The following is a 98,504-nucleotide window of genomic DNA, read 5'->3' as shown; positions in this document are numbered from 1 at the left end:
CGTCGCAAGGAAGCTCCTGGTCGTCCTCAACGCCATCATCAGGGACAAAATCGCATTCGCATGAACACAGTTGCCATGCCGTGACTTGGAAGCGCTGCTGCGGTGCAGAATTCTGCTCCGTTGCACGCCTTGGCGAAGGTAACGGCATGGATTCTAGGGTCTTCGCGACGGAGCTTCGCTCCTGCTCCGCCCTGGAATGACGATCGCGATGGGCGTTTCGGCCAATCTCCAAGGCATGCCGCCTACCAACGCAAACCGAGCCGACCGGGTGAAATCCCTGTGCAGTGCCACTAGCCGGATTCAATTCAATCCGATCAGCTTCGAGCCGTTCCGGAACAGAGCTTCTCCATCCCGGTCGAAGCGGAAGGTGGCGATGAAATCGTCGGCGCGATAGTTCGGCAACGTGTTGCGGATCGCGGCGGCGAAGGTTCGCGCCTCGTCCTGCCGGCCGGCCAGCGCCAGGCAATGCGCGGCGATCGCCAGGATGATGACATGGGCGTTTGGGCGCGCTGCGGCCTTGAGCGCCCATTCGGCGGCCGCTTCGAATTCGCCCAGCCTTGCATGCGCCATGGCGCGCGCGCCCATCATGCCGAACAGCAGCGGATCGAAGGGGCTGAGATGGCGCGAGTGGTCGGACGAGCCGATCGCCGATTGCGGATCGCCCGACTGCGAATGGACGAAGGACAGCGCGTAGTGGCCGAGCGCGAAGTTTGGGCTGAGGTCGACGGCGTTCGCCAGCTCCAGCAAGGAACCATCCTGTTCGCCGCGCAGCCACAAGGCGCGGCCCATCGCCCAATGGGCGGCAGGGTTGCGGTCGTCGACCAGCAGGCTCTGCCCGGCGCTTTCGAAGGCAAGCGCGGTCTCGAGGTCGCGGTCGCCCCAGCGCTGGAAGGCATTCTGCCAGTGGGTGAAGGACATGCCGGCATAGGCGCGCGCGAAAGTGGGATCGAGCTTCAGCGCCTCGCCGAAGAAATGCTGCGCCAGTTCGTTTTCCTGACGGGTGAAGCGATACATGTGCCAGAGGCCGCGATGGTAGGCCTCCCAGGCATTGAGCGAGTTGGGCGCTTTCAACAGCGCGCGGTTGCGCTCGACGGTCGCGATCTCGGCGGCGATCGAGGACACGATGCTGTTGCCGATATCGTCGATGACGATGAAAATGTCGTCGGGCTTGTGCTCGAAGGTCTCGGCCCAGACGATCCGTGCCGTGCGCACCTCGACAAGTTCGACCGAAACGACGACCCGGCCCGGTTGGCTGCGCACCGAGCCCGTCGCGACATAGTCGACATTCAGCCTGCGTCCGGCGTCGTCCGGCGCGATGTTCTTCTCGGCGAGCGCGAAGACCGAGCCGCGGGCGATGACGAAGAAATCGCGAAGCTTGGCAAGCCGCGTGATGATGTCGTGGGTAAGGCCATCGGCCAGCCCGCCGCGGAAGCCGCTCGTACCCGCGCTTTCCGCAAACGGCATCACGGCGAGCGAAGCCCGGCGTGTCGCAACCGCATCGGATTCGAGCGTGGTGACCGGCGGTTCCGGAATCGGAAAGGCCGGCCCGGATCGCGCGCATGGCGTTGCAGTGGCGTGCCGGGCCCTTATCTCCTGCCACGCCTCGCGCAGCGGCGTGAAGTCCAGTTCTTCGGAGTGGAACAGCTCCGCGGCGGTGGCAAGATGCTCCTCGCCGGCGCCGATCTGTCCGCGCCTGGCGAGGTTCTCCAGCAGCGCCACATGGGCGCGCCCGTCGAACGGCGCGAGCTCCAGCCATTTGTCGATATAGGCGCCGGCTTCGTCGGCTCCCTGCGGGACAAGGCCGATGATGTGCTCAAGGACGGCGACATGGCATGCGCTGAAACGGCGGCGCTGCGCCGTCAGCCAGCTGCCGAAATGCGGGCTGCGATCGACCTCCAGCCCATCGAGAAAATCGCCGGCGAACAGTTGCGCAAGCGCCCGCAGACGCTCGAGGCCGAGCGTCTCTATCCCTTCCGCCACGGCGGCGGCGGCTTCGATGGCATCGACGCTGGTACCGCCAAGGCGCAGCGCCACGGTATCGCCTTCGGTCTCGATTCGGTGAAGGCCCGGCTCGTCGAGCGCGGCGCGCAGCTTGCTCAGGCACCAACGCAGCTCGCCGCGCGGGTCGTTAGGCACGTCCCAGAGAAGCTCGCAGAGCCGGCTGCGGCTGACGGGGTGGGGCGCCAGCGCCAGATACGCTAGCAGCGCGCGCAATTTGCGCGACGAGGGCAGCGCGACCGGAACGTCGTGGCGCACAATCGCCAGCGGGCCGAGCAGCCGGATCGACAGGCCGGCGGCATCGCCTTTCAGGGCCGATCGGACGGATTCCACGTCCGTTTCCACGCTCGCTCCCACGCTGACCAGTTGGTCCATGTTCTATCACCAAACACGACAGGGCGCATCCGGCGGCGAACTCTCGCGCCGGACGCGGCCTTTACCGATTTGCCGGCAAGTCACATGCAACTAACGCGGCAAGGTGTCGAAACCGCGCCGCCCGAGCCGCCGGTCTGTAACCGGCGCGTGAGATATCGAGGAGAAAGCCCATGCTGCAGCAATTGAAAATCAGAACCACGGCCGGTCGCGGCCGGCTGTTCGACAGCATTCTCGACACGGTCGGCGACACGCCGGTCATTCGCATCAACAATCTCGGTCCGGGCCATGCGACGATCTATGTGAAGGCCGAGTTCTTCAACCCGGCGGCCTCGGTCAAGGACCGGCTGGCGCTCAATATCATCGAAGAGGGCGAGCGCAGCGGCCAATTGAAGCCCGGCCAGACCGTGGTCGAAGCGACGAGCGGCAACACCGGCATCGGCCTTGCCATGGTCTGCGCGCAGAAGGGTTACCCGCTGGTGGTGACGATGGCCGACAGCTTTTCCGTCGAGCGCCGCAAGCTGATGCGCATGCTGGGCGCCAAGGTGGTGTTGACGCCGCGCGCCCAGAAGGGCTTCGGCATGTACAAGAAGGCAGTCGAGCTTGCCGAGGCCAATGGCTGGTTCCTGGCGCGCCAGTTCGAGACCGAGGCCAATGCCGCCATCCACGAGGCGACAACCGGCCGCGAGATCGTCAATGATTTCGCCGGGTCGCGTCTCGACTATCTGATCACCGGCTACGGCACGGGCGGCACTGTCGCGGGCGTCGGCCGCGTGCTGCGTCGCGAACGGCCGGAGGTCAAGATCGTGCTCGCAGAGCCGGCCAATGCGCAGCTGATCGGCAGCGGCAAACACCAGGAGCGCGGCGCCGGCGGCGCGCCGGCCGCCAGCCATCCGGCCTTCGAGCCGCATCCGATCCAGGGCTGGACGCCGGACTTCATCCCCAATGTGCTGCAGGAGGCGATCGACCAGCGCTATTACGATCAGGTGGTGCCGATCCCCGGTCCCGAAGGCATCAAATGGGCGAAGGCGCTGGCGCAGCAGGAAGGCATCTTCACCGGCATCTCAGGCGGCGCCACCTTCGCCGTGGCGCGCCAGATCGCCGGCACCGCGCCGGCCGGCTCGGTGATCCTGTGCATGCTGCCCGACACCGGCGAGCGCTACATGTCGACGCCGCTCTTCGACGGCATCGAGGCCGAGATGGACGCCGAGGAAACCGCGCTGTCGCGTTCGACGCCGAGCTGCCAGTTCGAGGCCTGAAGATAGATACCGCGACGCCGCCGTTCGACCGGCGACGTCGCCATTTTTTGCGCATGATCGCCCACATGCCGGCGGGAGATACGGATGGACAGTTTTCGGGAATCGATGATCGCGGACGAAACGCTCGACCCGCCGGACTGGACCGATGCGGGAGCGCTGTCGCACCGGATCGTCGACGACGCCATCGCCTATCTCAGAGATGTCCGCGAGCGTCCGGCCTGGCGCGAGATGCCGGCCGAAGTGCGCGAATTCTTCAACTCGCCGATGCCGCGCTCGCCGGCGCCGGTGAGCGCCGTCTATGACGATGTCGCCCGTAACGTCATGGCCTATCCGATGGGCAACATCCATCCGCGCTTCTGGGCCTGGTACATGGGCTCGAGCAATTTCACCGGCGCGCTCGGCGATTTCCTGGCGGCGATCCAGGGCTCCAATCTCGGCGGCGGCAACCATGCCGCCGGGCTGATGGACAGCCAGGTGGTCAATTGGTTGAAGGAGATGGTCGGCTTTCCTGCCTCGGCCAGCGGCACGCTGGTCAGCGGCGGCTCGATGGCCAACATCATCGGGCTGACGGTGGCGCGCAACGTCAAGGCAGGCGTCGACGTGCGCGAGCGTGGCGTCGGCGCCATGCCGAAGCCGTTGCGGTACTATGCCTCGGACCAGGCCCATTCCTGCCACCGCAAGGGCATGGAGGCGCTTGGCCTCGGCAACCGGGCGCTGCGGCGGATCCCGACCGATGCGGGCCTGCGCATCGATATCGCCGCGCTCAGGGCGGCAATCGCCGAGGATCGAGAGGCGGGCTTCAAGCCGGCCTGCGTGATCGGCACCGCCGGGACGGTCAACACCGGTGCCGTCGACGATCTTCAGGCGTTGGCTGTGCTGGCGGCCGAGGAAGGCCTCTGGTTCCATGTCGATGGCTGCATCGGGGCGCTGATTGCGATTGCGCCTGAGAACAGGTCGCTCGTCGCCGGCATCGAGCAGGCGGATTCGATGGCGCTCGATCCGCACAAATGGCTGCATGCGCCGTTCGAGGCCGGTTGCGCGCTGGTGCGGGACGCATCCCAGCATCGCAACACTTTTGCGGTCACGCCGGAATATCTGGAATCGGCGCCGCGCGGCCTTGCCTCCGGAGAATGGCTGTTCGATTACGGGCTGCAAACGTCGCGCGGCTTCCGCGCGCTCAAAATCTGGATGGCGCTCAAGGAGCATGGCGTCGAAAAGTTCGGCCGGCTGATCGACCAGAATATCGCCCAGGCCCGCTACCTCACCGGGCTGATTGAGGCCGAGCCGACGCTCGAACTGATGGCGCCGACCACGATCAATATCGTTTCCTTTCGCCATCGGCTGGCGGGCGCATCGGAGGACCGGCTCAAGGCGTTCAACACCGAGATCATGCTGCGGCTGCAGGAAGAAGGCATCGCGGCTCTGTCCGACACCACCGTGCACGGCCGGCACTGCCTCAGGGTGGCGATCGCCAATCACCGCACGCGGCGCGACGATCTCGATCTTCTGGTGTGTGAGACGCTTCGGCTGGGACGAGGGATCGAGGCGGCCGCGACACCGTTGTGAAGCGCGTCGCCGCGGTCGTCTCAACTGGCCGGCAGCGCAGCGCCGGGCCTAAAAAGCATGATCGGCCGGATCTCGTATACGGCGGTGGGGTTGACGCGTTTGAGGTCGCGCGCGGCGACGATCGCCTCGTCCAGGCTCGCGCAGTTAAGCACATAGAGGCCCAGCAACTGCTCCTTGGTCTCCGCAAACGGGCCGTCGATCACCATGGCGTCGGCCGGGCCACGCAACGTCACCGCTTCCGCCGTGGGGCCAAGCCTTGCCGCAGGCCCAAGCTTGCCCTCCCGGGTCAGCCTGGTGTTGACCTCGAGCAGGTCCTCCATCAGCGCCGCGTCCTCGTCCGGAGACCAGGACTGGACAGTGTCTTCGACGTGGTAGGCAAGGATGGCGTAAAACATGGTGCGGGTTTCCTCATGCCGGAGCGGCCGCACTATCACAAGGAAGAGGCAGCCGATCCAGTGGTCGAGCGAGGCCAGGCAGCCGCCTGCTGACTCAAGCTGCCACCGGCAGCCGCAGCTCCGTCAGCAGGCCGCCGCCGGGATAATTGGAAAGATTGACCTCGCCGCCGGCGCCGCGGGCGATGTTGCGGGCGATGGTCAGCCCAAGGCCGAGGCCGCCGGTCGTGCGGTTGCGCGATTCCTCCAGCCGCACGAAGGAGCCGAACACCGAATCGAGCTTGGCCTGTGGGATGCCCGGGCCCTCGTCGCGTATCGACAGCGTGATGATATCGCCGGCTCTCCTGACGTTGAGATGCGCCTTCTTGCCGTAGGTCACGGCGTTCTGGACGAGATTGGTGATGCAGCGGCGCAGCGCCACCGGGCGCGCGACGCAGATCAGGCCGCGCGAGGGCGTCGCATCGTCTTCGAAAGATGCATCCTCAAAGCCGTCGGCGACCGACTCCACCAGCGACCAGAAATCGATCCGCTCGTCCTTTTCCTCCGTCACCTCGAATTTGGCGAAGTCGATCACGGAGCTCGCGATGCTTTCGATGTCGGCGAGGTCGTGCGCGAGCGCCTCGCGCGCCTGCGACCTGCGCAACAGTTCGAGGCGCAGGCGCATCCGCGTCAGAGGCGTGCGCAGATCATGTGCCAGTGCGGCGGCAAGGTGCTCGCGGTCCTCGACATAGTCGCGCAGCCTGCCTTGCATGGCGTTGATCGCCTTTGCCGCGGCGCGGATCTCGCGGCTGCCGGTTTCGGCGATCGGCGGGCTTTTGAGGTCGTTGCCGATGCGCTTGACCGCCGTTTCCATCATCCGGTAGGGCGCGGTCAACCGGCGCAGCGACCAGATCGACATGATGACGACCAGCCCGGCGATCAGCGAATAGAGCGGCAGGCTGTCGAGGCTGAGGATCGGCCCAGGCGGCGTGATCGGCTCGGTGAAATTCAACCACTGGCCATCGGAAAAGCGCAGCGACGCCGTCAGCTTGTCGCTCTGGGCGAAATCCGCGGCCAGCACCAACAGGTCGCGCTCGACCTGGCCGACATCCCTGTTCATCGCCTCGCCGTCCGGAACGTCGGACTCCTGGGTAGCCGGATCACGCCGCACGCGCGCGTCGGTGATGCCGAATTTCGACAGGCGGCCGACCAGTATGTCCTCCAGCTCGGCCAATTCGTCGTCGCCGGCGATCGAAGAGGTGACGGCCGGCGTGTCCGAAACCGTCAGCGCATAGGTCGAGTTGAACAGGCCGGACGCGGTCGCTTTGCGCTCTTCGGGCGTGGCGTCATGCATCAGCTGCACCAGCGAATAGGCGCGGTCGTTCAACCGGTAGAGATCGACGATGCCGTTGGCGGCGGCCCGGTCGCGCGCGACGATGTAAAGCGTCGCGACCTGGCTGATCATCAGGCCGGCAATGACGATGAGCAGCACCCAGACAGGCAGGGTCTGCGGCAGGAAGCGTCTCATTCGGACGTGGTCTCGGGCAGGAACTGGTAGCCGCCGCTGCGCACGGTCAGAATGAGTTTCGGCATCTTCGGATCGTCTTCCATCTTGCGGCGGAGCCGGCTCACCAGAATGTCGACGCTGCGGTCGAAGCTGTAGCCAGTGTCACCGCCGGAAAGCTCGATCAGCTGCTCGCGGGTCAGCACGCGCTGCGCGCTCTTGACGAAGGTCTGCAACAGGTTGAACTCCGCCATCGTCAGTTCCACGCGGACGTCGTCAGGCGCCGTCAGGCGGCGTCGCGCGCAGTCCATGGTCCAGCCGGCGAAGCGGTAGACCTGCTTGGCGCTCGGGCGGCGCGGCTCGGCGCTGCCATTGCGGCGCAGCACGGCGCGGATGCGGGCCAGAAGCTCGCGCGGATCGAAGGGCTTGGGCACGTAGTCGTCGGCGCCCATTTCGAGGCCCACCACGCGGTCGGTCGTTTCGGTGACCGCGGTCAGCATGATGATCGGCGTGGTGTAGTTGGCGCGGATCTCGCGGCAAAGCTCGAGCCCGCTTTTGCCGGGCAGCATCACGTCGAGAACGATCAGGTCCACCGGCGTGCGGCGCAGGACCGCTTCCATCTCGACGCCGTCGCCTGCCACCGTGGTGTGCAGACCGCGCTTCTGGAAGAACTCCTGCAACAGGTCGCGTATGCCCTTGTCGTCGTCGACGATCAGTATGTGTGCGTCGGATTTCACTGGAACCCTGTCATTTGTTGGCCAAGCAATCCCTTCGCCGACCACCCACACGATAGAATTCGGGCCACATCTTGGCCAGTGGCCGCTGTCGGCGCCGCGGCCGGCTTCCCCAGAAACAATCCAGAAACAAAATTCTACAATCGGGAAAAACTGGTGAAAAATTTAAAGGCCATAACCGGTGCCGTGGCGGTCAGGTGATGGCTGCGACGCAAGTTTCCGGAGTAACGGGCAAGACCAATGCAGAGGTTCTGGATCAGCGTGACGGGTGCTTTGCTCAGCATGTCGCTCATCACAGCAGCAGCCGGTGCCTCTAGTCCCGCAAAGGTCGCGCCACCGCTCACCCGGACGGAGCGCTGCACCAATCTCAGCCGTCAAGTTGACGAAGCCCTCGAAAACCATGCCGCGGCAACGCAGGTCACCGCGGCGAAGGCACTGCAAAGAAAGGGAGACCGGTTCTGCGCCAACAAGAAGCAGGCGCAGGGCATCCGGATGCTCGCAAACGCTTTGAAGCTGCTTGGAGTGACACCGGTCGACCCAGATCAGTGACGCTCAACTACCGACCCGCACAAAAAAGGAAGCAAGCCATGAAAAAGTCCCTTCTCTCCGCCCTCGGCCTCGGTGTTGCCCTGGCCTTCTCGATGCCGGCTCTCGGCAACGCCGCCGCCACCACCACCGCTGCTCCGGCCGCCGCCACCACGACGACGACGACCGCTCCGGCGGCCGACGCGACCGCCAAGCCTGCTCCCAAGAAGGTAGCGGCGAAGAAGGTCTGCAAGCCGACCAAGAAGCACAAGTGCCCGGCTCCGAAGAAGGCGCCGGCTGCGAAGCCCGCTGCTGCGAAGCCGGCTGCCAAGAAGCCCTGATCCAGAGCTCGGCATCACTTTTGACGAAGGCCGCTCCAGCCGATTTCGGCCGGGGCGGCTTCTTGGCGGCTGGAGCCCGAGACCGGCAGGTTTCGGCCGCACCGAGTTCAACCCTTAACCCGATCGCAATGCCGGTGCTGTAGGACAATCCGCATGAAGAAGCGGTTTTCGTCCCTGATGCGTTCGCTGACCCTCGGCGGTCTGATCGCCACCGCGGTGGCGCGCGCTTTGATCATCTTCACCGCCAGTCCCGTGCCGGATCCCGCCAGCGGCAGGACCGAACCCGAGCTCTTCGCCCCGCTGATCTCCTCCAGCTTCGATTACATCACGCCGGCCCGATCCTGGCTCCTGATCGTGCTCACGGGCGCGACCGTCATAAGCTTTGTCGCCTGGATGCTCTTCGCACTCCTGGAGCGCGGATCGGGGGTCGACGACGGCCCCTCCGGCAGGTCGCGCACGGCCGGGCGGCAAGGCCGTTGACCGGCAGCCAGCGCTTCCCCACATAGAGTTCATCGCCCTGGCCTCATCGCCGTTGCGCAGTCAAATGGACGAGCGCGTTCCCGCGTGACAAAGTTAAGTGAAACCCAGTTCATCGCTGGTGGATTCCGATGCCCGAAACCGTCATCAAACCCCGCGTCAAGACGCAGCCGAAGACCGAGCGGCCGAAGCTCTACAAGGTCATCCTGGTCAATGACGATTTCACGCCGCGCGAATTCGTGGTGAGCGTGCTCAAGGGCGAGTTCAAGCTCAGTGAGGACCAGGCGCACCGCGTCATGATCACCGCGCACACACGCGGCGTCTGCGTCGTTGCGGTGTTCACCAAGGATGTCGCCGAAACCAAGGCGACGCGGGCGACCGACGCCGGCAAGGCCAAGGGCTATCCACTGCTGTTCACCGTCGAGCCGGAAGAGTAGGGCTCCCTCCCTCGCCCCGTTTACGGGGAGAGGGACAGCGAGGCCGGCTTGCCGGTCGAGCAGGGTGAGGGGTAAGGCAGGCGCCATATTTTGATGGGCAGGCGCTGCCCCTCATCCGCCCTTCGGGCACCTTCTCCCCGTGAAACGGGGCGAAGGGAAAGATCACCGCCCCTCGCGATACCACATCGAGCCGATGGCGAGCAGCAGCAGGCCGAGGCCGAGGAAGCCGCCGAACAAAGGCACGCGCGACACGGCCTTGAGGGCGCTGTCATCCGTTGTGCGCAAGCCGATCCAGTCGTCGCCGGAAGCGGCCGCCGAAGAGCGGACCGGTACGATCGACGGCAAGGCGACACCGCCGGCGAGATTGCCGAGCGTGGAGGAGGGGGCAAGCCGCCGCACACTGCCGCCGGTCGCCTCGGCAGGGGCCTTCAGCCTGTCCTCGGTCGAGATCACGTCCGAGAATTCCGGCGCGTTGATCGGGCCGACATGGGCAAGCGCGGTCAAGTCGCCATTGCCGATCTGGTAAAGGCCGATCTCGCTGGTCTGCAGGCTGCCGGTGAAAATGCCGGGCTCGGATTTCTCCAGCTTCACCGTCACCGCCTTGCCGGAAGGCGTGATCACCTGGGCGGGGCCTGGATCGTCGCTCATCGTCTGGCGGCGGATTTCAAGCATCATGCCGCGGCCGTCGGCGGTCAGCCGTTCCTCTTCCAGTTCCGGCTCCTTCATCAGCCAGTGGGCGATGCGGCGATAAAGCTGGACATGCGGCCCGCCGCCCTCGAAGCCGCGCGCCCACAGCCAGCCTTGGTCGGACAGCAGCATGCCGACACGGCCTTCGCCCTTGCGGTCGAGCAGGAGCAGCGGCCGGTCGTCGGCGCCCTTCATCACCACTTCGCCTTCGGGATTCTTGACGCCGATGGTGCGGAACCAGCGGCTCCAATGCGGCGGTTCGCTCGCCGAGCCGTCGAGCCCGCGCGTCACGGGGTGGCGCTGGCCGAGATCCGTCAGGCGCGGATAGAAGGCCTTGTCCACCACCTCGCCGGTTGGCATGGCCGGCAGCGCGGCATTCAGCGGCGTGCGGGCAATGGAGTTCTCGCCGGCATATTCGGGACCGGCCGCGATCAGCAGCGCGCCGCCCTTTTCGACATATTCGGAGATGTAGTCGTAATAGAGGATCGGCAGCACGTCGCGGTGCTGGTAGCGGTCGAAGATGATCAGGTCGAAATCCTTGATCTTCTCCACGAACAGCTCGCGCGTCGGGAAGGCGATCAGCGACAATTCGTTGATCGGCGTGCCGTCCTGCTTTTCCGGCGGGCGCAGGATGGTGAAGTGGACGAGATCGACCGACGCGTCCGACTTCAAAAGGTTGCGCCAGGTGCGCTCGCCGGCATGCGGCTCGCCGGAAACCAGGAGCACGCGCAGGTTCTCGCGGATGCCGTCGACCAGCGCGATCGCCCGGTTGTTGGCGTCGGTCAACTCACCCGGCTCGCGGTCGATGCCGAGCTGGACGATGTTGCGGCCGGCATTGGGAATGGTGACCGAGAGCTTCATCGGCAGGCCGATCGTCGCATGCTCGACCGAAACCTGCTCGCCATTGACCGAGACCCGCACGTCCACCGGAGCGCCGTCGCCTTCCGTCGAAATGACGCGGTAGGTCATGTCGAGCGGCTTGCCGACGAGGCCGAAGCGCGGCGCGTTCTCGAAGCGGATGCGGCGGTCCTTCTCATGCTCGTTGCCGGTGATCAGCGCGTGCAGCGGCGCATTGAACTCCGGCGCGCCGGCGGGCGCGTCATGCACCTCGCCGTCGGTGATCATGATGGCGCCGCCGATGCGCGACGGCGGCACGTCGCGGAAGGCGCCTTCCAGGGCGCTGAACAGCTTGGTCTCGGTGCGCTCGTCGGCAGCCTCCGACTTGCCGGCATCGACGACACGGACATCGAACTGCTTGAAGCGGGCGAGCCGTTGCTGCATTCCGGCGACCGCTTCGTCGGTCTGCCTGGTGCGGTCGCCGATGTCCTGGCTCTGGCTGCGGTCGACGATGAGGGCGACGACGCTCTTCAGCGCCTCGCGCTCCTCGGCGAGGAACACCGGGTTGAGCAGCGCCGCGGCCAGCGCGAGCAGCGCGATGAAGCGCAGCGCCGAGCCGCGCTGGCGGAACCACAGGCCGACCAGCGCGAGCAGCAGCAACGGCACGAAGAGCAGGCCGAAGAGCGGCCAGGAGACGAGCGGTTCGAAGGAGATCGACCAGTTCATGAGCTACTGCCCCAGCCGTTCGAGCAGCACGGGCACATGCACCTGGTCGGATTTGTAGTTGCCGGTCAGCATGTACATCATGATGTTGACGCCGGCGCGCAGGGCATAAACGCGCTGCATCGGATCCGGCGGCACGGTCGGCAGCATCGGATCGCCGTTCTCGTCGACGGCCCAGGCGCCGGCGAAATCATTGGCGGTGATCATGATCGGCGAGACGCCGTCGCCGGTGCGCACCGGGCGGTTCTCGGTGTTGCTGGCCTCCAGCGAAGCCTCGACCCAGAGCGGGCTGCCGTTGAAGCGGCCGGGGAACTCCGGAAGGATGAAGAAGGATTTGGTCAGCACGTGGTCCGACGGCACCGGCTCCAGCGGCGGCACGTTGAGATTGGCGAGGATGTCGCGCAGCCGCTCCGTCGCCGGGCTCGCCGAGCCGGCGCCGATGCCATTGGAGAACTGGTCGCGCGTGTCGAACAGAACCGTGCCGCCCTGCTGCATATAGGCGTCGATGCGGGCGATCGCCGCCTGGCTGGGCATGGGCGCCGTCGCATCGATCGGCCAATAGATCAGCGGGAAGAAGGACAACTCGTCCTTGGCGATGTCGACGCCGGCGGGAGGACCGGGCTCGAGCGCGGTCTTCTCGATCAGGAAGCGGGTCAGGCCCTCGAGGCCGGCGCGGCTGATGGAATCGACGCCGGGCTCGCCGGTGATGACATAGGCGATGCGGGTTTTCGAAATGTCCTCGATCGCCTGGGCATCGCCGGGCTTGGAATCGTCGGCGCGGGCAAGATCGGCGTGGCCGAAGAGGCCGCCCAGCACGACCAGGACGGCTGCGGTGGTCGCCACGGCCGTTCGGCGCGGCCGGCGCGCCAGCAGGCCGCCCATCCAGAACACGGCCAAAGTGTCGAGCGCCATCAGCAGCAGCGCAACGGCGACCAGCGGCCCTTTGAGGTTCTCCGATTCATCGAAGGCATACGGGATGGCGGTCACCGGCAGCGACACCTGCGGCCGCGCCAGCGGCGCGAAGGTGCTCGACGCGTTGAGGAGATTATGCGCGAAGACGCCGGTCTCCGAGCCGTAAAGGCCGGGCGGGTTTTCCAGCGTCACCGGCAGCGGCCCGGCGCCGGGCACCAGCGGCCTGGCATCCGGCGAGGGCGGCGTCAGCATGCCGTCGGCGCCGATCATGCGGTAGGGGGCCAGCGAGACTGCCTTGGCTTCGGCATTGGCGACGGCCGCGCCCTGGTTGCGCGACAGCTGCACGACGCGCCGCAGCATCTCGACGAAGGTGCCGGAGATCGGCAGGTTCGACCATGTCGCCTCCGGCGTGACATGGAACAGCACCAGCGTGCCCTTGTCTTTCTTCATGCCGGTCACCAGCGGCGTGCCGTCGGCAAGCGTGGCCCAGGTGCGCTCGACGATGTCGGGCGTCGGCTCGGCCAGAACCTGCCGGCTCACCGTCACCTCGGAGGGCGGGGAGAGATCGGCGAAAGGACCGTTCTTCGGAAATTCCGTGACCGCCTGCGGCGTCGTCCACGACAGCGCGCCGCCAAGCGCCCGCTCGCCGCTGCGCAACCGTACAGGCAAGAGGTCGTCGTCATTGCCGGCGGCGGCCAGGCGCGGTCCGGCAAAGCGCACCAGCGTGCCGCCCTTGTCGACCCAGTCGACCAGACGCTGCTTGACCTGTTCGGGAATGGTGCCGACATCGGCCATGATGATCATCGCCGGCTTCTGGTCGAGAAGCTGCGGAATGGCGTCGGCAAGGTCGGCGCTCGACGGCTCGACCAGGTCGGCGAAGGGCTGCAAGGCGCGGCGGATATAGTAGAGCGGCGACAGAAGCGGCTGCGCCTGGTCGGCCTCGGCCTGCGACAAAAGCCCGACGCGGCGGCGCTTCGAGCTTTCATCCAGCACGCGCACGGCGCCGGCCTGGTGCTCGCCGTCGAGCGCGATCGAGGCGAAATCGTTGCGCAGTTCGAACGGCACCGTCATCGTCGCCGTGGCGGTGGCTTCGCCGGGCGAAAAAGTCAGCGTCGCATCGGCGATACGGCGGCCCTTGTCATCGAAGGCGCCAGCGGTGACCTGGGCCGGCGCCGGATCGCTGGGCGCGCGGATGGCGGTCAGCGCGAAGCCGTCGACCTGGTTGTCGGCACCGATCAGGCCGGTCAGCGACATCCGGTCGGACGTGGCCCAGACCAGCCGCGTCGCGTTCTTTTCGAGCAGCGTCCTGAACGCGGCCTCGTCGCCTTTGGCGGCAAGTCCGTCGGCCAGCACGGCAACGCTGGCGCCGGGCAGGCGCTCCAGCGCAGCGGCGACGCGGGCATAGACGGCCGGACGGTCAGTCGGGACCGGTCGCGGCTTGGCGGCGCGCAGATGATCGAGCGCGGCCGAGGCATCGAAGGGACCGATCTCGGCATTGGGCTTCTCGGCGGTGAAGGCGATGACGACCGGCACGCCGTTCGAGCCGGCATCGCCGATCAGCCGCTCGGCGGTGGCGACCCGCTTGCCCCAATCGGCGGCGCTTGCCCAGCCATTGTCGATGACCAGCGCCAGGGCCGCGCCTTCCGCCGGCAGTTTTTCGCGCGGATTGAAGACAGGCTCGGCCAGCGCCAGGACGACGAGCGCCGCCATCAGCAGCCGCAGCAGCGTCAGCCACCAGGGGCTCTGCTGCGGGGTCTCTTCGCGCCTCAGGACGCGGGCGAGGATTTTCAGCGGCGGAAACACTTCGGTCTGCGGCTTGGGCGGGGTGAGCCTGAGCAGCCACCAGATCACCGGCAGCGCCAGGAGGCCCCACAGAACCATCGGCGCCCCAAAGGAGAGCGGCAGCCAGCTCATGCGACCGCCTTTCCAGCTCGATTGGCAATTGACGCTGCGTGCCCGCCTTCCACGGTCATCGCCATATGGACGCGCACCAGCGCTTCGGAAGCGAGGCGGTCGGTGTGATTGACGGTGTAGCTCCAGCCGAGACGCTTGCACCAGGCGGCCAGTTCCTCACGGCGCGCCCTGTAGAGCAAGCGATATTCCTCGGCCAGCATCTCGGCGCGGCCGGCGGTCAGCTTGTCGCCGGTCTCGGGATCGGTGAACTCGGTGCGGCCGGCATAGGGGAAGGTTTCCTCAGCCGGGTCGGCGACCTCGATCAGGTGCGCACGCACGCCGTGGCGGGCGAGCACGTCGAGCCAGGCCATCGTCTCCTCGACCGAATCGAGGAAGTCGCTGACGAGGATGATGTCGCAGAAGCGGCGAATGGCCGACAGGTCGGGCTTGGCGGGCAGCGCGCCGGCATGGCTCAGCTGCGCGGCGATGCGCTCGGCGCCGTTGCGGGCGGTGAACGGGTCGGTCAGGCCCGGCCAGGCGATGCGTTCGCCACTGCGCGACAAAAGCTCGGCCAGGGCCAGCGCCAGCACCAGCGCGCGCGATTCCTTCGAAACGCTGGCGCCCGCCGATTTGTAGAGCATGGAAGGCGAAGGATCGGCCCATAGCCAGACGGTGTGGGCCGCTTCCCATTCGCGGTCGCGCACATAGGTGTGGTCGTCCCTGGCCGAACGGCGCCAGTCGATGCGCGAGGAATCGCCTTCGACATAGGGCCGGAACTGCCAGAAATTCTCGCCGATGCCGCGCTTGCGGCGGCCATGCCAGCCGGCAATCACCGTGTTGACGATACGGCGCGCCTCGACCAGCAGATCAGGGACCAGTGAGGCCCGCAACCGGCCACGGGCGAGCGCGTCGCGCGTCGCAACCGGTGCCTGGACCTCGCCTATTCGACCCATCAGATGCCTTTTGCCAGTTTCGCCACCACGTCGCGCACCGAAGTGCCTTCGGCGCGGGCGGCGAAAGTCAGCGCCATGCGATGCTGCAGCACCGGTTCGGCCAGGGCGCGAACGTCGTCGACCGAAGGCGCCAATCTGCCATCATATAGGGCGCGGGCACGGGCGCACAGTGTCAGTGCCTGGCTGGCGCGCGGGCCCGGGCCCCAGGCGACATGCTTGTCTGTTTCGGCGTTGCCCTGGCCAGGCCGGGCCGAGCGCACCAGCTTGAGGATCGCTTCGACGACGCTTTCGGGCACCGGCATGCGGCGGATCAGCGTCTGGATTTCCCTCAGTCTGGCCGGCTGCAGCACGTTGTCGGCCTTGGCCTCGTCGACGCCGGTCGTTTCGAGCAGGATGCGGCGCTCCGCCTCGATTTCCGGATAGAGGATGTCGACCTGCATCAGGAAGCGGTCGAGCTGGGCTTCGGGGAGCGGATAGGTGCCTTCCTGTTCCAGCGGGTTCTGCGTCGCCAGCACATGGAAAGGCGAGGGCAGGTCGTGGCGGGCGCCGGCGATGGTGACGTGATATTCCTGCATCGCCTGCAGCAGCGCCGATTGCGTGCGCGGCGAGGCGCGGTTGATCTCGTCCGCCATCAGCAGCTGTGTGAAGATTGGCCCGGAAATGAAGCGGAAGGAGCGCTTGCCGAACTCATCCTGCTCCATCACCTCGGAGCCGAGGATGTCCGACGGCATCAGGTCGGGCGTGAACTGGACGCGGCGCGAATCAAGGCCGAGCACGATGCCCAGCGTTTCGACCAGCTTGGTCTTGGCGAGGCCGGGCACGCCGACCAGCAGCGCATGGCCGCCGGCAAGCAGCGCCACCAGCGTGCGCTCGACGACCGCCTCCTGGCCGAAGATCACCCGGCCGACGCCGTCACGGACCCTCGAGATGTCGGCCAGCGCCTTTTCGACTTCCTCGATCATCGCTTTTTCGCTGATCGGGCTTTCCTTGATCATCACGCTCATGCCGTTTCGATCCTTGTGGTTGGAAATACCGGCCTGCATTCTCAATGTCGCAGAATGCCGCGATTCGGCCCCGCCTGGCGCCTCTAATCGAACTTAAATCACAGACTTAGGCGGACAAGGCTGACAATCGGGACAACAGTGACTATTTCGTGACCATGGCCGAACGCAGCGAACATCGTGAACAAAGCCTGAGCGAACAAAGCCTGACTGGCGCCACCGAGGCGCGGGGCCTGGAGGCGCTGATCTCGCGGGCCGCGCGCGCAGGCAAGGGACCGGCGCCGGTCGAGCGCTGGAATCCGGAATTCTGCGGCGACCTCGATATGGAGATCAAGGCGGACGGAACCTGGTTTTATCTCGGCACGCCGATCGGCCGCATGCCGCTGGTGCAGCTGTTTTCGAGCGTGCTGCGCAAGGATGCGGACGGCAAGACCTATCTGGTGACGCCGGTCGAGCGCGTCGGCATCCGTGTCGCCGACGCGCCTTTCATCGCCGTCGAGATGAATGTGTCCGGGAGCGGCGATGACCAGGTCATCACCTTCCGCACCAATGTCGGCGATGTCGTCGCCGCCGGGCCCGGCCATCCGCTGCGTTTCGTCGACGAGAACGAAACCGGCGGCCTGAAACCCTATGTGCTGGTGCGCGGACGGCTGGAGGCGCTGGTGGCGCGGCCGGTGATGTATGAGCTTGTCGAGCATGGCGAGGAAATCGATATCGACGGCAAGGCGATGTTCGCCGTCCGCTCGGGCGGCGAGGCCTATCCGATCATGCCGGCCGAGAAGCTGAAACGGCTGAGCGCGTGATGGACCAGGTGACGCCGGCGCCGTTCTCCGTTCCTGACTTTCGCGCCCGCGTTGCGGCGCAGGCGGCGATCGTCCCCGGCGACGATTTCGGCGACCATCGCTTCAATCCCGGCCACCCAAGGCTCGAACACGTCAAGCCGCTGCGCGACGCCGCGGTGCTGATCCCGGTGATCGACCGCGCCGAGGGCGCCATGGTGCTCCTCACCAAACGCGCCGAGAAGCTGCGCAGCCATTCCGGCCAGGTGGCTTTTCCGGGCGGCACCATCGACCCGACTGACGAGAGCCCTGAGGCCACGGCGCTGCGCGAGACCTTCGAGGAGATTGGTCTCGATCGCGGCCATATCGAGATCATAGGGCGTATGCCTGATTATGTGTCGGGCAGCGGCTACCGCATCGTGCCGGTGCTTGCCGTGGTGCGTCCCGGCTTTTCGCTGACGCTCAATACCGACGAGGTCGATGCGGCCTTCGAGGTGCCGCTCGGCTTCCTGATGAACCCCGTCAACCACAAGCGCGACAGCCGCTTCTGGAACGACCTCGAATGGTTCTTTTACGATATGCCCTATGGCGACCAGCGCATCTGGGGCGTCACCGCCGGCATCGTCCGCACCCTTTACGAGAGACTCTACGCTTGAGCGCCGACATCACTTTATCGGGCAAGGCCGACTGGCTGCACGACGAGCAACTGCAGCGGCTTCTGGCGGCGCTGAAGCAAGGCGGCGAGGAAGCGCGCGTCGCCGGCGGCGCGGTGCGCAACACGCTGCTCGACCAACCCGTGGCCGACATCGACATCGCCGCGACGACCTTGCCCGAAGAGACCATCCGCCGCGCCGAGGCGGCCGGCTTCAAGACGGCGCCGACCGGTATCGAGCATGGCACCATCACCGTGGTGGCGGGCGGCAAGCCTTACGAAGTGACGACGCTGCGCGCCGATATCGAGACCGACGGCCGGCGCGCGAAGGTGATTTTCGGCCGCGACTGGAAGCTTGACGCCGAGCGGCGCGATTTCACGATCAACGCGCTCTATGCGGAGGCAGATGGCACCGTCGTGGACCTCGTCGGCGGCATCGCCGATATCGCGGCGCGGCGGCTGCGTTTCATCGGCGACGCGGAAGCGCGTATCCGCGAGGACTATCTGCGCATCCTGCGCTTCTTCCGCTTCTTTGCCTGGTATGGCGACGGCCGGCCGGACGCGGAAGGGCTGAAGGCCTGTGCCAGGCTGAAGGAAGGACTTGCCCAGCTTTCGGCCGAACGCGTCTGGTCCGAACTGAAGAAGCTGTTGTCGGCACCGGATCCCTCGCGCGCGTTGCTGTGGATGCGTCAGGCCGGCGTGCTCACCGCCGCGCTGCCGGAAAGCGAGAAATGGGGCATCGATGCCATCCACGGCCTGGTCAGGACCGGGAAGGATCTCGGCTGGGCCGTCGATCCGATGCTGAGGCTGGAGGCGATCGTCCCGCCCGACGCGGTGCGTATGAAGACGCTCGGCGAACGGCTGCGACTTTCGAACGAAGAGGCGGGTCGCCTGCGGCATTGGGCGCTGACCGTCGTCCCGGAATCCAAGGCAACCGAGACCGAACTCGCCAAGAAACTCTATTACGGCGATCGCGACGGCTATCTCGACCGCATCCGGCTGGCGCTCGCCGCCGCGCGGACGCGCGCGGTCGAGGACAATCAGGCGATGATGGAGGCCGGCGGTTTTTCGCGCCTGCTCAATTTCGCGCTGAAATGGGAAAAGCCGGTGTTTCCGATCAAGGGCGCCGACCTGACCGAACTTGGGGCGGCGCCCGGGCCGAAGCTCGGCGCCACGCTGAAGAATCTCGAGAAGGAGTGGGTCGGGTCAGGCTTCACCCTGGAACGCGGCACGCTGATGCAGCGCGCCGCGCAAGCCCTTGAGATTTAGCCGGTCAGAGCGATCGGCCGTCAACGGATCGCCACGGGGGCCAGCGCCCGTGAGAGGCTTGCCTCGCCCTTGCCGTAGACGGACGGATCGTAATTGACCAGCGTGTCCGTGCGGGCCGTGTTGAGCAGGTCGTTGGTGATCTGCACCGGCGTCGCCTTGGTGAACTTGCTGCCGATGATCGCGGCGTAGCCGGAGATGATCGGCGCGGCGAAGGACGTTCCGTAAAGACCGGTCTTGTCGCCTTCGACGCCGACCACCAGGAAGTGGCTCTGCACCTGCGTATTGGCACCGGCATAGTCGGAATACCAGGCAAGCTGAGCCTTGTTGGCCGTCGTGCCGTTCGTCGACAGCGCGCCGACGAAGATCGCCGTCGACTTGCCGATCAAAGCCAGGTCGAGATAGTCCTGCTGGCCGTTAATGGCCGCGCCGACGGCGACGGCGTCGTTGCCGGCCGCCTTCGAGACGATCGCCGAGCCCCTGGTCGCGTAAGTGATGATCGACGCCTCTTCCGGGGCCCAGCCGATCTGGTTCACGCTGTAGCCCGCGGTCGTATACATGCCATAGCTGAGGTTGAGCACGTTGCGGCCGCCGGCCAGCGGGACATAGGTGCCGGTCGAGAAATCCTTGGAGCGGATGGTCGCCGCGGGGGCGATCATGCTTGCCTCCTCGCGTGTCCATTCACCGTGCCGCTGCGTCTGGACGCCGATGCCGAAATTGCCGGAGAAGCGCGACGTGCTGCTGAAGTCGTCGACCATGGTGATGGTGACGCCCTTGCCCTTGTAGCCGGCGGCCCATGCGGCGCCGACATCGGGGCTCATCCAGCTCTGCACGGTCTGCGTCGTCCGGGCCACCGGGATCGTTGCGCTCACGCATATGGATCCGCCGCCATGGCAAAGCGCCGCCGTCTCGTCCGGGCTGAGAGCCTCCTGCGCCGATGCGATCGGTGCCGAAAGCATGGCCAGGGCAGCAGCCACGCCCAACTTCAAGGAATTAACCGACATGTTCATTCTCCAGTCAGACAGGAACCAGGACGGACGATCGCGAATTTCGAGGCGAGATGATTTCATTTGCCGCTCCCGCGATCAGAAGGTGAGACGATAATTCAGCCAGAGATGCATGGTCTCCGGCTTGGCGTTGACCAGATACTTCAGCGTTTCCTCAGGCGCCGTCTCGCCTGCCGCGAGCCGGCAGTTGACGCTGTAGGTTCCCAGGTCACCATAGTCGGCCTGGCAGGGTTTTTCCGTGAGATTGCCGCCGATGATCGAGGTGACCGACAGCGACAGGGTGCTGTTCGGATTCGGATGGACCTGGGTGAGAAAACCAAGCTTGAGGCTGGGCTCGATGCGGTATTTCTCGGCCTGCTCTCCGGTGCCAAATCCCCAGAGAATGCCGGTATCGGGCGTGATCTGGGTGAGAAAGTCGATATGCGTGTCGACCCAGGTCGCATGATACCAGCGCGTGAACGACACCCAACTGCCGCTCTGCAGCTCGTAGCCGCCATTGCCGAGGCCCCTGGCGCGGTCGCTGAGCGGAGAGCCCTGATGGATGTCGACGAGCGAGGTGGTCCATTCCTGGGCAGCTGCGGTGGACGCGCAGAGAAGCAGGCACAACAGCAGCGCCGCCCTGCAGAGACCGTCTCGGATATTGGATCGCTCGCGCATGCGCGAAGCACCTCGCCCCACCATTCCGGACAGCGCCTTGATGGCGAAGGGCTCCTCGGGCAGCCGCCTCTGGCCGGATCATACGCCGCAGAGTCGCACGCGCACCGTTACCGGGAGGTTATCCAAGCCGCTACGAATATAAGAATTTGCTTGAATTATGCGGAAAAATGCCTCGGCAGGCGATGCCAAGGACCGCCTGCCGAGAGAGCGCCGTGTGCGGGAAGCGACGTTCGGCTCCTGCCTGTCGGCCTGCTTGGTTCGAATTCCGTGATGTGGCCGCTCAGGCGGCGTCGCGGACCTTCTGGATGCGCGAGCGGATCGCCTCGATCATCGTCTCACGGATGACGGTCTCGCCATGGGTCTCGCGCATATGCTCGACGGCGCGGCGCATGACTTCCGCTTCCTCCTCGGCGCGCGTGTGCCACTCACAGCCGGGAACCAGCGATCCGCACTGAAATTCCTTCATAGGGTTTTCCTTTCCTGTCGCGGGGTGGTTCGCTCGGCCGGCCGCCCCTGATGTTTTGTCTTGGCAGTCCGGGAGGGAAACGGCGGCGTGCCTCTTCCGGTTGCTCTGCCGGACTACCATAACACGCGTCGAACGGTTCGGTTGCATCCTGTCTCGGATTAGATCTCGGATTGGAAAGGAAAGGCGGAGCGTGATGCCCCGCCTTTCCCTGCTGCCTGAGCACTGGACCTTCAGCGCAAGGTCGTTACTTCATGATCTTGACGGCCTCGGCAATTTTGTTCTTGCCGCTCATATCCCAGGACACGCGGACCTTTTCGCCGGCCTGGATGCCGGGATCCTTGAAGGCCTTGGACAGGGTGAAGGTCGATCCATCGTCCAGAACAAGGCTCATGGCCGTCCCGTCGAAGTTTTTCACGGTACCGGTGGTGTGTTTGACCGCCGCGAACGCGGCGCCACCGGAGGCGAGAAAGGCGGCGGCTGCCGCCGTCACGATAAGCTTGCGCATGGCATGCTCTCCTGGAAATGCGGGCGCCCATAGGGGGGCACCCCCTCGATCAGGGCCGTCAAGTCGCGTCGGGTCACGGCTCGCAGCGATGGCGAACCGCCCGCGCTTCCCGACCCGACGACCTTAAATAACTCAATTTTTTCAAAAGGATATTAGACGAAAAAGAAATCCGGCCTGCCACATTGGCGGCCAAGATTCGGCGAATGGGACGGCAATGCGGCTATCGCCGCGATCACCCGATCGTTACGGCCATTTTACCTCGGGCGGCAAGCTGGACAGGATCGAGGCGACATTGCCGCCGGTCTTCAGGCCGAAGATGGTGCCGCGATCGTGAAGCAAATTGAATTCGACGTAGCGGCCGCGCCGGATGAGCTGCTCGTCGCGCTCCTCATCGGTCCAGTTCTGGTCGAAATTGCCTCGCACCAGATGGGCATAGACGACGAGGAAAGAACGTCCGACGTCCTGGACGAAATTGAGGTCTGCGTCCCAGCCGCCTCTGTCCTCGTCCGAATGCAACCAGTCGAAGAAGATGCCGCCGATGCCGCGCGGCTCATTGCGGTGCGGCAGGAAGAAATACTCGTCGCACCAGGCTTTGAATTTCGGATAGTCGGCGACCGCGGCGTTCTTCTCGCAAGCGAATTGCATGGCGCGATGGAAGGCGATCGTGTCGGGGTCGTCCTGGGTGCGGCGGCGGTCGAGCACCGGCGTCAGATCGGCGCCGCCGCCGAACCACTGGCGCGTGGTGACGACCATGCGCGTGTTCATGTGAACGGCCGGCACGTTGGGGTTCCAGGGGTGGGCAATCAGCGAGATGCCGCTTGCCCAGAAGCGCGGGTCCTCCTCGGCGCCGGGAACCTGCTTCCTGAACTCGGGCGAGAATTCGCCATGGACGGTCGAGGTGTGCACGCCGACCTTCTCGAAGACGCGGCCGCGCATCATCGCCATGGTGCCGCCGCCACCGCGGCCTTCGTCGCGCTCCCAGGGCGTCTTCTCGAAATGGCCGGGCGACCATGCGGATTGCGGTCCGCCGAGTTCCTGCTCGATCTGCTCGAAGGTGGCGCAGATGCGCTCGCGCAAAGCCTCGAACCAGAGGCGCGCCTTCATCTTCTTCTGCTCGATGTCGGCCGGCAGCCCCACGGGAAGGTCAGGTCTTTCCAATTCAGTCTCCAGCCACAGGCGCGCTTGCCTGACAAATGACTCGTTTTTTCTGCGCGCGATCCCTAATCTCTTGAGGGCAAGGGTCAAGTCCTGTCTGACCAAGGTGCAAAGGAGATCCTTCGTGCGCACCCCGGCGAGACCGCCGCTGGATGGCTTGAAGAAGAGGCTGGAACGCTCGCGGGCCGAGCGCGCAAACCTGCCGCGCGACGGATTCCTGCGCGAGACCTTCGTGTTGCCGAGGTCCGCCGCGCGCCTCAAGGCCAAGGAGTGGTTCGAGCGCTTCCCCAAGCAGGCCTACTGGACCGAGATCGAAAGCTGGTTCGAGCGCCCGGGCGACGTGATCGAGTTTACCATGCGGCGGCTGCCGGCAGCGGACTAGGATTTCCTCGCCCCGTTTACGGGGAGAGGATGCCGGCAGGCAGGTGAGGGGCGGCGCCGGCTTTTTGAGATTGTCGCTCAGCCAGACAACGGTCCTTTAGCGGGGCCGAAACCAATTGCCGAACTCAGCGCTGCCCCTCATCCGCCCTTCGGGCACCTTCTCCCCGTGAACGGGGAGAAGGAAGAACCAGCCGTCTCGCGCCCGTTCCCTCCCTGGCCAGCCGGTCTTCCTTGTTCCGCAGCGGGCATTTGTCGATCGACATGCAGCCGCAGCCGATGCAGTCGGTCAGGCCGTCACGCAATTTCTTGAGCTGTGCGATCTTCTGGTCGAGCTCGTCGCGCCAGGCCGTTGAAAGCAGGTTCCAGTCCTCGCGCGTCGGGGTGCGTTCTTCGGGCAGGGACTGGAACGCCCGGGCGATCCCGGCGAGCGGGATGCCGACTTCCTGGGCGACACGGATGATCGCGACGCGCCGCAGCACGTCGCGGCTGTAGCGCCTCTGGTTGCCCGACGTGCGGTGGCTGCGGATCAGCCCGCGCGCCTCGTAGAAATGCAGCGCCGACACCGCCACGCCGCTGCGCACCGCCACCTGGCCGACCGTCAATTCCCTTACCGGAGCCATTCTCAAATTCCTGCTTGACCTCAAGTTAAGTTGAGCTTGTAGCCAGGAAACGTTGATAGAGCAATTGCAGGAGAAGGCGATGTGCGCCTGGGTAAGAATGACGCCGCGAGTGGAGCCCGCGCGCGGCGAAGACGCGGGGCGCGAGGTTCTAGCCGAGCTGGCGGAGCGCTTCGCCCGCGACCATGGCGACCGACAGCGCGACATTGATGCTGCGCGCGCCCGGCCGCATCGGAATGGTCAGTCGCGCATGAGCCGCCTCGTGGACTTCTTGCGTCACGCCGGCGGATTCGCGGCCGAACAGAAGAATGTCGCCGGCGGCGAAAGCGAAGTCGGTATAGGCGGTCGTGGCCTTGGTGGTGAGCAGCACCAGGCGGCGCGCATGCGCCTTGCGCCACGCCTCGAAGGCGTGCCAGTCGGCATGGCGCGAGAGCGCCGCCATTTCGAGATAATCCATGCCGGCCCGTTTCAACGCCCGGTCGGAGAGCGGAAAGCCGGCCGGCTCGACGATGTCGACAGCGAGGTCGAGGCAGGCGACGAAGCGCAGGATTGTCCCGGTGTTGCCGGCGATATCCGGTTGGTAGAGCGCGATGCGGAGACGATCGTTCATTTCCACGTCCTGCTAATAAGTGGCAGATCGGCCACAGGCGTCTCCGGCTTTCGGCGATTTCTGGACTGGCGGGTGGCCATTTTCTGCGAAGTCGAGTATATGCCCATCATCGTCAACCCGAACCGAATGGAGGGGACCACATGATGACCATGCACATCCAGCGCCTCTCCTGGGCACTCGTATGCCCGACGGCGGTTTCGGTACGACGATTCTTCTGACACTTTAAGTCCTCATCGCACCGATTCCCGCCGAACCCAGTTTTCGGCCTTCGAAGGAATCTTGCGATGTTTTTCAAACTGCCAAAGGGGCGCCATGCCCCAGCTGAACGTGCCGGGACCGACGCTTGCCGTCGTGTCCCGCCCGATTCGATCCGCGCCTCCGGCCGAATGCCGGTGGCCGAGGTCGCATCATCCTTTTTCACGCATTTGCATATGGAGGACGGACCGATGTTCGATCCCTACAAAATACCCGGTTCAAGAAGCCTGCACGAGCGCAAGGCGGCGACCTGGGCACTGCTGATCGGCGAGACCTATTCGTCGGCGGTGCATGCCGAGGAGCGCCGCAGGCCGCATCGCGGCATGCTGCCGGATGTCGATTTCTCGCGTGCGGTGCCCGACCACAGCCGGCCGACGCTGGTGCGCCGGATCATCCGCTTGATCCGGCCCGGGGCCAAGAACCGGGCCGGATCAAGCCTGCCGTCAGCATCGTCGAGCGAGCCCGTCGGCGAAAAGCCCGCGACACCCTATATTGCGCGAAGCAGGGCCGACGATACGGGTGATTCCGTATCGCCGGCCCGTCGCGCCGCGCGGCCGCAAAGCCTTGCCCGTCAATCCCGCGCCGCGTGAGCGCGCATAGCATTTGTGAGTGCCTGGAATGTTCCGCTGGTTTGAAAAGAGGCTCGATCCGTTTCCCGCCGAGGAGCCGGTCGAGCCGCCGAAGACGCTGATCGCGTTCTGCGTTCATTACACGCGCGGCGCCTGGCCTTACATCGCCATCGACGCTGTCCTGGTGGCGGCGATCGCCGTCGCCGAAGTGTGGATGTTCGGTTTCATGGGCCGCATCGTCGACTGGCTGTCGGCGCAGAACCGGGAAACCTTCCTGCAGACGGAGAGCTGGAAACTGGCCGGCATGGCCTTCATCGTGCTGTTTGCGCTGCCCGGCACGGTCTGGCTGCGTTCGCTGGTCAATCAGCAGACGACGATGGGCAATTATCCGATGCGCATCCGCTGGCAGGTGCATCGCTACCTGCTGAAACAGTCGATGGCTTTCTACCAGGACGAGTTCGCCGGCCGCATCGCCACCAAGCTGATGCAGACGGCACTCGCCGTGCGCGACTGCGTCATGAAGGTCATAGACGTCCTCAACTACATCATCGTCTATTTCCTCGGCATGCTGTTCATCGTCGGCTCGGCGGACTTGCGCCTGGCCGCCCCCCTCGGCGTGTGGCTGGTCGGCTACATCGCTCTGCTGTGTTATTTCATTCCGCGGCTCGGCAAGGTCGGCGAAGAGCAGGCCAATGCGCGTTCGATGATGACCGGTCGTGTCGTCGACAGTTATTCCAACATCCAGACGGTGAAGCTGTTTTCGCACGCCCGCCGCGAGGCGTCCTTCGCCAGGGAAGGCATGGCCGGCTTCCTCGAGACGGTCTACCGCTCGATGCGGCTGGTGACGGTGCTCTACGGCCTGCTCTACATCCTGAACGCGCTGCTGTTGTCCTCGGTCACCGCGCTGTCTTTGTGGCTGTGGCTCGGCGATGCGGTGACGATCGGCGCCGTCGCCGTGGTCATCGGCCTGGTGCTGCGCATGTGGGGCATGTCGCAGTGGATCATGTGGGAAATGTCCGGGCTGTTCGAAAACATCGGCACGGTGCAGGACGGCATCCAGTCGATCTCGCTGCCGCGCCTGGTCGAGGACCGGCCGGGCGCCAAGGATATTGCCGTCACCAGCGGCGAGATACGCTTCGAGGACATCCGCTTCCATTACGGCAGGCAGAAGGGCGTCATCGAGAATCTGTCGCTGACCATAAAACCCGGCGAGAAAGTCGGCATTGTCGGCCGCTCCGGCGCCGGCAAGTCGACGCTGGTCAACCTTTTGCTGCGCTTCTACGACCTGGAAAGCGGCAGGATCCTCGTCGACGGCCAGGAGATCGCGGCGGTGACGCAGGATTCGCTGCGCGCGCGGATCGGCATGGTGACGCAGGACACCTCGCTGCTGCACCGGTCGGTGAAGGAGAACATCCTCTACGGCCGGCCTGACGCGACCGACGAGATGCTGGTCGAGGCGGCGAAGCGCGCCGAAGCGCTCGACTTCATCTCCGAGCTTTCCGATTCAGAAGGCCGCAAGAATTTCGATGCCTATGTCGGCGACCGCGGCGTCAAATTGTCCGGCGGCCAGCGGCAGCGCATCGCCATCGCCCGCGTCATGCTGAAGGACGCGCCGATCCTGATCCTCGACGAGGCGACCTCGGCGCTCGATTCGGAAGCCGAGGCGGCGATCCAGGAAAACCTCTACAAGCTGATGCAGGGCAAGACCGTCATCGCCATCGCGCATCGCCTGTCGACGATCGCGGCGATGGACCGGCTCGTCGTCATGGACAAGGGCCGCATCATCGAGGAGGGCTCGCATGAAGAGCTGGTCGCCAAAGGCGGGCTCTATGCCCAGCTCTGGCAGCGCCAGTCCGGCGGCTTCCTGCTCGATGACGGTCCGGCCGAGTCCGATGCCAAGGCGCCCGAAACGGGGATGGCGGCGGAGTAACGCGATCGCGATTGGTAGCGTGGTTACGACGATTGCCGGGAATCGATCCCGGGCGTAACCACGGCATGGTCGGAGGCCGGCCAGTTCCCGGACCGGGGTGCGGGCGGGTTTCCGGCGCATATGAGAGAAAAATGTTCGACCGCATCTTCACCTGGTTCGAAAGCCGTTATTCGCCGGTGGCGCTCGCCGACGACAGGCAGCCGCCAATGGGGCTTTGGCGGTTCTACTGGTATTTCATAAGCCAGTTTCGCGCCGCCTATCGGTTGCGCATGGTCATCGTTGCCGTCGCCGCCATTTCCGACGCGATGCTGCCGATTTTCGTCGGCCTGATCGTTGGCGCGCTCGCCGACGCCAAGCCCGGCGACTTCTTCGCAGCGCATGGGCCGCTGCTTGCCTTGATGGCGTTCGTGGTGCTTTTGCGCCCGCTGTCGATGGTCGTCGATGCGTTGATCCGCAACCATGCCATCGCGCCCAATCTCATCGACCTCATCCGCTGGCAGAGCCACTGGCATGTCGTGCGCCAGGACTGGTCGTTCTTCCAGAACGACTTTGCCGGCCGCATCGGAACCAAGGTCATGCAAAGCGGCGATTCGGTGGAGATGAGCGTCAATCTCACCGTCGACGCCGTCTGGTACGCGCTGGTCTTCGTTGCGGTCGCCGTCGTGGTGCTGGCGCGGCTCGATCCGCTCCTCCTGGCTGTCGTGGCGATCTGGCTGGTGTTCTATTGCCTGATCTTCTGGTCCGCGATGCCCAGGATCACGCAGCGCTCGTCCCAGCTGTCGGAGCGGTGGTCGCAGGTGAGCGGCCGCATGGTCGACAGCTACACCAACATCCTGACGCTGAAGACATTCTCGACCGGCGAGCATGAAGACAAATATGTCTCGCAAGCCGTGGTCGAGCACGCCGACACGTTCTACCAGCTGATGCGCGTTTTCACGCTGATGTGGTCGGCCTTGTTCGTGCTCAACGCAGCGCTGCTCATCGCCATAAGCTGGCTGGCGCTCGCCGGCTGGAATGCCGGCGCGATGACCACCGCCGCGGTGGCGACGGCGATGCCGTTCGCGCTGCAGATCGCCAACATCTCCGGCAGGATCCTCGATGTCGGCGCCAACGTCTTCCGGCAGATCGGCGTCGCCAGCAACTCGATGACGACGATCGCGCGTCCGATCGTCATGCAGGACGAGCCTGACGCACCGGCCCTCGTTGTGACCGCCGGAGGAATCGAGTTCGACCATGCGCCGGGCGAGCGGGTCGGCCTGATCGGGCGTTCCGGCGCGGGCAAGTCGACGCTGGTCAATCTCGTGCTGCGGCTGTTCGACGTCCAGGACGGCAGGGTGCTGATCGACGGGCAGGATATCCGCAACGTTTCGCAGGAGAGCGTTCGCGCCGCGATCGGCTTCGTCAACCAGGATACGTCGCTCTTGCACCGGTCCGTGCGCGAGAACCTCAAATATGGACGTCAGTCCGCCAGCGACGAGGCGATGGTCAGGGCCGCCAAAGCCGCGCAGATCGACGACGTGATCGCGGGGCTGACCGACCCGCATGGACAGAGCGGCTATGAGGCGCTCGTCGGCGAGCGTGGCGTGAAGCTGTCCGGCGGCCAGCGGCAACGCATCGCCATTGCCCGCGTCATGCTGAAGGACGCGCCGATCCTCATTCTCGACGAGGCGACGTCCGCGCTCGATTCGGAGGTGGAAGCGGCGATCCAGGAGAACCTCTACAAGCTGATGCAAGGCAAGACGGTCATCGCCATCGCCCACCGGCTGTCGACCATCGCGGCGATGGACCGGCTCGTCGTCATGGACAAGGGGCGCATCATCGAGGAAGGCTCGCATGAGGCGCTGATCGCCAAGGGCGGACTCTATGCCCAGCTCTGGCGCCGCCAGTCGGGCGGCTTCCTGCTCGAGGAAAGGCCGGCCGGCGACGACCTGTCGACGAAAGGTGAAGCCGCGGAATGATGCAAGCCATCTATCGCTGGTTCGAGCACTGGGTCTACCCGTTCCGCGAGCCGGCGAATCTGCGGCCGCCCGCCAGCGTCGGCGGGTTCCTCTGGCACTATGTCGGGCAAGCGAAGCTCGCCTTCTTCGCCATGCTGATCATCGGCGGCATCGCGCCGCTGGTCGAGGCCGGTCTGTTCTATTTCGTCGGCAGGCTGGTCGATATCCTGGACCAGTTGCCCGGCGAGCGCAGCTGGCACGCGCTCTGGGCCGCGGCCGGACCAGAGCTTTTGTTCATGGGCGCGGTGGTGCTCATCATCCGCACGGCAGTCGTCGGATTGGCCGCGCTGGTCGACGAACAGACGATCACGCCCGGCTTCTACAATCTGGTGCGCTGGCAGGGGCACCGGCACGTCTCGCGCCAATCCTACGCCTTTTTCCAGAACGATTTCGCCGGCCGCATCGCGACGAAAGTCTGGCAGGCGGGGCAGGCGACGGGCGACCTGATGGAAAGCTTCATCGAGGTGGTCTGGTTCATGATCGTCTATACCGTCACCACGCTGGCGCTGGTCGCGGGGCTGGATCTGCGGCTGGCGGTGCTGGTGGTGGTGTGGATCGCCGCCTTCGGCTGGCTGGCGAAACTCTATCTGCCGGCGATCCGCAAGCATGCCGAGGCGACCGCCGAGGCGGGCTCGATGATCACCGGCCGCATAGTCGATTCCTACTCGAACGTGCAGACGCTGAAGTTGTTTTCGGCCGATGGCGACGACCGCTATATCCGCAGCGGCTTCGACATCTATCTCGACGCGCTGCGGCCCTTCACGCGCCGGCTGACCGGCGTGCGCATGGCGCTCACCATGCTCTCCGGCGTCATGATCACCGCGATCGCCGCCTTCGCCATCTATCTGTGGGTCGAAGGCTCGATTACTGTCGGCGCCGTCGCTTTCACCCTGTCGCTGGTGTTGAGGCTCAACATGCTGCTCGGGCGGCTGATGATGCAGCTGAACGGCATTTTGAGGAACCTCGGCGTGCTGGAGAATTCCAAGGCGCTGATCTCGCAGCCGCTCGGCCTGACAGACGCGCCGGACGCCAGGGAACTCGCCGTCACCGGCGGCCGCATCGACGTCAGCAACGTCACCTTCCATTACGGCAAGGGCGGGGGTGTGCTCGACGGCATCGACCTCGTCGTGCGTCGGGGCGAGAAGGTCGGCCTGGTCGGCCCGTCCGGCGCCGGCAAGACGACCTTGGCTAATCTGATCCTGCGCCTTTACGACCTGGAAGGCGGCCAGATCCTGATCGACGGCCAGGACGTCGCCAGGGTGACGCAGAATTCGCTGCGCGGCAATATCGGCGTCGTCAGCCAGGATACGGCGCTGTTCCACCGCTCGCTGCGCGACAACATCAAGCTCGGCATGCCGGACGCGACCGATGCGCAAGTGATCGCCGCGGCCAGGAAAGCCGAGGCGCACGACTTCATCCTCGGGCTGCGCGACAACCGCGGCCGCGCCGGCTACGAGGCCTATGTCGGCGAGCGCGGCGTGAAACTCTCCGGCGGCCAGCGCCAGCGCGTCGCTATCGCGCGCGTCTTCCTCAAGGATGCGCCGATCCTGATCCTCGACGAAGCGACGTCGGCGCTCGATTCGGACATCGAGGCGGCGATCCAGGAAAACCTGACCAGGCTGATGGAAAACAAGACCGTGATCGCCATCGCGCACCGGCTGTCGACGATCGCGGCGCTCGACCGGCTGGTGGTGCTCGACGGCGGGCGCATCGTCGAACAGGGCACGCATGACGAGCTGGTCGCGCTCGACGGACTTTACGCCCGGCTATGGAAAAGGCAGTCGGGCGGCTTCCTGTTCAACGAGGAAAGCGCGCTGGAAGAGACGCGGCCAGCGGAGTAGAACAAGGCTATGTCGTTCAGAATGCCCACCAATTTCGGACGCTCAGGTGCGCAGGAAAGCGCCCTCGACCTGCTCGGTCACGAAATCCTGGCTGAAAAGGCGGCAGCGCTCGGACGCGCCGGCCAGCGCGTCGAGGAGACGCTGGCGAAGTTGCGTAAGGGCGGCGAGGGCGAGCATCGCAACCGGCTGCTGAAGGAGGCGGCTGCGGCCGTGCACGCCTATTTCATCCAGCGCGAGCTTTGCGGCCTGCGCAAGCACGATGCGGTCATTCGCGAATACGACATCCCGCGCGCCGTTCTTGTCAGGCTCGGAGCCAGCTAGCGCTCTCTATGATCGTCTACTCCAGCCACTCGGTGATGAAGTGGCCGTTCTCATGGATGTCGGTGCTTTCGAGCGGACCGGGGCCGAGATTGGTGAATTTGTGCGGCGTGTCGGGCGGCACGATCAGTATCTGGCCGGCGGTGGCCGTGATTTCCCGGTCGCCGATCGTGAACAGGCCGGTGCCGGCGCGGATGACGAAGATCTCGGCATAGGGGTGCTTGTGCAGGCGCGGGCCGGCGCCGACCGTCGGCTGATAGTTGAAGATCAGGCAGGAATTGGCGCCGAACTGGCCGCATTGCAGCTCGCCTTTCCAGTGGTCGGCGGCCTCGGCCCAGCTATCGCGTTCAATGACATGCGCCATGGCGGCAGAATAGACCGGGCCAGGAGTCGATGTCGAGGCGAACGCGGCCCCGATTTCCCGCGGATTCCGCGCCGTTTCACCTTGTCAGCCGCCCCGGCGAGGACATGCCGACGACCGCCGCCGCGCATCCCCGCGACAATCTGCCCTTGTGCCTTCACCCCGCTGGACAAAAACGGGCCGCACGCATAAACCGAAAATCCAAATGCCGGAGGAATTCGCTAGCCTGTTCGCCATGCGCTGTCGGGCAGGTGCGATTGAGCGGGGACAAGGCTCGGCCTCCGGTTAGGAAGAGGCGAAAGGATCAGGCACCCGTGAGCGCAACCGACATCCACGATCCCAACCGTCGCGATTTTCTCTATGTAGCCACCGGCATGGCCGCCGTTGTCGGCGCCGGAGCCGTCGCGTGGCCGTTCATCGACCAGATGCGTCCCGACGCCTCGACGCTGGCGCTGGCCTCGGTCGAGGTCGACGTCGCCTCGCTGCAGCCCGGTTCTTCGCTGATCGTCAAGTGGCGCGGCAAGCCGGTCGTGGTGCGCAACCGCACCGAAAAGGAAATGAAGGACGGCGAAGCCGTCAATCTCGCCGATCTGAAGGATCCGATCGCGCGCAACGCCAACCTGCCCTCCGATGCGCCGGCGACCGACGCCAACCGCACCACGCCCGGCAAGGAAGCCTGGATGGTGATGGTGCAGGTCTGCACCCATCTCGGCTGCATCCCGCTCGGCCAGGAAGGCGATTTCGGCGGCTGGTTCTGCCCTTGCCACGGTTCGCAATACGACACCGCCGGCCGCATCCGCAAAGGCCCGGCGCCGGAGAACATGGCGATCCCGGTATTCAAGTTCATTTCCGATACCAAGATCCTTATCGGTTGAGGCAGGGGATATTTCGATGAGCGAGGGACACTCGACCTATACGCCCAAGACCGGTATCGAGCGCTGGTTCGACGCCCGCATGCCGCTGCCGCGGCTGATCTATGACAGCTTCGTCGCCTATCCGGTGCCGCGCAACCTCAACTACATGTGGACGTTCGGCGGCATCCTGTCGATCATGCTGGTCTCGCAGATCCTGACCGGCATCGTGCTGGCGATGCACTACACGTCCGATACCAATCTCGCCTTCGATTCGGTCGAGAAGATCATGCGCGACGTCAACTCCGGCTGGCTGTTGCGCTACCTGCACGCCAACGGCGCTTCGTTCTTCTTCGTCGCCGTCTATATCCACATCTTCCGCGGCCTGTTCTACGGCTCCTACAAGGCGCCGCGCGAGCTGCTGTGGATCCTCGGCTGCATCATCTATCTCCTGATGATGGCCACGGGCTTCATGGGCTATGTGCTGCCCTGGGGCCAGATGAGCTTCTGGGGCGCCACCGTCATCACCGGCTTCTTCAGCGCTATCCCGCTGGTCGGCAACTGGATCCAGCAGCTGCTGCTCGGCGGCTTCGCCGTCGACGATCCGACGCTGAACCGCTTCTTCGCGCTGCACTACCTGCTGCCGTTCATGATCGCCGGTGTCGTCGTGCTGCACATCTGGGCGCTGCATGTCGTCGGCCAGTCGAACCCGACCGGCATCGAGGTCAAGTCGAAGACCGACACCGTCGCCTTCACGCCCTATGCGACCATCAAGGACGCGTTCGGCATGATCGTGTTCCTGTTCGTGTTCGCCTATTTCGTCTTCTACCTGCCGAACTATCTCGGCCATGCCGACAACTATATCGTCGCCAATCCGCTGAAGACCCCGGCCCACATCGTTCCGGAATGGTACTTCCTGCCGTTCTACGCGATCCTGCGCGCCATCACCTTCAACATCGGCCCGATCAACTCCAAGCTCGGCGGCGTGCTGTGCATGTTCGGCGCCATCGCCATGCTGTTCCTGGTGCCGTGGCTCGACACCTCCAAGGTACGCTCGGCGGTCTACCGCCCATGGTACAAGCTGTTCTTCTGGCTGTTCGTGGCCGACGCCATCCTGCTTGGCTGGCTGGGCTCGCAGCCGGCGGAAGGCAGCTACGTGTTCATGGCGCAGATGGCGACGCTGTTCTACTTCACCTTCTTCCTGATCGTCATGCCGGTGCTCGGCCTGATCGAAACGCCTAGGCGGCTGCCGAACTCGATCACCGAGGCGGTGCTGGAAAAGAACAAGGGTGGCAGCGGACATCCGGCCGGCGCCGCGGCGGCACCACAGACCAAGGGCTGAGCGGTAGAGAATCTAAGGGGATTTGGCATGAAGAAGATTCTCATCTCGCTGGCGCTGATCGGCCTTGTGGCCGCCGGCACCGCGGCAATGGCCGCCGAAGAAGCGCACAACGCCGCCGCACCGACGCATTTCCCGATCAACGAACCGAAGGAAATGAGCTGGAGCTTCACCGGCCCGTTCGGCACCTATGACAAGGGCCAGCTGCAGCGCGGCCTGAAGGTCTACAAGGAAGTCTGCTCGGCCTGCCATTCGATGAACCTGGTGGCGTTCCGCACGCTGTCGGACCTCGGCTATTCCGAGGCCCAGATCAAATCGCTGGCGGCGAGCTACACGATCCATGACGGCCCCAACGATGCCGGCGACATGTTCGATCGTCCCGGCAAGCCGTCGGACCATTTCCCGGCGCCGTTCGCGAACGTAGAGGCCGCGGCTTCCGCCAATGGCGGCGCCGCTCCGCCGGACATGTCGTTGCTGGCCAAGGCGCGTGGCGTCGAACGCGGTTTCCCCCAGTTCGTCTTCGACATCTTCACCCAGTATGATGCCGGCGGCCCCGACTACATCCATTCGCTGCTGACCGGCTACGACCAGACACCGCCCGCCGGCATGGTCATCCCGGAAGGCACGCACTACAACCCGTACTTCATGTCGGGCGTGTCGCTGAAGATGCCGAAGCCGCTCTCTGACGGCCAGGTGACCTATGACGACGGCGCGCCGCAGACCGTCGACCAGTATTCCCGCGACGTGGCGAGCTTCCTGGCATGGGCCGCCGAGCCGCATATGGAAGACCGCAAGAAGACCGGTTTCCGCGTGCTGTTCTTCCTGCTGATATTCGGCGCGCTGGTTTACATGACCAAGCGTAGGGTGTGGGCCGACGTGGCGCACTGAGGCGCCATCGACCGCAAGAAATCCGGAGGGCGCCGCAAGGCGCCCTTTTTGCATTCCGGCGCGCGCAATCCGGGACCCATGTCACATGGCCGTCATCGCGCGCGGCGATCCTGATTTGCCCTCATCAAAGGATCGCACCCCATGAAAAGATACGCATCGCTCGCGGCTGGTTTCCTGCTGCTCATCACCGGATACGCCGCCCATGCCGAAGACGCCCAGCCCTTCGTCACCAACAAGGACATCGACCTGACGATGATCCTGCCGCCGCCGCCGGCCAATGATTCGGTGGAAACCAAAGCCGAGCTCGGCGAGGTGCTGACGCTGCAGGTGACGCGCACGCCGGAGATGGAAAAGCGCGCCATCGCCGATGCCGAAGAGAATGTCTGGCGCTTCGCCGACGTCATGGGGCCGAAGTTCAACAAGGAAACGCTGCCGAAGTTCAGCGCCTTCTTCGATCGCGTCGTGGCGACCGAGGGCGCCGTCGTCGATCCGGCCAAGGACGTCTGGAAACGTCCGCGTCCGCATCAGCTTAGCGATCTGGTCAAGCCGGTTGTGAAGCTGTCGAATTCCGGTTCCTGGCCGTCGGGCCATGCGACGGTCGGCACCATGATGGGCATCATCCTCGCCGACATGGTTCCGGAAAAGCGCGCCGAGATCATGGCGCGCGCGGCCGAATATGCCCATAACCGCGTGGTCGGCGGCATCCACTATCCGTCCGATATCGAGATGGGCAAGATTTCCGGCAGCGTGATCGCCGCGGTCCTGCTCAACCGTCCCGATTTCAAGGCCGAGTTCGAAGTGGCGCGCTCCGAGCTGCGCTCGGATCTCGGCATGTAACTGCGGGGTATCGCGTACTTTTCGAAGGGCGCCTTCGCGGGCGCCCTTTCCTTATGGCGAAGGCCGTTCAGCGCCGATCCTTTGCCGGATGTGCTTGTCTCTGGCGCGACATCGCGGTAGCCCTTGTCGGTCGCGTCGGGCAGCAATGGCCGACGCCGTCAAATCCGACAGCCGGACACGCGGAAAGCCTCGATGAAATCCTCGCTCGAAGACACGCTGCTTGCGGCCATCCGCACCATTCCGGATTACCCCAAGCCCGGCATCCTGTTTCGCGATATCACCACGCTGCTTGGCGACGCGCGCGCCTTCCGCCGCGCCATCGACGAGCTGGTGCATCCCTATGCCGGGCTGAAGATCGACAAGATCGCCGGCATCGAGGCGCGCGGCTTCATCCTCGGCGGCGCCGTGGCGCACCAGCTTTCGGCCGGCTTCGTGCCGATCCGCAAGAAAGGCAAGCTGCCTTATGAGACCGTGCGTGTGGCCTACAGCCTCGAATACGGGCTGGACGAGATGGAGATGCACAAGGACGGCGTCGCGCCGGGCGAGAAGGTGATCCTGGTCGACGACCTGATCGCCACGGGCGGCACGGCGGAAGCGGCGGTGAAGCTGCTCAGGCAGATCGGCGCCGACATCGTCGCGGCCTGCTTCGTCATCGACCTGCCGGATCTCGGCGGGCGTCAGAAGCTGGAAGCGCTGGGTGTGCCGGTGCGGACGCTGATCGGGTATGAGGGGCATTGAGCGGTTTCCCCTTCTCCCCTTGCGGGAGAAGGTGTCGCCGAAGGCGACGGATGAGGGGTGCTCCAGGGAAGGCCAGCGTCTCACTCCGCTGGAACACCCCTCATCCGTCTCGGCGCTGCGCGCCGATCCACCTTCTCCCACAAGGGGAGAAGGGAAGGGCTCTCATCCCACCTTCACCAGCACGGCGCTGTCGAATTCGATGACCTTGTCGCCGGTGGAGTCAAAACCTTCCGAGCGCAGCGTGAGCAGGTTCCAGCCGGGACGTCCGGCGAGCGGGCGGTGCGCCTGCGCGGTGCGCGTGAAGGTCACCGTCTCGCCGGCATAGACCGGCTTCAGCCATTTGAGGTTGCGGAAGCCGGGCGAGGGGCCGAATTCAGGCTGCGGGCCGGGCCCGGTCCAGCGCACGCCCTCGGTCTCCATGCGCTTTTCGAGATTGTATTTCATCCAGGTGGCGGCGGTGTGCCAGCCGGAGGCGCAGAGCCCGCCGAGCACGCTCTTCTTCGCCGCCTCCTCGTCGACATGGAAGACCTGCGGGTCGTATTTTTTGGCGAAGGCCTTGATCTCGTCCGGCTCGAATGTGTGCGAGCCAAGCGTGACGGTTTCGCCTATCAGGAAGTATTCGTCGAGCGTCATGCGATGGCCTCGCGGGTCAGGAACATGCCGGTGTTCTCGAGCTCGAAGACAGATTCGCCGCGCTGATTGAAAAGCTCGCTGCGCATCGCGACGAGGCCAAGCTGCGGCCTGGATTTCGACTGACGCTTGGAAAGTATTGTGAGCTTGCCGGTGAGACGGTCGCCGGCCAGCACCGGCTTCTTCCATTTCACATGCTCGATGCCGGGCGACCCTTGAGAGGTCGAGTCGAGCAGGAAGGCGTCGCACAGCATGCGCATGAACATCGCGCAGGTGTGCCAGCCCGAAGCCGAAAGTCCGCCGAGGATGCTTGCCTTGCCGGCTTCCTCGTCGAGATGCATCGGCTGCGGGTCGAACTCGCCGGCGAATTCGATGATTTCGGCAGCACTTACGTCCTTGCTGCCGAGGTCGAGCGAGGCGCCCTCGACGAAATCCTCATAGGCCCAGGTCTTTCCGGTCATGTCGGCAATCCGGTTAAATCCTTAGATCGTGGTGGCGTTTCGTCGAAGCGCCACCACGATCTAACTTTTTTGTTGGCGCATGATCTTCTCCGAAAACCGGTTCCCACTTTTCGGGATCATGCTGCAAGATCGGGCAACCCGGATGCAGGCCTAGGACGATTTGGTCAAGCCCTTTCTGGTAAGCCAGCCAGTGGGCGGCGCGATCAGAGCCAGCCGCGGCGGCGGAAATACCAGAAAGGCAGGATGGCCGAGGCCACCATTAGGCCGATGGCGAAAGGATAGCCGAACTCCCATTTCAGCTCGGGGATGATGTCGAAATTCATGCCGTAGATCGAGGCGACCAGCGTCGGCGGCAGGAAGATGACGGCGGCGACCGAGAAGATCTTGATGATGGCGTTCTGCTCGATCGAGATCATGCCGAGCGTGGCATCGAGCAGGAAGGAGATCTTCTGCGACAGGAAGGTGGCGTGGTCGGCGAGCGACAGCACGTCGCGCGACAGCGTCTTGATACGGGCGCGCACATCCTTGCTCATCTTGGTCTGTGCCGCGACATGGGCGAGAAAACCGGCCAGGCGCTGCAGCGAGATCAGGCTGTCGCGGACCGAGGAAGCAATGTCCTCCTTGCGGCCGATGCCTTTCAGAAGTTCCTGGAAATCGCGGTTGCGCTTGGAGGCCTTGGTCGAGCGCGCCTCGAAGATATCGCGCGAGATCACTTCAACGTCGCGGCCGGCGCGCTCGAGGATATCCGCCAGGCGATCGACGATCGCTTCCAAGAGACCGATCAGGATAGTGTCGCCGCTGGTGCAGCCGGTCGCCACCTTTTCGGCGCGCAGCGGGAAGGTCTTGAAGGCCTTGGGTTCGTGGTAGCGGATGGTGATCAGCCGGTTGCCGGCAAGCGCGAAGGTCACGGGCGACATCAGCGGGTCGTCGGCTTCGGTCTGCGCCGGCAGCACGGCGGTCATGAAGTAGCCGCCGTCCTCGATATAGAGGCGGCTCGAAATCTCGATCTCCTCCATCTCCTCGCGGGTCGGGATGGCGATGCCCAGCCAGCTCTCGATGCGCGCCTCTTCTTCCTTGGTCGGATTGAAGAGGTCGGCCCACACGACCCTGTCGCCGTCCGCCGCGAGGTCCTCGGTGAGGCGCAGCCGATCATTGTCCACGACGAAGGTTTTTATCATCGCCGGGTCTCCCTTGCTGGGTCAAAGGTGTGTTCAAGACGGACGCATTATTCGGATTGCCCTAGCGGGCACTTTGGATGAGGGCTCCGACCGCGTGCTGCAGCCGATTAAACCCGTGATGTGACAAGGTCAAGGCAGGCGGAAAGCTGGCTGTGCCGAGCTCGTCAACACCCTATCGCACCTTCCCGGGCAGTTTGCATAGAGGTGAAAGAGCGATTTACAGGCTTGACGTTATTTCCTCTCATGTATGTTAGAGCGTCTGGACATCTATCCATTTTCCAGATTGGATAATGTTCTGGATGGGGATGTTTCGAATTGGCAAAACACGTCTTTGGTGGACCTGATACGTCGAGAAAACTTAGGTGTCTGAAAGAGTATTTGCAGGCGTTTTCGATTGCGCTTCAAAATCAGCAGTTCGCTTGCATCTACATTGACGCGTTTGCCGGCTCTGGTACTCGCACCGAAGTACATCCCGGCTTGCCGCTGTTCGGACCCGATTTTGCAGAGCCAGAGGAAATAACGACGCCAGGATCGGCGCGGATCGCGATCGAGATCGAGCCGCCAATGCATTCAATTGTCCTAATTGAGCAAGACACGTCCCGGTTTTCGGAACTTCAAACTCTGGTTGATGAGTATCCAGATCGCAAAATCATCGTCCGAAATGGTGACGCTAACAAGCTCGTGCAGCGTTTGTGCACGAATACCCCTTGGCGGGGCTCTGAAATTGTTGGCCGTGGAATACGTGGTGTTATCTTTCTAGATCCATATGGCATGGAGGTGTCTTGGCAGACGGTGGAAGCAATTGCCAAGACCGAGGCACTAGATTGTTGGTATTTCTTCCCGCTGTCCGGTCTCTATAGGAATGCTCCGCATGATCCGGCAAAACTCGACCTTAGCAAACAAGCAAGTCTAGATAGGGTCCTGGGTGCAACCGATTGGCGTTCCCGTTGGTATAATCATCAAACTGCACCTGAGGACATTTTCGAAACGCAAGGGCAGGCAGTGCGCCGAGCTGATGTCAACGCAATTGAGGCTTATGTGAAGGAACGCCTCGAAACCGCTTTCAAAGGTACGGTCCTTGATCCGGTTCGGCTTCATCATAAAAACGGTGCGCCGCTTGCGTCGCTGTTCTTTGCGGTCTCGAACACTAGCTCGGCAGCTGTGAAGTTGGCGACGAAGATGGCTTCTCACATTCTCAATTCTGGTAGGTCATCCCACAAGCGCTCCCGATAGGTCCGTCCCGTCGCTTTCTTGTTCTTCCCGCCCCATTGTTTGAAAAAGAAGGCTGCATCAGCATCAGTACATTGATCAAAAATCTCATCGATCCAAATTGGGTCCATTGGGCGGGCGTTCGGACCACTCTCTCCGCCGACAATCGCCCAATGAATACCTGCCAGGCTTCCGCCCGCTACGGAGCCTATTAACGGCTCATAAGACACAAATCTGATGGCCGCCGGGACAGATCGAAGTTCATCCAATCTGTAAAGCACACGACCGTCTTCTACGCTCGTTCCGAGCCAGACGTTTGGCAGTACTTTGAAACTATCTGCCGACAGGATTTCAGCCATCCTATCTGGCCGCTTTGTCAGGATCTGATACGTGTGGCGCGGGGTGATTTCCATGACGCGCCAAACCTTGCGAATGAAGTCTTTTGGCACATCTGGATGGAAAAGGTCCGACATCGAATTCACGAAAACGCGGCGAGGCTTCTTCCACGAAGCAGGAATTTCGAGCGCTGTCGCATCAAGCCTTATCTTGCCGGTCCACTTTGCACGGCTGCCACTTTTCCGCGTCAGCCCTGCGTATTTCTCAACACCCATCGCTTCAAGGCGGGCGGCCATACGCATCGCGTAGCAGTTAGTGCACCCTGCCGTGAGGATTGTGCATCCGGCAACCGGATTCCACGTCGCGTCAGTCCATTCGATTGATGTTTCGGCCATTTTCGCTCTTCTCTTCGACGGCTTTGAGGCCTCATTAAGATCGCAAACACCCTAACAAGTTTACTTTAGGAATTTTTTCATATCAAGGCTTTGTCGTCGCTATTACGTGTTGAACTTGAACAGCATGATGTCGCCGTCCTGGACGACATATTCCTTGCCTTCGTCGCGTGCCTTGCCGGCTTCCTTGGCCGCCACTTCGCCGCCCAGCGTGACGAAGTCATTGTAGGCGATGGTCTGGGCGCGGATGAAGCCGCGTTCGAAGTCGGTGTGAATGACGCCGGCGGCCTGCGGCGCCTTATCGCCCTTGTGGATCGTCCAGGCGCGCGTTTCCTTCGGCCCGACGGTGAAATAGGTGATCAGATGCAAGAGCTCGTAGCCGGCGCGGATCACCTTGTTGAGGCCCGGCTCGTCGAGGCCGATCGAGGCAAGGAATTCCATTTCCTCCTCGTCGGAGAGTTGAGCGACTTCCGCCTCGATCGCCGCCGAGATCACCACCGTGCCGGCGCCCTGCGCGGCTGCCATCTTCTCCACCGCCCTGGTGTGCTCGTTGCCGGTGGCGGCGTCCGCCTCGGCGACGTTGCAGACATAGAGCACGGGATGCGAGGTGAGCAGGTTCAGCCCCTGCAGGATACGGAGATCCTCCGGCGAAATCCCGTTGAGCAGGACGCGGGTCGGCTTGCCGGCCTGCAGCAGCTCGAGCGCGGCCTCCATCATCGGCAGGACGGCCATGGCTTCCTTGTCCTTGCCGGCGGCGCGCTTGCGGATCTGGGTGATGCGGCGCTCGAGGCTTTCAAGGTCGGCAAGCATCAGCTCGGTCTCGACCGTCTCGGCGTCGGCGACGGGATCGATACGGCCCTCGACATGGGTGATGTCGTCATCCTCGAAGCAGCGCAGCACGTGCACGATGGCGTCGACCTCGCGGATGTTGGCGAGGAACTGGTTGCCGAGGCCTTCACCCTTGGAGGCGCCACGCACCAGGCCGGCGATGTCGACGAAGGAGATGCGGGTCGGGATGATCTCCTTCGACTTGCCGATCGCCGCGATCTTCTGCAGGCGCGAGTCCGGCACCGCGACCTCGCCGGTGTTCGGCTCGATGGTGCAGAAAGGATAGTTGGCGGCCTGCGCGGCGGCCGTCCTGGTCAGCGCGTTGAACAGCGTCGACTTGCCGACGTTGGGCAAGCCAACGATGCCACATTTGAAACCCATGTTCGTCCAGTCCTGTCGGAATTCGATTTTGGTGAGGGCTATGGGCGATAGGGGTGACGAACGTCAAGCCCCGATCGGACGGGTTGCCTCATGGCCGCCGATCTGGTTATCGCGGGATCATCGCGCAAGCTGGCGAAGTCTGGCGAGACGCTCCGGTTTGCCGCCAACGAAGGCCTGGTCTTGCTCCAGCACCGCCAGCGCCTGCCTTGCGCTGTCGCGGGCGCCGTCCATGTCGCCGACAAGGGCGCGGCATTCGGCCAGTTCCTCTTGCACATAAGGCGCCTGCGCGCCATCGGCGGCTGCTGTTCCGGCTGTTTCCTCGGCGAGTCGCCGGGCTTCTTCCAGACGTCCCAGCGCGCGCAACGTCCTGATCACCGCGTAACGCGCGATGCGCAGATCGCGTTTGTCGCCGGCGGAACGGCGCAGCTCGACCGCCTGCTCGAAGATTGGCAAGGCGTCCGCGAATTGACCGGCATCGAAATAGGACCAACCAAGATTGTTGAGCAGCGGTCCGCGCCAGCTTTCGGCTTCCGGATGCTCGCCGATATAGGCGAGGGCGGTCGCGGTCCATTCGATGGCTTCGTCAGGCGTTCCAACGATCGCCAGCATATGCGCGGCGTCCACGGCCAACGCATGGGCTCCGGCTTGCCGCGCCAGTCGCCAGGCTTCGCCAAATAGCGGCCGGGCCTTTTCGCGCTCGCCGGCGGAATTGTAGAGACGACCGCGTTCGAGGGCGCATGTTGCGCGGGCTTGCGGGTCGCCGCCGGCCAGCCGCACAGCCTGGTCGATCAATGCGTGGCCCGCGGCGAAGTCCCCGGCAAGGCCGAGTTGCCTGGCACGTCCCGCCAGATCCGAAACGCTGTCCGCCATGCCGATCTCACTTGTGGCCCGGGTGGGTTGCCGGCGCCGCTCTTAATCTTTTCCGAACAGCTTCTTAAGCATCGCGGCCATCGGGCCGCTTTCGGGCAGCTTGGCCGGCGCCTGCTGCGGACGCGCCTGGCGGATGTGGCTTTGCGCCTTCTTCTCCTTGGGCGGCGGACGGTCGTCGTCGCCGGTCGGCACGAGTTTTTCACGCAAGGTGAGCGTGACGCGGTTCATAAAGGAGTTGTCGTCGCCCTTGGCGAGCAGCGCGGCGTCCCCGGCGATCGCGTCGAGCAGGACATCGAGCCATTCGCGGTCGGCCTTGGCGAAGTCGCCGAGCACGTGGCCGTGCACCATTTCCTTGACGCCGGGATGACCGACGCCGATGCGCACCCGGCGATAGGCGTTGCCGACATGCTGATCGAGCGAGCGGATGCCGTTATGGCCGCCGGAGCCGCCGCCGACCTTGACCCTGAGCTTACCCGCGGCAAGGTCGATCTCGTCATAGAAGACGGTAAGCGCCGTCGGTTCGAGCTTGTAGAAGCGCAGCGCTTCGCCGACCGCCTGCCCGGAAAGATTCATGAAGGTTTGCGGCTTGATCAGGAGGATCTTCTGGCCGCCGAGCGTGCCTTCCGAAACCAGGCCCTGGAATTTTCGCGACCAGGGCGAAAAGGAATGGCGGCGGGCAATCGCGTCCGCCGCCATGAAGCCGACATTGTGCCGGTTGTTTTCGTATTTCGCGCCCGGATTGCCGAGGCCTGCAAAGACAAGCATTGTCTTCTCTGGCATCGCCGCCTCCGGACGCTTGAGAGAAATTACTTCTCTTCGGCCGCCGGGGCCGCCGGTTCGGCTGCAGCCGCCTCGGTGGTGGCTTCCGTCTCCGGCTTCATCGCCGACGAGCCGGCAACGGTCGCGATGGTGAAGTCGCGATCGGAGATGACCGGCTTGACGCCGGCCGGCAGCTTGACCGCCGAGATGTGGATCGAATCGCCGATGTCGGTGCCGGTGAGATCGACGGTGATGAATTCCGGGATCGCATTGGCCGGGCAGTGGAACTCGACTTCGTGGCGAACGATGTTGAGCACGCCGCCGCGCTTGATGCCGGGCGACTTGTCCTCATTGATGAAGTGGACAGGCACGTCGACATTGACCTCGGTGTCCTTGCCGATGCGCAGGAAGTCGACATGGACAGGGAAATCCTTGACCGGGTCGAGCTGGAAATCCTTCGGCAGGACCTGGATCTTCTTGCCGTCGACATCGATCGTGGCGATCGTGGTCAGGAACCCGCCGCCATGGATCTTGTAGAAGAGATCCTTGTAGTTCAGCGCAATCGCCAGGGGAGGCTGCTTGTCGCCGTAAATGACTGCAGGCACTTTACCGTTGCGGCGAACTGCACGGGCGGACCCCTTACCGACCTGTTCGCGCGCTTCGGCCTTGAGCTCGTAAGTATCGTGGCTCATGGCATTTCCTTTCGCGTGTTATGGAGCGCTTGCGGCAGGCACGAGGCCAAACCGTAAACGTCGAAAGCCGTCGCGGCCCTGCACGATCTGTCCGATGCGTTTGGCGATCCAAATGCGTCTGGGGATCATGCGAGGCCTAGCCGGCCTTCCTCCGCGTTGCCTCCAAGGGTGTCTACGCGGGTGGCGGCTCTATAGCGGAAGGCGGCGGGAGGCGCAAGCGGTTGGGCTGGAAGGCTTGCAGGGTGTTTTTCCGGTGCCGAAACATAAACCGGACCTCCTGTTCGTGACAAATGTAGGATCGGGCGGTTCCCAGTCGTCCTGCGGCATGCAACCAAAGCCCGTGGGGACCACACAATGAAACTCCTGTTCAGCCGCAATCCCAATCCTCGCCTCGCGGTCGCGACGGCACGCTATCTCAAGGCGGAGATCGCATTTGAATTCGCATCGCCGATGGCGCCGGGGCAGGCCGAGCGCTACCGGACGCTCAATCCCAACCTGACCTTGCCGATCCTGGTCGGCCCGGGATGGAGCCTTTGGGAGGCCGACGCCATCGCCTGTCGGCTGTCGCGCGACGTTCGCTCCGATTTCTGGCGCAGCGGAGATGACGAGCCGGACATGATCCGCTGGATAAGCTGGGCCAAGGAACGGTTCGCCTTCGCTTGCGACATGGTGCATTTCGAGCGCGGAACCAAGCAGCGCTATGGGATCGGTCCGATCGATCAGGCGCTGGTCGAGGAGGGGTTGAGGCAATTCCATAGCGCCGCGGCCATCCTCGAACCCGAGCTTTCCGGACGCGAGTGGCTGGTCGGCGGTTCCATCTCCTATGCCGATTTCCGCATGGCGACGTTCCTGCCCTTCAACGACGCTGCTCGATTGCCGCTCGACGACTATCCGGCGATCCGCCGCTGGTATGGCCGGCTGGAAGCGATCGAGGCTTGGCGCGACCCGTTCCAGGGGCTGGAAGCACCGCCTCTGCCGCCGGTCAAGATCGAGGCATGACCCGCATGCGCTGAACCAAGCAACGGCGTCGGGACGCAAACTCAATCTCCCGATCCCGCTGCTTTTGAAATCTTCTCGCTCATCTAATTCTATAAAATCGGTAGTCTTAATGAGGAAACGCCTGCGAGGAGAGCCCGAGAATGACCAAGAAGCTGGTGGTGGGAATATCCGGCAACCTGACCCGCCCATCGAAGACCAAGGCCTTCATCACCCAGATCGCGGGAGAGGTGGCGGGGCGCATCGGAGCTGGTTCGGCGATCTACGACATTGAGGATCTCGGTCCGTCCTTCCCGTCGGCACGGCGCATCTCCGATCTCGACGCGGCGGCGCGTGCCATCGTCGAACAGTTGACCTCGGCCGATGTGCTGGTTGCCGGATCGCCGACTTTCAAAGGCAGCTATACCGGCCTTTTCAAGCATCTGTTCGACCTGCTCGATCCGTCGTCGTTGCGCGGCAAGCCGGTCATTGTGACGGCGACCGGCGGTGGCGAGCGCCACTCGCTGATCGTCGAGCATCAGCTGCGGCCGCTGTTCGGCTTCTTCGAAGCGCTGACCATGCCGACCGCGATCTACGCTTCGGACAAGGACTTCGCCAATGGCGCACTGGTTTCGGAGGCGATCCATGCCCGTGCCCGGCAGGCCGTTGCCGAGGTTTTGCGCGTGGTCGGCCAGAGCGGCAGTGTCGGCCTCGCAGCCTGAGTTCAGCCAGTCGTTCCCGAACCCGAGGGATCAGCCATGACCAGCACGTCCAGACAGATCAAGCTTGGCGCCTTTCTACCCGGCGGCGGCCAGCATGTCGCGGCCTGGCGGCATCCGGATGCGCCGGCCGACGGGGCGACCAATTTCGAGTTCCACAAGCAGCTTGCGCTGACCGCCGAGCGCGGCCTGTTCGATGCTTATTTCCTCGCCGACAATCTCACCGTCGGCCTCGGCGCGCGTGAGGGCGGCAACGCCAAGATCGCCGGCTTCGAACCGGTGACGCTGTTTGCGGCGCTGGCGCCGCTGACCACGCATATCGGCTTCATCGCCACCGCTTCGACCACCTATGAGGAACCCTACACGCTCGCCCGCAAATTCGCCTCGCTCGACCTTCTGTCGAATGGCCGCGCCGGCTGGAACGTGGTGACGTCGGCCGGCGACGACACGGCGCGCAACTTCAACCGCGACGTCCAGCCCAATCACGCCGAGCGCTACGCAAGGGCGCATGAGCATGTCGAGACCGTCAAGGCATTGTGGGACAGCTGGGAAGACGACGCCTTCATTCGCGACAAGCAGACCGGCCGCTTCTACGACAAGGACAAGTTGCACGACGTCAACCACAAGGGCGAGCACTTTAGCGTCAAGGGTCCGCTCAACGTGCCGCGTCCCGTGCAGGGCTATCCGGTGGTGGTGCAAGCGGGGCAATCCGAGGATGGTCGCGGCCTGGCGGCAGCCTCGGCCGAGGTGATCTTCACCGCGCACCAGAAGCTCGAGACGGCGCAGGAATTCTATCGCGACATCAAGGCTCGCGTGGCCGCGGCCGGCCGCGATCCGGCGCAGGTGCTGATCATGCCCGGGGTAGCGCCTTTCGTCGGCCGCACCGAGGAAGAAGCCCGTGCCAAATACCAGCAGTTGAACGACCTGATCCTGCCCGAGGATGGCGTGGCGCTGCTCAACGGGCTCGCCGGCCAGACGCTCGACATCAGAGGCTATCCGCTCGACGGGCCGCTGCCGCCGAGCAAAGAGACCGAAGGCATGAAGAGCCGCCAGGCGCTGATCCGCCAGATCGCCGACGAGCACAACTTCACCATCCGCCAGCTCTATCAATGGGTGGCGACCGCGCGCGGCCACTACACCATCGTCGGCAGCGTCACGCAGGTCGCCGATCAGCTGGAGGAATGGTTCACCAACGAAGCCGCCGACGGCTTCAACATCCTGCCGCCCTGGCTGCCCGGCGCGCTCGACGATTTCGTCGACCTGGTCATCCCGGAATTGCAGCGGCGCGGCCTGTTCCGCACCGCCTATGAGGGCCGGACGCTGCGCGAAAATCTCGGCCTCAGGCGGCCGCTGAACCCGTGGACTGTCGCGCGCTCGACCGTGCTCGCCGCCGAATGATTTTTTCGAACCGAGAGGCAAGACAATGACCTTGCAGCACATCGAAAGGACGGCCGGCATCGCCCGGCATGAAGGCGGCAACAGTTTCACCACGGAGGCGCTGCGTCTGCTGCACCGGACGTCCGCGCGGATCCTGTCGCGCTATGGCGTGCTGCTCGGCTTCCTGGCGCTCTGGCAGGTGGCGGCGAGCAGCGGTTGGGTCAACGCGGCGGTGCTGCCGCCGATCGACGCGATCGTCTCGGCGCTGTGGAAAGGTCTTGCCGGCGGCACCCTGCTCGGCGACATCGCCATCAGCCTGCAGCGCGCCGGCCTGGCCTTCGCCGCGGCCGTCATCGTCGCCATCCCGCTCGGTCTGGTCATGGGCCAGGCGCGCGCCGTGGAAGCCGCGCTCGACCCGATCCTGCAGCTGTTCCGCCAGACCTCGGCATTGGCGCTCTACCCGGTTTTCATCCTGCTGCTTGGGCTGGGCGAGGCCTCGAAAGTGTTCGTCATCTTCTGGGCGACGCTGTTCCCGCTGCTGCTCAACACGATCAGCGGCGTGAAGGAAGTCGACCCGAAACTGCTCGAAATGGCGCGCGTCTACGGCGCCGGTCAGCTCACCATTTTCCGCCGCGTCGTGCTGCCGGGCGCGGTGCCGTCGATTTTCGTGGGGCTAAGGTTAGGGGCCACCACCGCGCTGCTGCTCTTGATCGCCTCGGAAATGATCGGCGCCAACAAGGGCATCGGCTTCCAGGTGATGAATGCGCAGTACAATTTCCAGATCCCGCTGATGTTCGCGGCGATCGTCATCCTTGCCGCGCTCGGCCTGATCGCCAACCAGGCGCTGCTCCTCCTGCAGCGGCGGCTCTGCCGCTGGAGCAATCCCGCCGCTTGAGCGGACATCCCATCATCGTCGTTCAAAAAGGAAAGGCCTGATCATGAGCATCACACGCCGTTCGCTTCTTCTGCGCGCTCCGCTTGCCGCCGGCATTATCGCCGCCGGCCTGCCATCGATCGCGCGCTCGCAAGCCGCTTCCGTCAAGATCCGTTATCTCGCCAGCCGGGGCGGCATCTCCCCGCACGAGCTTGCTGAAGAACTCGGTTACTTCAAAGGCCTTGGCATCGAACTCGAGAATATCGGCTATGTCGGCGGCGGTCCGGAGTCCCTGTTCGCACTGGCCTCGGGCAGCGTCGATCTGGGCTCGGCCGCCACGCCGGCGGTGATCAACTCGATCGCTGGCGGCAACGACTTCGTCGCGGCTTACCCCAGCAACGGCATCAATAAGGACGTCAAGAGCGTCTTTTATGTGCTCGAAGACAGTCCGATCAAATCGATCGCCGACATTGCCGGCAAGACGATCTCGGTCAACACGCTCGGCGCCCACCTCGACTATACGGTGCGCGAGGCACTGCACGGCGTCGGCCTGCCGCCGGACGCCGCCAAGCTGGTGGTGGTGCCGGGACCGCAGCTCGAACAGACCTTGCGCTCGAAACAGGTCGACATCGCCGGGCTGGGCTACTGGCAGGCGACCTTCGCCGGCCAACTGGTCGCCAATGGCGGCGTGCGCGGCGTCTTCAACGACACCGACGTGCTCGGCGAGATCGCCGGCGGTTTCGTGGTGCTCAGGCGCGATTTCATCGCCGCCAATCCTGACGCCGCCCGCAACTTCGTCGAGCAATCTGCGCGCGCGTCCGACTGGTCGCGGCAGAATCCTGACGAGACGCGCAAGCTGTTCGCCGATATCCTCAACAGGCGCGGCGAAAATGGCGAGCTGGCGCGCTACTGGACCGGCTTCGGCCTGCGCGAAAAGGCGGCGGTCACCGACCGCGACGTCGACTTCTGGGTGAGCATTCTCGAACGCGACGGGCGCCTGCCGAAGGGCAAGCTCAAGGCCGCCGACATCCTCTACCGCCCAGGCGCAACCAAAACCAATTGAGCAGAGAGGCGCAAGCCATGGCAAGGCCAAGCGGCGGCGAGGTCACGATATGCGACCTATCGAAATCCTTCAGCCTCGGCGGGCGTAAGCTCCCGGTGCTGCGCTCGCTCAATCTCGACATCCGCTCCGGCGAGTGCCTGGTCATCGTCGGCGCCAGCGGCTCGGGCAAGACGACGCTGCTGCGCATCCTCGCCGGACTGGAACGGGCCGACGGCGGCGGCGTTGCCATCGACGGCAGGGGTGTCGAGGGCGTCGGCGAGGAGCGTGCGGTGATCTTCCAGGAGCCGAGGCTGCTGCCCTGGCTCACCGTGCTCGGCAACGTCGCCTTCGGCCTCGAAGTGCGCGGCGTGACGAAGCGGCAAGCCGAGGAGCGGGCTCGCTTCTACATTGCCCTGGTCGGCCTCGCCGAGTTCACAGATGCCTATCCCAGGCAGCTTTCGGGCGGCATGGCGCAACGCGTCGGCATCGCGCGGGCGCTGACGGTGCAGCCCGAAATCCTGCTGCTCGACGAGCCGCTCGGGGCGCTCGACGCCATGACCAAGATCTCCATGCAGGAGGAACTGGCGCGGATCTGGAGCGAGGAGAACGTCACTATGGTCATGGTCACTCACGACCTGGAAGAGGCGATCTATCTCGCCGACCGGGTGCTGATCCTGCCCAAGGAGAAAGGCGGCGCGGCAAGACTGATCGATGTCGACCTGCCGCGGCCGCGCGACCGCAGCGAAAGCCGCTTCGTGCGCCATCGCGAGGAGTTGTTGCGCGAATTCGGCCTGCACTGAGGTGTGTTGATACACATCAGGCGGCGTCGACCGCCTGATTGCCGCCCAGCGCATCGCGCAATTTCTGGATTTGCCGGTTCAGGGCATCGAGTTCGGCCAGCTTCATGCCTGAGCGCTCGATCAGTGTTTCGTTCAGGCAATTGCATTGGACGAGCAGGGCTCGTCCGCTGGCGGTCAGGTCGACCTGCACCTGGCGCTCGTCGGTCTGGCTGCGCTGGCGGGTGACCAGGCCTGCCTGCTCCATTCGCTTCACCAGCGGCGTGATGGTGCTCGATTCCAGGGCCAGCCGATGCGCGATGCTGCCCACCGACATGCCGTCCGCCTCTCCCAGCGCGTTGAGCACCAGATATTGCGGATAGGTGATCCCCATCTCGTCCAGCATGGGCTTGTAGGTGCGGTTGATCGCCATCGAGGTGGCGTAGAGCGTGAAGCAGAGCTGATTGTCCAATGGGAGAGGCACGGCGCATTCCTTTTGCCGACTGAGCATTTATTGTGTACCACGAAAAATGATATCGCGATACATATTTTCATGGACACGGGTTCCGATCTCCGTTACGAAGATAGTTATCGCGATATTGTTTATCGCGGCATCAACAGAAGGAGATTGAGATGACCTCGCAGACCAAGCCGGGCTCGGGCAGCGGCACGATCACCACCAAGGACGGAACGCAGATCTTCTACAAGGACTGGGGCACCGGCCAGCCGATCGTCTTCCATCACGGCTGGCCACTGAGCAGCGACGACTGGGATGCCCAGATGCTGTTCTTCCTGGCGCAAGGTTACCGCGTCATTGCGCACGACCGGCGTGGCCATGGCCGTTCGAGCCAGACGGATACCGGCAATGAGATGGACACCTATGCCGCCGATGTCGCGGCGCTTGTCCAGCATCTCGACTTGAAGGATGCCATCCATGTCGGCCATTCGACCGGCGGCGGCGAGGTGGCGCGCTACGTCGCGCAATACGGGTCGGGCGGTCGCGTCGCCAAGGCGGTGCTGATCGGCGCGGTGCCGCCGATCATGCTGAAGACGGAAGCCAATCCGGGCGGCCTGCCGATCGAGGTGTTCGACGGTTTTCGTGCCGCCCAGGCGGCCAATCGCGCCCAGTTCTTCCGCGACGTTCCGGCTGGCCCATTCTATGGCTTCAACCGTCCGGGCGCGGTGGTCTCGCAGGGCGTCATCGACAATTGGTGGCGCCAGGGCATGATGGGCGGCACCAAGGCGCATTACGATTGCATCAAGGCCTTCTCGGAAACCGACTTCACCGAGGACCTCAAGGCAATCGACGTGCCGGTGCTGGTCATGCATGGCGACGACGACCAGATCGTGCCGATCGCCGACTCGGCGCTGCTGTCGATCAAGCTGCTCAAGAAGGGCGAGCTCAGGATCTACAAGGGCTTTCCGCACGGCATGGCGACAACCCAGGCGGACGTCATCAACGCCGATCTGCTCGCCTTCTTCAAGGCTTAAGTGTTCTTGCCGCCAAATGAAAAAAGCACCCGCCTGACGGCGGGTGCTTTGACTGTTTGAAACCGACGGCCGAGCGCTCAAGCCTTCCTGGCTTCCTTCATGTTCGGCAAAAATACCGTCAGCAGGCCGAGGAAGGGCAGGTAGGAACAGACCTGGAAGACGAAATCGATGCCCTTCATGTCGGCGATGACGCCGAGCACGGCAGCCGCGATGCCGCCCATGCCGAAGGCGAAGCCGAAGAAGATGCCGGCGATCGTGCCGACGCGGCCCGGCACCAGTTCCTGCGCGAACACCACGATATTGGAGAAGGCCGACGACAGGATCAGGCCGATCAGAACGGTCAGCACCATCGTCCATTCCAGATTGGCGTAAGGCAGCGCCAGCGTGAAGGGCAGCACGCCGACGATCGAGAACCAGATCATCGCCTTCTGTCCGTAACGGTCGCCGAATGGGCCGCCGAGCAGGATGCCGAGCGCCGATGCGCCGAGAAACAGGAAGAGCATCACCTGGCTGGTCTGCACCGAGACGCCGAACTTATGGATCGAATAGAAGGTGTAGTAGCTGGAGAGCGAGGCGATATAGGCGTTCTTGGTCAGCACCAGCAGCGTCAGGACGGCGAGCGCGCCCATCACCTTTTTGCGCGGGAAGGGCGACACATGGGCAACCTGCTTGCGGGTGGCCTGCGAGGCGCGCATGCGGCTGTACCAGCCGCCGACCTGCCACAGCACGAAGATGCCGATGAGCGAGCCGACGGCGAACCAGGAGATGCTGGTCTGACCGAAGGGCACGACGATGAAGGCGGCGAGCAGCGGTCCCATCGACTGGCCGAAATTGCCGCCGACCTGGAACAGCGACTGCGCGAGGCCGAAGCGGCCGCCCGAGGCGAAGCGGGCGATCCGCGAGGATTCCGGATGGAAGATCGCCGAGCCGATGCCGATCAGCGAGGCGCCGACCAGAAGCAGCACATAGTGGCCGGCATAAGCCAGCACGATCAACCCGACCAGAGACGAAGCCATGCCCCAGGGCAAGGAATAGGGCATCGGCCGCTTGTCGGTGACCATGCCGATCACCGGTTGCAGCAGCGAGGCCGTGACCTGGAAGGTGAAGGTCAGAAGGCCGATCTGCCAGAAATCGAGACCGTAATTCTCCTTGAGGAGCGGATAGATCGCCGGCAGCAGCGACTGCATGATGTCGTTGATACCGTGGCAGAAGCTCACCGAAAGGATAACGGCAAACACCGTCGCTTGCGCCGAGGTGCTGCTTGCCGTCGCCGGCGCGGCGACGGATGTGGCGGTCGTATCAGTCAAGGTAAAATGCTCCGTGGTCTTCTCGCGGCGAACCGCAGGCGGCCTTATAGGCCTGTTGCCAAGCGACTTCTTTCGTGGTTTGGTCCAATAGTTTCGCAAGTGGGCCACATCCGATGCCACATGGCCGGGAAATCTTCAAAGGCGATGCCGCCGAGCTCGGCCGGTTGCATCAAAGCCGCTGGCAATGGCTGGAGGAGGCCGTCGGGCCGGCGGTGGCGCTGCCGACGGAATATCCGGACGGCTATCACGTGCCGCAGCACCGCCACAGCCGCAGCCAGCTTTTGCATGCCCTGGTGGGTGTGGTGCTGGTGACGACCAAGCACGGGCGCTGGATGGTGCCGCCCGACCATGCGATGTGGATACCGGCCGGCACCGAGCATTCCGTCGAGATGCTGGGCGACGTCTCGATGCGCTCGGTCTATGTCATGCCGGAGGCCATTGCCGGTCTGCCAGAGGGCTTGCGCGTCGTCGGCATCACCGAGCTGATGCACAGCCTGATCGTCGAATCGGAGAAGCTGCCGCAGGGCGGCGAACTCGAAGGGCGGGCGGCGCTCGTCATGGGACTTCTGCTGCACGAGATCCCGAGCCTGCCGGAACGGCCGCTCGGCCTGCCTTTCCCGTCCGATCCGAAGCTCGCGGCGCTTTGCCGGCGCTTTGTGGCGGCGCCTTCGCCGCATGCGACGATCGACGAATGGGCGGACGCCGCCGGCATGAGCCGGCGTTCCTTCACCCGCGCCTTCCATCGCCAGACCGGGCTGTCGCTGTCGACCTGGCGCCAGCAGGCCTGCCTGTTCGCAGCACTGCCCAGGCTCGCCGACGGCGAGCCGATTACCAGGGTGGCGCTCGATCTCGGCTATGACAGCGTGCCGGCCTTCATCACCATGTTCAAGCGCATGCTCGGCGCCTCGCCGCGCGGCTATATGCGCGGCGCGCGTGAGACGGTCGAAGGTACGCGGCGCGGTCCGATCGCTGCGTGACGCATATCCGGTGGCTCAGGTTGAAGCGTCGATCTCGTTCCGGGATTCCATTTCCGAATACTGATTGCGAAATGCAATCGGTTGTGCTCTGTTGCGTGAAAGCAAAAGTCGGAGGAGCCTGGTGGCAACGATCGTCTATGCCATGCTGACGTCGCTGGATGGCTACATCGCTGGGCCGGGCGGAGACATCGACCTGCCTATTCCCGAGGAGGAATTGCATCAGCATTTCAACGACGAGATGCGGCGGACGGCGATCGCGCTCTGCGGACGCCGGATGTATGAGGCCATGCGTTTCTGGGACAGCCCGGAGCGGGAGATCGCCGCCGAAGAGGTCGAGCGGGATTTTGCCCGCGCCTGGCGGGAAACGCCGAAGATCGTGTTTTCGACCACGCTTCGAGAGGTCGGGCCGAACGCCCGTCTGGAGAAGGGCGATGTCGAGGCGGTGGCGAGGTCGCTCAAGGCGGAAACGGAGGGCGAGATTTCCGTCACCGGCGCCGAGCTTGCAGGACATCTGGCGCGCGCGGGGCTGATCGACGAATACCGGCTTTATGTGCATCCGGTGGTGCTGGGTGGCGGCAAGCCTTATTTCCAGTCTGGCCTGTCACCGGCCTTGAAGCCGCTCGGCACTGAGCGTTTTACGCAAGGCGTGACGCTGCTGCGCTACGCGCCCGCCGGAAGTGACAATTAGTCGAACAGGCTCGAAACAGACTCTTCCGTCGCGGTGCGCGAAATCGCTTCGCCCATCAGGTCGGCGATCGAGATGACGCGGATGTTCGGCGCGTCGAGCACGGCCTGGCTCGGCTGGATGGAATCGGTGATCACCAACTCCTGCAACTTCGAGCCGGCAATGCGCGCCACCGCGCCGCCCGACAGCACGCCATGGGTGATGTAGGCGGTGACGCTGGTGGCGCCGTTGGCGAGCAGCGCGTCGGCCGCGTTGCACAGCGTGCCGCCGGAATCGACGATGTCGTCGATCAAAAGGCAGTCCTTGCCGGCGACCGCGCCGATGATGTTCATGACTTCCGATTCGCCTGGCCGCTCGCGGCGCTTGTCGACGATGGCGAGCTGCGCGTCGAAGCGCTTGGCCAGCGCGCGCGCCCGCACCACGCCGCCGATGTCGGGCGACACGACCACGACATTGCCGAGCTGCTTGTATTTGGCCTTCACGTCGCGGGCCATCACCGGCACCGAGAACAGATTGTCGGTCGGGATGTCGAAGAAACCCTGGATCTGGCCGGCATGGAGGTCGAGCGTCAGCACCCGGTCGGCGCCGGCGCGGGCGATCATGTTGGCGACGAGCTTGGCCGAGATCGGCGTGCGGCCCGACGCGCGGCGGTCCTGCCTGGCATAGCCGAAATAGGGGATGACCGCCGTGATGCGCCGCGCCGATGAACGCATGAAGGCGTCCATCATGATCAGCAGTTCCATCAGATGATCGTTGGTCGGATAAGAGGTCGACTGCAGGATGAAGACATCCTCGCCGCGCACATTTTCCTGGATCTCGACGAAGATTTCCTGATCGGCGAAGCGCCTGACGCTGGCCTTCCCCAGCGGTATGTTGAGATAGCGAGCGACCGCCTCGGCCAGCACCCGGTTGGAATTGCCCGCGAAAAGCTTCATGCACCGTTCCTGGTGAAGGATGGAGAGGCCGGAGAGACTCTCATGAGCCTTTTAAGCGGGGCTTTTAGCGGCCCGCGCCGGTATTGCAAGCCTCGTTGTGGGGAATCCTTCCGGCGAGCGCAACAAACACGGAAAAACATCGCAAGCCGGCAACAGTTCGGCCGGCCGGTCAGCCGGCGCCGCCGCTGCCGAGCCAGGCGGCGAACTGATCGATCGTCTGGTCGGCAATGGCCTGCATGGTCGCCGGCGCCACCGTGGGCCAGCCCTCGCCGCTGCCGACCGAAGGCGCCTTCTGCTGGCCGTTGATGCGATGCAGGCGGTTTCCGGAAGGATCGTAGATGTCCCAGACATAGATGACGGTCGTATCCTTGCCTTCGGACATCGTCGAAAAATAGCCTTTCAGCACATGCGTCGCGGTCTGGTCCGTGCTGCCGACAAGCGTCAGGCCGCGCTGCTTGGCGCGGGTCTGGAGCTCCGCCGTCAGCGGCGCCGCCACATCCACCGATGCGCCGACGATCGGCGCCACCTGCAGCCGCGTCTTGGCGATGGCCGCGGTTTGGGCTGGCGTCCTGGGTGTCGCAGATGCCACCGCAGTCGAAGGCGCGGGCGAAGGGGCGGGCACGGTCGTGGTCGAAGACGTTGCCGCCGATGGCGTGCCTTGCGTGGGGGGCAAAGGCTGGGCAGAGCTTGCGGGAGGGGTGATGGCCGAAGGTTCCAGCACGTCCTTGGCATTGGTGCAGGCGCCAAGCGCCAGCGCCGCAAGCAATGACACGGTCGTCACCCGCGATCGTCTCATTTGCCCGAAAACTCCCTACTGGCGAACGCCCCCGCGTGAACCAACCATTATGGATTCACTGCACGATCAAGTCGAGATCATGGCGCGACAGCGGCTTCGGCGCCGATTCCGTCGTCAGGTAGGTGCGGCCAAGGGTCATCGCGGTCTCGGTCTCGGAGTCCATGATGATCATATGCGCGAACAGCGTCATGTTGGGCGCGATCGGTTCGGGGTTCCCCTGATAGAACATCGGCATGTCCATCCAGGACGGCGTGAAGCGGGCGCCGACCGAATAGCCGCAGGCGTTCAGCCGGTGCTTGGTCAGATTGTGCGCCTCGAGCGTGCGGGCATGCGCGTCGAAGACATCGCCGAAAGTGTTGCCCGGCGTCATCACCTTTTCGACCGCGAGCAGCGCGGCGCGTGAAGCGTCGAACAGCTCCTGGTGACGTTTCGACACCTTGCCGGTCAAAACCGTGCGCATCATCGGGGCATGATAGTGGTGGAAGACGCCGGCCCATTCGAGCGTCAGCTGGTCGTTCTTGGTCAGCTTGCGGCGGCCGGCCTTGTAGCGGCAGAGCAGGGCGTCGGCGCCCGAGCCGATGATGTATTCGTTGGCGGGATAGTCGCCGCCGCCGGCAAAGACGGCGCCCTGCATGGCGGCCAGGATGAGCCCTTCGTCACCGCCCTGCTTGATCAGCGGCAGCGCGGCATCGAGAGCGTCGTCGGAAAGATTGGCGGCCTTTTCGGCCTTGGCGATCTCGGCGGGGCTCTTGAACAGGCGCAGCCTGCCGACGATGCCGGAAGCATCGGCGATCTGGCCGAAGGTCTGCAGCTGCTCGTCGACGCGACGGCCGTTATAGGCGGTCAGGCCGTGGGTGTCGTATTCGACGCCGATGCGGGCGCCGAGCAGATCGAGGTCGTTGAGCAGGTTGCGCAGGTCGATCGCCGGATTGGCGCCCTGGCGGTCGGTCCACAGCATGATGTTTTCGATGGTCGAGGTGTGGCGCGCCTGCCTCAGATCGGCGGAGCGGGTGAGCAGCACCATCGAGCCGTCGGCCTTCACCACCAGGCACTGGAAGAAGCAGAAGCCGAACGTGTCATAGCCGGTCAGCCAGTACATGCTCTCCTGTGCGAACAACAGCACGGCGTCGAGCTTCTTGTCGGCCATCTCGATCAGCAGCCGGTCGCGCCGCGCGTCGAATTCCGATCGTTCGAAATGCAGCGCCATTATTCTTTCTCCAGAACGATTGCCGAAACCTGGCGCCCGTAATCCGCTTCCTTGCGGTGGGTGGTGCGCCGGTAGGAATAGAAAAGATCTTCTTCCGCGTAGGTGCAGCGGCCAAGGCCCTCTGCGCTCACGCCGGCCTTGCGCAACCGGTCGACCGTATATTGGTTGAGGTCGAACATCGAGTGGCCGGCCGTCTTGGACGGTCTGAAATAGCGGTGATTGCCGGCATCGGCTTCGGCGAAGCGGGCGACGAATTCCGGTCCGACTTCGTAATTGTCGGGGCCGATGGAGGGGCCGAGCACAGCGACGATGCGCTCGCGGGCCGCGCCGAGACCTTCCATCGCGGCGACGGTGTTTTCGAGCACGCCGGTGAAGGCGCCCTTCCAGCCGGCATGGGCGGCGCCGATGATGCGCGCCTTGGTGTCGGCGAAAAGCACCGGCCCGCAATCGGCGGTCGAGGCGCCGATGGCGATGCCTGGACGATCGGTGACGATGGCGTCGGCCTTCGGACGAGGCCCCGCGAAGGGTTCCCGGGCGACGACGACATCCGGCGAGTGGACCTGATGCGCGGTCAACAGATGATCCGCCGGCACGCCCATCCAGGCGGCAACGCGCCGCCGGTTCTCGGCGACCAGCGTTTGATCGTCGCTGGAGCCCGTGCCGATGTTGAGCCCGCGATAGATGCCGTCGGAGACGCCGCCGATGCGGGTGAAATAGCCGTGGCGTATGCCTTGTGCCTTTTCAAGCAGCGGCGAGCGAACTGGATCGGGTCTGGTCTGATTCAGCATGGCTGGGTTTGTCGTCCGTGCAAGGCGGTTTCGTCAAGGCGAAGTTCGGACGACTGGCAGGACCAGGCGGCGCGACTGCCCGCCAATCTCAAGTGGCTCTCACCGCCGACAGGACCTTCATCACCTTGAACAGCTCACCCATCGCGTCGGGACCGGCCAGGCGTTCGACCGCGTCCGAAATAGCTTTACGTGTCCCGGCATCGGCATCGGCGCCGAGCGTGCCGGCGCGCTCGAGCAGGCCCATGCCGAGCAGGAACTCGCCCTGGGTCGACAATTGCACGTCGAGACCGCAAGCGCGCGCTATGTCGGCAAGAGGGGCGAAATCGACATGGGCGGTGAGATCGGCTTCACCCGGATTGGCCAGCACATCTTCGCGCCGATGCCGGCGCAGCGCCTGGAAGGTGTCGCCGATGCCCGGCTGCAAATGGCCGTAGTCGATGAACAGGCCGGCGCCGCCGTGGCCGGCGATACGCGCGGCGATAGCCGACATCAGCGCAGAACGGGCGGGTGCAACTTCGGCAATGGCGCCTTGCGGAGCATCGGCCGCATTCGCCGGCAGCAGTGTCGTGTCGACGGATCCCGCGCCGGCGAAGAAGTGCAATTCACCGGCGCCGTCGAGACCGACCACGCGCTCGCGCCAGCCCGAGCCGGCATAGACGAATTGCCGGATCGGCACCGCGTCGAACAATTCGTTGCCGACGATGAAGAGCGGCTGCGGCGGCAGCGTGTCGATGGTCTGGTGCCAGGCAAGCGCCGCGTTCTGCCCGGCAAGCGTCTGTCGCTGGATTTCCGCCAGGCGCGGGCTGGTCTCGATCATGGCAAAGGATGCACCCGCGACCAGCGCGGGGTCGAGCCGCGACCAGGTGCGCAGCATATCCTTCATCAAGGTGCCGCGGCCCGGTCCGATCTCGGCAAAGGTCGCCGGCGGAGGCCGGCCGGCGGTCTGCCAGGCCTGGTAGAGCCAGACGGCGACGAGCTCGCCGAACATCTGGCTGACCTCGGGCGCGGTGATGAAGTCGCCGTCAGCGCCGAAGGGCTCGCGCGTCGTGTAATAGCCCGCGTCAGGATCGAACAGGCAGAGCGCCATATATTCGCTGACCGGGATAGGCCCCGTCGCGCCGATCAGGCCGACAATGCGCTCTTTCAGCCGGGTCATGCCGCCTGCGGCTGCGCCATCGGCTTTGCCGTGACGATGGCCCAGATGCCCGCCAGCACCATCGGCGTCGACAGGATCATGCCCATGGTCAGCCAGTTGGTGCCGAGCAGATAGCCGAGTTGCTTGTCGGGCTCGCGGAAGAATTCGACGAAAATGCGTGACAGGCCGTAACCGCAGATGAAAGCGCCGCCGACAAAGCGCGGCGTCTTCAGTTTGAGCCGCGAATGGGTGAGGAAGCGCAGCACCAGGAACAGCACGAGGCCTTCGAGCAGGGCTTCGTAGAGTTGGCTGGGGTGACGGGTGAACGGGCCGCCATTGGGGAACTCAATCGCCCAGGGGACGTTCGACGGCCGACCCCAGAGCTCGGAATTGATAAAGTTGGCCACGCGCACCAGGCCGAGCCCGACCGGCACACCGGCCGACACCACGTCGAACAGCGTCCAGGTGTGGATGCCACGTTTGAGCGAAAACAGCGTCATGGCGAGGATGACGCCGAGCAGCCCGCCGTGGAACGACATGCCGCCCTGCCAGACGGCGAAGATGTCGAGCGGATGCGCGATGTAGCGCGACAGGTCGTAGAACAGCACATAGCCGGTGCGCCCGCCGAGCACCACGCCGATCGCCGCCCAGACGATGAAATCGTCGAGATCCTCGGGCTTCATCGGCAGATGGCCATCCGGCCACAGGCGAGGGGTGGTGACGAGACGCTTGGCGTACCACCAGGCAAACAGGATGCCGACGATATAGCCGACGCCGTACCAATGCACCGCCAGCGGCCCGATGTTGACGATAACCGGATCGATGTTGGGGAAGGGCAGGGAGGCCAGCGGCAGCAGGAAATATTCGCTCAAAAACGGGGTCCCCGGTGACGGTCACGATTGCGCGCGGACCATGCGGCAGGGTTTTGGCGGGGTCAAGGCAAGCGCGCTTGTTGTTCCGACCGCCACGGCAAGCGGTTTCAAACCCGAGGCTTGCCGGCGACAATTTGCCTTAGTGCGTCGTTGATCCTGTCCTGCCAGCCGGGACCATCTTCCTGGAAATGGTCGAGCACAGCTCGATCGATCCTTATCGAAACAAGCTCTCTGACGTTTGGCGCCGCCGCGGCCTCGCGAATTGGGGCAGCTGGTTTTTTGACCGGCTTGAAGGCGGCTTCCGCGGCGGCCATCGGGTTTGTCGGTCGGCGCGGGGGCGTTGCCATCGGTTGATCCTGACTGAAGAGTACGGAAACAATGCGCACTACAGTAGGCGATTTGGCGTCCTGAAGTACAGGTCGGGGCGATGTGATAGTTTGGTTCAGGCATGGCGCTGCCATGCGCCATAGCAACGCAGACGAGGCATCGAACCTCAACGTTCTTGCATTCCGCGCCGCGCCCCACTACGTCAAATCGAGCAAGCGAGGATTTGCCATGTCGACCGGACCGAACCGCATTCTCGACGAATTCGCCAAGCTGATGACCGATGCCGCGGGTGCCGCGCAGGGCGTGCGGCGCGAAGTGGAGACGGCGTTCCGGGCGCAGGCCGAGCGCATGCTGAATTCCATGGATATCGTGCAGCGCGAAGAGTTCGAGGCCGTGCGCGAGATGGCGGTCAAGGCGCGGGAAGACAATGTCCAACTGGCGACGCGCATCGAGGCGCTCGAGGCCAGGCTCGCCGAACTGACCGGACAGGCCGCACCTGCGGGTGCTGCCAAGCCCCGCGCAAAAAAATAATCGTTAAACTTTTCCACATAGCGCGATCCGAAAAATCGCTTTGCCGTGAATCGCTTACCGGCATTGCATGAATCTTTGTGACAGCGACCTTTCCACATGCGGATGCCGCAGTGCGAAAAATTGGGCTGTTCACGCGACTCCCGATCAATAGACTGAATTTGTTGCATGATTCGAAGCAGGGTCATGCGCCGGGCGGTGGGGTCCGGTCTGGGGTCTTTGCGTTGAGAAGTTCCTGGCCGTCCGAGTTCTAGACAAGATTGTTCGTCGTGTGTGCCCCGCGGAGCGTGTGGCGCTCCCCTGAACACAGGAAGCATCCATGGAACTTCTCGAACTCGAATTCTCCCGCGAAATCCACCCGGTGGATGTCATCGAGCAGGTGGCCCACAACAACGACTGGTCCTTCGAGCGTGCCGGCGACGACGAGATTTCAATTTCGGTGGCGGGCAGCTGGACCGACTACCATGTCTCCTTTTCCTGGATGGAGGATTTCGAGGCCCTGCATCTGGCCTGCGCCTTCGACATCAAGGTGCCGGAGACGCGGACGCTGGAAGTGATGCGGCTGTTGTCGCTGATCAACGAGCAGATGCTGTTCGGGCATTTCGATCTGTGGGAGCAGGAAGGCGCCATCATGTTCAGGCAGTCGCTGCTGCTTGCCGGCGGGGTCGAGCCGTCGAGCCAGCAGGTCGAGGTGCTTTTGTCTTCGGCGCTCGAAGCCTGCGAATGCTACTTCCAGGCTTTCCAGTTCGTCGTCTGGTCCGGCACTTCGGCCAAGGACGCGCTGTCCAGCGTGCTCTTTGAGACGCACGGAAACGCCTGAGCACAACCACCGATGAGTTCGAGCAGCGCGCGCAAGCCCGAGATCAGCTTTGCCGATTTCGACCGTGTCGACATCCGTGCCGGCACGGTCGTCGAGGCCGAGCCGTTTCCGGAAGCGCGCAAGCCGGCGATCAAGCTGAAGATCGATTTCGGCCCGTTGATCGGGGTCAAGAAGTCGTCGGCACAGATCACCAAATACTACACGCCGGAAGCGCTTATCGGCCGCCAGGTCTTCGCGGTGGTCAATTTCCCGCCGCGCCAGATCGGTCCGTTCATGTCGGAAGTGCTGACGCTCGGCTTTCCCGATGAAGAGGGCGCGGTCGTGCTCGGCGCTATCGAGCGCAAGGTACCGGATGGCGGGCGCCTATTCTAGGACCAGCCTCGGCCGGCCGGAAGCCACGACATCCTGATCGGCGCGCTTGCGCGGCATGCCCATCGCTTCGTCGACCACATCCAGGAACATTTCGGCGCAGGCCTTCCATGTGTAGCGCATGGCGCGCTCGCGCGCTTCCGCGCGATCGATGTCCAGTGCCTTGAGCGCGGCCTCGCGCAGATCATTGGAAACCGCGCCGCCGACGCCGTCGCCGACGATGTCGATCGGCCCGGTCACCGGATAGGCTGCGACCGGCGTGCCGCTGGCCAGCGCCTCGATGATGACGTTGCCGAACGTGTCGGTCCGGCTCGGGAAGACGAAGACATCGGCCGAGGCGTAGATTTCAGACAACTCATCGTTCGGGCGATGACCAAGGAAATGCGCGTTCGGATAGCGCGCCTTGAGCTTTGCCAGTTCCGGACCTTCGCCCACGACGATCTTGCTGCCGGGCAGGTCGAGGTCGAGGAAGGCGGTCAGGTTCTTCTCGATCGCGACACGGCCGACGCTGAGGAAGACGGGACGTGGATATTCCGTTTCCTTGCGTTTGTCGGGCCTGAAATGATCGATGTCGACGCCGCGCGTCCAGGGCTTCAGCTTGTTGAAGCCGCGCGCTGCCAGGTCGTTCGCCAGCGACTGGGTCGCGACCAGGGTGCCCCGACCGGAATTGTGAAATGCGCGCAGCCAGCGATAGGCCCAGCTTTCCGGCACGGGCAGCCGGGCGCTGAGATATTCTGGAAAGCGCGTATGGTAGCTGGTGGTAAAGGGACGGCCCGCCTTGCGGCAATAGCGGCGCGCCATGAACCCCAGCGGGCCTTCGGTGACGATGTGGATGTGGTCGGCCTTCGAGGTCTCGATCAGGCGCGCGACACGGCCTGGAGTCGTCAGCGCCAGACGGATGTCGGGATAGGTCGGCATCGGCAAGGTGCGGAAGAGGTTGGGCGTCAGGAAATCCACGTCAACGTCGAAGGACTTCAGCGCTTCGGTAAGCCGTTCCAGCGTGTGCACCACGCCATTGACCTGCGGCCGCCAGGCGTCGGTGACCATCAGGATACGCATGGCGATCCCGATACGCATGGCGATCCTTTGCAATAGTTCCTGGGCGCGCCGGCGCGGTGCCGGAACGGCAGCCAGGCAGCCGCTCGCGCCTCGCTCCAGCGCACCCGGGCAGGGGCGGGATCGAAGCGGGGCGGCAGGGCCGAATCAACAAGGGTCACGCGCTTCATGCGCGCGATTGACCATGATTTCATGACAGGCGGATGAAGCTTGCTTTTACGGCAGCTTAGGCAGGAACTTTGATCACCGCGCGCAAGCCGCCGAGCGGGCTGTCCTCGAGGCTGATGTCGCCGCCATGGCTGCGGGCGATGTCACGGGCGATCGACAGTCCAAGCCCGGTGCCGCTGGCATCGAGGTTGCGCGCCTCGTCGAGCCGCAGGAAAGGCTTGAACACCTCTTCACGCTTGTCGGGGGCGATGCCCGGGCCGTTATCGTCGATGGTGACGGTGAGCGAGCCGCGGCCGTGATTGGCGTGGACCTCGACGGTCTTGGCGTAACGGAAAGCGTTGCCGATGACGTTCGAGAGCAAACGGGCGAAGGCGTGCGGCCGCACATGCACGGTCGGATCGCCGGTCAGCGTCGTGGTGAGCTTGCACTTGCGCAGTTGCGCTTCCTCGCCGAGCTTCTGGAAGTAGGTCTCGAGGTCGAAGCGGCCGGTGTCCTCCGCGGCCTCGCCGCGGGCAAAGGAGAGATAGCCCTCCAGCATCGACTGCATGTCGTCGATGTCCTGGTTGAGCGCGGCCTTGGTCTCCGCCTTGCCGCCTGCCAGCGCCAGTTGCAGCTTGAAGCGGGTGAGGATGGTCCTGAGGTCATGGCTGACGCCGGTCAGCATGGCGGTGCGCTGCTCGATCTGGCGTTCGATACGCTCGCGCATCTGGATGAAGGCGAAGCCGGCGCGACGGACTTCCTCGGCGCCGCGCGGGCGGAAATCGCGCGGCATCGGCCGGCCCTTGCCGAAGCTTTCGGCGGCCTCGGCAAGCGTCAGGATCGGCCTTATCTGATTGCGCAGGAAGGGGATGGCGATCATCAGAAGCACCAGCGAGGTGCCGACCATCCAGATCAGGAAGATGTGGGTGTTCGAGGCATAGGCCTGGCTGCGACGCACGAAGACGCGCAGCACCTTGCCTTCCAACTGGACGCGAACCTCGACGACGTTGGAGTTGCCGACCGTGTCGATCCAGAACGGACGGTTGATCTGCTTGGTGATCTCGGACGACAAGGCCTCGTCGAGGATCGAGAAGAACGGTCTCGGACCGGGCGGCGGCAGCGGATCGGGCGGCAGCAGGTCCACCTTCAGCTGCATGCGGTCCTGGGCGATGCGGATGATGTTGGCGTAATCGGCGTCGTGCGGATAAGTCTCCATCATGTCGATGACGGCCGCTATGTCCGCGATGGTCGCCTGCGACAGGCGCTGGGTGACCGTCTGCCAGTGGCGCTCCATGAAGACGAAGGCGACGACCGATTGCAAAAGGATCATCGGGGCGATGACGATGATCAGCGAGCGGGCGTAGAGTCGCTTCGGCATGTAGAGCGCGACCAGGCGCCAGAACCGGTTCCAGGCGCGCGGCATGGCTCTCAGCGTTCGCATCACGAGATCGCCGAGGCCGCCCCCTTCAGGCTGTTCCAGTTGCGTGGTCGCCATTCGCCCTTCCGCTCGTCGATGGCCTGTTCAGCAAAGGGCCTTCGACGGTAACCTATTCGACGCTGAGCCGATACCCAATACCGCGCACCGTCTGCAGCCATACCGGGTTGGACGGATCACGCTCGATCTTGCGGCGCAGCCGGTTGATCTGCACGTCGATGGTCCGCTCGCCGACATCCGATTCATCGCCGACCAGCTCATGACGCGGTATGGTCTCGCCCGCCCGTGCGGCAAAGATCGCCAGGATCTCCTGCTCGCGGTCCGTCAGCTTAAGCGCCTCGCCGCCGCGCTTCAATTCGCGCTTGGCGATCTGGAACGTATACGGTCCGAACACCAGCTGTTCCACCTTCGGCGTCGCCGCAGGGCCGCCGCGGCGCAGGATGTTGTTGATGCGCAGGATCAATTCGCGCGGATCGAACGGTTTCGGCAGATAGTCGTCGGCGCCGGCTTCCAGCCCGGTGATGCGGCTGTCGGTCTCGGACAGCGCCGTCAGCATCAGGATCGGCACGTTCTTCTCGGCCCGCAGCGCCTTGGTGAGGTCGACGCCGGTTTCGCCCGGCATCATGACGTCGAGCACCAAAAGGTCGAAGTCGAGCCCGGCGAGCTTGCGCCTTGCCTCGCCGGAATTGCCGGCGACGGTGACGCGAAAACCGTTCTCGGACAGATACTGCTTGAGCAGGTTGCGGATACGCGTGTCGTCATCGACAACCAGAAGGTGCGGCGCGTCATCGTCGGGCGCGGCCGGATGATCAACCTTCTCAATGGTCTCCATGGTTCTTCCCCGATGTTTGCGCAGGCACAATGTCGATCTGCGCTCTTAGTTCCGGATTGACCATCGCTTCCAGGAATCGCTCGATCGTGGCGCGTTCGGTGGCCCCGGAATCCTCCAATGCCGCACGGATGCGGCGCGACTGTGGCCGCGCCAGCGCAAGCGCAAGGGCGCGGCCCTTGGCAGTCGGGTAGAGTTCGCGTTGCCGTCGGTCGCGCGGACCCTGCACCTGGACGATATGATCGGTGTCGATCAGCTGTTTCAAGACCCGCGCGAGGCTCTGCTTGGTGATTTTCAGCACGTCGAGCAGCTCGGCGACGGTGAGGCCTGGCCTGCGATTGACGAAGTGCAGCACACGATGATGGGCGCGGCCAAAGCCGTAATCGGCTAGGATCTGGTCCGGATCGGAGGTGAAATCGCGATAGGCGAAGAAAAACAGCTCGATGATGGCGAAGTCGATGCCGTCCTCATCGGTAATCGCCGTCCTGATCGGTTTTCCGGCTGCGGGGCTCGTCATCATTTCTCCATGCGAGGCGGGAATTATGTCAGTACTATTGACGTAATTTCCGGGCAATGATAATTTTTGACAAGCTTTTCGGCGGATTGCGAACGAAAAGGCAAGCGGAAGCCGTTTTTCCGGAACTTCCTGAGTTTGCCACGGATTGAATATCCGCCTACGCTTTCAAACACTGGCCAGCGTTCCGAACCCTGTGGCGGGGCCGGCACGAAAGCCATATGACACAACGATTTGCGGGCACCCCGCCCGCGGGAGGTTTCCATGGCATCCGTTCCCTTCGATCAATTGGAAGGCTTCATCTGGATGAACGGCGAGTTCGTCAAATGGGCCGACGCCAAGATCCACGTTCTGACCCACGGCCTGCACTATGCCAGCGCCGTCTTCGAGGGCGAGCGCGCCTATGGCGGCCAGATCTTCAAGCTGACCGAGCACAATGAGCGCCTGCACGAATCGGCGCGCCTGCTCGGTTTCAAGATTCCCTATCCGGTCGCCGAGATCGACGAGGCCTGCCGCACGCTTCTGAAGAAACAGGGTTTCCAGGACGCCTATGTGCGTCCGATCGCCTGGCGCGGCAGCGAGCAGATGGGCGTTTCGGCGCAAAACAGCCGCATCAACTGCGCCATCGCCATCTGGCAGTGGCCGAGCTATTTCGACCCGGCGCAGAAGCTCAAGGGCATTCGCCTCGACGTCGCGGAATGGCGCCGGCCCGATCCGCGCACCGCGCCGTCCAAGTCGAAGGCCGCCGGCCTCTACATGATCTGTACCATGTCCAAGCACGCCGCCGAGGCCAAGGGCTATGCCGACGCCATGATGCTCGACTGGCGTGGCCAGGTGGCGGAAGCCACCGGGGCCAACATCTTCTTCGTCAAGGACGGCAAGATCCATACGCCGACGCCCGACTGCTTCCTCGATGGCATCACCCGCCGCACGGTGATCGGCCTGGCGAAGGACCGCGGTTTCGAGGTGATCGAGCGCGCCATCATGCCGGAAGAGCTCGAAGGTTTCGAGCAGTGCTTCCTCACCGGGACGGCCGCCGAAGTGACGCCGGTCTCGGAGATCGGGCCTTACCGATTCGAAGTCGGCGAGATCGCCAAGACGTTGATGAACGACTATTCTGCCGCAGTGCAACCAAAGCACGCCATCGCCGCCGAATAGCGATAGTCACAGCTTTTTTGTGCAATAGGGGCGGTTTTGCAGCCGCCCTTTTTATTTAAGCTTTTGCGCATTTGACTTTCGAACAATTCGGCGTCTCATGATGGCGTCGGCCCGAGGAGGCTGGCGGCTATGGAGGGACTAGATACATGGATACGAACACGCTTATTGCGATCGTTATTCAGGTGATTACGGGTGTTATCGGCGGTCAGGCAGTCGGCGCGGCGCTGAAGCAAGCGGCGTTGGGTCAGCTTCCTAAAATCCTCGGCGGCGCGATCGGCGGCGTCGGTGGCGCGGCCATCCTGGGCAGCCTGCTCGGCGGCGGTACGGTCGATCCGGCGGCAGCCGCGGCGGCCGCTGGCGGACTGGGCAGTTCACTGAACATTCCAAACATCGTCGGCGGCGCCGGCGGCGGAGCCATCCTGACCGCCATCATCGGCGCGGTCATGGGCGCCATGAAGAAATAGACCCAGATACCCTTCGGACCTGCGCATGGGCGGCTCCGGCCGCCCATTTCTTTTCGAGGATTATTCGCTTCGGCCGACGGTGGACGCGGCTCGCCATGGTCTCTACATCAGGGCGACATCTCGAAAGGAAAGCCATGGGTCAGCTCAACGCCGGCATCGTGCCGGTCACGCCCTTCCAACAGAATTGCACCATCTTGTTCGATATGGACGACAAGGCCGGTGTCGTGGTCGATCCCGGCGGCGATATCGACCAGGTGCTCAGGGCGCTGAAGGACAACGCCATCACCGCCGGCGCGATCTGGATCACGCACGGTCATATCGACCATGCCGGCGGCGCGATGGAGCTGAAGGAGGCGCTGGGCATCGACATCATCGGCCCGCACGCAGCCGACAAGCCGCTGCTTGCCAGTCTCGAGAACCAGGCCAAGCGTTTCGGCCTCACCGATCCGGTGCGTAATTGCGTGCCGGACCGCTTCCTCACCGAAGGCGAGACGGTGTCGTTCGGCAATCACGTGTTCGAGGTGCTGCATTGTCCGGGACATGCGCCCGGCCATGTCGTCTACTACAACCGCGCGGCCAAGTTCGCGCATGTCGGCGACGTGCTGTTTCGCGGCTCGATCGGTCGCACCGACCTGCCGGGCGGCGACCACGCCGCGCTGATCGCCTCGATCAAGGAAAAGCTCCTGCCGCTCGGCGACGATATCGGCTTCATCTGCGGCCATGGGCCGGGCAGCCGTTTTGGCGATGAACGACGGACCAATCCCTTTCTCACCTGATTTGCAAGCAAAGAAAAAGCGCCGCTGGAGGCGGCGCTTTTCAGGGCAGGGAACCAGCTTTATTGGACGCAATTCCGGACGGAAAACCGCTTCACACTTTTCCTGGAATTGCTTCGACTCAGTTGGCGACGCAGAAGTGCTGGTCGCCGTCGCTGCCGGTGAAGGTGCCGGTCCGCGAATTGAAGGTGCGGTAGCGGTCCGAGCAATACTCGTACCAGGCCCGCGTCCAGGGCTCGGCATAGCGATCGGCATAGACGACGCGCGGCTGCACGTAGTAACGGCGCACCGGCCGGTCGACATAGTAATCGTCACCACCATAGGCCGGTTCGTAATAGCGCGGCCCGGGATTGCTGAGCGCGCTGCCGATCAAGGCGCCGGCCGCGAGGCCGACAACGCCGGCGGCAAGGGCGTCGCCGCCATGATGGCGATGATGGCGCCAGCGCCAGTCGTCGGCATTGGCCGCCGAGAAGGTGGCCAGAGTGGTCGCGGCGATGCCCGCGGTCAGGATGGCGGTCTTGAGAAAACGGTTCATTTTCGGTCTCCTTCGCGCCGGCCCGCGCATTTTTCAGGGGATGCGGACCGGCTTTAGCAAAGGTTAATAGAAGACCGTGGCTGAACGGAGGCTGAACGGAAATCGGCGCAATCGATTTTTCGAGGCCCGGCTCTTTTTCGAAAGCACGGGCACAACCCGTTCCGGGCGGGAGCAGTCCCGCCTGAAGCCTCCGTCGGATCCGTCGTAAGCCGGCTTAGCCGATCGACAGATTGACGGCCTTCGGACCCTTGCCGCGCTTGTCCGGCTCGGTGTCGAATGTCACTTTCTGCCCATCCTCGAGACCGGGAAGGCCCGACGCCTGCACAGCCGATATGTGGACGAAGACATCCTTCGCGCCATCGTCGGGCGTGATGAAGCCGAAGCCCTTGGCATGGTTGAAGAATTTGACGGTGCCGGTCTGCGGCATGGGAAACTCCTTTGATCCCATCAAGTCAAGTCTCGGGCCGGCAAATTGCCCGAGAGGAAATTTGTCCTTTATTTTAGCGCTATCGGCAAGAGAAAGTTTTCGCCTGCCGACCCAAGGATTTGCGCGCGAAAAAGGCGCGACGGTACGGTCGCGCCTTCGCAATTTCGAGCCTGTCCAAAAGCCCGTTTATGATCCTGCCGCATCATTGCATCCGCAAGGACAGGCGGTCGCGCCGATCAGGCGGCGCGCAGGTTGACCGCCTTCGGGCCTTTGCCCATGCGGTCCGGCTCGACGTCGAAGGTGACCTTCTGGCCGTCGACCAGCGTGCGCAGGCCAGATGCCTCGATCGCGGAAATGTGGACGAACACGTCCTTGGCGCCGCCATCCGGCGTGATGAAGCCGAAGCCTTTGGTGGCGTTGAAGAACTTTACGGTACCGGTCTGGGCCATTGGGGAAACTCCTTCACCCGTGTCAGTCTTGGTGGTCTGCCCGCTGCCTCGCGCCTTGGGCAAATCCCGGTGGTTGCTTCGGCAGTCATGCATTCGCGCATGGTCAAACCCCCCGCCGAAAAACGGGGCTGTCAGAGATTCACACTTATCGGGGAAAGGTCGTCCAAAACGTTCCGCTCTCCGGGTCGCAAATGCCCGAACGGGGAAATTTATTACACGGAAACGTGATGGTTGCAAGACGACGGTCGCGGGCGGCCCGCGGCGCGTCCAACGCAGGCGCCTCGATAGACCCCGTGCCAGCACGGGTCATCGGCCAGAGGCGGGCCAAGCATGGGCCAGAGTGAGGCCGCCGATCGAGGGTTGCGGCTGCACAAACGGCGGTTGCGTTTGCCGCGAGGAATGCGAGGATGTCGCCGGCCGATAGCATGGCGCCGGATGGAGGGGGGACATATGCGATTTGTTGCGATCTCTCGGCAGAGCCTGGTCATCTTCATCCTGTCCGCGCTGCTGGCGGCCTGTACCGTGGTCGTCGACGACGGACCGCGCCCGCGTCCACCCAGGCCGCATCCGCAGTTTTGCACCATGCAGTATCAACCAGTCTGCGCCCGGCGCGACGGTGAGCGCCAGACCTTCGCCAATGCCTGCCTGGCCGAAAGGGAAGGGTACCGCATCGTGCGTGACGGCCCATGCCGCGACGGCGGCGGTGGAGAGCAGACGTTCTGCACACGCGAATACGCCCCGGTCTGCGCCAGGCGCCACGGGCAAGTGCGCACCTTTCCGAACGCGTGCGAGGCGCGCGCGGCGGATTATCGGATCGTCGGCGATGGGCCGTGCTGAGAAGTCACGGTGTCCATCTCCACAGGCCGATATGGACTCAGCAACGCGCGTGGTGTTGCTTAGCCTTGAATCTCTCGCCCGTATGGCTTAGGTCCGGCGGACCAACAAACACGGCAGGTTTCCCATTAACAGAGATCAAAGAAGAGCGGCGAACGCAGGCGGCAAGCCAGGAACGGCCAGCCCGCTCGATCCCTATGTCCAGCGGGCGCTGCAATTGCACCAGGCCGGCCGCCGCCAGGAAGCCGAGACGCTGTACCGGCAGGTATTGGGGCAGCAGCCGAACCATGCCGCCGCCCTGCACTTTCTCGGTTTGCTGCTGCATCAGACCGGCCGCGGCGAGGAGGGGCTCGAGCTCATCGAGCAGTCGGTGACGCTGCAGCCCAGGAACGCCGACTTCCTCAACAATATGGGCACGGTCATGCGCGACCTCGGTCGGGTCGCCGCCGCGGTCGATTTCTTCCGCGGCGCGGTGGACATCCGGCCGGAGCAATTGGCGGCGCGCGACAATCTCGGCTCGTCGCTGAAGCAGCTCGGTCAGTTCGACGCGGCCGAGGAGATCTACCGCGGCACGATCGGCCGCAATCCGTTCCATGTCCGCGCCCGCATCGGCCTTGCCGAAACCCTGCAGGAAGCCGCGCGCCTCGACGAGGCGATCACGCTGTTCCGCGAGTCCTTGTCGATCCGGCCCAAGGATGCGGAACTGCTTTACGGGCTGGGCGTCGCCATGATGGAGAAGGGCAAGCTCGACGAAGCCGCCGATCTTGCCCGCCAGGCCGTGGCGGTTGCGCCGGCCATGGCCAAGGCCTGGCTGCTGCTCACGCAGGTCAAGCGCCAGACCGAGCGCGACAAGGAGCTTGCCGGCATGGAGGCCGAGCACGCCAAGGCGCCACAGGGCAGCCTTGCGCGCATGCAGCTTTCCTTCGGTCTCGGCAAGGTCAATGACGACCTCAAGGACTATGGCCGCGCCTTCGACTATTTCGCCGAGGGCAACGCCATCCGCCGCCAGGGCATCGATTACGATCCGGTCCGCACACGTGACGAATTCGCGGCGATGAAGTCGGCATTCGACGAGGCGTTCTTCGAAAAGCACCGGACGAGCGACATTTCCGACGACACGCCGATCTTCGTCGTCGGCATGCCGCGCTCCGGCACGACGCTGGTCGAGCAGATCATCGCCAGCCATCCGCAGGTCTATGGCGCCGGCGAGTTGAACATCCTGAAGACGGCCGTCGGCAAGCAGTTTCCGATGAGCATGCCAGGCGGCTTTCCGGGGGGGATCGGGGACATGCCGGACCAGGCGTTCGCCGAAGCCGGCCAGGCGTATCTCGACATGCTGCATGCCAGCTATCCGCACTTCCGCCATATCACCGACAAGATGCCAGGCAACTTCATGTTGATCGGCTTCCTGCACATGATGCTGCCGAAGGCCAAGATCATCCATTGCGCCCGCGATGCGGCGGCCACTTGCCTGTCGATCTTCAAGGTGCATTTCCGCGGCGACAGCCACCGTTATGGCTACGATCTCGGCGAGCTCGCCGATTTCCACAACCTCTACACCGACATCATGGCGCATTGGCACAAGGTGCTGCCGGGCGTCGTGCATGATGTGCGCTATGAGGATTTCGTCGCCGATCAGGAAGGGCAGACAAGGGCGCTAATGGCGCATCTCGGCCTGCCCTGGGACGACAAGGTGCTGTCATTCCACGAGACGGACCGGCCGGTGCGCACCGCTTCCGCCGCGCAGGTGCGCCAGCCGATGTATCAGGGCTCGGTCGATCTGTGGAAGCGCTATGGGGACCGGCTGAAGCCGCTGCTCGACAAGCTGGGCTGATATTGAGGTGAGGCCGGCCTGCGAACGGCGGTTCTCTGCGCTTCCGGTGCTCACGTACTTTAAGTACGCTCCGCTCCGGTTCTCGGGAACCGCCATTCTCGACTCGGCCTGACCTCAATCTCAACCCAGCTTGGGGCCGAGCTCCTCAAAGCTCGATAAATGGCTGGAAGCCGCCGAAGATCATGCGCTTGCCGTCGAACGGCATGGCGGACCAGTCCATCTTGAGACGCTCATCGGCCATCACCTTGGCCATGACCGCGTCGCGAATTTCCCTCGATTCATAGACGACCCAGGCGAAGATGACGGTCTCGTCGTCCTTTGCCTGAACGGCGCGCGGGAACGAGGTCAGCTCGCCATAGGGCACGTCGTCGCCGATGCATTCGACATAGGATAGCGCGCCGTGCTCCATCCATATCGGACCTGCGAGATTGGCCAGCTTCTTGTAATCATCGAGGTTGGCCTTCGGCACGGCAATCACGAAACCGTCGACATAGGACATGATGAAACTCCTTGGTTGAAAAACGAGCGCCGGGTCGGCGGGGATACGACCCGGCGCGGGTGAGCGCGTCAGCCGCGCCGCAGACGGGCGACGTCGCTCGCTACAAAATTCAGTTGACCGGCGCGTTCATCGCCCAGTCGACGCCGAACGGGTCCTTCACCTGGCCCCAGCGGTCGCCCCAGAACATCACCTGCAGCGGCGTCACGATCTCGCAGCCGGCATCGACGGCGCGCTGCCACCAGGCGTCGATGTCGTCGCTGCCGAGATGGAGCTGCAGCGTGTAGCCCTGCGCGGGCTTATGCGGATGGCCGTGCTCGGGATAGGCGTCGCACAGCATCAAGGTCGAGTCGTTGACGTAGAGATGGATATGCATGGTGCGGCCTTGCTCGTCCGGCGGATAGGCGAACACTTGCTCGGCGCCAAAGGCCTTCTTGTAGAATTCGGCGGCCTTGGTGGCGCCGTCGACCTGCAGATAAGGGGTCAATCCGCCAAGAACCTTGGCGCGGGGCGGGGTCTGGTCGTTCATGCTCGTGTTCCTCTTCACGGGTTGATCTGGCCTGCGAGCCAAAGGACGGACGAAGCGGCGGCGATCCTACATGCCTCTCGAAAATTTTCTAAAGGCCCGAACAGTCCGGGTGGCCGGATGAGCTGGAAAACAATCGCACTGAAAGTGCCACTTTATATGACCTTCGCCGAGAAGGTGGCGGCGCGGCTGCTGTCCCGGGTTTCGAAGATCTCCGGAAAGCCGATGTCCTTGCGCAGCTCGGCGGGCAGCGAAAGCAGGATGCGTTCGCTGCGATGACGGGCGCGGGCCGCGGCATAGCGATTGGCGAGGCGGTGACGCCGGCATCATCGTGTCGGCATTCCAAGGACGAGGCGGCAATCGGCGATCCGACAGATCGCCGCAAACTTTTTCAGAACACCGACGCGGCCAGCGCGGTGTCGTAATATTCCACCATCTCGACGATCCGGCCGTCGCGGACCGTCCAGAAATTGGCGGTGCGCATGACGAACGCCTGGCCGGTGGCGCGGCGCGTCATGTGGATCTCGACCTGCGCCGCGACCTTGTCGCCGCCGTCGATGATGTCGACCGGGACGAAGCTGCGATATTCGAAGTCGTCGTCGAGAGCCAAGAGCCTGGCGAGGAATTCCTGCTTGCCATGCGCGGTGCCGGCGTGACGCGATTGCCGCGGATCGGCGATCCAGCGGAACACGACATCCTCGGAACACTGCGACAGCGCGCCCTCGATGTCGCGGTCCGCATAGGCTTTGTAGAGATTGCTGACGATTTCCACTGCACGCATGGCCGCTCCCTCCATGGTTAAGCAACTCAGCATGCTCCCTTTTTAGCATGTGGAAAAGTATTGCCGGGGGAACATTTGTTCGCCGGGCTGGCATTACTTCCAAACGCCGGCCCGGCGGATGGAGCGTCTCTCAGCTCGGCGTTTCCGCGACCGAGCGGAAGAACGCTTCCGGGTCTTCGACTTCGGTCAGCCGCCGCTTCTCGATCAGCCAGAAGCGGTTGCCGACGGCGCGGATAAAGGAGCGGTCATGCGAGGCGAGCAGGCAGCTCGCCTGGTGCTCCAGCAGTTCCGCTTCCAGCGTCTCCTGACCGTCGATGTCGAGATGGTTGGTCGGTTCGTCGAGCAGATAGAAGTTGGGGTTGGCGAGACGCAGCACCAGCATCATAAGCCGCGCCTTCTGTCCGCCCGACAAGGCGCCGATCTTCCTGTCCTGCATCTCGATGACGACGCCGGCGCCGGCCAGCAGCGAGCGGGCGCGCTGCTCGCCGACCTCGAACCGCCGCGAGACCAGCGCCAGCGGCGTGTCGTCGCCGCCGATGCCCGACAGTGCCTGGTCGCTGTAGCCGAGTACGGTCGATGGCGTCACCTTGATGTTCGCGACCGAGCCGGGTTCGGCGATGGCGTTGCGGATCATCGCGATGAAGCGCGTCTTGCCGACGCCGTTGCGGCCGAGCAGCACGATGCGATCGTCCTGGCAGATATGGCGCTTGCCGGTCCTGAACAGCAGCGCGCCGTCGGGCGTTTCGACCGCCGCATCCTCCAGCGTGATCAGCACCTTGGCGTGGGTGCCGCGGTTGGCGAGCCTGATCGCGCCGGCCGAACGCTCGCGATGCGCCTGCACGGCGGCATCCTCCAATCGTTCCGCCCGCTCCTTGAGCTGCTTGGTTTTCACCGTCAAAAGGTCGCTGCCGGAGTTGATGCCGATGTTGTTCAGCTTGGCGGCCTGCTTGCGCAGTTGCTGGGCGACCTTCATGTCGCGTTCGAACTTGCGCGCCGTGGAAGCATCGAGTTCGTCGAGCGCCTGCCTGGCCCGCGAGTAAGGTAGCGCGAACACCGGCGATTCTTCCGGGCGCAGGAACAGCGTGCGGTTGGTGACGGCGTCGAGGAAAGCGCGGTCGTGACTGGCGACGATCACCGGCACCTCGCGCGGCAGCGCGTTGAGCCACGTCTCCAACTGGCCGATCTTGGCGAGGTCGAGATGATTGGTCGGCTCGTCGAGCAGAAGCACGTCCGGATCGGTGACCCAGACGCGGGCAATCAGCGCCAGCCGCTGCCAGCCGCCGCTCAAGCCGCGCATTGGCCGGCCGCGCATCTCTTCCGGGACATCGAGCGAATCCAGCACGACGTCGACGCGCCAGAGCTCGCTGTCGCGCTGCTCGGCCGGCAAGGCATCGGCGACGACATTGTGGAAGCTGCGATCGAGCAGCGTTAGGGGAAGGGATTGCTCGACATGGCCGACGCGCAGGCCGCGCGACCTTGTGATGTCGCCGGTGGTGGGTTCGAGTTCACCAGCCAGGCATTTGAGCAAGGTGGACTTGCCACGGCCGTTGGCCGCGACGATGCCCAGCCGGTCGCCGGCGCCGATGGTGAGGTCGAGGTTGGAGAAGAGCGGCGCACTCATGGTGACGCCGAGGGATTTGAGGCTGATCAGGGCCATGTCGATTTCTCTGGTCTCTGCCGGAAAGTCCGGCTGGTGCACTTGACGGTGCGCAGGCTGATCAACGGATCAGCTTAGCGGCACCACGAAGGGCAGACCAAAAATCGAAACGGGAAAAGCCCGGACCGTCCCGGTCAGCCCTGCAAGCAAGCTCGCAGGGCGCAAATCGGGCCACGCTGACGATGGTGATCGATAAACACGCAGCCCTCCTTTCCAGATGTTCGAGGCGGGGAATTGGGTACACCGGGGGAGGGGCGAGTGGCAAGAGGGCGGTGGAGTGCTTCCCTTCTCCCCTTGTGGGAGAAGGTGTCGCCGAAGGCGACGGATGAGGGGTGCTCCAGCTTGGCGTCGCCCGAGGAGACGGCAAGTTTGCTAGCCTCTCACTCCGCTGGAACACCCCTCATCCGTCTCGGCGCTGCACGCCGATCCACCTTCTCCCACAAGGGGAGAAGGAAGAAGGCGCTACTGTCCCGGCCGGCCCGTCTTGCCCGGCCGGCGTTTCTGGCGGCGTTCGTCAACCGGGTCCTCATAAGAGCCGATACCTGAGCGTTGGCGAACAATCGGTTTGTCGTCGCGTTCCTTCGCGCCCCGTTCGGTCTCGCCAGCTCCCGAGGTTGGCTGCGGCTTGGCCGGCATCTTGCCCTCGACCGGCTTTTCGGTGCGGCGCACCGTCATCTCGTCGAGCGAATTCTTGCGGAACAGCGGCTTGGTGCGGTCGCCGGGAATGCCGAAATCCGAGCCATGTGCTTCTGCCGCCGACTGCTTCTTGAACAGCGAGCGTGAGACCGCGCCCGCCGGCGTCGGCATGTCGGTGCCCGGGCCCATGTCGTCGATCGAGGGCTTGGCGAAGAGCGGCTTCTTCACCGGCACGGCGCCGTCAGCGCCCATCTCGTCGAGATGCGGCTTGCGGAAGAGGTTGGGCCGGGCAGCCTTGGCCGCCTCTTCGGCGGCGCGGGCTTCGTCGAGCTTGCGGAACCGCTCCTGTTCCTCGGCGGTACGATGTTTCGCAACGCCCTTGTTGTGCTTGCCCTTCTCGCGGCCCGAGGCGGGACTCTGGCTTTCCACCTCGCGCGCCAGCGGATCGTCGGAGATCGCAAGCTCCATCTCGCGCAGCCGCTTGATCTCGTCGCGGACGCGGGCCGCCTTCTCGAAGTCGAGATTGGCGGCGGCATCACGCATCTGCTTGTCCAGCGCCTCGAGGTGGGTTTTCAGATTGTTGCCGATCATCGCACCGGCATCGTCGGTGAACTGCGAGATGTCGGCGCGGACATGGTCCTTCTCGTAGACGGAATCGAGGATGTCGGCGATGCGCGACTTGACCGATTCCGGCGTGATGCCGTTGGCGGCGTTCCACTCCATCTGCTTCTCGCGGCGGCGGTTGGTCTCCGCCATCGCCCGTTCCATCGAGCCGGTGATCTGATCGGCATAGAGGATGACCTTGCCGTCGACGTTGCGGGCGGCGCGGCCGATGGTCTGGATCAGCGAGGTTTCGGAACGCAGGAAGCCTTCCTTGTCGGCGTCGAGGATGGCGACGAAGCCGCATTCGGGAATGTCGAGACCTTCGCGCAGCAGGTTGATGCCGACCAGCACGTCGAAGGCGCCGAGGCGCAAATCGCGCAGGATCTCGATGCGCTCCAGCGTGTCGATGTCGGAATGCATGTAGCGGACGCGGATTCCGTTCTCGTGCAGATATTCGGTGAGATCCTCGGCCATGCGCTTGGTCAGAACCGTGACCAGCGTGCGGTAGCCGGCCCGGGTCGTGTCGCGGATCTCGCCGACCACGTCATCGACCTGGCTCTTGGCCGGACGCACCTCGACCGGCGGGTCGATCAGGCCGGTCGGGCGGATGACCTGCTCGGCGAAGACGCCGCCGGACTGCTCCAGTTCCCAGCCGCCGGGCGTCGCCGAAACCGCGACGGAGAGCGGGCGCATGGCGTCCCATTCCTCGAAGCGCAGCGGCCGGTTGTCCATGCAGGAGGGCAGGCGGAAGCCGTATTCGGCCAGCGTCGCCTTGCGGCGGAAGTCGCCGCGATACATGCCGCCGATCTGCGGCACCGTGACATGGCTTTCGTCGATGAAGATCAGCGCATTGTCCGGCACATATTCGAACAAGGTGGGCGGCGGATCGCCGGGCTGACGTCCGGTGAGATAGCGCGAATAGTTCTCGATGCCGGCGCATGAGCCGGTCGCCTCCAGCATCTCCAGATCGAAGCGCGTGCGCTGCTCCAGCCGTTGCGCCTCCAGCAGGCGGCCAGCCTTTTCAAGCTCTTGCAGGCGATGCTTGAGCTCTTCCTTGATCGACTTGATGGCCTGATTCAAGGTCGGTCGCGGCGTCACATAGTGCGAGTTGGCGTAGATCTTGACGCTCTTCAATTCCCCGGTCTTCTGGCCGGTGAGCGGGTCGAACTCGGTGATCTGCTCGATCTCGTCGCCGAACATCGAGATGCGCCACGCCCGGTCTTCCAGGTGGGCCGGGAAGATCTCGATCGTGTCGCCGCGCACGCGAAACGAGCCGCGCACGAAGTTGATGTCCTGACGCTTGTATTGCTGGGCGACGAGGTCGGCGAGCAGGGAACGCTGGTCGAGCCGGTCGCCGACCTGCATCTGGAAGGTCATCGCAGTATAGGTCTCGACCGAGCCGATACCGTAGATACAGGACACCGAGGCGACGATGATGACGTCGTCGCGCTCCAGCAGCGAGCGCGTCGCCGAATGGCGCATGCGGTCGATCTGCTCGTTGATCGAGGATTCCTTCTCGATATAGGTGTCGGTGCGCGGGACGTAGGCTTCCGGCTGGTAATAGTCGTAGTAGGAGACGAAATACTCGACCGCGTTCTCGGGGAAGAATTTCTTGAACTCGGCATAGAGCTGCGCGGCCAGCGTCTTGTTGGGCGCCAGGATCAAGGCGGGGCGCTGCGTCTCCTCGATCACCTTGGCCATGGTGAAGGTCTTGCCCGAGCCGGTGACGCCGAGCAGCACCTGGGTGCGGTCGTTCTGGTCGACGCCTTCGACGAGGTCCTTGATGGCGGTCGGCTGGTCACCGGCCGGCTGGAAATCCGACACCATCTTGATGGCGATGCCGCCTTCCGACTTTTCCGGACGGGCCGGACGGTGCGGCGTCCAGAGCTGGCCGTCCTTGTGCAGCGGGTTGCCGGATTCGATCAGCGCCGACAGCGCGGCGACGGTCGCGGTGACGCCGCTCGATGAAACCGTCTCGGCGTCCTCAAGGCTGATGTCGAGGCCGGCGACCGGGTTGAGGCCGGCGGCGGCGCGCTCCTTGGCCGAGGCAGCGCCACCCATCGAGGTGCCGCGCGCCGTGCGTCCGGGCGCCGACGAGCGCTCGGGAATCTTCTTCGGGGCTTTCGCCTTCGGCTGCTTTTCCGCTTCGCGTTCGATCTGGCCGGCCCAATCGGCGATCGAGCCGGTCAGCGGCGCGCCGGTAAAATCGGCCTGCGGTGCCTCGGCGAAGCCGCCGGAATTCAGCGGCTCGGCGGCGTCGAGAAATTCGGTCAACGGACTGCGCCGCTTCGGCGCGCCATCTTGCGAAGGCGTCTTCTTGTCAGGATGTTTGGCCATGACCCGAATATGGGTGGACTCGGCCAAAATGGAAAGAGCCGAGTGAAACGGTCCCGTCCGCTGGCGGATGCTGCTGACAGAAGGCTGTCAGGAGTGGCGTCACGACACGGCGGATCGGAGGCCGTCCGCCTCCGCCCTGGCGACCGCGGCAAGCGCCATGGCGACGGCGGAAGCCCGACGGGCCTTCGGTCCATCAACCGGCCAGACCAGGCGGCGCTTGATGGTCAGCGCGGGAACATCGCGGGCGATCTCGACGAGCTGACCGGAGTCGAGATGCTGCCTCAGCACGAGTTCGCTGGCGAGCAGCGCGCCCATGCCGGAGACGGCGGCCTGCGCGGCCAGCACCGTCAAGGGGAACCGCGGTCCGTGGTCGATGTTCTTGCGCTTGCGGCCGGCGGCGGTGAACCAGTTTGCCCATGTGGGGTATACGTCATCGCCCATCGTCTGGTCGATATGGAGGAGGGGAAGGCGGTCGAGCATTTCGACGCCATCCCGGTCGGAGCGGTTCCGGATCAGCGTCGGAGCGCAGGCCGGGATCACCCTTTCGGTGAAGAGATCGGCCGATGCCAGATCCCTTGCCGAGCTGTAGCGGTAGCTGATGGCGAGGTCGATGCCTTCCTCCAGCATCGAATCCAGCGCGATCGACACGACGATGCGCACATCCAGTTTGCCGAGGGCTGCGCGGACATTGCCAAGGCGAGGCGCCAGCCAGAGCGAGGAGAAGGAAGGATCGGCAGCGATGGTGAACGTATCGGCGCGGCGCTCGAAACGCAGCCGCCGCAGCCCGGAGGCCAGCGCGTCGAAGCCACGGTCGATGTCAGGAAGAGCCGCCTCGGCGATGCGCGTAAGCACGATGCCGTTGCCCTCGCGCCGGACAAGCTTGACGCCGAGCCGATCCTCCAACTGCCGCAACTGATGGCCGACGGCGCCCGGCGTGACGCCGAGCTCCTCGGCGGCGCGCGTCAGGCCGCCGGTGCGCGCGGCGGCGGCTAGGGCACGCAGAGCCGAGAGCGGAAGGTCGCGAAGAAGCGTCATGGGTTGAGCTTACCTCAAAACTTGAGAAAGCAAACTCGTTTGCAGCAAGGGCCGTCACCGACCTAGCGTTGTTGAAGATAGCTCAATCCAGGAAAGCCATCGCCATGCTCGAAATGCAAACGCAGTCCGTCCCGGTCGATCGGGCTCTTGCGTCGCCGCGCTCGTTGCGGTCGATGCGCAACGAAGGGGCGCGCATCGCGGTGGAATTCGACGACGGCACTGCCGGCCGGCTGTCGATGCGCTGGCTGCGGCTCGTCTGCGAATGCGAGACATGCGGCGACACCGCTTCCGGAAAACGCTGGCTGGCGCCCGCCGACGTTCCCGCCGATGTCCGCGCGGCCTCGATCGAAATCTCGTCGCGCGAGACCATGGACGTGGTCTGGCAGGACGGCCATGTCTCGCGCTTTGCCGCAGGGTTTCTGGCTGCCCATGCCGGGCAGGCCGGCGACCGTGGCGCGCCACGCTTTCAGCCGGCGCTGTGGAACAGCGACCTGTCGGCTCGGCTCGGCTGCTTCGCCTTCGACGCGGTGGTCGAGGACGACGAGGCGCTGTTCCAGTCACTGCGCGCCTTGCGCGACCACGGCATCGCGATGCTGACCGGCGTCCCGGCCGAGCCGGAGGCGACGCTGCGTGTCGCAGGCCGCTACGGCCTGGTGCGCGAGACCAGCTACGGCAAGGTCTTTGACCTGATCTCGCGCCCGGACGCCAGGGTGGCAGGGGAGACGGCGCGCGCGCAGATCCCGCACACCGACGAGCCGTTCCGCTACTCGCCGCCGGGCTTCATCTTCTTCCATGCCATCAGGACCGGCGCCGGCAGCGGCGGCACGTCGCTGATGGTCGACGGCTTCCAGGTCGCCGCGCTGATGCGCAGGAACACGCCTCATTTGTTCGACCGGCTCTCGCGGCATGGCGTGACGTTCCACCGCGAGCATGCCGGCGAGGTGTTCTTCAGCGCCGAGGCGCATGTCATCAGCCTCGATGCGAGCGGGGCCGTCACCGGCATGCGTTTCAACGACCGCTGCCTGGCGCCGCAGGCAGGCGCCGTCGAGGAGATCGACGGTCTGATCGAGGCGCTTGCCGAGCTGACGCGGCTGATCTGCGACCCGGCGAACCAGTTCCAGCACCAATTGCAACCGGGCGAGGTGCTGGTGTTCGACAATCAGCGCGTCCTGCACGGCCGCACCGAATTCGATCCGACGCTGGCCGTCCGGCACCTCAGAAGCTGCAACCTCGACCGCGACGGCGTCCACAGCGCTTTTCGCACGCTGGCGCGGCGCTTCGCACCGGAGGAGGCCGAGGCGGTGCTTTACCAGGGCGCTATTTTCTGACGATAGTTATGGGTTGGCGCCAACCTCGAAGGTTCGGTTCCTCGCCCCCGCCAGAAGCGGGGGAGAGGTGTCCGCGAAGCGGACGGAGAGGGGGCTTCGTAAGGCGGAAGCCCTTCTCTTCGAAGCGCTTTCGCCGCCCGGACCGGCGCTCCCCTCTCCGTCTCGGCTTCGCCGAGCCACCTCTCCCCCATTTCATGGGGGCGAGGAACCCAAGCTCTTTCAGGCCTCAATTGAACCAGAGCGCAAAGGTGAGGAACCCGGCGCCGCCGAACTCGCGCTGGATCTGGTTGAAATCGTCGCTGGCGAGGATCCTGCCGCTTTCGAGATAGGGCGCGATGCCGGGGCCGGTGATCGACAGCACGAGGTCGAAGGGTTTCGGCTCGTCGAAGAAGCGCTTCATGTTGATGCCCTTGCCGGCGATGCGGAAATGCGGCAGCAGCACGCGGCCTTCGAGAAGGTCCTCGGCCATGGTCAGCGTGGCGAGCCAGGCCGTCACCTGCTCCTGGCCGACTTCCAGGCCGGTGAGGGGATTGGCGCCTTTCTGCTGCGGTCCCGGCAGCCATTCACGGTCATTGTCGGTTTCCGCCAGGATCGCTTTCCAGTCCTCGCGCGACAACCGGATCATTTCCAGCAGATGGCGGCGCGCGGCCTGCCGGCGCTCCGGCTCGACCACCGGCCAGTTGACGAGATGCACCAGCGAGACGAAGTCGGCGAAGCGCCATTCGGAGGCGAAGATGCTGCCGCTCATGCCGCCATCCGGCGGCACCAGCGCATCCTGCAGGGGCAGTTTGGCGCGCGGGAACAGCATGTGGAAGGAGCCGTCGAACATGGCCCTGAAATCATGCGCCAGCCAGAAGTCGGCCTGCGCCATCAGAAACTCGGCATAACCTTGCAGCCAGAAACCGTCGGCGCGGTCAAATCGGAAGGTCAGCGAAGGCGCGGTGTTGCTGGTGTCGATGCTGCCGTGGGCGAGCGAGGCCATGATCGCGGCGATGCTTTCGTCGGGCGCCAGCTTTCCATCCTCGTTGAGGTCGATGCCGACGCGGGTGAGGTCGACCACCATGCCGATATCGGCATCGTTCGGCACCGAGCCCAGCGTTGCGGCGGATTTTTCCAGCCGGTCGCGAAAGGCGACCAGCATGGCGCGGAATTCTTCGTAAGTCAGCGGTTGCGGGTTGGGATTGTCCGGAACCGGCAACTGCATCAGCGGCAGCATGAAGGATTTCGGGCTTTCGAAACCGTGGCGATGCAGCCCGCCGGCGAGCAGTTCCAGGGCGGTGAAGAATTCGCCGGCGCCGGCGGCGTAGGCCGATGCCGGGTCCTTGGCCGCTGCTGACTCCAGCGTCGACAGCGCCGTGTTGCGATCAGTTACACTCCTGGCCTCGAACATCGCCTTGGCTGCTTCCGGCATCTCCGCCCGGGCGAAGGACGCCGGCAGGAATGCAAACAAGGCTGCTGCAAGGATCGCTCTACGCACCATAATCATCGCCTTCCACTGCGTCATGTTGCGAGCATACACGCATTTGGCGCAAGGCGTCCTCCAGCCGTGCCGATCAGCGAGCATGCTTTCGCAATGGCGCCCGGCTTCAACCGGCCGGGCGGACAGTCTACAGAGGGCGAAACTGGACGTGCCCGTGTCGAACTATCCGCTTTCCTACAAGCTGTCCTGGCTGCCGCGCCTGCTGAAACCGTCGCTTGGCGGCGACAGAGGCGGTTTCGCGGCGCCGGCCGCGACGTTGATCGATCCGCCGCCGATGCGGACGGTGCGGCTGGCGTTCGTCGGCGATATTTCGGCGGTCGCCAATCGCGATGCGCCGGAATGCGATCCGGCGATCGCCGCGCTGCTCTCCTCCGCCGACCTCGTGGTCGGTAATTGCGAAAGCCCGATCGTCGAGCGGCCGCGCGCCGTGATGGGCACGTGGCTCGGTACGCACCACGCGATGAGCGAGCGTTTTCTGGCGGACGCGCTTGCTGCTGTCGGCATCGCGCGCGACAGGCTCGTGCTGTCCCTGGCCAACAACCATGTGCTCGACCAGGGGATTGCCGGTTTCGAGGAGACGGTCGCGACGCTGAACCGGCTCGGGATTCGCGCCATAGGCACGGTTGCAGGCGGACCGGTCCAGCGTCATGCCGCCGGATCGCTGACCATCGGCTTTGCTGCCTTCACGCTCTGGCGCAACACCGCTGCCGCGCCGTTTGAAGAACGCATCGCGACACGCGCCGCCCAATGGCCGCACGGCGTTGCTTCCGGCATCGACCTTATCTGCGCAGTACCGCATTGGGATTGGGAATTCCGGCATTTTCCGAGGCCGGCGACACGCGCGTTGGCGAAGCGGCTGGCGGATCTTGGCGTCCGGCTGATCGCCGGGCATCACGCCCATGTCGTGCAGCCAATCGAGCGGATCGGCGACAGCCTCATCGCCTATGGTCTGGGCGATTTCCTCGGCACTGCCCTTGCCAGACTGCCATGGCCGGCGCGCATCGGGTCGATATTCGTCGTCGATGTCAGCGCCGATCCCGCCACGCGCGGTGCCATCGCCGCCTACAAGATGCATTTCTTCATGCGGCTGCGAGCTGGTCGCCATGAGCGACTGGTGCCGGTGGAGTCGCTGGATGGCACGCTCAAGCAGCGCGTTGCGACGCGGCTGGAGGCGGTTTTCCCGGTTTCGGGGAACTAGCGCCGATTGCAGCTGGCGCAGGCGACTTTCGCGCCGAAACCGTTATCATCGCCACATCTCAGCGGCGGCCGGGGGTAACGATGGAAGCAGCGGATTTCATGCCGAGCGAAGCGGTCATCGCCGGCATCAGGCGCGACATCGAGGCCTATGAGGCAGAACGGGCCTCGGCCCAGAGACAGGTGCGCTGGCGGGTGCCTGTGTTCGTCGGCCTCGTCGTCGTCTTCGTTGCGCTCGTGGCCTGGCTGTTCAACGCTGCCGCCGATCCTCACGAACAATGGCTCTCGACACCGCATGTCTTCCTCTATCTTGGCGGGATGGTGGCCGCGGTATTCCTCTATTTCCAGGCGCTGCGGCCGGCGACACGGCTGCAGCAATCCTTCCGCGATACGCTGCTGCCGATGATCTTCGGCTTCGTGCGCGACGTGCGCTACCAACACGGCGTGCGGCCGAATTCCTTCGACAGGATGCCGCGCGAAACGGTCGGGGCTTTCAACCGCCAGAGCTTCGACGACATCGTTTCGGGACGCTACGAGGATTTCCCGTTCGAGCTTTACGAGGCGAAGCTCTGGGAAGGCTCGGGCAAGAGCGAGACGGTTGCCTTCAAGGGCGTCATCGTCGCCTTCGAGACCATCGAGCCGTTCCCGGGAACGCTGGTGGCAGCGCGCAAGGCCGGCAAGGTGACGCACTTCTTCCGCGGCATGTTCGCCTCGAAGATGCAGGAGCTGTCATCCGGCGTCGAGGAACTGGATGCCACCTATGAGTTCCGCACCGACAATGTCGAGGCGGCGCGGCCGTTGGTGACCGGCCGGATGGCGCAGGCGCTGACGTGGCTGCGCGAGACATGGCCCTACGACCAGGCCAGAGTGGCGCTCAGCGGCAGCGACGGCTTTCTGTTGATGCCGCGGTCGAAGAACTTCTTCGAGCTTCCGGATATTGCGCAGCCGATCGACTACAACATGCATGTCGCGCCGATGATCACCGATCTCGGCGCCATGCTGGCGACGGCGGCGCTGGTGCGCAAGATCGGGGCGAGGGACGAAGCGGCTGAATAAATGCTCAACAGTCGAAGCCATATGCGGCGCGCACATGGTCTGCCTCTTCCTTCGACATCTTCTTGAACATCACGCAGACGGTGAAGCTGCCGACCTGATGGCCGTCCCTGGTGTAGCCCCAATCGGAAATGTCATCCCTTGTGAATTCGATATTCTGGCCCAGGACGACATTGTGAACGAGTTCCGGTTCGTTGGCCAATATGCCGACGAAGCCCGTGGCGGTCCGCTTGAACGGGATGACCCAGAAGTGCTCCCTCGCGTCTCCGTCGACGATCATCACCTTCAGCTTGTACTTATCGGTTCCCGGCGGCGGAGCGTCGGACAATGCCAGGAATTCATCCAGGCTGAACCGCGCCTTCGCGATCGCGGCCGCCATCTCGGCGTCATCGGAGCCGATCATCACCGTCTTGTCGTCGCCTTGCGCCTGGGCATGTAAGGGAGTGAGCGCCAGCAAAAGGCACAATGCGATACGAACGGCGAAAGTCATGAATGCCCCCCAAGGCTATTGATTTCCTGCCCATTATCCTCCCGCAATGTGTCGGCTTTATCAATCGCAGCCGCAGTTTGCGCCGCCGCCAACGTTAGGCGCCAAGGATCAGGCTGATCGGTTGGCGCCGGCCTTTCAACATCCGGCTCCAAATGGCGCATGCCAGTTGTCATCGGGCAATGATAAGGGAAGGAATGGGCTTCGGCTGCCGACGCAAGGCCATCGAATGCGCGGAGAGGACGGGACATGCGAATGAGATTGGCGGCCGCGGCATTCGCCGCGATCATGCTTTGCGCCGGGCTTGCCCGCGCCGATGACCCGAAGGCGTTCAAGCTGACGATCGACGGTGTGACGGTCGACATCGATCCGGGCGAGGATGTCGATGTGAGTTTGCCCGGCGGCAAGACCAGCAAGGTGCGGATCGACCACAACGATTTCGCCACCTTCTCGGGCGGCACGTTTTCCTTCGTCCATCCAAGCAGCAACTCGGTCACCAAGACCGATCTCGGCGACGGCATCGCCCAGTATCTCATGGCTTCGGCGCTCGGTACCCTCGTCGTGGTGCAGAAATACGACAAGATGAATCCCGTCTCCCTCAACCAGTTGATGCTGCAGGAGATGACCAGGGAAACGATCCAGGCGGGCGGACAGCTGACGCAGGCGCCGACAACCCGCAAGCTTGCCGACGGCAAGGAGCTGAGCGGACTGAAGGCCACGGTGAAGACGCGCACCGACAGCGCGGATTTCGAGATCGTCGGCTTCGGCACCGCCGATCAGGGGCTGCTGTTCATCACGCGCATCGGCGATCAGGACAATGCCACGGAACAGCCGCTGATCGACAAGTTCTGGGACACGCTGAAGATCAAGCTGTGAGGCGCGTCGATTCAGGCCAGGCCGGCCTGACCTGAATCGACGCGCCTTGGATTGGCTTACAGACCGGTCAGACCGGCCAGCCAGCTTGCCGAGCGCTTGGCCGCGTCCACTGTCGCGCCGGCGGCGCGGCTGAGGTCGGTCTTGACCACCGCATAGCCGGCCTTGGTGCGGTAAAGCACGGCGCGGCCGCCATCGACCGACCCGTCGAAGGCAACCGGCTTGGCGGCTTCCGTTTCGCTGGCCGTCACCGTTGCGCCGACCGGAGCGCTCGGGCGGTGGTCGAGTTCGGGCGGCAGCGGGGCGATGGTTTCGACGACGCGGTTCGTGGGCTTCAGATCCGGCTTGGAAGCCTTTGCTGCAAGCTCCGAGGACGAGGCCGAGCCCTTGACGCGGCAGATGCCGGAAACCAGCGGATAGTTGAAATTGCGCTGGTGCAACATCTGGCTCTTCATCGCCGCTTCGCAGTCGGCGATCGTCGCCCATTTGGCCGGCGTCTCACCGATATATTCGCACAGCTTGGCGTCGCAGTCGCAGCCGACAATGGTCATGGCGACAAGGGCGGTCTTGATCACGGTCTTGTCCCTTCGAGATGCTCCCTGGCATTCGGCTCCTCCATCGCGCGCGAACAAGGCGGGATTTTGGCCCCGTTCGCAAAACCGGCACGGCCGAGCGTTTTGCGATGGGCCATCGCGGCCGCGAACGTCCCCGGTGTCAAAGACATGGCAGCAGCGCGGGATGGCTTGAAATATTTGAGCCTGGACGGCACTGCGCCAACTGTTTTTCCGACCGTTTTTCTTCTACGATACTGTTGGGGTCATGTGAAAATGATGGAGGGGTTACATGGGAAGAATTGTCCGTACCGCGCAGCCTGCAGTTCCAGTATTGCGCGGACGCCTCGAGTCCACGGTGGGTCGGGGTAACCTGCAAGCAGAGGCGGTTCAGGAGAACTTGCCGGCAGACGCCGGGGATGGCGAAGCGAAAAAGGGTGACGGTTATCTGGAACGGGTGGCGAAATACGTGCCGGCCGAAATCGTGGCGTTCTTCGTCTTCGTCAACTCCATTCTCGATAATGCGGTCGACGAACCGGTCGCCAAGGCATTGACGAAAGCATTGGACGAAAAATCCACCGATGTTCCCGGCGCGATGCGGGCAGCCATCGACGGCGTCAAAATGGCCGGTTTCAGCGTCTGGATTGTTTCATGGATCGTGTTCGTCATCGCGCTGGCCATGACGCCGCTCTACCTCAAATCGATCAGCGATGCCGCCGACCAGGCGGAGGCGCCGGGCGCCAACATCGTCATGTCGATGCTTGCCTTTCCGTTCTGGGCCTACGCGGTCGACGCGGTGGCGTTCAGGCCCTGGCATGATGGCGCGCTGGCCAGCATCATGCTGGCGATCTTCACGGTGATCAGCGGCGCCGTGCGTCCGGAATATCTAAGTGGTCTGTTCAAGCGCAAGCCGGCCGTCGCGCCGAAAAAGTAGGACGACGAGCGCACGCGGCTCGAAACTCCCCGACCGCAGCATCGCTTCAGGCGGTACAGATGCGCGCCAATTTGGCGCCGGCCTTGGCCAGCCCGGAAAGCCGCCCCCCAAAAGACAGTCGGCGCTGGGATTTCTCCCAGCGCCTCCCTGTCAGATCAGAACCGGTTAAGGCAGCAACTTCCGTAAAGTCGTCGCGCCAGGCCAGCCTTGATTTTGACGGTCCTGCCAGTCACCACCAGAGGGCAGCGCCCGTTCCAGACCACGCCGATCTCCACCCTTGCGGGCTTCGCCCAGCGTGCCATCGAAGGTTTTTCCCGGCCTTCATGGCAGCATCGGTCCGCCGTCGGCGTTGGCACGCTTTCCGCGGCACCCGTAGGTCTCGGCATCCGTCCCTCCAACAGGCGAACCTGCTTTCGTTCCGGGCCGTACGGGCCTCAGGAAATCCGCCTTGCGCTTTTGCCTTTCGGCTGGGGCGTTCAGTGGCCGCCTGAGATGGGTTGAATGTACGCCGGGTAAGCGGTTCGGGGAATGCCCGCAGCCCTGTGGATAGCGGGATTATCGGGGACCACCGGCAAAAGCCTCGGAATCTTTCGGCCCGACCGCTTAGACAGCCTGCCCGCTTTTTTGGCGACCCTGGATATCGAAGCCTTGCCCCGCCGCCCGGTCCGCGTTTCAATGCCGGCAAAAGAAGTTTGGGCCGGCAGAAGACTTTGGCCCGGTAAAGGACTTTGGGCGCCAGCGCGGACTCTGCCGCGCTTTGCGCGACTTGCCTCGGGGGAGGTCAGCTTGAAGGTCGGGGTGGTTCTCAATCCGATAGCCGGCGGCGGCAAGCTCAAGCGGCATTGGGCGGAGATCGCCGGATCGATCAGGAAGCATTTCGGCGATTTCGACCTGCGCGAGACGCAGACCAGCGGCGACGCCGAGCGGCTGGCGATCGACCTCGCGGCCGGCGGTTGCGACCTGGTGATCGCGGCGGGCGGCGACGGCACCGCCAGCGAGGTCGCCGACGGGCTGCTGCAGGCACAGTATGAGACAGGCCGCGAAAGCGCGCTTGGGCTTCTGCCCTGCGGCACCGGCATCGACTTTGCGCGCGGGCTTGGGCTGCCGCGCGACATCGACGCCGCGTTGAAGCGGATCGCCGATGCCGAGGGCCGGAAGATCGATGCCGGCCGCATCTGCTACATCGACGACCATGGCGCGCTGGCCAGCCGCCACTTCATCAATATCGCCAGCCTCGGCCTGTCCGGCGCGACCGATCGCGCCGTCAATGCCGACAAGCGCAAGGGCAGGGTCTCGGCCAAGGCGCTGTTCTTCTGGCGCACGGTTCTGGAGTTCGTTCGCTACCGCTTCCAGGATGTGCGGATCACCATCGACGACGGCGAGCCGGTCGAGGCGCGCATGGCGCTGGTGGCGGTGGCCAATGGCAAATTCTTCGGCGGCGGCATGATGATCGCGCCGGACGCCGAGCTCGCCGACGGCCAGTTCGACATCGTCATCGTGCGCGCCGCAGGCAAGCTCGGCCTGATAAGGGACATCCGCCTGCTCTATGGCGGCCGGCATCGCAACCATCCGGCGATCACCATCCTGCGCGGGCGCAAGGTGCTGGTCGAGCCGCTGGGCGACGTCGAGAAGAACGGCGCGCTGGTAGACATAGACGGCGAGTCGCCGGGGCGGATCCCTGCGACGTTCGAGATCCTGCCGGGCGCGCTGACGCTGAGAGGTTGAATCAACTGGCTGAGTGCCTGATTCAACCGGTGCGGTCAGGTGGTTGAAACGGCTGGCTAAATTTTTGCCGGATTACTATTCGAGCTTGGCCGGGAAGCCCGGCGCGCGGAGCTCCGTCCCGACCTCATCCTCCAAAAGCTTGACGATCTTGGTCGACCAGGCATCGCCGCCATATTCCTGTCTGCCGACCTGGAAAATCTCATTGACGAGTGGTGCCAGCTGGAGCGGCACGCGGGAATCCCTGGCCATGGCCAATGCGAAGCCGAGATCCTTCAGCGCCAGATCCATGGTGAAGCCGATGTCGTAAGAGCCGTTCAGGATGAGCTGGCTTTCGGTCTCGTGGACGAAGCTGTTGCCGGACGAGGCGACGATGGCGTGATAGGCTTGGGCGAGGTCGAGCCCGCCCTGATCGGCGAGCATCAGCGCCTCGCCGGCGGCGACCAGATGGATGAAGGCCAGCATGTTGGTGATGACCTTGATCACCGCCGCCGAGCCGACCGGCCCCATCAGAAACGACTTCGCGCACATCGCCTCGATCGCCTGGCGGTGCCGCTCATAGAGGGCGGCATCGCCGCCAACCAGCGCGGTTATCTTTCCCGCCGCGGCCAGATGGACGCCGCCGGTGACTGGGCATTCCAGTGTCTCGATGCCTTTTCTCGACGCAAGCCCGGCAAGCCGTAAAATCTCGTCGCGGCCGTTGGTCGACATTTCGATCCAGGTGCCGCCGGCGGGCAGGCCCTGGAGCAATCCGTCGGGACCGGCCAGCACCGCCTCGCTGACCTTGGGCGAGGGCAGGCAGGTGATCGCATTGCCGGCGCGGGCGGCGGCCTCCGCCGGGCTGGCAGCCGCCGTGGCGCCGAGCGCCACGAGGCGCTCGACCGCCGCCGGGTCGCGGTCGACGACGGTGATCGCAAAACCGTTGCGCAGCAGGCTGGCGGCAAGGTTGCCGCCCAGGTGGCCGAGGCCGATGAAGGCGTAAGCGAGGGTCACGGCATCAACGGCGTCTGCATCATCTGCAGATGCAGATCCTTGCCGCTATAGGGATGCGCGTCGCAGACCGCCTCGTTGAGCTCGACGCCGAGGCCGGGCTCCTTCGACGGGATGACGTTGCCGTCCTGCCATTCGATCTTCTTCTTGAGCAGCGTGGCGTGAAAACCGTCCCACTGCTTCAGCGATTCCAGGATGAGGAAGTTGGGCAGCGTCACCGCAAGCTGGATGTTGGCGGCGCCGACGATCGGGCCGCAATAGCAGTGCGGCGCGACCTGGATGTGGTAGGCCTCGGCCATGGCGGCAATCTTCTTGGTTTCGAGGATGCCGCCGGAGCGGCCGAGATCCGGCTGCAGGATGGTCGCGGCGCGGTTCTCGATGACGCGGGCGAACTCGAACTTCGTCGTCAGCCGCTCGCCGGTGGCGATCGGGATCGACGTGCCGCGGGCAACCTGCGCCATCACCTCGGGCATATCCGGCGGCACCGGCTCCTCGAACCACAGCGGATCGTAAGGCTCGATGGCGCGCGCCAGGCGCAGCGCGCCCGAGGCGGTGAACTGGCCGTGCGTGCCGAACAGGATGTCGGCGCGGCTGCCGACCGCCTCGCGGATCGCCTTGATCATGCTGGCGGAAACCTCGATGTCGAGCAGCCGCGGCTGGTGGCCGTCAAAGGCCGTATAAGGACCGGCCGGGTCGAGCTTCACGGCATTGAAACCCTGCTCGACATATTCGAGCGCGCAGGCGGCGGCGAGGTCGGGATCGTTGTAGACATTTCTGCCGCTCGGCGCGTCCTCGGAATGGACGCTGCCGGTATGCGGGTAGAGGTAGGTGTAGGAGCGCAGCGTCTCGTGCACCTGGCCGCCAAGCAGCTTGTAGACCGGCTTGCCGGCCTCCTTGCCGATGATGTCCCAGCAGGCCATTTCCAGCGCCGAGAAGCAGCCCATGCCGGAGACATCAGGGCGCTGGGTGAAGCCGGAGGAATAGGCGCGGCGGAAGAAGTTTTCGATGTCGTGCGGATCGCGGCCGACCAGATAACGCTCGGCCATGTCCTCGATCATCCTGGCGGTGACATGGGCCGAGAAGGTGGCGTTATAGGCCTCGCCATAGCCGACCACGCCGCCATCGGTGGTGAGCTTGACGAAGATGAAATACTTGCCGCCGATGCCGGGCGGCGGGTTGCCGACAACCCAGGTTTTGACGTCGGTGATTTTCATTTGTGATCCTCCAGAACCAGGTCGGCGCCTTTCCATCCGGTCAGGATCGAGGCGGCGTTGGTGTTGCCCGTGATGTTGTCGGGGAAAATCGAAGCGTCGATGACGCGCAAGGCTTCCAGTCCGTGCACCTTCAGCCGCGGGTCGACGACGGCGCGCGACGCGTCAGGTCCCATGCGGCAGGTCGAGACCGGGTGATAGACCGTGCCCGAGCGCTTCCTGAAGTCCTGGATGAGGTCGGCGTCCGACTGGATCGACGGTCCAGGCAGCACCTCTTCCTCGATGATCTCGGCCATGGCCGGCATCGCGGCGATCTTGCGCACGAACTTCACCGCCGCCAGCATCTCGTCGACATCGGCATTGGTCGAATAGGCGTTGGCCGTGATCCTCGGGTAGGCACGCGGATCCTTCGAGCGGATCATGATCTCGCCGCGGCTCGAGGGGCGGCAATTGGAGAGGCCGATGGAGAAACCTGGCCAGGGATCGGGTGTCAGGATCGGCCGCTCGCCGCTTTTTGGAATGACGGTCGAGAAGGCCTGGAAATAGAGCTGCATGTTCGGCCGCGTCATCGAGGCGTCGGTGCGGAAAAAGCCGCCGGCATTGTTCATCGACAGCGACAGTGGACCCGAACGTGTCAGTATATACTGCATGCCAACCAGGAGCTTGCCCCACCAGGGCCGCAGGGTCTGGTTGAGCGTGGGCACCTTGCCTTTAAAGGTGTAGTTGATGCCGACATGGTCCTGCAGATTGGCGCCGACATTGTCGTTGGCATGAATCACAGGGATGCCGAGATCGCCAAGCAGTGCCGACGGCCCGACGCCGGACAGCTGCAGCAATTGCGGCGAGTTGATCGAGCCGCCCGAAAGGATCACCTCGCGGCCGGCGCGGACCGTTTTCTTCTCACCATTCTGCTCATACTCGACGCCGACGGCGCGCTTGCCCTCGAACAGGATTTTTGTCGCCAGCGCGTTGGTCTCGACATGGACGTTGCCGCGTTTCATCGCCGGCCGGAGGAAGGCGCGGGCGGCCGACATGCGACGTCCGTTCCTGGTCGTGATCTGGTAGACGCCAACGCCTTCCTGGGAGGCGCCGTTGAAGTCGGCGTTAAACGGCAGGCCAGCCTGCTGGGCAGCCGCCAGATAGCGCTTGGTCAGCGGGTGCACCGCGTTCGAGCAGTCGGTGACGTGCAGAGGGCCGCCGACGCCGCGCCACCGGTCGGCGCCCGCCGCATTGTCTTCCATCGCCTTGAAGGAAGGCAGGAGGTCGTCATAGGCCCAGCCGGGATTGCCGGCGGCGGCCCAGGCGTCGAAATCCTCGCGCGCGCCGCGGATGAAGACCATGGCGTTGATCGAACTCGAGCCGCCGAGCAACTTGCCGCGCGGCCAATGATCGGCATTGCCGGCGAGGCCAGGATCGGGCTCGGCCTTGTAGTTCCAGTTGACGGCCGGGTCGAAGAAGGTCTTGCCGTAGCCGAGCGGCATCTGGACGTAGAAGCGCCGGTCGGTCCCGCCGGCCTCCAGCACCAGCACCGAGAAGCGGCCGGAAGCCGACAATTTGTCGGCAACGACAGAGCCGGCCGAGCCGGAGCCGACGATAATGAAATCATAAGTCTGCATGATGGGCGGGCGCGCTCCGAAATTCGCTGCCTAGCCTAGACATTGCCGGTTCAGGTCGTCGCCGGGCCTTCCGGCATGGCTTGTGAAAAAAGCGACCGCTGCGGGGGCGTAGTTTTCGCTTTCAGCAGAGCTTGCGACATCGCAACCGCATTGGTACGGGTTCAGGAAAGCAGCGGCTGAAGGACTTCCCCATGGTGCATTACGCGGACGGCAAGCCGCTTGGCGATCTCACCTTGAGGACGCTCGCCATGCCCTCCGACGCCAATGCCGCCGGCGACATCTTCGGCGGCTGGGTGATGGCGCAGATGGACCTTGCCTGCGGCATCCGCGCCGCCGAGCGCGCCAAGGGCCGGGTGGTCACCGCCGCGGTCAAGGAGATGTCTTTTGCCAAGCCGATGAAGATCGGCGACACGCTCTGCATCTACACCCATGTCGAGCGCGTCGGCCGCACCTCGATGGTGCTTAAGGTCGAGGCCTGGGCGCAGCGCTACCTTTCCGACCTGATGGAAAAGGTCACCCATGCCGATTTCGTCATGGTGGCGCTCGACGGCGAGGGCAAGCCGAAGCCGGTTCCGGCCGAGAGCTGACCGGTCCCGATTCTCCCAAATCTGCGTTCTGTAACAACGCTGGCGCGCGAGATGCGCTTCGCGACATCGAATGGTTGCCTTCGCCGCCCAGTCTGCGGGTGCGGGGAGGGAAGACAATGCGTCAACATATGCTGAACGGGTGGCTCGTGGCAGCCCTCGTCGCCCTGGTCTGCCTGCTTGGCATAACGGCCTATATGGAGGTCCGGAAAGACCTTCCGCGCGTCGCGTGCCTGCGAGGTCTCAAGGCGGTCGACAAGAAGGCTGCGCAGCCGGAGAACTGCTCGACGGCATGCTGCGGCAGCACCGCTTCAAGCGCCTGATCGGTGGTCGGCTAAAGACAGTCGCCCTTGTCGAGGCGGTCGCGCGGCGACGCCAGCGAGACCAGCTGTGAGGCCGCAGCGGATCTGATCAAAGCCGGAAGGTGCGACATGGCCGGCGCAGAGCCGCACGGTTCATCCAATGGTTCAGAAACCTTTGAACTACAAGGGTTTCAGGCCTGCAGGCCATCGAATCTGGCGCGCGCTTCCTGCACCCGATTGGTGTTCTTGCGCGCCCATTCGCCGAGCGCGCCGACGGGCACGAGCAGCTCATGGCCGAGCTCGGTCAGCTCGTAATCCACACGCGGCGGAATGGTCGGAAAGACCTTCCGCGTGACGAAACCATCGCGCTCCAGACCGCGCAAGGTGGTGGTCAGCATCTTCTGCGAAATGCCGCCGACGGCGGCGCGCAATTCATTGAACCGCATCGCTCCGCCGCCGAGCTTGCCGACGACGAGCACGGTCCATTTGTCGCCGACCCGTTGCAGGATTTCCGACACGGCTCGACAGTCCTCGGTGTTGTGCGGGTGCCTCAGTAACAAAAACGTGCCTCCTTGCGCGCCGATTTGTCAGTATCACATATAGCGCCGGTATCCAAACGATACCAGAAATCCCCCAAGGAGAGCCCCTTATGTCCAAGCCCAAAATCGCCATTGTCGTCGGTTCGACGCGCGCCGCCCGCTTCGCCGACGTCCCGACGCAGTGGATTGCCAAGATCGCCAAGTCGCACGCCGACATCGATGTCGAGATCGTCGACCTGCGCGACTGGCCGCTGCCCTTCTTCGACGAGGTCGCATCCTCCGCCTGGGCGCCGTCGCAGAACGAAGTGGCGCAGCGCTGGCAGAAGAAGGTCGCCGAGTTCGACGGCTTCATCTTCACCGCCGCCGAGTATAATCACGCCCCGACCGGTGTCTTGAAGAACGCCATCGACTACGCCGCCAACGAATGGAACAAGAAGCCCGCCGGCTTTGTCGGCTATGGCTCGGTCGGCGGCGCGCGCGCGGTCGAACAGCTCCGCCTGATCGCCGTCGAGCTGCAGATGGCTCCGGTCAAGTCGGCCGTGCATATCGCCTGGGGCGATTTCCTGGCTGTGCGCCAGGGCGAAAAGAAGCTCGAAGACCTCGAGCATCTGAACCAGGCTGCGTCCGCGCTGGTCAACGACGTCGCCTGGTGGGCCAAGGTGCTCAAGGCCGCCCGCGCCGCCGACGCGATCGCCAGCGAAGCCCAGGCCGCCTGAGCCACGACAGACATCATCCTCCCGAAGGGCGGCGCTTGCGCCGCCCTTTTTAATTTGCGGGAGCCTTAGTGGCTTGTCTTGGCCTGATGATGCCATCGGCAAGATGCGCCTGTTCGTCCAACTCGTCGGCGTAGTGCTGTCCCCATCGGCAAAGCGCCAGAAGGATAGGCTCACGACTTCGTGTCGGCCGGTCCTTAGTGTCCCGTCGCATAGTGACTTGCATAATGCAACCAACTCAGCTATTTGTGACTTGCATATTGAAAGTGAGTCACGAAGATGGTTGCCAGGACGAGCTTCGAAACGCGCCCGTGCCCTATCGCGCGCAGCCTCGACGAGGTCGGCGAATGGTGGAGCATCCTGTTGCTGCGCGACGCCTTTCAGGGCCTCACGCGCTTCGACCAGTTCCAGAAGAGCCTCGATATCGCGCCCAACATCCTGACGCGGCGGCTGAACAGCCTGGTCGAGCGCGGTTTGTTCGAAAAGCGCGCCTACTGCGAGCGGCCGCTTCGCCATGGATATGTGCTGACCGCCAAGGCCCGCGATTTCCGGCCGGTGCTGCTCACCCTTCTTGCCTGGGGCAACCGGCATCTGGCGCCCGAAGGCCCGAGCCTGGTCGTGGTCGACAAGGCGGACGGGCGCTGGGCCGAGCCGGTCCTGGTCGACCGGGAGACCGGCAGGGAGCTGGACGGCGGCGGCTTCGCCATAGCGACCGCCCCGATGGCCACCGACCGAATGCGGCAGCGCTACCGTTTCAGCACCGAAGGTTCGGGCCTTCCGCTGGTCGAGAATAGCGATGGCGGCCAGGAAGAGGCGCGAAGAAGATGAACAAGGCTCTTTCCCCGGCCGAATTGCAGAGCACGGTCGTTGATCTTCCGAAACCAGCCAGGAAGCGGCGCAAGCCGCTGCTGCTCGGCGCCGCGCTGGTCGCGATCGCTGGCGCCGGTTGGTATGGCTTCGAGTGGTGGCAGGCCAACCGCTTCCTGGTGACGACGGACGACGCCTATGTCGGCGGCAATGTCACGCCGCTGGCGCCGCGCGTCGCCGGACATATCGACCAGGTGCTGGTCGAGGACAACCAGCATGTCGCCGCCGGCCAGCCCGTCATCCGCATCGACGACAGGCCGTTCAAGGCGGCGCTGGAACGCGCGCAGGCATCGGTTGAGCAGAAGCAGTCGGCGCTCGACAATCTGCGTGCCCAGGTGTCGCTGCAGAACTCGCTGATCGAGCAGGCCAAGGCTGATCTTGAGGCCAAGAGCGCCGCCGCACTCTTCACCGCCCAGGACGCCAAGCGCTACGCGGTGCTTGCCAGCGCCAGGACCGGCTCGCAGCAGGATGCCCAAAAGAGCGCCGCCGCCGACGGCCAGGCGCAGGCATCCGTCACGGCCGCGCGGGCAGCGCTTGCGGCGTCGAGACAGCAGCTCGACGTCTTCAACACTCAGATTTCGGAAGCGACGGCGGAAGTCGCGGCCGCCAAGGCGGATCTCGATACGGCGGAGCTCGATCTGGGCTTCACGGAAATCCGCTCGCCGATCGACGGCATCGTCGGCAACAGGCTGGCGCAGGTCGGCACCTATGTTTCGCCGGGCAGCTACCTCTTGACCATCGTTCCGGCCTCGGGCCTCTGGGTCGACGCCAATTTCAAGGAAGACCAGCTGCGCGCCATGGCCGATGGCCAGGCCGCCACGGTCTATGCCGATGTCGCTCCCGACCGGCCGCTCAAGGGCCACGTCACCAGCCTGGGGCCGGCGACGGGGGCGATCTTCAGCGTCATCCCGCCGCAGAATGCGACCGGCAATTTCACCAAGATCGTGCAGCGGGTGCCGGTCAGGATCACCATCGACGCCGACCAGGCGGGCAAGGTCGCGCTGCGGCCGGGCCTGTCGACGGTGGTCACGGTCGATACCGGATCGCACTGAGGGCGCCATGTCAGCGCCGGCCGCCCCGCAATCCTTCCTCGCCAGCATCCTGCCGTTCATGGTGATGTGCGTGGGGATGTTCATCGCGCTGCTCGACATCCAGATCGTCGCCTCCTCGCTGCAGGATATCGGCGGCG

Annotated in this window: 105 protein-coding genes and 1 pseudogene (1 of these 106 only partly in view); 51 read left to right on the top strand and 55 right to left on the bottom strand. The window is 64.3% G+C overall.

All coding sequences use genetic code 11. The features are described from left to right. Nucleotides 1-300 precede the first annotated feature (300 nt). A complete protein-coding gene (locus KVT37_RS18995) occupies nucleotides 301-2,373 on the bottom strand; it encodes a transcriptional regulator (protein ID WP_217575824.1) in 2,073 nt (690 codons plus the stop codon). Between the two features lie 170 nt (nucleotides 2,374-2,543). Here KVT37_RS18995 and KVT37_RS18990 point away from each other — a divergent pair, with 170 nt between their 5' ends. Beyond that, on the top strand, nucleotides 2,544-3,629 hold the full coding sequence (locus KVT37_RS18990) for a PLP-dependent cysteine synthase family protein (RefSeq protein WP_217575822.1): 1,086 nt from the start codon (nucleotides 2,544-2,546) through the stop codon (nucleotides 3,627-3,629). 84 nt (nucleotides 3,630-3,713) lie between these two features. After that, nucleotides 3,714-5,195 carry an aspartate aminotransferase family protein gene (locus KVT37_RS18985; RefSeq protein WP_217575820.1) on the top strand — a complete coding sequence of 494 codons (1,482 nt, stop codon included), beginning with the start codon at nucleotides 3,714-3,716 and terminating at the stop codon, nucleotides 5,193-5,195. A gap of 20 nt (nucleotides 5,196-5,215) precedes the next feature. Here KVT37_RS18985 and KVT37_RS18980 read toward each other — a convergent pair whose 3' ends face one another. The 4 genes from KVT37_RS18980 to KVT37_RS18965 all read right to left on the bottom strand — a co-directional run bounded on the left by KVT37_RS18980 (nucleotide 5,216) and on the right by KVT37_RS18965 (nucleotide 8,097). Next, nucleotides 5,216-5,590, bottom strand: coding sequence for a YciI family protein (locus tag KVT37_RS18980; RefSeq protein WP_217575818.1), 375 nt, complete (start codon nucleotides 5,588-5,590; stop codon nucleotides 5,216-5,218). A 94-nt stretch (nucleotides 5,591-5,684) separates the two neighbouring features. Then, entirely contained in the window at nucleotides 5,685-7,094 is a 1,410-nt protein-coding gene (locus tag KVT37_RS18975) for an ATP-binding protein (RefSeq protein ID WP_217575816.1), read from the bottom strand. Then, a complete protein-coding gene (locus tag KVT37_RS18970; protein WP_217575814.1) occupies nucleotides 7,091-7,807 on the bottom strand; it encodes a response regulator in 717 nt (238 codons plus the stop codon). Before KVT37_RS18970 ends, KVT37_RS18975 begins: the two co-directional genes overlap by 4 nt. A 134-nt stretch (nucleotides 7,808-7,941) precedes the next feature. Next, nucleotides 7,942-8,097 (bottom strand): hypothetical protein, encoded by a 156-nt coding sequence (locus KVT37_RS18965; protein WP_217575845.1) that lies wholly within the window; start codon nucleotides 8,095-8,097, stop codon nucleotides 7,942-7,944. On the opposite strand from KVT37_RS18965, the gene KVT37_RS18960 reads away from it, so the two are divergent. The 4 genes from KVT37_RS18960 to clpS all read left to right on the top strand — a co-directional run bounded on the left by KVT37_RS18960 (nucleotide 8,045) and on the right by clpS (nucleotide 9,584). Next, a complete protein-coding gene (locus KVT37_RS18960; protein WP_217575812.1) occupies nucleotides 8,045-8,353 on the top strand; it encodes a hypothetical protein in 309 nt (102 codons plus the stop codon). The two genes, KVT37_RS18965 and KVT37_RS18960, sit on opposite strands and share 53 nt — an antisense overlap. 38 nt (nucleotides 8,354-8,391) lie before the next feature. Next, nucleotides 8,392-8,670: a hypothetical protein gene (locus KVT37_RS18955; protein ID WP_112099404.1), complete on the top strand. Its 279-nt coding sequence runs from the start codon at nucleotides 8,392-8,394 to the stop codon at nucleotides 8,668-8,670. Nucleotides 8,671-8,823: 153 nt separating this feature from the next. Beyond that, complete coding sequence (locus tag KVT37_RS18950; protein ID WP_254634116.1) at nucleotides 8,824-9,150, top strand: hypothetical protein; 327 nt, start codon at nucleotides 8,824-8,826, stop codon at nucleotides 9,148-9,150. Nucleotides 9,151-9,278: 128 nt separating this feature from the next. Beyond that, a complete protein-coding gene (gene clpS, locus KVT37_RS18945; protein ID WP_217575810.1) occupies nucleotides 9,279-9,584 on the top strand; it encodes an ATP-dependent Clp protease adapter ClpS in 306 nt (101 codons plus the stop codon). Between the two features lie 162 nt (nucleotides 9,585-9,746). On the opposite strand, the gene KVT37_RS18940 is transcribed toward clpS, so the two are convergent. Genes KVT37_RS18940 through KVT37_RS18925 form a run of 4 tightly spaced genes read right to left on the bottom strand, consistent with a single transcriptional unit; the run spans nucleotide 9,747 to nucleotide 16,593 of the window. Next, nucleotides 9,747-11,834 (bottom strand): hypothetical protein, encoded by a 2,088-nt coding sequence (locus KVT37_RS18940; RefSeq protein WP_217575808.1) that lies wholly within the window; start codon nucleotides 11,832-11,834, stop codon nucleotides 9,747-9,749. A 3-nt stretch (nucleotides 11,835-11,837) separates the two neighbouring features. Next, nucleotides 11,838-14,657: a DUF4159 domain-containing protein gene (locus KVT37_RS18935; RefSeq protein ID WP_217575806.1), complete on the bottom strand. Its 2,820-nt coding sequence runs from the start codon at nucleotides 14,655-14,657 to the stop codon at nucleotides 11,838-11,840. Then, nucleotides 14,654-15,589 (bottom strand): DUF58 domain-containing protein, encoded by a 936-nt coding sequence (locus KVT37_RS18930; RefSeq protein WP_217575804.1) that lies wholly within the window; start codon nucleotides 15,587-15,589, stop codon nucleotides 14,654-14,656. Before KVT37_RS18930 ends, KVT37_RS18935 begins: the two co-directional genes overlap by 4 nt. Further along, nucleotides 15,589-16,593: a MoxR family ATPase gene (locus KVT37_RS18925; protein ID WP_217575802.1), complete on the bottom strand. Its 1,005-nt coding sequence runs from the start codon at nucleotides 16,591-16,593 to the stop codon at nucleotides 15,589-15,591. The genes KVT37_RS18930 and KVT37_RS18925 overlap by 1 nt, the downstream gene beginning before the upstream one ends. 155 nt (nucleotides 16,594-16,748) lie before the next feature. Between KVT37_RS18925 and KVT37_RS18920 the strand changes: the two genes are divergently transcribed. The 3 genes from KVT37_RS18920 to KVT37_RS18910 are packed head-to-tail and all read left to right on the top strand — an operon-like array spanning nucleotide 16,749 to nucleotide 19,290. Beyond that, entirely contained in the window at nucleotides 16,749-17,393 is a 645-nt protein-coding gene (locus tag KVT37_RS18920) for a DUF1285 domain-containing protein (protein WP_217575840.1), read from the top strand. Continuing rightward, the gene (locus KVT37_RS18915; protein WP_217575800.1) at nucleotides 17,393-18,025 is read left to right on the top strand and encodes a CoA pyrophosphatase; all 633 of its coding nucleotides are present in this window, start codon (nucleotides 17,393-17,395) and stop codon (nucleotides 18,023-18,025) included. The genes KVT37_RS18920 and KVT37_RS18915 overlap by 1 nt, the downstream gene beginning before the upstream one ends. After that, nucleotides 18,022-19,290 carry a CCA tRNA nucleotidyltransferase gene (locus KVT37_RS18910; RefSeq protein ID WP_254634115.1) on the top strand — a complete coding sequence of 423 codons (1,269 nt, stop codon included), beginning with the start codon at nucleotides 18,022-18,024 and terminating at the stop codon, nucleotides 19,288-19,290. The genes KVT37_RS18915 and KVT37_RS18910 overlap by 4 nt, the downstream gene beginning before the upstream one ends. Nucleotides 19,291-19,310: 20 nt before the next feature. Here KVT37_RS18910 and KVT37_RS18905 read toward each other — a convergent pair whose 3' ends face one another. The 5 genes from KVT37_RS18905 to hemF form a co-directional block, all read right to left on the bottom strand. Continuing rightward, nucleotides 19,311-20,291 carry a S8 family serine peptidase gene (locus KVT37_RS18905; protein WP_217575796.1) on the bottom strand — a complete coding sequence of 327 codons (981 nt, stop codon included), beginning with the start codon at nucleotides 20,289-20,291 and terminating at the stop codon, nucleotides 19,311-19,313. 81 nt (nucleotides 20,292-20,372) lie between these two features. Next, nucleotides 20,373-20,951: a hypothetical protein gene (locus KVT37_RS18900; RefSeq protein ID WP_217575794.1), complete on the bottom strand. Its 579-nt coding sequence runs from the start codon at nucleotides 20,949-20,951 to the stop codon at nucleotides 20,373-20,375. 280 nt (nucleotides 20,952-21,231) lie between these two features. Continuing rightward, complete coding sequence (locus KVT37_RS18895) at nucleotides 21,232-21,417, bottom strand: DUF1059 domain-containing protein (RefSeq protein WP_217575792.1); 186 nt, start codon at nucleotides 21,415-21,417, stop codon at nucleotides 21,232-21,234. Between the two features lie 244 nt (nucleotides 21,418-21,661). After that, nucleotides 21,662-21,922 (bottom strand): DUF1344 domain-containing protein, encoded by a 261-nt coding sequence (locus KVT37_RS18890; protein ID WP_112099413.1) that lies wholly within the window; start codon nucleotides 21,920-21,922, stop codon nucleotides 21,662-21,664. A 243-nt stretch (nucleotides 21,923-22,165) separates the two neighbouring features. Continuing rightward, complete coding sequence (gene hemF / locus KVT37_RS18885; protein ID WP_217575790.1) at nucleotides 22,166-23,080, bottom strand: oxygen-dependent coproporphyrinogen oxidase; 915 nt, start codon at nucleotides 23,078-23,080, stop codon at nucleotides 22,166-22,168. A gap of 121 nt (nucleotides 23,081-23,201) precedes the next feature. Between hemF and KVT37_RS18880 the strand changes: the two genes are divergently transcribed. Next, nucleotides 23,202-23,459, top strand: coding sequence for a hypothetical protein (locus KVT37_RS18880; RefSeq protein ID WP_217575788.1), 258 nt, complete (start codon nucleotides 23,202-23,204; stop codon nucleotides 23,457-23,459). A gap of 124 nt (nucleotides 23,460-23,583) precedes the next feature. On the opposite strand, the gene soxR is transcribed toward KVT37_RS18880, so the two are convergent. Both soxR and KVT37_RS18870 read right to left on the bottom strand, forming a co-directional pair. Next, on the bottom strand, nucleotides 23,584-24,078 hold the full coding sequence (gene soxR, locus KVT37_RS18875; RefSeq protein WP_217575786.1) for a redox-sensitive transcriptional activator SoxR: 495 nt from the start codon (nucleotides 24,076-24,078) through the stop codon (nucleotides 23,584-23,586). A 148-nt stretch (nucleotides 24,079-24,226) separates the two neighbouring features. Beyond that, complete coding sequence (locus KVT37_RS18870; RefSeq protein ID WP_217575784.1) at nucleotides 24,227-24,685, bottom strand: tRNA (cytidine(34)-2'-O)-methyltransferase; 459 nt, start codon at nucleotides 24,683-24,685, stop codon at nucleotides 24,227-24,229. Nucleotides 24,686-25,131: 446 nt separating this feature from the next. Here KVT37_RS18870 and KVT37_RS18865 point away from each other — a divergent pair, with 446 nt between their 5' ends. From KVT37_RS18865 to KVT37_RS18845, 5 genes are all read left to right on the top strand, one after another. Next, nucleotides 25,132-25,530, top strand: coding sequence for a hypothetical protein (locus tag KVT37_RS18865; RefSeq protein WP_254634114.1), 399 nt, complete (start codon nucleotides 25,132-25,134; stop codon nucleotides 25,528-25,530). Between the two features lie 28 nt (nucleotides 25,531-25,558). Continuing rightward, nucleotides 25,559-27,439: an ABC transporter ATP-binding protein gene (locus KVT37_RS18860; RefSeq protein WP_217575782.1), complete on the top strand. Its 1,881-nt coding sequence runs from the start codon at nucleotides 25,559-25,561 to the stop codon at nucleotides 27,437-27,439. Nucleotides 27,440-27,570: 131 nt separating this feature from the next. Then, nucleotides 27,571-29,397, top strand: coding sequence for an ABC transporter ATP-binding protein (locus tag KVT37_RS18855; protein WP_217575780.1), 1,827 nt, complete (start codon nucleotides 27,571-27,573; stop codon nucleotides 29,395-29,397). Beyond that, entirely contained in the window at nucleotides 29,394-31,277 is a 1,884-nt protein-coding gene (locus KVT37_RS18850) for an ABC transporter ATP-binding protein (RefSeq protein WP_217575778.1), read from the top strand. Before KVT37_RS18855 ends, KVT37_RS18850 begins: the two co-directional genes overlap by 4 nt. A 9-nt stretch (nucleotides 31,278-31,286) precedes the next feature. Then, nucleotides 31,287-31,598 (top strand): DUF6665 family protein, encoded by a 312-nt coding sequence (locus KVT37_RS18845; protein WP_217575776.1) that lies wholly within the window; start codon nucleotides 31,287-31,289, stop codon nucleotides 31,596-31,598. A 16-nt stretch (nucleotides 31,599-31,614) separates the two neighbouring features. Here the strand turns inward: KVT37_RS18845 and KVT37_RS18840 are convergent, their stop codons facing one another. After that, complete coding sequence (locus KVT37_RS18840; protein ID WP_217575774.1) at nucleotides 31,615-31,959, bottom strand: cupin domain-containing protein; 345 nt, start codon at nucleotides 31,957-31,959, stop codon at nucleotides 31,615-31,617. 311 nt (nucleotides 31,960-32,270) lie between these two features. Here KVT37_RS18840 and petA point away from each other — a divergent pair, with 311 nt between their 5' ends. The 5 genes from petA to KVT37_RS18815 all read left to right on the top strand — a co-directional run bounded on the left by petA (nucleotide 32,271) and on the right by KVT37_RS18815 (nucleotide 36,609). Further along, nucleotides 32,271-32,831, top strand: coding sequence for a ubiquinol-cytochrome c reductase iron-sulfur subunit (gene petA, locus KVT37_RS18835; RefSeq protein WP_112099424.1), 561 nt, complete (start codon nucleotides 32,271-32,273; stop codon nucleotides 32,829-32,831). A 16-nt stretch (nucleotides 32,832-32,847) separates the two neighbouring features. After that, on the top strand, nucleotides 32,848-34,149 hold the full coding sequence (locus KVT37_RS18830; protein WP_217575772.1) for a cytochrome b N-terminal domain-containing protein: 1,302 nt from the start codon (nucleotides 32,848-32,850) through the stop codon (nucleotides 34,147-34,149). Between the two features lie 27 nt (nucleotides 34,150-34,176). Next, the gene (locus tag KVT37_RS18825) at nucleotides 34,177-35,034 is read left to right on the top strand and encodes a cytochrome c1 (RefSeq protein ID WP_217575770.1); all 858 of its coding nucleotides are present in this window, start codon (nucleotides 34,177-34,179) and stop codon (nucleotides 35,032-35,034) included. 141 nt (nucleotides 35,035-35,175) lie between these two features. After that, nucleotides 35,176-35,871: a phosphatase PAP2 family protein gene (locus KVT37_RS18820; protein WP_217575768.1), complete on the top strand. Its 696-nt coding sequence runs from the start codon at nucleotides 35,176-35,178 to the stop codon at nucleotides 35,869-35,871. Nucleotides 35,872-36,063: 192 nt separating this feature from the next. Then, entirely contained in the window at nucleotides 36,064-36,609 is a 546-nt protein-coding gene (locus tag KVT37_RS18815; RefSeq protein ID WP_217575766.1) for an adenine phosphoribosyltransferase, read from the top strand. 162 nt (nucleotides 36,610-36,771) lie between these two features. Here the strand turns inward: KVT37_RS18815 and KVT37_RS18810 are convergent, their stop codons facing one another. From KVT37_RS18810 to corA, 3 genes are all read right to left on the bottom strand, one after another. Next, entirely contained in the window at nucleotides 36,772-37,242 is a 471-nt protein-coding gene (locus KVT37_RS18810; protein WP_217575764.1) for a MaoC family dehydratase, read from the bottom strand. Beyond that, nucleotides 37,239-37,700 (bottom strand): MaoC family dehydratase, encoded by a 462-nt coding sequence (locus KVT37_RS18805; protein ID WP_217575762.1) that lies wholly within the window; start codon nucleotides 37,698-37,700, stop codon nucleotides 37,239-37,241. Before KVT37_RS18805 ends, KVT37_RS18810 begins: the two co-directional genes overlap by 4 nt. A gap of 203 nt (nucleotides 37,701-37,903) precedes the next feature. Further along, entirely contained in the window at nucleotides 37,904-38,878 is a 975-nt protein-coding gene (corA, locus tag KVT37_RS18800) for a magnesium/cobalt transporter CorA (RefSeq protein WP_217575759.1), read from the bottom strand. 315 nt (nucleotides 38,879-39,193) lie between these two features. On the opposite strand from corA, the gene KVT37_RS18795 reads away from it, so the two are divergent. Next, nucleotides 39,194-40,111 (top strand): three-Cys-motif partner protein TcmP, encoded by a 918-nt coding sequence (locus tag KVT37_RS18795; RefSeq protein ID WP_217575757.1) that lies wholly within the window; start codon nucleotides 39,194-39,196, stop codon nucleotides 40,109-40,111. Here KVT37_RS18795 and KVT37_RS18790 read toward each other — a convergent pair. The 5 genes from KVT37_RS18790 to KVT37_RS18770 all read right to left on the bottom strand — a co-directional run bounded on the left by KVT37_RS18790 (nucleotide 40,066) and on the right by KVT37_RS18770 (nucleotide 44,345). Further along, complete coding sequence (locus KVT37_RS18790) at nucleotides 40,066-40,818, bottom strand: DUF5131 family protein (protein ID WP_217575755.1); 753 nt, start codon at nucleotides 40,816-40,818, stop codon at nucleotides 40,066-40,068. The two genes, KVT37_RS18795 and KVT37_RS18790, sit on opposite strands and share 46 nt — an antisense overlap. Before the next feature lie 102 nt (nucleotides 40,819-40,920). Next, entirely contained in the window at nucleotides 40,921-42,024 is a 1,104-nt protein-coding gene (ychF, locus tag KVT37_RS18785; RefSeq protein ID WP_217575753.1) for a redox-regulated ATPase YchF, read from the bottom strand. A gap of 117 nt (nucleotides 42,025-42,141) precedes the next feature. Continuing rightward, nucleotides 42,142-42,894: a tetratricopeptide repeat protein gene (locus KVT37_RS18780; protein ID WP_217575750.1), complete on the bottom strand. Its 753-nt coding sequence runs from the start codon at nucleotides 42,892-42,894 to the stop codon at nucleotides 42,142-42,144. A 42-nt stretch (nucleotides 42,895-42,936) separates the two neighbouring features. Continuing rightward, a complete protein-coding gene (gene pth / locus KVT37_RS18775; protein ID WP_217575838.1) occupies nucleotides 42,937-43,659 on the bottom strand; it encodes an aminoacyl-tRNA hydrolase in 723 nt (240 codons plus the stop codon). Nucleotides 43,660-43,700: 41 nt separating this feature from the next. Next, the gene (locus KVT37_RS18770; RefSeq protein ID WP_217575748.1) at nucleotides 43,701-44,345 is read right to left on the bottom strand and encodes a 50S ribosomal protein L25/general stress protein Ctc; all 645 of its coding nucleotides are present in this window, start codon (nucleotides 44,343-44,345) and stop codon (nucleotides 43,701-43,703) included. Between the two features lie 354 nt (nucleotides 44,346-44,699). Between KVT37_RS18770 and KVT37_RS18765 the strand changes: the two genes are divergently transcribed. The 6 genes from KVT37_RS18765 (at nucleotide 44,700) to KVT37_RS18740 (ending at nucleotide 50,132) form a co-directional block, all read left to right on the top strand. Continuing rightward, nucleotides 44,700-45,344 carry a glutathione S-transferase family protein gene (locus KVT37_RS18765; protein WP_217575746.1) on the top strand — a complete coding sequence of 215 codons (645 nt, stop codon included), beginning with the start codon at nucleotides 44,700-44,702 and terminating at the stop codon, nucleotides 45,342-45,344. Nucleotides 45,345-45,484: 140 nt separating this feature from the next. Then, entirely contained in the window at nucleotides 45,485-46,042 is a 558-nt protein-coding gene (gene msuE / locus KVT37_RS18760) for an FMN reductase (RefSeq protein ID WP_217575744.1), read from the top strand. Between the two features lie 36 nt (nucleotides 46,043-46,078). Next, a complete protein-coding gene (locus tag KVT37_RS18755; protein ID WP_217575742.1) occupies nucleotides 46,079-47,437 on the top strand; it encodes an LLM class flavin-dependent oxidoreductase in 1,359 nt (452 codons plus the stop codon). Between the two features lie 25 nt (nucleotides 47,438-47,462). Further along, nucleotides 47,463-48,311, top strand: coding sequence for an ABC transporter permease (locus KVT37_RS18750; RefSeq protein ID WP_217575740.1), 849 nt, complete (start codon nucleotides 47,463-47,465; stop codon nucleotides 48,309-48,311). A gap of 43 nt (nucleotides 48,312-48,354) precedes the next feature. Beyond that, nucleotides 48,355-49,353 (top strand): ABC transporter substrate-binding protein, encoded by a 999-nt coding sequence (locus KVT37_RS18745; RefSeq protein WP_217575738.1) that lies wholly within the window; start codon nucleotides 48,355-48,357, stop codon nucleotides 49,351-49,353. Between the two features lie 17 nt (nucleotides 49,354-49,370). Then, nucleotides 49,371-50,132, top strand: coding sequence for an ABC transporter ATP-binding protein (locus tag KVT37_RS18740; RefSeq protein ID WP_217575736.1), 762 nt, complete (start codon nucleotides 49,371-49,373; stop codon nucleotides 50,130-50,132). A gap of 16 nt (nucleotides 50,133-50,148) precedes the next feature. Here the strand turns inward: KVT37_RS18740 and KVT37_RS18735 are convergent, their stop codons facing one another. Then, a complete protein-coding gene (locus KVT37_RS18735) occupies nucleotides 50,149-50,592 on the bottom strand; it encodes a MarR family winged helix-turn-helix transcriptional regulator (RefSeq protein ID WP_217575734.1) in 444 nt (147 codons plus the stop codon). Between the two features lie 149 nt (nucleotides 50,593-50,741). Here KVT37_RS18735 and KVT37_RS18730 point away from each other — a divergent pair, with 149 nt between their 5' ends. Beyond that, nucleotides 50,742-51,599 carry an alpha/beta fold hydrolase gene (locus KVT37_RS18730; protein ID WP_217575732.1) on the top strand — a complete coding sequence of 286 codons (858 nt, stop codon included), beginning with the start codon at nucleotides 50,742-50,744 and terminating at the stop codon, nucleotides 51,597-51,599. Between the two features lie 77 nt (nucleotides 51,600-51,676). Here the strand turns inward: KVT37_RS18730 and KVT37_RS18725 are convergent, their stop codons facing one another. After that, nucleotides 51,677-52,906, bottom strand: coding sequence for an MFS transporter (locus tag KVT37_RS18725; RefSeq protein WP_217575730.1), 1,230 nt, complete (start codon nucleotides 52,904-52,906; stop codon nucleotides 51,677-51,679). Nucleotides 52,907-53,019: 113 nt separating this feature from the next. Here KVT37_RS18725 and KVT37_RS18720 point away from each other — a divergent pair, with 113 nt between their 5' ends. Together KVT37_RS18720 and KVT37_RS18715 are read left to right on the top strand one after the other, a co-directional pair. Beyond that, nucleotides 53,020-53,883 (top strand): helix-turn-helix domain-containing protein, encoded by an 864-nt coding sequence (locus tag KVT37_RS18720; protein WP_217575728.1) that lies wholly within the window; start codon nucleotides 53,020-53,022, stop codon nucleotides 53,881-53,883. 121 nt (nucleotides 53,884-54,004) lie between these two features. Beyond that, a complete protein-coding gene (locus KVT37_RS18715; protein ID WP_217575726.1) occupies nucleotides 54,005-54,571 on the top strand; it encodes a dihydrofolate reductase family protein in 567 nt (188 codons plus the stop codon). Here KVT37_RS18715 and KVT37_RS18710 read toward each other — a convergent pair. From KVT37_RS18710 to KVT37_RS18680, 7 genes are all read right to left on the bottom strand, one after another. Next, nucleotides 54,568-55,503 (bottom strand): ribose-phosphate pyrophosphokinase, encoded by a 936-nt coding sequence (locus KVT37_RS18710; RefSeq protein ID WP_217575724.1) that lies wholly within the window; start codon nucleotides 55,501-55,503, stop codon nucleotides 54,568-54,570. The two genes, KVT37_RS18715 and KVT37_RS18710, sit on opposite strands and share 4 nt — an antisense overlap. A gap of 169 nt (nucleotides 55,504-55,672) precedes the next feature. Further along, complete coding sequence (locus tag KVT37_RS18705) at nucleotides 55,673-56,299, bottom strand: hypothetical protein (RefSeq protein ID WP_217575722.1); 627 nt, start codon at nucleotides 56,297-56,299, stop codon at nucleotides 55,673-55,675. A 55-nt stretch (nucleotides 56,300-56,354) separates the two neighbouring features. After that, nucleotides 56,355-57,506: a Xaa-Pro peptidase family protein gene (locus KVT37_RS18700; RefSeq protein ID WP_217575720.1), complete on the bottom strand. Its 1,152-nt coding sequence runs from the start codon at nucleotides 57,504-57,506 to the stop codon at nucleotides 56,355-56,357. Further along, nucleotides 57,506-58,294 carry a peptidoglycan editing factor PgeF gene (gene pgeF / locus KVT37_RS18695; protein WP_217575718.1) on the bottom strand — a complete coding sequence of 263 codons (789 nt, stop codon included), beginning with the start codon at nucleotides 58,292-58,294 and terminating at the stop codon, nucleotides 57,506-57,508. Before pgeF ends, KVT37_RS18700 begins: the two co-directional genes overlap by 1 nt. A gap of 88 nt (nucleotides 58,295-58,382) precedes the next feature. Beyond that, entirely contained in the window at nucleotides 58,383-59,450 is a 1,068-nt protein-coding gene (locus KVT37_RS18690) for a class I SAM-dependent methyltransferase (protein ID WP_217575716.1), read from the bottom strand. After that, on the bottom strand, nucleotides 59,447-60,301 hold the full coding sequence (lgt, locus tag KVT37_RS18685) for a prolipoprotein diacylglyceryl transferase (RefSeq protein ID WP_217575714.1): 855 nt from the start codon (nucleotides 60,299-60,301) through the stop codon (nucleotides 59,447-59,449). Before lgt ends, KVT37_RS18690 begins: the two co-directional genes overlap by 4 nt. A 107-nt stretch (nucleotides 60,302-60,408) precedes the next feature. Next, a complete protein-coding gene (locus KVT37_RS18680) occupies nucleotides 60,409-60,648 on the bottom strand; it encodes a BrnA antitoxin family protein (protein WP_217575712.1) in 240 nt (79 codons plus the stop codon). Between the two features lie 208 nt (nucleotides 60,649-60,856). Here KVT37_RS18680 and KVT37_RS18675 point away from each other — a divergent pair, with 208 nt between their 5' ends. From KVT37_RS18675 to KVT37_RS18665, 3 genes are all read left to right on the top strand, one after another. After that, nucleotides 60,857-61,159 carry an accessory factor UbiK family protein gene (locus KVT37_RS18675; RefSeq protein ID WP_217575710.1) on the top strand — a complete coding sequence of 101 codons (303 nt, stop codon included), beginning with the start codon at nucleotides 60,857-60,859 and terminating at the stop codon, nucleotides 61,157-61,159. 316 nt (nucleotides 61,160-61,475) lie between these two features. Beyond that, nucleotides 61,476-61,976, top strand: coding sequence for a YbjN domain-containing protein (locus KVT37_RS18670; RefSeq protein ID WP_112098904.1), 501 nt, complete (start codon nucleotides 61,476-61,478; stop codon nucleotides 61,974-61,976). A 12-nt stretch (nucleotides 61,977-61,988) separates the two neighbouring features. After that, a complete protein-coding gene (locus tag KVT37_RS18665; RefSeq protein ID WP_217575708.1) occupies nucleotides 61,989-62,348 on the top strand; it encodes a tRNA-binding protein in 360 nt (119 codons plus the stop codon). Here KVT37_RS18665 and KVT37_RS18660 read toward each other — a convergent pair. The 4 genes from KVT37_RS18660 to KVT37_RS18645 all read right to left on the bottom strand — a co-directional run bounded on the left by KVT37_RS18660 (nucleotide 62,340) and on the right by KVT37_RS18645 (nucleotide 66,329). Continuing rightward, nucleotides 62,340-63,404: a glycosyltransferase family 1 protein gene (locus KVT37_RS18660; protein ID WP_217575836.1), complete on the bottom strand. Its 1,065-nt coding sequence runs from the start codon at nucleotides 63,402-63,404 to the stop codon at nucleotides 62,340-62,342. The two genes, KVT37_RS18665 and KVT37_RS18660, sit on opposite strands and share 9 nt — an antisense overlap. Before the next feature lie 223 nt (nucleotides 63,405-63,627). Further along, nucleotides 63,628-65,043 (bottom strand): ATP-binding protein, encoded by a 1,416-nt coding sequence (locus KVT37_RS18655; RefSeq protein ID WP_217575705.1) that lies wholly within the window; start codon nucleotides 65,041-65,043, stop codon nucleotides 63,628-63,630. A 52-nt stretch (nucleotides 65,044-65,095) separates the two neighbouring features. Then, the gene (locus KVT37_RS18650) at nucleotides 65,096-65,815 is read right to left on the bottom strand and encodes a response regulator (RefSeq protein WP_040989639.1); all 720 of its coding nucleotides are present in this window, start codon (nucleotides 65,813-65,815) and stop codon (nucleotides 65,096-65,098) included. Continuing rightward, on the bottom strand, nucleotides 65,802-66,329 hold the full coding sequence (locus KVT37_RS18645) for a MarR family winged helix-turn-helix transcriptional regulator (RefSeq protein ID WP_181591977.1): 528 nt from the start codon (nucleotides 66,327-66,329) through the stop codon (nucleotides 65,802-65,804). The genes KVT37_RS18650 and KVT37_RS18645 overlap by 14 nt, the downstream gene beginning before the upstream one ends. Nucleotides 66,330-66,590: 261 nt before the next feature. Here KVT37_RS18645 and KVT37_RS18640 point away from each other — a divergent pair, with 261 nt between their 5' ends. From KVT37_RS18640 to KVT37_RS18630, 3 genes are all read left to right on the top strand, one after another. Beyond that, on the top strand, nucleotides 66,591-67,484 hold the full coding sequence (locus tag KVT37_RS18640; RefSeq protein ID WP_217575703.1) for a branched-chain amino acid aminotransferase: 894 nt from the start codon (nucleotides 66,591-66,593) through the stop codon (nucleotides 67,482-67,484). A gap of 146 nt (nucleotides 67,485-67,630) precedes the next feature. Further along, the gene (locus KVT37_RS18635; protein ID WP_217575701.1) at nucleotides 67,631-67,948 is read left to right on the top strand and encodes a hypothetical protein; all 318 of its coding nucleotides are present in this window, start codon (nucleotides 67,631-67,633) and stop codon (nucleotides 67,946-67,948) included. A 134-nt stretch (nucleotides 67,949-68,082) separates the two neighbouring features. Further along, complete coding sequence (locus KVT37_RS18630; protein ID WP_217575699.1) at nucleotides 68,083-68,724, top strand: MBL fold metallo-hydrolase; 642 nt, start codon at nucleotides 68,083-68,085, stop codon at nucleotides 68,722-68,724. Nucleotides 68,725-68,842: 118 nt separating this feature from the next. Here the strand turns inward: KVT37_RS18630 and KVT37_RS18625 are convergent, their stop codons facing one another. From KVT37_RS18625 to KVT37_RS18615, 3 genes are all read right to left on the bottom strand, one after another. Beyond that, nucleotides 68,843-69,256, bottom strand: a complete 414-nt coding sequence (locus KVT37_RS18625; protein WP_217575697.1) for a BA14K family protein — start codon at nucleotides 69,254-69,256, stop codon at nucleotides 68,843-68,845. Nucleotides 69,257-69,470: 214 nt separating this feature from the next. Continuing rightward, nucleotides 69,471-69,683, bottom strand: a complete 213-nt coding sequence (locus tag KVT37_RS18620; RefSeq protein WP_006202521.1) for a cold-shock protein — start codon at nucleotides 69,681-69,683, stop codon at nucleotides 69,471-69,473. Between the two features lie 236 nt (nucleotides 69,684-69,919). Beyond that, nucleotides 69,920-70,132 (bottom strand): cold-shock protein, encoded by a 213-nt coding sequence (locus tag KVT37_RS18615; RefSeq protein WP_006202520.1) that lies wholly within the window; start codon nucleotides 70,130-70,132, stop codon nucleotides 69,920-69,922. Between the two features lie 450 nt (nucleotides 70,133-70,582). On the opposite strand from KVT37_RS18615, the gene KVT37_RS18610 reads away from it, so the two are divergent. Both KVT37_RS18610 and KVT37_RS18605 read left to right on the top strand, forming a co-directional pair. Then, on the top strand, nucleotides 70,583-70,969 hold the full coding sequence (locus KVT37_RS18610; RefSeq protein ID WP_217575695.1) for a Kazal-type serine protease inhibitor domain-containing protein: 387 nt from the start codon (nucleotides 70,583-70,585) through the stop codon (nucleotides 70,967-70,969). Nucleotides 70,970-71,183: 214 nt separating this feature from the next. Next, nucleotides 71,184-72,800 (top strand): tetratricopeptide repeat-containing sulfotransferase family protein, encoded by a 1,617-nt coding sequence (locus tag KVT37_RS18605; RefSeq protein WP_254634112.1) that lies wholly within the window; start codon nucleotides 71,184-71,186, stop codon nucleotides 72,798-72,800. Nucleotides 72,801-72,945: 145 nt separating this feature from the next. On the opposite strand, the gene KVT37_RS18600 is transcribed toward KVT37_RS18605, so the two are convergent. Next, nucleotides 72,946-73,299 (bottom strand): DUF1428 family protein, encoded by a 354-nt coding sequence (locus tag KVT37_RS18600; protein ID WP_217575693.1) that lies wholly within the window; start codon nucleotides 73,297-73,299, stop codon nucleotides 72,946-72,948. A 109-nt stretch (nucleotides 73,300-73,408) separates the two neighbouring features. Beyond that, a complete protein-coding gene (locus KVT37_RS18595) occupies nucleotides 73,409-73,825 on the bottom strand; it encodes a glyoxalase/bleomycin resistance/extradiol dioxygenase family protein (RefSeq protein WP_217575691.1) in 417 nt (138 codons plus the stop codon). A 117-nt stretch (nucleotides 73,826-73,942) separates the two neighbouring features. On the opposite strand from KVT37_RS18595, the gene KVT37_RS18590 reads away from it, so the two are divergent. Then, a complete protein-coding gene (locus KVT37_RS18590) occupies nucleotides 73,943-74,101 on the top strand; it encodes a hypothetical protein (RefSeq protein WP_217575688.1) in 159 nt (52 codons plus the stop codon). Between the two features lie 112 nt (nucleotides 74,102-74,213). Here the strand turns inward: KVT37_RS18590 and KVT37_RS18585 are convergent, their stop codons facing one another. The 4 genes from KVT37_RS18585 to KVT37_RS18570 all read right to left on the bottom strand — a co-directional run bounded on the left by KVT37_RS18585 (nucleotide 74,214) and on the right by KVT37_RS18570 (nucleotide 80,871). Beyond that, a complete protein-coding gene (locus tag KVT37_RS18585) occupies nucleotides 74,214-74,603 on the bottom strand; it encodes a nuclear transport factor 2 family protein (protein WP_217575686.1) in 390 nt (129 codons plus the stop codon). A gap of 130 nt (nucleotides 74,604-74,733) precedes the next feature. Next, a complete protein-coding gene (locus KVT37_RS18580) occupies nucleotides 74,734-76,260 on the bottom strand; it encodes an ABC-F family ATP-binding cassette domain-containing protein (RefSeq protein WP_217575684.1) in 1,527 nt (508 codons plus the stop codon). A gap of 462 nt (nucleotides 76,261-76,722) precedes the next feature. Beyond that, nucleotides 76,723-79,836 carry an excinuclease ABC subunit UvrB gene (gene uvrB, locus KVT37_RS18575; protein WP_217575682.1) on the bottom strand — a complete coding sequence of 1,038 codons (3,114 nt, stop codon included), beginning with the start codon at nucleotides 79,834-79,836 and terminating at the stop codon, nucleotides 76,723-76,725. A gap of 99 nt (nucleotides 79,837-79,935) precedes the next feature. Continuing rightward, nucleotides 79,936-80,871 carry a LysR substrate-binding domain-containing protein gene (locus tag KVT37_RS18570; RefSeq protein WP_217575680.1) on the bottom strand — a complete coding sequence of 312 codons (936 nt, stop codon included), beginning with the start codon at nucleotides 80,869-80,871 and terminating at the stop codon, nucleotides 79,936-79,938. A 104-nt stretch (nucleotides 80,872-80,975) separates the two neighbouring features. Between KVT37_RS18570 and KVT37_RS18565 the strand changes: the two genes are divergently transcribed. Then, the gene (locus tag KVT37_RS18565; protein ID WP_217575678.1) at nucleotides 80,976-82,199 is read left to right on the top strand and encodes a TauD/TfdA family dioxygenase; all 1,224 of its coding nucleotides are present in this window, start codon (nucleotides 80,976-80,978) and stop codon (nucleotides 82,197-82,199) included. 226 nt (nucleotides 82,200-82,425) lie between these two features. Here the strand turns inward: KVT37_RS18565 and KVT37_RS18560 are convergent, their stop codons facing one another. Continuing rightward, nucleotides 82,426-83,679: a hypothetical protein gene (locus tag KVT37_RS18560; RefSeq protein WP_217575676.1), complete on the bottom strand. Its 1,254-nt coding sequence runs from the start codon at nucleotides 83,677-83,679 to the stop codon at nucleotides 82,426-82,428. A 154-nt stretch (nucleotides 83,680-83,833) separates the two neighbouring features. Between KVT37_RS18560 and KVT37_RS18555 the strand changes: the two genes are divergently transcribed. Both KVT37_RS18555 and KVT37_RS18550 read left to right on the top strand, forming a co-directional pair. Next, the gene (locus KVT37_RS18555; protein ID WP_217575673.1) at nucleotides 83,834-84,877 is read left to right on the top strand and encodes a CapA family protein; all 1,044 of its coding nucleotides are present in this window, start codon (nucleotides 83,834-83,836) and stop codon (nucleotides 84,875-84,877) included. 80 nt (nucleotides 84,878-84,957) lie between these two features. Next, entirely contained in the window at nucleotides 84,958-85,929 is a 972-nt protein-coding gene (locus tag KVT37_RS18550) for a DUF3137 domain-containing protein (protein ID WP_217575671.1), read from the top strand. Between the two features lie 4 nt (nucleotides 85,930-85,933). Here the strand turns inward: KVT37_RS18550 and KVT37_RS18545 are convergent, their stop codons facing one another. Then, on the bottom strand, nucleotides 85,934-86,416 hold the full coding sequence (locus KVT37_RS18545; protein ID WP_217575669.1) for a YegJ family protein: 483 nt from the start codon (nucleotides 86,414-86,416) through the stop codon (nucleotides 85,934-85,936). Nucleotides 86,417-86,668: 252 nt separating this feature from the next. Here KVT37_RS18545 and KVT37_RS18540 point away from each other — a divergent pair, with 252 nt between their 5' ends. Continuing rightward, a complete protein-coding gene (locus tag KVT37_RS18540; RefSeq protein ID WP_254634111.1) occupies nucleotides 86,669-87,289 on the top strand; it encodes a hypothetical protein in 621 nt (206 codons plus the stop codon). 56 nt (nucleotides 87,290-87,345) lie between these two features. Here the strand turns inward: KVT37_RS18540 and KVT37_RS18535 are convergent, their stop codons facing one another. Beyond that, nucleotides 87,346-87,861, bottom strand: a complete 516-nt coding sequence (locus KVT37_RS18535) for a hypothetical protein (protein WP_217575664.1) — start codon at nucleotides 87,859-87,861, stop codon at nucleotides 87,346-87,348. 268 nt (nucleotides 87,862-88,129) lie between these two features. Between KVT37_RS18535 and KVT37_RS18530 the strand changes: the two genes are divergently transcribed. Both KVT37_RS18530 and KVT37_RS18525 read left to right on the top strand, forming a co-directional pair. After that, nucleotides 88,130-88,771, top strand: a complete 642-nt coding sequence (locus KVT37_RS18530) for a hypothetical protein (protein ID WP_217575662.1) — start codon at nucleotides 88,130-88,132, stop codon at nucleotides 88,769-88,771. 786 nt (nucleotides 88,772-89,557) lie between these two features. Beyond that, a complete protein-coding gene (locus KVT37_RS18525; RefSeq protein WP_217575660.1) occupies nucleotides 89,558-90,496 on the top strand; it encodes a diacylglycerol kinase family protein in 939 nt (312 codons plus the stop codon). Nucleotides 90,497-90,571: 75 nt separating this feature from the next. On the opposite strand, the gene KVT37_RS18520 is transcribed toward KVT37_RS18525, so the two are convergent. Genes KVT37_RS18520 through KVT37_RS18510 form a run of 3 tightly spaced genes read right to left on the bottom strand, consistent with a single transcriptional unit; the run spans nucleotide 90,572 to nucleotide 94,310 of the window. Further along, complete coding sequence (locus KVT37_RS18520) at nucleotides 90,572-91,486, bottom strand: NAD(P)-dependent oxidoreductase (protein ID WP_217575658.1); 915 nt, start codon at nucleotides 91,484-91,486, stop codon at nucleotides 90,572-90,574. Continuing rightward, a complete protein-coding gene (locus tag KVT37_RS18515; protein WP_217575656.1) occupies nucleotides 91,483-92,697 on the bottom strand; it encodes a mandelate racemase/muconate lactonizing enzyme family protein in 1,215 nt (404 codons plus the stop codon). Before KVT37_RS18515 ends, KVT37_RS18520 begins: the two co-directional genes overlap by 4 nt. Further along, a complete protein-coding gene (locus tag KVT37_RS18510) occupies nucleotides 92,694-94,310 on the bottom strand; it encodes a GMC family oxidoreductase (RefSeq protein WP_217575654.1) in 1,617 nt (538 codons plus the stop codon). Before KVT37_RS18510 ends, KVT37_RS18515 begins: the two co-directional genes overlap by 4 nt. Nucleotides 94,311-94,501: 191 nt before the next feature. On the opposite strand from KVT37_RS18510, the gene KVT37_RS18505 reads away from it, so the two are divergent. After that, complete coding sequence (locus KVT37_RS18505) at nucleotides 94,502-94,897, top strand: acyl-CoA thioesterase (RefSeq protein ID WP_042646168.1); 396 nt, start codon at nucleotides 94,502-94,504, stop codon at nucleotides 94,895-94,897. A 116-nt stretch (nucleotides 94,898-95,013) separates the two neighbouring features. Next, nucleotides 95,014-95,217, top strand: coding sequence for a hypothetical protein (locus KVT37_RS18500; RefSeq protein WP_217575652.1), 204 nt, complete (start codon nucleotides 95,014-95,016; stop codon nucleotides 95,215-95,217). Between the two features lie 170 nt (nucleotides 95,218-95,387). Here the strand turns inward: KVT37_RS18500 and KVT37_RS18495 are convergent, their stop codons facing one another. Then, nucleotides 95,388-95,756: a helix-turn-helix domain-containing protein gene (locus tag KVT37_RS18495; protein ID WP_217575650.1), complete on the bottom strand. Its 369-nt coding sequence runs from the start codon at nucleotides 95,754-95,756 to the stop codon at nucleotides 95,388-95,390. Between the two features lie 89 nt (nucleotides 95,757-95,845). Between KVT37_RS18495 and KVT37_RS18490 the strand changes: the two genes are divergently transcribed. After that, nucleotides 95,846-96,451, top strand: a complete 606-nt coding sequence (locus tag KVT37_RS18490; protein ID WP_217575648.1) for an NADPH-dependent FMN reductase — start codon at nucleotides 95,846-95,848, stop codon at nucleotides 96,449-96,451. Between the two features lie 49 nt (nucleotides 96,452-96,500). Here KVT37_RS18490 and KVT37_RS33485 read toward each other — a convergent pair. Further along, nucleotides 96,501-96,629 (bottom strand): annotated as a pseudogene (locus KVT37_RS33485) (transcriptional regulator); the annotation flags it as partial. Between the two features lie 98 nt (nucleotides 96,630-96,727). On the opposite strand from KVT37_RS33485, the gene KVT37_RS18485 reads away from it, so the two are divergent. The 3 genes in view from KVT37_RS18485 to KVT37_RS18475 are tightly spaced (at most 7 nt apart) and all read left to right on the top strand, a layout consistent with a single transcriptional unit that may run on beyond the window. Further along, entirely contained in the window at nucleotides 96,728-97,276 is a 549-nt protein-coding gene (locus KVT37_RS18485; protein WP_217575646.1) for a helix-turn-helix domain-containing protein, read from the top strand. Further along, nucleotides 97,273-98,367: an HlyD family secretion protein gene (locus KVT37_RS18480; RefSeq protein WP_217575645.1), complete on the top strand. Its 1,095-nt coding sequence runs from the start codon at nucleotides 97,273-97,275 to the stop codon at nucleotides 98,365-98,367. The genes KVT37_RS18485 and KVT37_RS18480 overlap by 4 nt, the downstream gene beginning before the upstream one ends. A 7-nt stretch (nucleotides 98,368-98,374) precedes the next feature. Further along, nucleotides 98,375-98,504, top strand: partial view of a DHA2 family efflux MFS transporter permease subunit gene (locus KVT37_RS18475; RefSeq protein WP_217575643.1) — the beginning only. Its footprint extends 1,433 nt past the window's final position; the window shows 130 of its 1,563 coding nt (coding positions 1-130); the start codon lies at nucleotides 98,375-98,377; its stop codon lies beyond the right edge, outside the window.

This window comes from Mesorhizobium sp. GbtcB19 (genome assembly GCF_019091085.1).
GTDB lineage: Bacteria > Pseudomonadota > Alphaproteobacteria > Rhizobiales > Rhizobiaceae > Mesorhizobium.
This window is presented reverse-complemented; position numbering and strand designations above follow the sequence as displayed.

Bases quoted from the DNA above. Each gene is read 5' to 3' on its own strand.
- KVT37_RS18705 (WP_217575722.1), bottom strand. From the start codon at position 56,299: ATGAGACGATCGCGGGTGACGACCGTGTCATTGCTTGCGGCGCTGGCG.
- KVT37_RS18700 (WP_217575720.1), bottom strand. From the start codon at position 57,506: ATGGCGCTGCATTTCGAACGATCGGAATTCGACGCGCGGCGCGACCGG.
- KVT37_RS18915 (WP_217575800.1), top strand. From the start codon at position 17,393: ATGGACCAGGTGACGCCGGCGCCGTTCTCCGTTCCTGACTTTCGCGCC.
- KVT37_RS18815 (WP_217575766.1), top strand. From the start codon at position 36,064: ATGAAATCCTCGCTCGAAGACACGCTGCTTGCGGCCATCCGCACCATT.
- KVT37_RS18965 (WP_217575845.1), bottom strand. From the start codon at position 8,097: ATGAGCGACATGCTGAGCAAAGCACCCGTCACGCTGATCCAGAACCTC.
- KVT37_RS18855 (WP_217575780.1), top strand. From the start codon at position 27,571: ATGTTCGACCGCATCTTCACCTGGTTCGAAAGCCGTTATTCGCCGGTG.
- KVT37_RS18890 (WP_112099413.1), bottom strand. From the start codon at position 21,922: ATGCGCAAGCTTATCGTGACGGCGGCAGCCGCCGCCTTTCTCGCCTCC.
- KVT37_RS18740 (WP_217575736.1), top strand. From the start codon at position 49,371: ATGGCAAGGCCAAGCGGCGGCGAGGTCACGATATGCGACCTATCGAAA.
- KVT37_RS18550 (WP_217575671.1), top strand. From the start codon at position 84,958: ATGGAAGCAGCGGATTTCATGCCGAGCGAAGCGGTCATCGCCGGCATC.
- KVT37_RS18585 (WP_217575686.1), bottom strand. From the start codon at position 74,603: ATGCGTGCAGTGGAAATCGTCAGCAATCTCTACAAAGCCTATGCGGAC.
- KVT37_RS18730 (WP_217575732.1), top strand. From the start codon at position 50,742: ATGACCTCGCAGACCAAGCCGGGCTCGGGCAGCGGCACGATCACCACC.
- KVT37_RS18900 (WP_217575794.1), bottom strand. From the start codon at position 20,951: ATGCGCGAGCGATCCAATATCCGAGACGGTCTCTGCAGGGCGGCGCTG.
- KVT37_RS18990 (WP_217575822.1), top strand. From the start codon at position 2,544: ATGCTGCAGCAATTGAAAATCAGAACCACGGCCGGTCGCGGCCGGCTG.
- KVT37_RS18485 (WP_217575646.1), top strand. From the start codon at position 96,728: ATGGTTGCCAGGACGAGCTTCGAAACGCGCCCGTGCCCTATCGCGCGC.
- KVT37_RS18980 (WP_217575818.1), bottom strand. From the start codon at position 5,590: ATGTTTTACGCCATCCTTGCCTACCACGTCGAAGACACTGTCCAGTCC.
- KVT37_RS18745 (WP_217575738.1), top strand. From the start codon at position 48,355: ATGAGCATCACACGCCGTTCGCTTCTTCTGCGCGCTCCGCTTGCCGCC.
- KVT37_RS18925 (WP_217575802.1), bottom strand. From the start codon at position 16,593: ATGAGCGTGATGATCAAGGAAAGCCCGATCAGCGAAAAAGCGATGATC.
- KVT37_RS18675 (WP_217575710.1), top strand. From the start codon at position 60,857: ATGTCGACCGGACCGAACCGCATTCTCGACGAATTCGCCAAGCTGATG.
- KVT37_RS18500 (WP_217575652.1), top strand. From the start codon at position 95,014: ATGCGTCAACATATGCTGAACGGGTGGCTCGTGGCAGCCCTCGTCGCC.
- KVT37_RS18595 (WP_217575691.1), bottom strand. From the start codon at position 73,825: ATGAACGACCAGACCCCGCCCCGCGCCAAGGTTCTTGGCGGATTGACC.
- KVT37_RS18985 (WP_217575820.1), top strand. From the start codon at position 3,714: ATGGACAGTTTTCGGGAATCGATGATCGCGGACGAAACGCTCGACCCG.
- KVT37_RS18780 (WP_217575750.1), bottom strand. From the start codon at position 42,894: ATGGCGGACAGCGTTTCGGATCTGGCGGGACGTGCCAGGCAACTCGGC.
- KVT37_RS18850 (WP_217575778.1), top strand. From the start codon at position 29,394: ATGATGCAAGCCATCTATCGCTGGTTCGAGCACTGGGTCTACCCGTTC.
- KVT37_RS18935 (WP_217575806.1), bottom strand. From the start codon at position 14,657: ATGAGCTGGCTGCCGCTCTCCTTTGGGGCGCCGATGGTTCTGTGGGGC.
- KVT37_RS18790 (WP_217575755.1), bottom strand. From the start codon at position 40,818: ATGGCCGAAACATCAATCGAATGGACTGACGCGACGTGGAATCCGGTT.
- KVT37_RS18975 (WP_217575816.1), bottom strand. From the start codon at position 7,094: ATGAGACGCTTCCTGCCGCAGACCCTGCCTGTCTGGGTGCTGCTCATC.
- uvrB (WP_217575682.1), bottom strand. From the start codon at position 79,836: ATGGCCAAACATCCTGACAAGAAGACGCCTTCGCAAGATGGCGCGCCG.
- KVT37_RS18480 (WP_217575645.1), top strand. From the start codon at position 97,273: ATGAACAAGGCTCTTTCCCCGGCCGAATTGCAGAGCACGGTCGTTGAT.
- KVT37_RS18955 (WP_112099404.1), top strand. From the start codon at position 8,392: ATGAAAAAGTCCCTTCTCTCCGCCCTCGGCCTCGGTGTTGCCCTGGCC.
- soxR (WP_217575786.1), bottom strand. From the start codon at position 24,078: ATGGCTCCGGTAAGGGAATTGACGGTCGGCCAGGTGGCGGTGCGCAGC.
- KVT37_RS18905 (WP_217575796.1), bottom strand. From the start codon at position 20,291: ATGTCGGTTAATTCCTTGAAGTTGGGCGTGGCTGCTGCCCTGGCCATG.
- KVT37_RS18600 (WP_217575693.1), bottom strand. From the start codon at position 73,299: ATGTCCTATGTCGACGGTTTCGTGATTGCCGTGCCGAAGGCCAACCTC.
- KVT37_RS18765 (WP_217575746.1), top strand. From the start codon at position 44,700: ATGAAACTCCTGTTCAGCCGCAATCCCAATCCTCGCCTCGCGGTCGCG.
- KVT37_RS18820 (WP_217575768.1), top strand. From the start codon at position 35,176: ATGAAAAGATACGCATCGCTCGCGGCTGGTTTCCTGCTGCTCATCACC.
- KVT37_RS18570 (WP_217575680.1), bottom strand. From the start codon at position 80,871: ATGACGCTTCTTCGCGACCTTCCGCTCTCGGCTCTGCGTGCCCTAGCC.
- KVT37_RS18640 (WP_217575703.1), top strand. From the start codon at position 66,591: ATGGCATCCGTTCCCTTCGATCAATTGGAAGGCTTCATCTGGATGAAC.
- msuE (WP_217575744.1), top strand. From the start codon at position 45,485: ATGACCAAGAAGCTGGTGGTGGGAATATCCGGCAACCTGACCCGCCCA.
- KVT37_RS18490 (WP_217575648.1), top strand. From the start codon at position 95,846: ATGTCCAAGCCCAAAATCGCCATTGTCGTCGGTTCGACGCGCGCCGCC.
- KVT37_RS18620 (WP_006202521.1), bottom strand. From the start codon at position 69,683: ATGCCGCAGACCGGCACCGTCAAATTCTTCAACCATGCCAAGGGCTTC.
- KVT37_RS18895 (WP_217575792.1), bottom strand. From the start codon at position 21,417: ATGAAGGAATTTCAGTGCGGATCGCTGGTTCCCGGCTGTGAGTGGCAC.
- KVT37_RS18660 (WP_217575836.1), bottom strand. From the start codon at position 63,404: ATGCGTATCCTGATGGTCACCGACGCCTGGCGGCCGCAGGTCAATGGC.
- KVT37_RS18960 (WP_217575812.1), top strand. From the start codon at position 8,045: ATGCAGAGGTTCTGGATCAGCGTGACGGGTGCTTTGCTCAGCATGTCG.
- KVT37_RS18645 (WP_181591977.1), bottom strand. From the start codon at position 66,329: ATGACGAGCCCCGCAGCCGGAAAACCGATCAGGACGGCGATTACCGAT.
- KVT37_RS18625 (WP_217575697.1), bottom strand. From the start codon at position 69,256: ATGAACCGTTTTCTCAAGACCGCCATCCTGACCGCGGGCATCGCCGCG.
- KVT37_RS18510 (WP_217575654.1), bottom strand. From the start codon at position 94,310: ATGCAGACTTATGATTTCATTATCGTCGGCTCCGGCTCGGCCGGCTCT.
- KVT37_RS18635 (WP_217575701.1), top strand. From the start codon at position 67,631: ATGGATACGAACACGCTTATTGCGATCGTTATTCAGGTGATTACGGGT.
- KVT37_RS18665 (WP_217575708.1), top strand. From the start codon at position 61,989: ATGAGTTCGAGCAGCGCGCGCAAGCCCGAGATCAGCTTTGCCGATTTC.
- KVT37_RS18930 (WP_217575804.1), bottom strand. From the start codon at position 15,589: ATGGGTCGAATAGGCGAGGTCCAGGCACCGGTTGCGACGCGCGACGCG.
- KVT37_RS18755 (WP_217575742.1), top strand. From the start codon at position 46,079: ATGACCAGCACGTCCAGACAGATCAAGCTTGGCGCCTTTCTACCCGGC.
- KVT37_RS18830 (WP_217575772.1), top strand. From the start codon at position 32,848: ATGAGCGAGGGACACTCGACCTATACGCCCAAGACCGGTATCGAGCGC.
- KVT37_RS18770 (WP_217575748.1), bottom strand. From the start codon at position 44,345: ATGAGCCACGATACTTACGAGCTCAAGGCCGAAGCGCGCGAACAGGTC.
- KVT37_RS18680 (WP_217575712.1), bottom strand. From the start codon at position 60,648: ATGGCAACGCCCCCGCGCCGACCGACAAACCCGATGGCCGCCGCGGAA.
- KVT37_RS18750 (WP_217575740.1), top strand. From the start codon at position 47,463: ATGACCTTGCAGCACATCGAAAGGACGGCCGGCATCGCCCGGCATGAA.
- KVT37_RS18720 (WP_217575728.1), top strand. From the start codon at position 53,020: ATGCCACATGGCCGGGAAATCTTCAAAGGCGATGCCGCCGAGCTCGGC.
- KVT37_RS18860 (WP_217575782.1), top strand. From the start codon at position 25,559: ATGTTCCGCTGGTTTGAAAAGAGGCTCGATCCGTTTCCCGCCGAGGAG.
- pgeF (WP_217575718.1), bottom strand. From the start codon at position 58,294: ATGCTGAATCAGACCAGACCCGATCCAGTTCGCTCGCCGCTGCTTGAA.
- KVT37_RS18650 (WP_040989639.1), bottom strand. From the start codon at position 65,815: ATGGAGACCATTGAGAAGGTTGATCATCCGGCCGCGCCCGACGATGAC.
- KVT37_RS18950 (WP_254634116.1), top strand. From the start codon at position 8,824: ATGAAGAAGCGGTTTTCGTCCCTGATGCGTTCGCTGACCCTCGGCGGT.
- KVT37_RS18565 (WP_217575678.1), top strand. From the start codon at position 80,976: ATGCTCGAAATGCAAACGCAGTCCGTCCCGGTCGATCGGGCTCTTGCG.
- KVT37_RS18940 (WP_217575808.1), bottom strand. From the start codon at position 11,834: ATGAACTGGTCGATCTCCTTCGAACCGCTCGTCTCCTGGCCGCTCTTC.
- KVT37_RS18825 (WP_217575770.1), top strand. From the start codon at position 34,177: ATGAAGAAGATTCTCATCTCGCTGGCGCTGATCGGCCTTGTGGCCGCC.
- KVT37_RS18845 (WP_217575776.1), top strand. From the start codon at position 31,287: ATGTCGTTCAGAATGCCCACCAATTTCGGACGCTCAGGTGCGCAGGAA.
- KVT37_RS18655 (WP_217575705.1), bottom strand. From the start codon at position 65,043: ATGGCGACCACGCAACTGGAACAGCCTGAAGGGGGCGGCCTCGGCGAT.
- KVT37_RS18540 (WP_254634111.1), top strand. From the start codon at position 86,669: ATGAGATTGGCGGCCGCGGCATTCGCCGCGATCATGCTTTGCGCCGGG.
- KVT37_RS18710 (WP_217575724.1), bottom strand. From the start codon at position 55,503: ATGAAGCTTTTCGCGGGCAATTCCAACCGGGTGCTGGCCGAGGCGGTC.
- KVT37_RS18840 (WP_217575774.1), bottom strand. From the start codon at position 31,959: ATGGCGCATGTCATTGAACGCGATAGCTGGGCCGAGGCCGCCGACCAC.
- KVT37_RS18530 (WP_217575662.1), top strand. From the start codon at position 88,130: ATGGGAAGAATTGTCCGTACCGCGCAGCCTGCAGTTCCAGTATTGCGC.
- KVT37_RS18920 (WP_217575840.1), top strand. From the start codon at position 16,749: ATGGCCGAACGCAGCGAACATCGTGAACAAAGCCTGAGCGAACAAAGC.
- ychF (WP_217575753.1), bottom strand. From the start codon at position 42,024: ATGGGTTTCAAATGTGGCATCGTTGGCTTGCCCAACGTCGGCAAGTCG.
- KVT37_RS18630 (WP_217575699.1), top strand. From the start codon at position 68,083: ATGGGTCAGCTCAACGCCGGCATCGTGCCGGTCACGCCCTTCCAACAG.
- KVT37_RS18615 (WP_006202520.1), bottom strand. From the start codon at position 70,132: ATGGCCCAGACCGGTACCGTAAAGTTCTTCAACGCCACCAAAGGCTTC.
- KVT37_RS18560 (WP_217575676.1), bottom strand. From the start codon at position 83,679: ATGGTGCGTAGAGCGATCCTTGCAGCAGCCTTGTTTGCATTCCTGCCG.
- pth (WP_217575838.1), bottom strand. From the start codon at position 43,659: ATGCTTGTCTTTGCAGGCCTCGGCAATCCGGGCGCGAAATACGAAAAC.
- KVT37_RS18590 (WP_217575688.1), top strand. From the start codon at position 73,943: ATGAGCTGGAAAACAATCGCACTGAAAGTGCCACTTTATATGACCTTC.
- corA (WP_217575759.1), bottom strand. From the start codon at position 38,878: ATGATAAAAACCTTCGTCGTGGACAATGATCGGCTGCGCCTCACCGAG.
- clpS (WP_217575810.1), top strand. From the start codon at position 9,279: ATGCCCGAAACCGTCATCAAACCCCGCGTCAAGACGCAGCCGAAGACC.
- KVT37_RS18580 (WP_217575684.1), bottom strand. From the start codon at position 76,260: ATGGCCCTGATCAGCCTCAAATCCCTCGGCGTCACCATGAGTGCGCCG.
- KVT37_RS18505 (WP_042646168.1), top strand. From the start codon at position 94,502: ATGGTGCATTACGCGGACGGCAAGCCGCTTGGCGATCTCACCTTGAGG.
- KVT37_RS18515 (WP_217575656.1), bottom strand. From the start codon at position 92,697: ATGAAAATCACCGACGTCAAAACCTGGGTTGTCGGCAACCCGCCGCCC.
- KVT37_RS18690 (WP_217575716.1), bottom strand. From the start codon at position 59,450: ATGACCCGGCTGAAAGAGCGCATTGTCGGCCTGATCGGCGCGACGGGG.
- KVT37_RS18865 (WP_254634114.1), top strand. From the start codon at position 25,132: ATGTTCGATCCCTACAAAATACCCGGTTCAAGAAGCCTGCACGAGCGC.
- KVT37_RS18805 (WP_217575762.1), bottom strand. From the start codon at position 37,700: ATGACCGGAAAGACCTGGGCCTATGAGGATTTCGTCGAGGGCGCCTCG.
- KVT37_RS18995 (WP_217575824.1), bottom strand. From the start codon at position 2,373: ATGGACCAACTGGTCAGCGTGGGAGCGAGCGTGGAAACGGACGTGGAA.
- KVT37_RS18610 (WP_217575695.1), top strand. From the start codon at position 70,583: ATGCGATTTGTTGCGATCTCTCGGCAGAGCCTGGTCATCTTCATCCTG.
- KVT37_RS18670 (WP_112098904.1), top strand. From the start codon at position 61,476: ATGGAACTTCTCGAACTCGAATTCTCCCGCGAAATCCACCCGGTGGAT.
- KVT37_RS18810 (WP_217575764.1), bottom strand. From the start codon at position 37,242: ATGACGCTCGACGAATACTTCCTGATAGGCGAAACCGTCACGCTTGGC.
- KVT37_RS18870 (WP_217575784.1), bottom strand. From the start codon at position 24,685: ATGAACGATCGTCTCCGCATCGCGCTCTACCAACCGGATATCGCCGGC.
- KVT37_RS18545 (WP_217575669.1), bottom strand. From the start codon at position 86,416: ATGACTTTCGCCGTTCGTATCGCATTGTGCCTTTTGCTGGCGCTCACT.